The sequence below is a fragment of the Georgenia phoenicis genome (genome assembly GCF_047302425.1).
Taxonomy (GTDB): domain Bacteria; phylum Actinomycetota; class Actinomycetes; order Actinomycetales; family Actinomycetaceae; genus Oceanitalea.
The window spans coordinates 1,858,001-1,972,110 of record NZ_CP154855.1 but is presented as its reverse complement, the minus strand read 5'-3'; the positions used below and the strand labels follow the sequence as shown (position 1 = coordinate 1,972,110).

99 protein-coding genes and 1 tRNA gene (2 of these 100 running past the window's edge) are annotated in these 114,110 nt (G+C 73.1%); 44 read left to right on the top strand and 56 right to left on the bottom strand.

The features are described from left to right. The 6 genes from AA0005_RS09270 to AA0005_RS09245 form a co-directional block, all read left to right on the top strand. On the top strand, window positions 1-731 hold the 3' portion of the coding sequence (locus AA0005_RS09270; RefSeq protein WP_413449890.1) for an aminotransferase class IV. Its footprint begins 127 nt before the window's first position; only the last 731 of its 858 coding nucleotides appear in the window; its start codon lies beyond the left edge, outside the window; the stop codon is at window positions 729-731. A gap of 45 nt (window positions 732-776) precedes the next feature. Further along, window positions 777-851 (top strand) — tRNA-Val (locus AA0005_RS09265). A 114-nt stretch (window positions 852-965) separates the two neighbouring features. Beyond that, window positions 966-3,086, top strand: a complete 2,121-nt coding sequence (gene glgX / locus AA0005_RS09260; RefSeq protein WP_413449889.1) for a glycogen debranching protein GlgX — start codon at window positions 966-968, stop codon at window positions 3,084-3,086. Continuing rightward, window positions 3,083-5,602 (top strand): malto-oligosyltrehalose synthase, encoded by a 2,520-nt coding sequence (gene treY / locus AA0005_RS09255; RefSeq protein WP_413449888.1) that lies wholly within the window; start codon window positions 3,083-3,085, stop codon window positions 5,600-5,602. The genes glgX and treY overlap by 4 nt, the downstream gene beginning before the upstream one ends. Beyond that, complete coding sequence (treZ, locus tag AA0005_RS09250) at window positions 5,595-7,364, top strand: malto-oligosyltrehalose trehalohydrolase (protein WP_413449887.1); 1,770 nt, start codon at window positions 5,595-5,597, stop codon at window positions 7,362-7,364. Before treY ends, treZ begins: the two co-directional genes overlap by 8 nt. Before the next feature lie 35 nt (window positions 7,365-7,399). After that, the gene (locus AA0005_RS09245; protein ID WP_413449886.1) at window positions 7,400-7,885 is read left to right on the top strand and encodes a hypothetical protein; all 486 of its coding nucleotides are present in this window, start codon (window positions 7,400-7,402) and stop codon (window positions 7,883-7,885) included. 5 nt (window positions 7,886-7,890) lie between these two features. Here AA0005_RS09245 and AA0005_RS09240 read toward each other — a convergent pair whose 3' ends face one another. The 5 genes from AA0005_RS09240 to AA0005_RS09220 all read right to left on the bottom strand — a co-directional run bounded on the left by AA0005_RS09240 (window position 7,891) and on the right by AA0005_RS09220 (window position 12,532). After that, window positions 7,891-8,919 carry a lipid II:glycine glycyltransferase FemX gene (locus AA0005_RS09240; RefSeq protein ID WP_413449885.1) on the bottom strand — a complete coding sequence of 343 codons (1,029 nt, stop codon included), beginning with the start codon at window positions 8,917-8,919 and terminating at the stop codon, window positions 7,891-7,893. Next, window positions 8,916-9,977 carry a lipid II:glycine glycyltransferase FemX gene (locus tag AA0005_RS09235; protein WP_413449884.1) on the bottom strand — a complete coding sequence of 354 codons (1,062 nt, stop codon included), beginning with the start codon at window positions 9,975-9,977 and terminating at the stop codon, window positions 8,916-8,918. The genes AA0005_RS09240 and AA0005_RS09235 overlap by 4 nt, the downstream gene beginning before the upstream one ends. A 73-nt stretch (window positions 9,978-10,050) precedes the next feature. Continuing rightward, the gene (locus AA0005_RS09230; protein ID WP_413449883.1) at window positions 10,051-11,031 is read right to left on the bottom strand and encodes an LLM class flavin-dependent oxidoreductase; all 981 of its coding nucleotides are present in this window, start codon (window positions 11,029-11,031) and stop codon (window positions 10,051-10,053) included. Window positions 11,032-11,086: 55 nt separating this feature from the next. Next, a complete protein-coding gene (locus AA0005_RS09225; RefSeq protein ID WP_413449882.1) occupies window positions 11,087-11,836 on the bottom strand; it encodes a YaaA family protein in 750 nt (249 codons plus the stop codon). A gap of 93 nt (window positions 11,837-11,929) precedes the next feature. Further along, on the bottom strand, window positions 11,930-12,532 hold the full coding sequence (locus AA0005_RS09220; RefSeq protein ID WP_413449881.1) for a class I SAM-dependent methyltransferase: 603 nt from the start codon (window positions 12,530-12,532) through the stop codon (window positions 11,930-11,932). 101 nt (window positions 12,533-12,633) lie between these two features. Here AA0005_RS09220 and AA0005_RS09215 point away from each other — a divergent pair, with 101 nt between their 5' ends. Beyond that, window positions 12,634-13,488: a putative RNA methyltransferase gene (locus tag AA0005_RS09215; protein WP_413449880.1), complete on the top strand. Its 855-nt coding sequence runs from the start codon at window positions 12,634-12,636 to the stop codon at window positions 13,486-13,488. Window positions 13,489-13,624: 136 nt separating this feature from the next. Here the strand turns inward: AA0005_RS09215 and AA0005_RS09210 are convergent, their stop codons facing one another. Then, complete coding sequence (locus AA0005_RS09210; RefSeq protein WP_413449879.1) at window positions 13,625-14,878, bottom strand: hypothetical protein; 1,254 nt, start codon at window positions 14,876-14,878, stop codon at window positions 13,625-13,627. 90 nt (window positions 14,879-14,968) lie between these two features. On the opposite strand from AA0005_RS09210, the gene AA0005_RS09205 reads away from it, so the two are divergent. The 3 genes from AA0005_RS09205 to AA0005_RS09195 all read left to right on the top strand — a co-directional run bounded on the left by AA0005_RS09205 (window position 14,969) and on the right by AA0005_RS09195 (window position 18,996). After that, entirely contained in the window at window positions 14,969-15,544 is a 576-nt protein-coding gene (locus tag AA0005_RS09205) for a DUF3000 domain-containing protein (RefSeq protein WP_413449878.1), read from the top strand. An 81-nt stretch (window positions 15,545-15,625) separates the two neighbouring features. Further along, the gene (locus AA0005_RS09200; protein WP_413449877.1) at window positions 15,626-16,855 is read left to right on the top strand and encodes an HRDC domain-containing protein; all 1,230 of its coding nucleotides are present in this window, start codon (window positions 15,626-15,628) and stop codon (window positions 16,853-16,855) included. Window positions 16,856-16,926: 71 nt separating this feature from the next. After that, window positions 16,927-18,996 carry a 3-hydroxyacyl-CoA dehydrogenase NAD-binding domain-containing protein gene (locus AA0005_RS09195; protein ID WP_413449876.1) on the top strand — a complete coding sequence of 690 codons (2,070 nt, stop codon included), beginning with the start codon at window positions 16,927-16,929 and terminating at the stop codon, window positions 18,994-18,996. A gap of 13 nt (window positions 18,997-19,009) precedes the next feature. Here the strand turns inward: AA0005_RS09195 and pflA are convergent, their stop codons facing one another. The 3 genes from pflA to dxs all read right to left on the bottom strand — a co-directional run bounded on the left by pflA (window position 19,010) and on the right by dxs (window position 24,306). Next, window positions 19,010-19,774: a pyruvate formate-lyase-activating protein gene (gene pflA, locus AA0005_RS09190; protein WP_413453079.1), complete on the bottom strand. Its 765-nt coding sequence runs from the start codon at window positions 19,772-19,774 to the stop codon at window positions 19,010-19,012. Window positions 19,775-19,974: 200 nt separating this feature from the next. Beyond that, the gene (pflB, locus tag AA0005_RS09185) at window positions 19,975-22,236 is read right to left on the bottom strand and encodes a formate C-acetyltransferase (protein ID WP_413449875.1); all 2,262 of its coding nucleotides are present in this window, start codon (window positions 22,234-22,236) and stop codon (window positions 19,975-19,977) included. A gap of 138 nt (window positions 22,237-22,374) precedes the next feature. Next, window positions 22,375-24,306, bottom strand: a complete 1,932-nt coding sequence (gene dxs, locus AA0005_RS09180; protein ID WP_413449874.1) for a 1-deoxy-D-xylulose-5-phosphate synthase — start codon at window positions 24,304-24,306, stop codon at window positions 22,375-22,377. A 287-nt stretch (window positions 24,307-24,593) separates the two neighbouring features. On the opposite strand from dxs, the gene AA0005_RS09175 reads away from it, so the two are divergent. Continuing rightward, the gene (locus AA0005_RS09175; RefSeq protein WP_413449873.1) at window positions 24,594-25,184 is read left to right on the top strand and encodes a DinB family protein; all 591 of its coding nucleotides are present in this window, start codon (window positions 24,594-24,596) and stop codon (window positions 25,182-25,184) included. A gap of 166 nt (window positions 25,185-25,350) precedes the next feature. On the opposite strand, the gene AA0005_RS09170 is transcribed toward AA0005_RS09175, so the two are convergent. The 3 genes from AA0005_RS09170 to AA0005_RS09160 all read right to left on the bottom strand — a co-directional run bounded on the left by AA0005_RS09170 (window position 25,351) and on the right by AA0005_RS09160 (window position 31,264). After that, window positions 25,351-28,173, bottom strand: a complete 2,823-nt coding sequence (locus tag AA0005_RS09170; protein WP_413449872.1) for an aconitate hydratase — start codon at window positions 28,171-28,173, stop codon at window positions 25,351-25,353. 156 nt (window positions 28,174-28,329) lie between these two features. After that, window positions 28,330-29,625, bottom strand: a complete 1,296-nt coding sequence (locus AA0005_RS09165) for a class I SAM-dependent RNA methyltransferase (protein WP_413449871.1) — start codon at window positions 29,623-29,625, stop codon at window positions 28,330-28,332. A 4-nt stretch (window positions 29,626-29,629) separates the two neighbouring features. Beyond that, window positions 29,630-31,264, bottom strand: a complete 1,635-nt coding sequence (locus AA0005_RS09160) for a hypothetical protein (protein WP_413449870.1) — start codon at window positions 31,262-31,264, stop codon at window positions 29,630-29,632. Window positions 31,265-31,318: 54 nt separating this feature from the next. Between AA0005_RS09160 and AA0005_RS09155 the strand changes: the two genes are divergently transcribed. Both AA0005_RS09155 and AA0005_RS09150 read left to right on the top strand, forming a co-directional pair. Further along, on the top strand, window positions 31,319-31,972 hold the full coding sequence (locus AA0005_RS09155; RefSeq protein ID WP_413453078.1) for a potassium channel family protein: 654 nt from the start codon (window positions 31,319-31,321) through the stop codon (window positions 31,970-31,972). Further along, complete coding sequence (locus AA0005_RS09150; protein WP_413449869.1) at window positions 31,972-32,646, top strand: potassium channel family protein; 675 nt, start codon at window positions 31,972-31,974, stop codon at window positions 32,644-32,646. Before AA0005_RS09155 ends, AA0005_RS09150 begins: the two co-directional genes overlap by 1 nt. Here the strand turns inward: AA0005_RS09150 and AA0005_RS09145 are convergent. From AA0005_RS09145 to dut, 4 genes are read right to left on the bottom strand one after another with little or no spacing between them, the layout of a single operon-like run. Next, window positions 32,582-33,301, bottom strand: a complete 720-nt coding sequence (locus AA0005_RS09145) for a DUF3159 domain-containing protein (protein WP_413449868.1) — start codon at window positions 33,299-33,301, stop codon at window positions 32,582-32,584. The genes AA0005_RS09150 and AA0005_RS09145 overlap by 65 nt on opposite strands. Next, window positions 33,298-33,573: a DNA-binding protein gene (locus tag AA0005_RS09140; protein ID WP_413449867.1), complete on the bottom strand. Its 276-nt coding sequence runs from the start codon at window positions 33,571-33,573 to the stop codon at window positions 33,298-33,300. Before AA0005_RS09140 ends, AA0005_RS09145 begins: the two co-directional genes overlap by 4 nt. Before the next feature lie 4 nt (window positions 33,574-33,577). Next, window positions 33,578-34,285: a DUF3710 domain-containing protein gene (locus tag AA0005_RS09135; RefSeq protein ID WP_413449866.1), complete on the bottom strand. Its 708-nt coding sequence runs from the start codon at window positions 34,283-34,285 to the stop codon at window positions 33,578-33,580. Next, window positions 34,285-34,758, bottom strand: a complete 474-nt coding sequence (gene dut, locus AA0005_RS09130) for a dUTP diphosphatase (protein WP_413449865.1) — start codon at window positions 34,756-34,758, stop codon at window positions 34,285-34,287. Before dut ends, AA0005_RS09135 begins: the two co-directional genes overlap by 1 nt. Window positions 34,759-34,836: 78 nt before the next feature. On the opposite strand from dut, the gene AA0005_RS09125 reads away from it, so the two are divergent. Next, window positions 34,837-35,346, top strand: coding sequence for a DUF3093 domain-containing protein (locus AA0005_RS09125; protein WP_413449864.1), 510 nt, complete (start codon window positions 34,837-34,839; stop codon window positions 35,344-35,346). Here the strand turns inward: AA0005_RS09125 and AA0005_RS09120 are convergent. Further along, window positions 35,301-35,600, bottom strand: a complete 300-nt coding sequence (locus tag AA0005_RS09120) for a DUF4193 domain-containing protein (RefSeq protein ID WP_110850981.1) — start codon at window positions 35,598-35,600, stop codon at window positions 35,301-35,303. The genes AA0005_RS09125 and AA0005_RS09120 overlap by 46 nt on opposite strands. 232 nt (window positions 35,601-35,832) lie before the next feature. After that, window positions 35,833-36,633, bottom strand: coding sequence for an inositol monophosphatase family protein (locus AA0005_RS09115; RefSeq protein WP_413449863.1), 801 nt, complete (start codon window positions 36,631-36,633; stop codon window positions 35,833-35,835). Window positions 36,634-36,790: 157 nt separating this feature from the next. On the opposite strand from AA0005_RS09115, the gene sepH reads away from it, so the two are divergent. After that, window positions 36,791-37,876, top strand: a complete 1,086-nt coding sequence (gene sepH / locus AA0005_RS09110; protein WP_413449862.1) for a septation protein SepH — start codon at window positions 36,791-36,793, stop codon at window positions 37,874-37,876. Between the two features lie 106 nt (window positions 37,877-37,982). On the opposite strand, the gene AA0005_RS09105 is transcribed toward sepH, so the two are convergent. The 5 genes from AA0005_RS09105 to AA0005_RS09085 form a co-directional block, all read right to left on the bottom strand. Beyond that, entirely contained in the window at window positions 37,983-38,636 is a 654-nt protein-coding gene (locus tag AA0005_RS09105; RefSeq protein ID WP_413449861.1) for a thymidine kinase, read from the bottom strand. A gap of 1 nt (window position 38,637) precedes the next feature. After that, window positions 38,638-39,810 carry an alkaline phosphatase family protein gene (locus tag AA0005_RS09100; RefSeq protein WP_413449860.1) on the bottom strand — a complete coding sequence of 391 codons (1,173 nt, stop codon included), beginning with the start codon at window positions 39,808-39,810 and terminating at the stop codon, window positions 38,638-38,640. Next, entirely contained in the window at window positions 39,807-40,391 is a 585-nt protein-coding gene (locus tag AA0005_RS09095) for a DUF5998 family protein (protein ID WP_413449859.1), read from the bottom strand. Before AA0005_RS09095 ends, AA0005_RS09100 begins: the two co-directional genes overlap by 4 nt. Then, complete coding sequence (locus AA0005_RS09090) at window positions 40,373-43,093, bottom strand: GNAT family N-acetyltransferase (RefSeq protein WP_413449858.1); 2,721 nt, start codon at window positions 43,091-43,093, stop codon at window positions 40,373-40,375. The genes AA0005_RS09095 and AA0005_RS09090 overlap by 19 nt, the downstream gene beginning before the upstream one ends. 78 nt (window positions 43,094-43,171) lie before the next feature. Beyond that, the gene (locus AA0005_RS09085) at window positions 43,172-46,783 is read right to left on the bottom strand and encodes a hypothetical protein (protein ID WP_413449857.1); all 3,612 of its coding nucleotides are present in this window, start codon (window positions 46,781-46,783) and stop codon (window positions 43,172-43,174) included. Window positions 46,784-46,974: 191 nt separating this feature from the next. Between AA0005_RS09085 and AA0005_RS09080 the strand changes: the two genes are divergently transcribed. Then, window positions 46,975-49,434 (top strand): DNA gyrase/topoisomerase IV subunit A, encoded by a 2,460-nt coding sequence (locus AA0005_RS09080; RefSeq protein WP_413449856.1) that lies wholly within the window; start codon window positions 46,975-46,977, stop codon window positions 49,432-49,434. 5 nt (window positions 49,435-49,439) lie between these two features. Here AA0005_RS09080 and AA0005_RS09075 read toward each other — a convergent pair whose 3' ends face one another. The 4 genes from AA0005_RS09075 to AA0005_RS09060 all read right to left on the bottom strand — a co-directional run bounded on the left by AA0005_RS09075 (window position 49,440) and on the right by AA0005_RS09060 (window position 54,133). Continuing rightward, the gene (locus AA0005_RS09075) at window positions 49,440-49,814 is read right to left on the bottom strand and encodes a VOC family protein (protein WP_413449855.1); all 375 of its coding nucleotides are present in this window, start codon (window positions 49,812-49,814) and stop codon (window positions 49,440-49,442) included. A gap of 21 nt (window positions 49,815-49,835) precedes the next feature. Continuing rightward, complete coding sequence (locus tag AA0005_RS09070) at window positions 49,836-50,876, bottom strand: GNAT family N-acetyltransferase (protein ID WP_413449854.1); 1,041 nt, start codon at window positions 50,874-50,876, stop codon at window positions 49,836-49,838. Between the two features lie 61 nt (window positions 50,877-50,937). Next, window positions 50,938-51,957, bottom strand: a complete 1,020-nt coding sequence (locus tag AA0005_RS09065; RefSeq protein WP_413449853.1) for a GNAT family N-acetyltransferase — start codon at window positions 51,955-51,957, stop codon at window positions 50,938-50,940. Between the two features lie 40 nt (window positions 51,958-51,997). Beyond that, window positions 51,998-54,133, bottom strand: coding sequence for a DNA gyrase/topoisomerase IV subunit B (locus AA0005_RS09060; protein ID WP_413449852.1), 2,136 nt, complete (start codon window positions 54,131-54,133; stop codon window positions 51,998-52,000). 196 nt (window positions 54,134-54,329) lie between these two features. Between AA0005_RS09060 and AA0005_RS09055 the strand changes: the two genes are divergently transcribed. Together AA0005_RS09055 and AA0005_RS09050 are read left to right on the top strand one after the other, a co-directional pair. After that, window positions 54,330-54,521: a hypothetical protein gene (locus AA0005_RS09055; RefSeq protein WP_413449851.1), complete on the top strand. Its 192-nt coding sequence runs from the start codon at window positions 54,330-54,332 to the stop codon at window positions 54,519-54,521. Between the two features lie 102 nt (window positions 54,522-54,623). Then, window positions 54,624-55,610 (top strand): GNAT family N-acetyltransferase, encoded by a 987-nt coding sequence (locus AA0005_RS09050; protein WP_413449850.1) that lies wholly within the window; start codon window positions 54,624-54,626, stop codon window positions 55,608-55,610. Window positions 55,611-55,613: 3 nt separating this feature from the next. On the opposite strand, the gene AA0005_RS09045 is transcribed toward AA0005_RS09050, so the two are convergent. From AA0005_RS09045 to AA0005_RS09035, 3 genes are all read right to left on the bottom strand, one after another. Next, the gene (locus AA0005_RS09045) at window positions 55,614-56,456 is read right to left on the bottom strand and encodes a hypothetical protein (protein ID WP_413449849.1); all 843 of its coding nucleotides are present in this window, start codon (window positions 56,454-56,456) and stop codon (window positions 55,614-55,616) included. Then, window positions 56,453-56,968 (bottom strand): SRPBCC family protein, encoded by a 516-nt coding sequence (locus AA0005_RS09040; protein WP_413449848.1) that lies wholly within the window; start codon window positions 56,966-56,968, stop codon window positions 56,453-56,455. The genes AA0005_RS09045 and AA0005_RS09040 overlap by 4 nt, the downstream gene beginning before the upstream one ends. A 95-nt stretch (window positions 56,969-57,063) precedes the next feature. After that, window positions 57,064-58,242: an epoxide hydrolase family protein gene (locus tag AA0005_RS09035; RefSeq protein ID WP_413449847.1), complete on the bottom strand. Its 1,179-nt coding sequence runs from the start codon at window positions 58,240-58,242 to the stop codon at window positions 57,064-57,066. 113 nt (window positions 58,243-58,355) lie between these two features. Between AA0005_RS09035 and AA0005_RS09030 the strand changes: the two genes are divergently transcribed. Beyond that, window positions 58,356-59,150 (top strand): MerR family transcriptional regulator, encoded by a 795-nt coding sequence (locus tag AA0005_RS09030; protein ID WP_413449846.1) that lies wholly within the window; start codon window positions 58,356-58,358, stop codon window positions 59,148-59,150. Between the two features lie 49 nt (window positions 59,151-59,199). Here the strand turns inward: AA0005_RS09030 and AA0005_RS09025 are convergent, their stop codons facing one another. From AA0005_RS09025 to AA0005_RS09015, 3 genes are all read right to left on the bottom strand, one after another. Then, window positions 59,200-60,549, bottom strand: a complete 1,350-nt coding sequence (locus AA0005_RS09025) for an RNA polymerase sigma factor (RefSeq protein WP_413453077.1) — start codon at window positions 60,547-60,549, stop codon at window positions 59,200-59,202. Window positions 60,550-60,645: 96 nt separating this feature from the next. Then, on the bottom strand, window positions 60,646-61,053 hold the full coding sequence (locus tag AA0005_RS09020; protein ID WP_413449845.1) for a universal stress protein: 408 nt from the start codon (window positions 61,051-61,053) through the stop codon (window positions 60,646-60,648). A gap of 61 nt (window positions 61,054-61,114) precedes the next feature. Beyond that, window positions 61,115-62,299 (bottom strand): DUF4192 domain-containing protein, encoded by a 1,185-nt coding sequence (locus AA0005_RS09015; protein ID WP_413449844.1) that lies wholly within the window; start codon window positions 62,297-62,299, stop codon window positions 61,115-61,117. A 115-nt stretch (window positions 62,300-62,414) separates the two neighbouring features. On the opposite strand from AA0005_RS09015, the gene AA0005_RS09010 reads away from it, so the two are divergent. Further along, window positions 62,415-63,494 (top strand): polyprenyl synthetase family protein, encoded by a 1,080-nt coding sequence (locus tag AA0005_RS09010; RefSeq protein WP_413449843.1) that lies wholly within the window; start codon window positions 62,415-62,417, stop codon window positions 63,492-63,494. A gap of 33 nt (window positions 63,495-63,527) precedes the next feature. Here AA0005_RS09010 and AA0005_RS09005 read toward each other — a convergent pair whose 3' ends face one another. Then, complete coding sequence (locus AA0005_RS09005) at window positions 63,528-63,902, bottom strand: Rv2175c family DNA-binding protein (RefSeq protein ID WP_413449842.1); 375 nt, start codon at window positions 63,900-63,902, stop codon at window positions 63,528-63,530. Between the two features lie 157 nt (window positions 63,903-64,059). Between AA0005_RS09005 and AA0005_RS09000 the strand changes: the two genes are divergently transcribed. The 8 genes from AA0005_RS09000 (at window position 64,060) to AA0005_RS08965 (ending at window position 75,846) form a co-directional block, all read left to right on the top strand. Beyond that, on the top strand, window positions 64,060-65,508 hold the full coding sequence (locus AA0005_RS09000; RefSeq protein ID WP_413449841.1) for a LysM peptidoglycan-binding domain-containing protein: 1,449 nt from the start codon (window positions 64,060-64,062) through the stop codon (window positions 65,506-65,508). 76 nt (window positions 65,509-65,584) lie between these two features. Beyond that, window positions 65,585-67,501, top strand: a complete 1,917-nt coding sequence (gene pknB / locus AA0005_RS08995; RefSeq protein ID WP_413449840.1) for a Stk1 family PASTA domain-containing Ser/Thr kinase — start codon at window positions 65,585-65,587, stop codon at window positions 67,499-67,501. Window positions 67,502-67,655: 154 nt separating this feature from the next. Next, window positions 67,656-69,491, top strand: coding sequence for a ribonucleoside triphosphate reductase (locus AA0005_RS08990; protein WP_413449839.1), 1,836 nt, complete (start codon window positions 67,656-67,658; stop codon window positions 69,489-69,491). After that, window positions 69,488-70,240, top strand: a complete 753-nt coding sequence (locus tag AA0005_RS08985; protein WP_413449838.1) for an anaerobic ribonucleoside-triphosphate reductase activating protein — start codon at window positions 69,488-69,490, stop codon at window positions 70,238-70,240. The genes AA0005_RS08990 and AA0005_RS08985 overlap by 4 nt, the downstream gene beginning before the upstream one ends. 74 nt (window positions 70,241-70,314) lie before the next feature. Further along, window positions 70,315-72,582: an HAD-IB family hydrolase gene (locus AA0005_RS08980; RefSeq protein ID WP_413449837.1), complete on the top strand. Its 2,268-nt coding sequence runs from the start codon at window positions 70,315-70,317 to the stop codon at window positions 72,580-72,582. Then, a complete protein-coding gene (locus AA0005_RS08975) occupies window positions 72,579-73,400 on the top strand; it encodes an SDR family NAD(P)-dependent oxidoreductase (RefSeq protein WP_413449836.1) in 822 nt (273 codons plus the stop codon). The genes AA0005_RS08980 and AA0005_RS08975 overlap by 4 nt, the downstream gene beginning before the upstream one ends. Then, a complete protein-coding gene (locus AA0005_RS08970) occupies window positions 73,397-74,161 on the top strand; it encodes a lysophospholipid acyltransferase family protein (RefSeq protein ID WP_413449835.1) in 765 nt (254 codons plus the stop codon). Before AA0005_RS08975 ends, AA0005_RS08970 begins: the two co-directional genes overlap by 4 nt. After that, complete coding sequence (locus tag AA0005_RS08965; RefSeq protein WP_413449834.1) at window positions 74,158-75,846, top strand: FAD-binding oxidoreductase; 1,689 nt, start codon at window positions 74,158-74,160, stop codon at window positions 75,844-75,846. Before AA0005_RS08970 ends, AA0005_RS08965 begins: the two co-directional genes overlap by 4 nt. Window positions 75,847-76,434: 588 nt before the next feature. Here the strand turns inward: AA0005_RS08965 and AA0005_RS08960 are convergent. The 4 genes from AA0005_RS08960 to AA0005_RS08945 all read right to left on the bottom strand — a co-directional run bounded on the left by AA0005_RS08960 (window position 76,435) and on the right by AA0005_RS08945 (window position 80,722). Further along, entirely contained in the window at window positions 76,435-77,037 is a 603-nt protein-coding gene (locus tag AA0005_RS08960) for a molybdopterin-dependent oxidoreductase (RefSeq protein ID WP_413449833.1), read from the bottom strand. 23 nt (window positions 77,038-77,060) lie between these two features. Continuing rightward, window positions 77,061-78,413 (bottom strand): class II 3-deoxy-7-phosphoheptulonate synthase, encoded by a 1,353-nt coding sequence (locus AA0005_RS08955; protein ID WP_413449832.1) that lies wholly within the window; start codon window positions 78,411-78,413, stop codon window positions 77,061-77,063. 85 nt (window positions 78,414-78,498) lie between these two features. Beyond that, a complete protein-coding gene (locus AA0005_RS08950) occupies window positions 78,499-79,728 on the bottom strand; it encodes a pyrophosphate--fructose-6-phosphate 1-phosphotransferase (RefSeq protein WP_413449831.1) in 1,230 nt (409 codons plus the stop codon). A 106-nt stretch (window positions 79,729-79,834) separates the two neighbouring features. Beyond that, window positions 79,835-80,722, bottom strand: a complete 888-nt coding sequence (locus AA0005_RS08945; RefSeq protein ID WP_413449830.1) for a lysophospholipid acyltransferase family protein — start codon at window positions 80,720-80,722, stop codon at window positions 79,835-79,837. Window positions 80,723-80,791: 69 nt separating this feature from the next. On the opposite strand from AA0005_RS08945, the gene AA0005_RS08940 reads away from it, so the two are divergent. Then, complete coding sequence (locus AA0005_RS08940) at window positions 80,792-81,262, top strand: hypothetical protein (protein ID WP_413449829.1); 471 nt, start codon at window positions 80,792-80,794, stop codon at window positions 81,260-81,262. 56 nt (window positions 81,263-81,318) lie between these two features. Here the strand turns inward: AA0005_RS08940 and AA0005_RS08935 are convergent, their stop codons facing one another. Further along, window positions 81,319-82,257, bottom strand: a complete 939-nt coding sequence (locus AA0005_RS08935) for an ROK family glucokinase (RefSeq protein ID WP_413449828.1) — start codon at window positions 82,255-82,257, stop codon at window positions 81,319-81,321. A 124-nt stretch (window positions 82,258-82,381) separates the two neighbouring features. On the opposite strand from AA0005_RS08935, the gene AA0005_RS08930 reads away from it, so the two are divergent. After that, window positions 82,382-84,205 carry an AMP-dependent synthetase/ligase gene (locus AA0005_RS08930; protein ID WP_413449827.1) on the top strand — a complete coding sequence of 608 codons (1,824 nt, stop codon included), beginning with the start codon at window positions 82,382-82,384 and terminating at the stop codon, window positions 84,203-84,205. Between the two features lie 102 nt (window positions 84,206-84,307). Here AA0005_RS08930 and AA0005_RS08925 read toward each other — a convergent pair whose 3' ends face one another. Beyond that, window positions 84,308-84,505 carry a hypothetical protein gene (locus tag AA0005_RS08925; RefSeq protein ID WP_413449826.1) on the bottom strand — a complete coding sequence of 66 codons (198 nt, stop codon included), beginning with the start codon at window positions 84,503-84,505 and terminating at the stop codon, window positions 84,308-84,310. An 86-nt stretch (window positions 84,506-84,591) separates the two neighbouring features. Between AA0005_RS08925 and AA0005_RS08920 the strand changes: the two genes are divergently transcribed. Next, window positions 84,592-86,364, top strand: coding sequence for a DEDD exonuclease domain-containing protein (locus AA0005_RS08920; protein ID WP_413449825.1), 1,773 nt, complete (start codon window positions 84,592-84,594; stop codon window positions 86,362-86,364). 15 nt (window positions 86,365-86,379) lie between these two features. On the opposite strand, the gene AA0005_RS08915 is transcribed toward AA0005_RS08920, so the two are convergent. The 3 genes from AA0005_RS08915 to AA0005_RS08905 form a co-directional block, all read right to left on the bottom strand. Further along, window positions 86,380-86,661, bottom strand: coding sequence for an Lrp/AsnC family transcriptional regulator (locus tag AA0005_RS08915; protein WP_413449824.1), 282 nt, complete (start codon window positions 86,659-86,661; stop codon window positions 86,380-86,382). A 71-nt stretch (window positions 86,662-86,732) separates the two neighbouring features. After that, the gene (gene trpD / locus AA0005_RS08910) at window positions 86,733-87,806 is read right to left on the bottom strand and encodes an anthranilate phosphoribosyltransferase (RefSeq protein WP_413449823.1); all 1,074 of its coding nucleotides are present in this window, start codon (window positions 87,804-87,806) and stop codon (window positions 86,733-86,735) included. After that, entirely contained in the window at window positions 87,803-88,234 is a 432-nt protein-coding gene (locus tag AA0005_RS08905) for a hypothetical protein (protein WP_413449822.1), read from the bottom strand. The genes trpD and AA0005_RS08905 overlap by 4 nt, the downstream gene beginning before the upstream one ends. A gap of 292 nt (window positions 88,235-88,526) precedes the next feature. Here AA0005_RS08905 and AA0005_RS08900 point away from each other — a divergent pair, with 292 nt between their 5' ends. The 5 genes from AA0005_RS08900 (at window position 88,527) to AA0005_RS08880 (ending at window position 93,564) form a co-directional block, all read left to right on the top strand. Beyond that, window positions 88,527-89,177 (top strand): heme-copper oxidase subunit III, encoded by a 651-nt coding sequence (locus AA0005_RS08900; RefSeq protein ID WP_413449821.1) that lies wholly within the window; start codon window positions 88,527-88,529, stop codon window positions 89,175-89,177. A gap of 56 nt (window positions 89,178-89,233) precedes the next feature. Then, window positions 89,234-90,013, top strand: coding sequence for a c-type cytochrome (locus tag AA0005_RS08895; RefSeq protein WP_413449820.1), 780 nt, complete (start codon window positions 89,234-89,236; stop codon window positions 90,011-90,013). Further along, window positions 90,010-91,104, top strand: coding sequence for a Rieske 2Fe-2S domain-containing protein (locus AA0005_RS08890; protein ID WP_413449819.1), 1,095 nt, complete (start codon window positions 90,010-90,012; stop codon window positions 91,102-91,104). Before AA0005_RS08895 ends, AA0005_RS08890 begins: the two co-directional genes overlap by 4 nt. After that, window positions 91,101-92,828, top strand: a complete 1,728-nt coding sequence (locus AA0005_RS08885; protein WP_413449818.1) for a cytochrome b — start codon at window positions 91,101-91,103, stop codon at window positions 92,826-92,828. The genes AA0005_RS08890 and AA0005_RS08885 overlap by 4 nt, the downstream gene beginning before the upstream one ends. A gap of 100 nt (window positions 92,829-92,928) precedes the next feature. Beyond that, a complete protein-coding gene (locus AA0005_RS08880; RefSeq protein ID WP_413449817.1) occupies window positions 92,929-93,564 on the top strand; it encodes a superoxide dismutase in 636 nt (211 codons plus the stop codon). A 398-nt stretch (window positions 93,565-93,962) separates the two neighbouring features. Here AA0005_RS08880 and AA0005_RS08875 read toward each other — a convergent pair whose 3' ends face one another. From AA0005_RS08875 to AA0005_RS08845, 7 genes are all read right to left on the bottom strand, one after another. Further along, window positions 93,963-94,418 carry a cytochrome c oxidase subunit 4 gene (locus AA0005_RS08875; RefSeq protein WP_413449816.1) on the bottom strand — a complete coding sequence of 152 codons (456 nt, stop codon included), beginning with the start codon at window positions 94,416-94,418 and terminating at the stop codon, window positions 93,963-93,965. Further along, entirely contained in the window at window positions 94,418-96,232 is a 1,815-nt protein-coding gene (ctaD, locus tag AA0005_RS08870; protein WP_413449815.1) for a cytochrome c oxidase subunit I, read from the bottom strand. The genes AA0005_RS08875 and ctaD overlap by 1 nt, the downstream gene beginning before the upstream one ends. Next, the gene (gene coxB, locus AA0005_RS08865) at window positions 96,232-97,113 is read right to left on the bottom strand and encodes a cytochrome c oxidase subunit II (RefSeq protein ID WP_413449814.1); all 882 of its coding nucleotides are present in this window, start codon (window positions 97,111-97,113) and stop codon (window positions 96,232-96,234) included. Before coxB ends, ctaD begins: the two co-directional genes overlap by 1 nt. A gap of 176 nt (window positions 97,114-97,289) precedes the next feature. Then, window positions 97,290-97,655 carry a HesB/IscA family protein gene (locus tag AA0005_RS08860; protein WP_413449813.1) on the bottom strand — a complete coding sequence of 122 codons (366 nt, stop codon included), beginning with the start codon at window positions 97,653-97,655 and terminating at the stop codon, window positions 97,290-97,292. 73 nt (window positions 97,656-97,728) lie between these two features. Then, window positions 97,729-98,850, bottom strand: coding sequence for a glycerate kinase (locus AA0005_RS08855; protein ID WP_413449812.1), 1,122 nt, complete (start codon window positions 98,848-98,850; stop codon window positions 97,729-97,731). A gap of 28 nt (window positions 98,851-98,878) precedes the next feature. Continuing rightward, window positions 98,879-100,237, bottom strand: a complete 1,359-nt coding sequence (locus AA0005_RS08850) for a dipeptidase (RefSeq protein WP_413449811.1) — start codon at window positions 100,235-100,237, stop codon at window positions 98,879-98,881. A gap of 33 nt (window positions 100,238-100,270) precedes the next feature. Continuing rightward, on the bottom strand, window positions 100,271-101,017 hold the full coding sequence (locus AA0005_RS08845) for an MBL fold metallo-hydrolase (RefSeq protein WP_413449810.1): 747 nt from the start codon (window positions 101,015-101,017) through the stop codon (window positions 100,271-100,273). A 113-nt stretch (window positions 101,018-101,130) separates the two neighbouring features. Here AA0005_RS08845 and AA0005_RS08840 point away from each other — a divergent pair, with 113 nt between their 5' ends. After that, complete coding sequence (locus AA0005_RS08840; RefSeq protein ID WP_413449809.1) at window positions 101,131-101,712, top strand: DUF3043 domain-containing protein; 582 nt, start codon at window positions 101,131-101,133, stop codon at window positions 101,710-101,712. A 32-nt stretch (window positions 101,713-101,744) separates the two neighbouring features. Continuing rightward, entirely contained in the window at window positions 101,745-102,761 is a 1,017-nt protein-coding gene (locus AA0005_RS08835) for a quinone-dependent dihydroorotate dehydrogenase (RefSeq protein ID WP_413453076.1), read from the top strand. Between the two features lies 1 nt (window position 102,762). Here the strand turns inward: AA0005_RS08835 and AA0005_RS08830 are convergent, their stop codons facing one another. Together AA0005_RS08830 and AA0005_RS08825 are read right to left on the bottom strand one after the other, a co-directional pair. Then, window positions 102,763-103,218: a hypothetical protein gene (locus AA0005_RS08830; protein ID WP_413449808.1), complete on the bottom strand. Its 456-nt coding sequence runs from the start codon at window positions 103,216-103,218 to the stop codon at window positions 102,763-102,765. Further along, window positions 103,215-103,568, bottom strand: coding sequence for a hypothetical protein (locus tag AA0005_RS08825; protein WP_413449807.1), 354 nt, complete (start codon window positions 103,566-103,568; stop codon window positions 103,215-103,217). Before AA0005_RS08825 ends, AA0005_RS08830 begins: the two co-directional genes overlap by 4 nt. Before the next feature lie 70 nt (window positions 103,569-103,638). Here AA0005_RS08825 and AA0005_RS08820 point away from each other — a divergent pair, with 70 nt between their 5' ends. After that, a complete protein-coding gene (locus AA0005_RS08820; RefSeq protein ID WP_413449806.1) occupies window positions 103,639-105,117 on the top strand; it encodes a leucyl aminopeptidase in 1,479 nt (492 codons plus the stop codon). Between the two features lie 76 nt (window positions 105,118-105,193). On the opposite strand, the gene AA0005_RS08815 is transcribed toward AA0005_RS08820, so the two are convergent. Continuing rightward, window positions 105,194-105,520, bottom strand: a complete 327-nt coding sequence (locus AA0005_RS08815; protein ID WP_413453041.1) for an oxidoreductase — start codon at window positions 105,518-105,520, stop codon at window positions 105,194-105,196. A gap of 132 nt (window positions 105,521-105,652) precedes the next feature. On the opposite strand from AA0005_RS08815, the gene lpdA reads away from it, so the two are divergent. Together lpdA and sucB are read left to right on the top strand one after the other, a co-directional pair. Continuing rightward, a complete protein-coding gene (gene lpdA, locus AA0005_RS08810; RefSeq protein WP_413453040.1) occupies window positions 105,653-107,035 on the top strand; it encodes a dihydrolipoyl dehydrogenase in 1,383 nt (460 codons plus the stop codon). 26 nt (window positions 107,036-107,061) lie between these two features. Then, window positions 107,062-108,885, top strand: coding sequence for a 2-oxoglutarate dehydrogenase, E2 component, dihydrolipoamide succinyltransferase (sucB, locus tag AA0005_RS08805; protein WP_413453039.1), 1,824 nt, complete (start codon window positions 107,062-107,064; stop codon window positions 108,883-108,885). Between the two features lie 57 nt (window positions 108,886-108,942). Here the strand turns inward: sucB and AA0005_RS08800 are convergent, their stop codons facing one another. Further along, window positions 108,943-110,367, bottom strand: a complete 1,425-nt coding sequence (locus AA0005_RS08800) for a protein kinase domain-containing protein (protein WP_413453038.1) — start codon at window positions 110,365-110,367, stop codon at window positions 108,943-108,945. A gap of 96 nt (window positions 110,368-110,463) precedes the next feature. Between AA0005_RS08800 and AA0005_RS08795 the strand changes: the two genes are divergently transcribed. From AA0005_RS08795 to glnA, 3 genes are all read left to right on the top strand, one after another. After that, a complete protein-coding gene (locus AA0005_RS08795) occupies window positions 110,464-111,186 on the top strand; it encodes a DUF4191 domain-containing protein (RefSeq protein ID WP_413453037.1) in 723 nt (240 codons plus the stop codon). 20 nt (window positions 111,187-111,206) lie between these two features. Then, on the top strand, window positions 111,207-111,560 hold the full coding sequence (locus AA0005_RS08790) for an RDD family protein (protein WP_413453036.1): 354 nt from the start codon (window positions 111,207-111,209) through the stop codon (window positions 111,558-111,560). A gap of 156 nt (window positions 111,561-111,716) precedes the next feature. Further along, window positions 111,717-113,141, top strand: coding sequence for a type I glutamate--ammonia ligase (glnA, locus tag AA0005_RS08785; RefSeq protein ID WP_413453035.1), 1,425 nt, complete (start codon window positions 111,717-111,719; stop codon window positions 113,139-113,141). A gap of 54 nt (window positions 113,142-113,195) precedes the next feature. Here glnA and AA0005_RS08780 read toward each other — a convergent pair whose 3' ends face one another. Together AA0005_RS08780 and AA0005_RS08775 are read right to left on the bottom strand one after the other, a co-directional pair. Beyond that, window positions 113,196-113,771, bottom strand: a complete 576-nt coding sequence (locus tag AA0005_RS08780; protein WP_413453034.1) for a GNAT family N-acetyltransferase — start codon at window positions 113,769-113,771, stop codon at window positions 113,196-113,198. Window positions 113,772-113,835: 64 nt separating this feature from the next. After that, window positions 113,836-114,110, bottom strand: the 3' portion of a protein-coding gene (locus AA0005_RS08775) for a metallophosphoesterase family protein (RefSeq protein ID WP_413453075.1). It continues 223 nt past the right edge of the window; only the last 275 of its 498 coding nucleotides appear in the window; the start codon falls outside the window, past its right edge — the gene reads right to left on this strand; the stop codon is at window positions 113,836-113,838.

The following is a 114,110-nucleotide window of genomic DNA, read 5'->3' as shown; positions in this document are numbered from 1 at the left end:
CCTTCGCACTGCGTCGGCACGTCGCCCGGCTGGTGCGCTCCGCCACCGCCGCCGGACTTCCCGCGCCGTCCGCCGACGTCGTCACGAACGCGGCCCTCGACCTCGCCTCCCGGCTCGACGGCGGGAGCGGGCGGCTGCGGATGACGTTGACCGCCGGTGCCTTGCCCGCCGGGACGGCGCGCTCCGAGGCGCGGCCCACACTCCTCCTCACCGCCTCCGCCGAACCCGTGCCCCACCCGGGGGCGGACGGTCCGACCCCGCGTACCGCCGTCGTCGTCGTGCCGTGGGTGCGCAACGAGCGCTCCCCGCTCGTCGGGGTCAAGTCGACCTCCTACGGGGAGAACGTCCTCGCCCTCGAGCACGCCCGCCGCCAGGGCGGGACGGAGGCGGTCCTCGCGAACACCCGCGGGGAGCTGTGCGAGGGCTCGGCGTCCAACGTCTTCGTCGAGCGCGACGGCGAGCTGCTCACCCCTCCACTGACGTCCGGCTGCCTTGCGGGCGTCACCCGCGAGCTCGTCCTCGAGTGGTCACGGGCGGCCGGGCTGCCCGTGCGTGAGGAGGTCCTGCCGATGAGCGCGTTCCTCGAGGCGCAGCACGCCGCCGTGACCTCCGCCACCCGCGGGATCGTCCCGGTCGACAGCATCGACGGCCGCCCGCTCACGCCCGGCCCCGTGACGACGCGGGTCCAGGAGGTCTACGCCGCCCGGGCTGCCGAGGACCTCGACCCGTGACCGGTTTGGGGCCGCGCCCACCGGTGGGCTAACATCGTCCAGCGCGGGCGATTGGCTCAGTGGTAGAGCGCCTCGTTCACACCGAGGAGGTCACTGGTTCGAACCCAGTATCGCCCACCAGCACAGTAGGGCCCCCGACCACCGGTCGGGGGCCCTACTCGTTCCCTGGGCCGGTCGGAGAATTCGTCGTCTCTTCGCAGGCCGAATCGGCGAAGCGATGAGAACCTAGCGCTCATGCAGCCTTGGCCTGGACGTCCTTACCCCCTGGGTGCCACCTTCGACGGCACCGGCACCAACTTCGCCCTCTACTCCTCCGTCGCCGAGCGGGTCGAGCTCTGCCTCCTCGACGACGACGGCACCGAGGAGCGCATCGAGCTCACCGAGGTCGACGGTCACGTCTGGCACGGGTACCTGCGCTCCGCCCAGCCCGGGCAGCGCTACGGGTACCGGGTGCACGGCCCCTACGACCCGGAGAACGGTCACCGCTGCGACCCCTCCAAGCTCCTCCTCGACCCGTACGCCAAGGCGATCGACGGCAACATCAGCTCCGACCCGTCGCTGTACTCCTACCAGTTCGACGACCCGGAGGAGCGGAACACCGATGACTCCGCGCCGCACACGATGCACTCGGTCGTCATCAACCCCTTCTTCGACTGGGAGTTCGACCGCCCGCCGGCCCACGAGTACCACGACTCGGTCATCTACGAGGCGCACGTCAAGGGGCTGACGGCGCTGCACCCCGAGGTGCCCGAAGAGCTCCGCGGCACCTACGCGGGACTGGCCCACCCCGCGGTCATCGACCACCTCACTGCCCTCGGCGTCACGGCGATCGAGCTCATGCCCGTCCACCAGTTCGTCAACGACCCCCACCTGCAGGAGAAGGGGCTGAGCAACTACTGGGGCTACAACACCATCGGCTTCTTCGCGCCCCACAACGCCTACAGCTCGCTGGGCGGGGCCGGGCAGCAGGTGCAGGACTTCAAGACGATGGTCAAGGCCCTGCACGCCGCCAACATCGAGGTCATCCTCGACGTCGTCTACAACCACACCGCCGAGGGCAACCACCTGGGCCCGACGCTGTCCTTCCGCGGCATCGACAACGCCTCCTACTACCGGCTGGTCGAGGACGACAAGGCGCACTACTTCGACACGACCGGCACGGGCAACTCCCTGCTCATGCGCTCGCCGCACACGCTGCAGATGATCATGGACTCGCTGCGGTACTGGATCACCGAGATGCACGTCGACGGCTTCCGCTTCGACCTCGCCTCGACGCTCGCCCGTGAGCTGCACGCGGTCGACCGGCTGTCGTCCTTCTTCGACATCATCCAGCAGGACCCGGTGATCTCCCAGGCCAAGCTCATCGCCGAGCCGTGGGACCTCGGCGAGGGCGGCTACCAGGTCGGCGGCTTCCCCCCGCTGTGGACCGAGTGGAACGGGCGCTACCGGGACACGGTGCGCGACTTCTGGCGCAGCGAGCCCTCGACGCTCGCCGAGTTCGCCACCCGCATCACCGGCTCCGCGGACCTGTACGCCCACAGTGGGCGCCACCCGGTCGCCTCGATCAACTTCGTCACCGCGCACGACGGCTTCACGATGCGTGACCTCGTCTCCTACAACGAGAAGCACAACGAGGCCAACGGCGAGGACAACAACGACGGCGAGACCCACAACCGCTCGTGGAACAGCGGCGTGGAGGGCGAGACGGACGACCCGGAGATCCGGGCGCTGCGACTGCGCCGCCACCGCAACCTGCTCGCCACGCTGCTGTTCTCCCAGGGCGTGCCGATGATCGCGCACGGTGACGAGCTCGGCCGCACCCAGCAGGGCAACAACAACGTCTACTGCCAGGACAACGAGCTGTCGTGGGTGGACTGGGACCTCACCGACGAGCAGGAGCACCTGCTCGACTTCGCCCAGCGCATGGTCCACTTCCGCATGGCCCACCCGGTGCTGCGCCGTCGTCGCTTCTTCGCCGGCGATCCGGGCCACGGCGGGCAGTCCGACGTCGGCGAGATCGCCTGGCTCCGCCCCACGGCCGAGCCGATGGAGGACGAGGACTGGGACCTGTCGCACGCGCGCTCGATCATGATCTTCTACAACGGCGACGCGATCCCAGAGCCCGACGCCCGCGGCGAGCGGGTGACCGACGACAACCTCCTCGTCCTCCTGAACGCCGCCGCGGAGCCGGTGACGTTCACCATCCCCGACGGGGAGTTCGGTTCGGTGTGGCGCACGGCGATCAACACCGATCCGACCGCCGTCGAGAACGGGGACTACCACCCCGGGGACACCCTCGAGGTCATCGCCCACAACACGGTCATCCTCGTCTGCCCCCGGGAGGAGGAGGCGTGAGCACAGAGCACACCGCCGCCTCCGGGCACCTGCCCTCCCCCGGGCGCCGCCTGCCGGTGAGCACCTACCGGCTGCAGCTCGGGCCGGACCTCTCCTTCGCCGACGCGGAGGCGCTGGTCCCCTACCTGGCCGACCTCGGGGTGACGGACCTGTACCTGTCCCCCGTCCTCGAGGCCGCCCCCGGGTCCACGCACGGCTACGACGTCGTCGACCACACCCGCATCTCCTCCGTCATGGGCGGCCGGGAGGGCCTGGAGAGGCTGTGCACGACGGCGCACGCCGCCGGCCTGGGGGTCGTCGTCGACGTCGTGCCCAACCACATGGCCGTCCCGACGCCGGCCTGGCACAACCGCGCCCTGTGGTCGGTGCTCAAGGAGGGGCCCGACTCCCCCTACGCCGCGTGGTTCGACGTCGACCTCGACTCCGAGCGTCCCGGGATCCTCATGCCGGTCCTCGGGGAGCGCGTGGGCGTGGCTCTCGCGGGCGGGGAGCTGCGGGTCGAGCAGATCGTCGTCCCTAGCGAGCCCGAGCTCGGTGAGCAGCCGGTCCTGCGCTACTACGAGCACACCTTCCCGGTACGCCCCTCCACCGAGCACCTGCCCCTCGCCGACCTGCTCGAGCGGCAGTTCTACCGGCTGTCCTACTGGCGGGTGGCCGACGAGGAGCTGAACTACCGGCGCTTCTTCGACGTCGACACGCTCGCCGCGCTGCGGGTCGAGGACCCCGAGGTCTTCGACGCCAGCCACGCACTGCTCCTCGAGCTCATGGACTCCGGGCACATCGACGCCCTGCGCATCGACCACCCAGACGGGCTGGCGGACCCGCGCGGCTACTTCCAGCGCCTGCACGAGGCCACCGGCGGGGCGTGGGTCGTCGCGGAGAAGATCCTCGAGGGCGAGGAGACCCTTGCCCCGGACTGGCCCGCGGCCGGCACCACCGGCTACGACGCCGCCTGGCGGATCAACTCCGTCCTCACCGACCCGGCGGGCTCGGGGGCCCTGGGCACCGCGATGACCGAGGTCGCCGGCGACTCCCGAGGCGAGCTGAGCGAGATGATCTGTGAGGCCAAGCGGCAGATCATCGGCACCTCGCTCTACGCCGAGGTCCACCGCCTGGCCACCATCCTGCGCGAGCTGTGTGACGACGACGTGCGCCTGCGCGACCACACCTACCGGTCCCTGGAGGACTGCGTCGTCGAGCTCCTCGTCGCCTTCGACCGCTACCGCGCCTACGTCGTGCCCGGCGAGCCCGCGCCGCCGCTGAGCGAGCACGTCGTGCGGGAGGCCGCCGAGGAGGCCCGCACCCGCCTGGACGAGGACCGCCACGAGACCCTCGACGTCGTCGTCGACCTCGTCCTGGGCCGCGAGGTCGGCAGCGCCGGACGCGTCCACGACGCCCGCCGCGCCGAGCTCATCGTGCGCTTCCAGCAGACCTGCGGCGCCGTCATGGCCAAGGGCGTGGAGGACACCGCCTACTACCGGTGGACCCACCTCGTGAGCCTGTGCGAGGTCGGCGGGGCGCCGCGGCGCTTCGGGATCAGCGTCGACGAGCTGCACGCCTGGGTGGCCCAGACGCTGAGCACCCACCCGGCGACGATGACGGCGGTCAGCACCCACGACACCAAGCGCGGGGAGGACGTGCGCGCCCGGATCGGAGTGCTCTCGGAGTACGCCGAGGAGTGGCTCACGATGCTGCGCCGCCTGCGGGAGGCGACGGCGGACATCCGCCCCGCCGACCTCGACGGCCGCGCGGAGAACCTCCTGTGGCAGGTCCTCGTCGGCACGTGGACCGAGTCGGACCCGATGACGGCGGAGCGGCTGCGCGGTTACCTCGTCAAGGCCGTGCGCGAGCAGAAGTCGTGGACGACGTGGACCGACCCCGACACCGAGCGGGAGGAGGCGCTGCTCGACTACGCCAGCGCGCTGCTCGAGCACCCGGCCGTCGTCGAGGAGCTCACCGACTGGACGCGCCTGACCGCGGACGCCGTCCGTGCCGCCGTGCTCGGCGCCAAGCTGCTCCAGCTCACGGTGCTCGGGGTCGCGGACGTCTACCAGGGCACCGAGGTCACCCGCACCTCCCTCGTCGACCCCGACAACCGGCGGCCCGTCGACTTCACCGCCCTCGCCGAGCAGCTCGAGCGCCTCGACGGCGGTGCGACGCCCGGCACCCTGGACGAGGTCAAGCTCGCCCTCACGGCCCGCGCCCTGCGGCTGCGGCGCCGGGAGGCCGCCGCCTTCGTCGGCGCCACCGCGCAGTACCTGCCGCTGCCGAGCTCGACCGGCCACGCGATCGCCTTCGCCCGCGGCGACGACTCCGGCCCCCGCGCCGTCACGGTCGTCACGCGACTCGCGCGCGGCCTCGACGCCCTCGGCGGCTTCGGCGAGCACACCGTCGTCCTGCCCGAGGGTCACTGGCGCGACGTCCTCACCGGGCGCGAGGTGTCCGGCGGCTCGTGCCGGCTGGCCGAGCTCCTCGACCACCACCCCGTCGCACTGCTGGAGAGAGCCGATGCCTGAGCCGCTGACCGTCTGGGCGCCGCACGCGGGCGCCGTCGAGATCAGCCTGCCGTCCGGTCCCGACGACGACACCGCCGAGCGCCTCCCGCTCGAGGCGCGCGAGGACGGCTGGTGGGCGACGGCGGAGCCGCTGGCCCCGGGCACCGACTACCTCGTCCATCTCGACGGCGGTCCGGGCCTGCCCGACCCTCGCAGCCCCTGGCAGCCGCAGGGGGTCCACGGCCCCTCGCGCGTCTTCGACGCCGGCGCCTACGCGTGGGGCGACACCGACTGGCGCGGCCGCTCCAGCCTCGGCGCGGTCATCTACGAGCTCCACGTCGGCACCTTCACCTCCGAGGGCACTCTGGACGCCGCCGTCGAGCGCCTGGACCACCTCGTGGAGCTCGGCGTCGACATGGTCGAGCTCATGCCGGTCGCGGCCTTCCCGGGCGTTCACGGCTGGGGCTACGACGGCGTCGCGCTCTACGCCGTCCACCACCCCTACGGCGGCCCGGAGGCCTTGCAGCGCTTCGTCGACGCAGCCCACGCGCGCGGGCTGGCCGTGTGCCTCGACGTCGTCTACAACCACCTCGGCCCCTCGGGGAACTACCTCGGCCAGTTTGGGCCCTACTTCACCGAGCGCCACGAGACCCCGTGGGGCGCGGCGGTCAACCTCGACGGGCCGGACGCCGGACCGGTGCGGCAGTTCGTCGTCGAGAACGCACTCCGCTGGCTGCGGGACTTCCACGTCGACGCGCTGCGCCTGGACGCCGTCCACGCCCTCATCGACGACTCCGAGCGGCACGTGCTCGCCGAGCTCTCCGACGCCGTCGCCGAGCTCGAGCGGGAGGTGGGCCGACCGCTGTCGCTCATCGCCGAGTCCGACCTCAACGACGCGCGCATGGTCACCCCGACCAGCGAGGGCGGCATGGGCATGACCGCGCAGTGGGACGACGACGTCCACCACGCCCTGCACGCCCGCCTCACCGGGGAGCGGCACGGCTACTACGTGAGCTTCGGGGACACCGAGACCCTGCGGACCGCCCTGGCCGAGACCTTCGTCCACGCGGGCACGTACTCCGAGTTCCGCGGCAAGGTGTGGGGCGCGCCCGTCCCGGCGGAGGTCGACACCCGGCGCTTCGTCGTCTTCACCCAGAACCACGACCAGGTCGGCAACCGCGCGGTCGGCGACCGCCCCAGCCGGGTGCTCAGCGACGGCCAGCTCGCCGTCTCGGCGGCGATCGCGATCCTCGGCCCCTACACCCCGATGCTCTTCATGGGCGAGGAGTGGGGCGCGACCACCCCCTTCCAGTACTTCACCGACCACGCCGAGCCCGAGCTCGCCGAGGCGATCCGCCAGGGCCGCCGCGAGGAGTTCGGCTCCCACGGCTGGGAGGAGGTGTACGGAGGCGACGTCGAGGTGCCCGACCCGCAGGCGGAGTCGACCGTGGAGGCGAGCCGCCTGGACTGGTCCGAGCCGGAGCAGGAGCGTCACGCTCGCCTCCTCGCGTTCTACCGCCAGCTCATCGCCCTGCGCCACACCGAGACGGACATCGCCGGCGGCGTGCGCGTCGACACCGGCGTGACGACCTGCGACGACGGCGGCTGGATCGCCATGTACCGCGGCGCGCTCGCGGTCGTCGCCAACCTCGAGGAGGAGCCGCGCGAGGTGCACGTGCGCGGCCAGGTCCGCGAGATCGTCCTGTCGTGGACGGGCGAGGCCACCGCCGACGGCGACACGCTCACCCTGCCGGGCCACGACGTCGTCGTCCTGCGCGTCTGAGACCGCCCCGAGATCCCGAGACCCTGGAGGAAGCGTTGACGCAGACCGTCGTCGTCCTCACCGAGGACACCCTGCTCGACACCGACGTGGCCCAGATCGTCGAGACCTACGCCGGGCGGGCGGTCCGCTTCGAGGTGCTCGTCCCGGCGGACACCGACCACCACGTGCTCCAGGAGGTCGTCAACGACCTCGGCCTGCTCGACCTGCGCCGGCTGTGGCACGACATCACCAACCCCGACCCGGACGACCGGAAGGCGCGCACGGAAGCGGCCGAGGCGCTGCGGCTCTCGCTCGCGCTGCTCACGGCGGCCGGTGCGACGGCCGAGGGCGTCGTCGTCCAGGACGACCCGCTGCCAGCGCTCACCCAGGCGGTGGCCAACCACCGGGCGGCCGAGGTCGTCGTCGTGACGACGCCGAAGCTGCTCGACGACACCCTGCGCCGCGACTGGGCCTCCCGCGCCCGCGAAGCGCTGGGCGTGCCCGTGCTGCACCTCTACACGGGTTCGAGCATCGTCGGCTGAGGGGCTCAGCCGCGCAGGCGGCTCTTGAGAGCCCCCACCAGCCCGCTCGCGCGGCGCTTGGCGGCGAGGGCGGCGACGAGCGCGTCGTAGGCGCGCGGGTGGAGCGGCAGGTCCCAGGCCGGGGCGACCTCGGTGATCTCCTTCTCGAACTTCGTCTTGAACTGCGTGAGGCCGGACAGGCCCGGGAAGCGCTCGGAGCCGGCGCCGGCAAGGTCGTAGGAGCGCACGCCCTCGCCGAGCAGGGTGCGGATGACCTCCCAGTGGAGGAGGTCGGCGGCGTAGGCGCTGCGGGCCTCGGCATTGGAGGCGCCCACGGAGTACAGCGCCGCGCCGTCGTTGACGAGGACGAGCGCCCAGGCGAGCACGCGCCCGTCGCGGCGGGTGACGAAGACCCGGGCGTGCTCGGGGCCGAGGGTGGCGAGCATGTCGAGGTAGCGGCGGGCGGGGTGCGGGCCGAAGCCCTCCCGCTCCCCCGTCTCGACGAAGACCTCGTAGAGCTCGGCGAAGGCGGCCTCGTCCAGCCCGGTCTCCTCGCCCACGGTGAGCGACTCGTCCTTGAGCGCCTTGCGGATCGCGCGGCGGCCCTGCTGCTTCATCGCGGCGAAGACCTCATCCTCGCTGCGGTCGAGGTCGACGACGACCGTGCGGTCGTAGGTGATGCCCTGCATGACCGGGCGCAGGTCCGGCGCCTCGTGCATCGCGTGGAGCCGGACGAAGACGAGCCGCGGGTCGACGCGGCGCAGCCGCTCGCCAAGCTGGCGGCGCAGCGCGGCCTCCCGCTCGGGCGTAGGCTCGACGAACCACACGGGGCCGTTCTTCGCCCACAGGTAGCGGAACCCGCCCGGGCCACGGACCTCGGCGAGGGAGACGACGGCGGTCGTGGCGCCGTCGTCGTCCTCGAACGCGAGGCGACCCCAGTGGGAGCGGCCGGGGACGACGGCGTCGAAGGCCGCCCACACGGGCGCCTGCTCGATGGGCAGCGGGGTACCGGCCAGGGCGGTGTAGGTGGTGTCGTCGACGGGGCGCAGGGTCACGCGGTCTCCTCCTCGCGGCTGATCGCGCGGCGCGCCGCGGGCACGGCCCGGCGCGCCGTCGCGACGGCGCTGCGCTTGGCGGCCAGCGCCTTGGTCAGCGCGGTGTAGGTCCAGGGGCGCACGGGCACGTCCCACGCGGGGGCGACGACCGTGGGCTCGGGGTTGAACTTCGTCTTCATCGTCGTCAGCGCCTCGAGCGACGGGGCGAGCTCGGAGCCGATGCCCATGAAGTCGAAGCTGCGGGCACCCTCGTCGCGCAGGGTGCGGATGATGTGCCAGTAGAGCTGGGTGGGGGCGTCGTGCACGCGGCCCGCGGCGGTGCTCGCCGCGTAGTAGGCGGTGGCCAGGCCGTCGTGGACGGTGACGATGACCCAGGCCTGGACCTCGCCACCGTGCCGCCCGACGAACAGGCGCGCGTGCTGCGGGCCGAGGGCGTCGAGCATCGTCGTGTAGACGCTCATCGGGTGGACGCCGAAGCCGTCGCGCTCGGCGGTCTCGCGCAGCACCTCGTAGAAGGGTGCGAAGTCCGGGATGCCGGTCTCCTCGGTGCACTCGACGGGCTGCTCGCGCAGGCCCTTGCGCAGGTCGCGGCGGCCGCGCTTCTTCATGCCGGCGAGCAGCTCGTCGTCGCTGCGACCGTCGAGCTCGACGACGACGGTGCGGTCGTAGGTGACCGACTGGAGCAGCGGGTGAAGGTCCTCGCCGGGGTGCGCGGCGTGGAGGCGGACGAAGACGAGCCGCGGGTCGACGGCGCGCACACCGGTGACGAGCCGCTCGCGCAGGGCCTGCTCGAGCTCCGGCGTCGGCTCGGTGAACCAGACCGGCCCGTGCTTGGCCCACAGGTAGTGGAAGCCGCGCCCGAGGTACTCCGAGAGGGCGACGACGGCGGCGGGCTCCTCGTCGACGAGGAAGGCGAAGCGCTTCCACGGCCGCCGTCCGGGGACGGCGCGGTCGTAGGCGTCCCAGGCGAGGGACTGCTCCACCGGGAGGTCGACGTCCGCCGTCATCGCGGCGAACTCGTCGTCGTCCAACGGCACGAGCCTGATGCTGTGCTCCACCTCATCCCCTTTCACGTCGCCCCCCACCCTAGGTGCGGCAGGGGGCGACGTGCGCGAGGCGGGCCGGTCCCGGTCAGGTGAGGTAGGCCTCGGCGAGCAGCTCGGCCGAGCGCAGCCGGTCCTCCACGGTGGGGCCCTGGTGGGCGACGATGATCTCGTCGGCGCCGGTCTGCTCGCCGAACTCGGTCACCTTGTCCCGCACGACGTCGGGGGTGCCGACGGCGCTGTAGGTCATCATCTGCTGGAGGTGGCGGCCCTGGGGCGAGGCGAGCAGGGCGTCGGCCTGCTCGTCGGTGTACTGGGTGCCCGGGCGCAGGAGGAGGGCGACGCGGCCGCGCATGACCTCCTGCTGCTGGCGCTCGGCGTCGGCCTGCTGGTCCGCGGCGACGACGTTGTACGCGGCGATGACGTACGGCTTGTCGAGCTGGGCGGAGGGCTCGAACTCGCGCCGGTACAGCGCGATCGCCTCGTGCAGCGCCGCCGGCGCGAAGTGGGAGGCGAAGGCGTAGGGCAGGCCGAGGGTGGCCGCGAGGCCGGCGCCGAAGAGCGAGGAGCCCAGGATGTAGAGCGGGACGTCGGTGCCCTTGCCGGGGTAGGCGTCCACGCCGGGGATGCGGGACTGGCCGCGCAGGTAGCCCTGGAGCTCGAGGACGTCCTCGGGGAAGGTGTCGGCCGAGCTGTTGTCCCTGCGCAGGGCGCGCATCGTGTTCTGGTCGGTGCCCGGCGCGCGGCCCAGGCCGAGGTCGATGCGGCCCGGGTGGAGGGTCTCGAGGGTGCCGTACTGCTCGGCGATGGTGAGCGGGGAGTGGTTGGGCAGCATGACGCCGCCCGAGCCGAGCCGGATGCTCCCCGTGTGCGCGGCGACGTGCGCGATGAGCACGGAGGTCGCCGACGACGCGATGGCGGCCATGTTGTGGTGCTCGGCGTACCAGACCCGCGAGTAGCCCGTCTCCTCGGCCTTCTGCGCCAGGGCGACGGTCCCGTCGAGGGACTCGGCGACGGTCTGGCTGCGGCCCACGGTGGCGAGGTCGAGGATGGAGAGCGGGAGTGGCATCGGGCGCCTTTCGTCGGTGGTGGTACTACCGGGGTCCAACCGGGAGGGCGCGGGTCTATTCCGCGGTGACGTCGAGCACCCACGGCTTGCCGTCGCGGGCGGGGGCGTTGAGGCCGACGACGGTGAAGGCGCCCTCCAGCTCCTCGGCCAGCTGCTCCGGGGTGCGCGGCGTGGCCCCCGTGCGGCACAGGTGGCCGGCGACGAGCCCGCGGGTGTGCTTGGCCATGTGGCTCGCGCCGGGCACGCGGACCTGGACCCAGCCCTCGGCGGCCCTGCCTCGCGGGGAGCCGGCGGCGGCGTAGGTGGAGGAGCGGCAGTCGACGACGACGCCGTCCCCGGCCGCCGTCGTCAGCGCGGCGTCGAGGTGCTCGCGCCAGAACCGGGCAAGGGGGCCGGTGCCGGGCAGGGTGACGTTCATCGCGAGCCGGTAGGGGGCGACACGGTCACTCATCCGCAGCGCGCCGTGGAGCGCGGAGACCACCACGAGCCACCGGGTGGCGCGGCGGCCGGCGGCGGCCTCCATGCCGGGCAGGTCGAGGGCGTCGTAGAGGACGCCGGTGTAGAGCTCGCGGACGGGCACCGCGGGGGCGGTGTCGAGGCGGAGGTTGCCGGCGACCTCCTCGGCGAGGCTGGCGCCGACGCCGAGGACCTCGAGCGCGTCCGGCCGGGCGCTGACGGCGGCGAGCTCGGCCGCGACGGTACGCCGCGGCGCGACGAGCTCACGAAAGCTCAGTGCCGCCGGGTCGGCCGGCTTGCCCCTGCTGCGGGTGGACTTGGACTCCGAGGGCGGCAGGAGGATGAGCACCGGACAACTCTAGGCGACCCGCCTCCCTGTCCCCCCGCCCCCATCGCCGACAGCCGGATTTTCCGGCGTCCCCGGCTCCCCTGTGGCCTCTCACTACTCCTCCCGCGGCCGGGTCCACAGGAGCGAGTAGCGCCACATCGCCAGCCGCCGCCACCTCATTCCCGGGAGGAGCGCTGCGGCAGTCCGCCGCACCTCGGCGTAGCTGTGCGGTGGTGGCCAGACGGTCGGGGCGCTGTGCTCCCAGACCACCCGGCGTCGGGTGAGGACTCGGTGCTGCACCGCGCCGGCGATCTCGTAGGGCACGTCCCCCAGGCCCGTGCTCCGCGCCACGCCGACGACGGCCAGCACGCCGCCGGGCGCGGTGAGCTCCGCCAGCCGGCGCAGGCCACCGGCGAGGTCGGGCAGGTGGTGCAGCGCCGCGACCGACGCGACGACGTCGAACGCCCCCGGCTCGAGCGGGTGGCCGAGGACATCCCCGACGATCCACGTGATCCCGGAGTCTTGCGTCCGGGCACGGGCGACGACGTCCGGGTCGACGTCGATGGCCGTCACGTGCGGCACCCTCGTCCGCAGCTCCCGGGCGAGGAGCCCGTCACCCGCCCCGACGTCCAGCGCGGTCCGGGCCCCGTCAGGCACCGCGTCGAGTACGACCCGGTGGTAGTGGATGTTGTGGTTCCAGCGTCCGTCGGCGGCCACGGCGGCAGCGTACCCAGGGGGCGCCGGAGAATCCGGCTGTCGGCGAAGGGGGTGGTGGTTGGGCGGTCGGGGCTGGAGTCGCGCGTAGGGTGGCGGGCGACATGGAGACCCCGCGCATCGACCTCGTCCTGCCGCAGCTGCGCTGCCCGGTCTGCGCGGCCGCGCTCGAGCGGGCCGGCCGTACGGTGCGCTGCGCCGCGGGCCACGGCTTCGACCTCGCCCGGCAGGGCTACCTCACGCTGCTGGGCGGCGGCAGCCGGGCCGGCCAGGGCGACACCGCGGACATGGTCGCCGCCCGCAACGCCTTCCTCGGGCGGGGCCACTACGCGCCGATCGCCGCCGCCCTCGCCGAGGCGGTCGCCCTGACGATCGACGACGACGGCGGGACACCCCTCGTCCTCGACCTCGCCGGCGGCACCGGCTACTACCTCGCCACGGTGCTGGACGCCGTGCCGGCCGCCGTCGGGCTCGACGTCGAGCTCTCCCCCTACGCCGCCCGCCGCGCCGCGCGCGCCCACGAGCGGCTCGCCGCCGTCCGCGCCGACGTGTGGCAGCGCCTCCCCCTGGCCACCGGCTCGGCCGCCGCCGTCCTCAGCGTCTTCGGACCGCGCAACGCCCCCGAGATCGCGCGGGTCCTCGCGCCGGAGGGGCGGCTCGTCGTCGTCGCTCCCGCCCAGGACCACCTGGCCGAGATCATCGGCCCGCTGGGGATGATCGGCGTCGCGCCGGACAAGGCGGAACGCCTCGCCCGCCAGCTGAGCGACTTCGCCGTCGTCGACGAGCGGGCCGTGCGCTACCGCGCCGCGATGACCCGCGAGGACGTGAGGCTCGAGGCCCTCATGGGTCCGAGCGCCCACCACGTCGAGCGGCAGGCGCTGGAGGACGCCGTCGCCGCCCTCCCCGAGCCCGTCGACGTCACCGTATCGGTCACCGTGACCTCCTACCGCGCTGCCTGAACCCGCCCGAGCGCTTAGGTGTGGAGCTGCGCACCGCTGAGGTCCACAAGTCCACACCTAAGCCTGCGCACTCATCGGGGCCCGGAGGAATCCAGCTCTCAGCGGAAGGGGGCGGGCCGGTGAGGAGGGGACGTGGTCAGAGGCCGGTGGGTGTGGGCTCCGGGTAGTGCGCCTTGAAGTCGCGGACAAGGTTGACCGTGGACGCGGCGCGGTAGAAGCCGCGGCGCGGGTCGCGGTCGAGCGGGTAGGCCAGCGGGTGCGTGAAGCGGCGCGTCCGGCTGATCCGGCCCACCCGGCGGCGCAGCTCCGGGTCGGTGAGGTAGCGGCGCACGAGCCGCCACGGCAGGTAGGAGTAGACCCCCACCTCCTGCTCGGGCCGGTACAGCGGCCCGGTGGGCGGGGCGACACCGAGCTCGGCCGCGTGGTCGGCGACGACGGCGCGGGCCGGGTTCCGGCCGGCGACGTTGAGGTAGTAGTTCGGCCGCCCGATGCGCGGGTTGAGGTCGAGGAAGTGGGCGCGTCCGTCGCGCGGGTCGACCTTGACGTCGAAGTTCGCGAAGCCGGTGAAGCCGAGCTCGCCGAGGATGGCCGCGGCCTGCGCCTCGATCTCCGGCTGCGCCTCGGTGAGGATCGTCGCGGAGTTGCCGATCATCGTCGGGGCGTGCAGCTGGAGCAGCAGCTGACCGGAGGCCATGAGCGTGACCTCCCCGGAGCGGTCGACGTAGCAGGTGACGGTGCGGCCCTGGGTGTCGTCACCGGGGATGAGCTCCTGGACGAGCACGACGTCACGCAGCCCCGCCGCAGCGAGGCGGCGCAGGACGGCGTCGGCCTCCTCCTGCGTGGCAGCGCTGTACACCTTGCGTTTGCCCTCGTAGGACAGCAGGAGGTGCTCGGCGCTGACCGCGGGCTTGAGCACGACGGGGAAGGTGAGGTCGAGGCGCGGCGGCGCCCACCCGCCGTCGTCGGCTGCCGAGAGGTCGACGGCGCGGGTCGCGGGCGTCGCGATCCCGAGCCTCTCGCAGGCGGCGGCGAGCACCTCCTTGTCCCCCGCGGCGGTGAGCACCTCGTTGGCGGCGTAGGGGACGACGAAGTGCTCCTCAAGGACGGCGCGGTGGCGCACGAGCATCTCGACCTCGTGCTCGGCGTTGACGACGAGCAGCAGCGGGGTGCCGGCGTTCCGGCCCGCGAGGTCGACGAGGGCCGCGACCGTCTGCTCCTCGCTCGCCCCCGCCCCGACGAGGACGTTGTCGATGATGCGCGAGTGGTCGACCGGCCCGCGCAGCTGGTTGGACACGACGAACGAGCGGACGCCGTAGGCCTCGTGGAAGGAGCGGGCGATCGAGTAGACACCGAGGTCGGTGCCGAGCAGGACCGGGCGGAAGTCGGCCACGTGCGCTCCTCCTGGGTGGGCGTCGGGGGCGCGGCGAGTCTACCGGCGCGCCACGGCCCCGTTCGGGGCGCGCCGCCCTAGCCTGGGGGCGTGAACAGCGACGGTGCGCAGGTTCCGCCCGCATTCGAGGAGGCGCTCCTCAGTCTGCGCGGACACCGCCAGCGGCCCGAGGTCCGCCTGGAGGAGGTGCCCGCGCCCACACGCATCGCCCCGTACGCGCTCGCGCTCACCGCCGAGGTCAACCCCACGGCGGAGCCCGAGACCCTCCTGGGCAGCGGCCGCTTCGTCGTCCTCCACGACCCCGAGGGCCAGAGCGCGTGGAACGGCACCTTCCGGGTCATCGTCATGGCCCGGGCCCGCCTGGAGCCCGAGCTGGGCGCCGACCCGATGCTCGGGGAGGTCGGCTGGGCCTGGCTCACCGACGCCCTCGGCTCCGCCGGGGCGGGCTACCACTCCCTGTCCGGGACGGTCACCCGCGTGCTCTCGGAGAGCTTCGGCGGGCTCGTCCTGCGCGACCAGGACGTCGAGATCGAGGTCCGCGCCTCCTGGTCGCCCAACACCACCGACCTCGGCCCCCACCTCATGGCCTGGACCCAGCTGACCTCCTCCGCCGCCGGCCTCGAGCCGCTGCCCGACGGCGTCACGGCCCTCACCCCGCGCCGCTGAGCCGAGCGGCGTTCGTCACGCTCGGCCGCCCAGCAGCGCGCCTGCGGGGCCGAGCGGCCGCGCCGGGCTTACCGTGACCCCATGACCGAGCCCGTCGACACCGAGATGCCTCCGCTCGTGCCCGTGACCGAGCCGCGCGAGGGCACCCCGCCCGTCGTCACGACGCGCGACGGGCTGGAGCGCGCCGCCCGGGCGCTGGCGGCGGGCAGCGGCCCGGTGGCCGCCGACGCCGAGCGGGCCTCCGGCTACCGCTACGGCCAGCGCACCTACCTCGTCCAGCTGCGCCGCGAGGGCGCCGGGACGATCCTCATCGACCCCATCGCCGTCGGCGAGCTGAGCGTCATCGACGCCGCGCTGGAGGGCACCGAGTGGGTCCTCCACGCCGCCAACCAGGACCTGCCCGGCTTCCACGACCTCCAGATGTACCCCGCCCGACTCTTCGACACCGAGCTCGCGGCCCGCCTGCTCGGCCGCGCCAAGGTCGGGCTCGGCGCGATCATCGCCGAGGAGCTCGGCTACGCCCTGGCCAAGGAGCACTCCGCCGCCGACTGGTCCACCCGTCCGCTGCCCGAGGACTGGCTGCGCTACGCGGCGCTGGACGTCGAGTTCCTCGTCGAGCTGCGCGAGCGGCTGGGCGCCGCCCTCGAGGAGGCCGGCAAGCTCGAGTGGGCCATGCAGGAGTTCGAGGCCGTGCGCGTGGCACCGGACCCGGCCCCGCGTGTCGACCCGTGGCGGCGCACCTCCGGCATGCACGCCGTGCGCGGCGGCCAGGGGATCGCCGTCGTCCGCGAGCTGTGGCAGGCGCGTGACGAGCTCGCCCGCAAGCGCGACCGCTCCCCCGGCCGGGTGCTGCCCGACCGCGCGATCGTCGCCGCCGCGCTCGCCCTGCCGCGCAGCGAGCAGGCGCTCGTCGCGCTGCCCGAGTTCGCCGGCAAGGGCACCCGCCGATCGAGCGGCTACTGGTGGGCCGCCGTCGAGCGTGCGCTCGCGCTGCCCGCCTCCGAGCACCCGCCGCGCCGCCTCGCCGGCACGACCGGCACGCCCCCGCCCCCGCGCTCGTGGCCCGACAAGGACCCCGCGGCCGCCACCCGGCTCGACGCCGTGCGCACCGCCGTGCGGGCGCTCGCCGAGGAGCACGACGTGCCGCAGGAGAACCTCCTGTCCCCCGCCGTCCAGCGCCAGCTCGCGTGGACCCCGCCCAGCGTCGTCGACGCGACGTCGGTGCGCGAGGCGCTCGAGGAGCAGGGCGCCCGCCCGTGGCAGGTCGAGCTCACCCTCGACGCGCTGACCGCGGCGCTGCGCACCGCCTGAGCCCGGGAGGGAGACGCCGGGGAAGGTACCCGGTACTGTCGGTCGTCGGTACCCATCACGAGGGAGTGACGATGACACCCACCACGACGATCAGCGTCGAGAACGTCTCGCTGGCCACCGGCACGCTCGCCCTGGTCACCATGGCCGGCGCGGACGGCCGCCCCGCCACGCTGGGGCCGGAGAGCATTGCGGCCCTGGAGGAGGCGCTCGCCGCCTGCGCCAGGCGCGTGGACGACGGCGAGATCACCGCCGTCGCGCTCACCGGGACCGCGGGCTACTTCGCGGCGGGGGCCGACCTCCGCGCCGTCGGCTCGATGCAGCGGGTGGAGGACGCGCGCGCGGTGGCCGAGGCCGGCCACCGGATCGTCGCCACCCTGCGTGACCTGCCCTCGGTCGCGCTCGTCAACGGCCTCGCGCTCGGCGGCGGGCTCGAGCTCGCCCTCGCCTGCCGCTACCGCGTGGCGGCCGCCGACGCCGCACCGCTCGGCCTGCCCGAGACCTCCCTCGGCCTCGTGCCCGGGTGGGGCGGGTGCTACCTCCTGCCCCGGCTCGTCGGGCCCGAGGAGGCGCTGCGCGTCATCGTCGACAACCCCGCCCGGCAGCGCACGCTCACCGCCCAGCAGGCCCTCGACCTCGGCCTCGTCGACAGCGTCCAGCGCGGCGGCGACGACTTCCGCGACGGCGCGCTCGCCTGGGCCACCGAGGTGCTCTCCGGCGCGATCGAGCCGGTCCGCACCGACCACGCCGTCGACGCCGCCGCCTGGGAGCAGGCCGTCGAGGCCCGCCGCGAGCTCGCCGCCCGGCGCGCCGAGGGCGGTGCGCCCGCGCCGCAGCGCGCCCTCGAGCTCGTCGCCGCCGCCCGCACCGCCTCCCGCGAGGAGGGCTTCGCGGCCGAGGACCTCGCCCTCACCGAGCTCATCATGTCCGACCAGCTGCGCGCCGGTCTCTACGCCTTCGAGCTCACCCGCAGCCGGGCCCGCCGGCCCGTCGGCGCCCCCGCCGAGGACCTCGCCCGGCCGGTGCGGCGGGTCGGCCTGCTCGGCGCAGGGCTCATGGCCAGCCAGCTCGCGGCCCTCCTCGCCCGCACGCTGCGGGTGCCGGTCGTCATGCGCGACCTCGACGAGGACCGCGCCGCCGCCGGCCTGCGGCACGTCCACGAGCAGGTCGCCCGCCTCGAGCGCTCCGGCCGGCTCGACGAGACCCGCGCGGAGGAGCTGCGCGCGCGGGTCACCGCCACGGCCGACCTGTCCGAGCTCGCCGGCTGCGACCTCGTCGTCGAGGCCGTCTTCGAGGAGCTCGCCGTCAAGCAGCGGGTCTTCGCCGAGGTCGAGCCGGTCGTCGGCCCGGACTGCGTGCTCGCGACGAACACCTCCGCGCTCTCGGTCACCGAGATGGCCGCCGGGCTCGCCCACCCCGAGCGCGTCGTCGGGCTGCACTTCTTCAACCCGGTCGCCCAGATGCCGCTCGTCGAGGTCGTGCGCACCCCGCACACGTCCGACGCCGCCTACGCGACGGCCTTCGCCGTCGCCGCCGGGGCGCGCAAGACGGCGATCGCGTGCCAGGACGCGCCGGGCTTCGTCGTCAACCGGGTCCTCGTGCGGCTGCTCGGCGAGGTGCTCGGGGCGCTGGAGGAGGGCACGCCGGTGGCCGTCGCCGACCGTGCGCTGCGGCCCATGGGCCTGCCGATGGGGCCGTTCCAGCTCCTCCAGCTCGTCGGTCCGGCCGTCGCGATGCACGTCCTGGACGAGCTGCGCCGCACCCTCGGGGACCGCTACCCCCTATCCCCGGGGCTCGAGCGGATGGTGGCCGAGGGCGAGCGCTTCACCGTGGACGAGCGGCCCAGCGCCGCCTCGGCGGTCCGCGAGGACCTCGACCGGTTCTTCGGCTCCCGCCCACTCGACACGCCGCTCGACGCCGCCGGCGTGCTCGAGCGGGTCCGCCGTGCCCTCGCCCAGGAGGTCCGCCTCCTCCTCGACGACGGCGTCGTCGCCGACGTCCGCGACGTCGATCTCGCCATGGTCCTCGGCGCCGGCTGGCCCCTCCACAACGGCGGCATCACCCCCTACCTCGACCGCACGGGCACGGCGGAGGCGGTGACGGGAGCCCGGTTCCTCGAGCCGGGGGTGGCGAGCCTGCCGTGACCCGCCGTCGTCGTCAGTAGGTGGTGAGCCCGCGGGAGCGGAACTGCTCGCGCACCCGGTCGACGAGCTCGGCGGAGGGCGGCTCGGTGTCCTCGAGCTGGTAGGTCGCGCCCAGGCGCTCCCACTTGTCGCGGCCCATCTGGTGGAAGGGCAGCACCTCGACCCGGGCCACGGTGGCGAGGCTCGCGACGTAGTCGGCGGCGGCCTCGACGTTGTCGTACCCGTCGGTGAGCCCGGGGACGAGGACGAAGCGCACCCAGATCTCCTTGCCGTGCGCGACGAGCCTGCGCCCGAAGTCGAGCGTCGGCTGCAGCTCGCGTCCCGTCGTCGCCCGGTAGACGTCGGGCAGGCCGGACTTGACGTCGAGGAGGACGAGGTCGAGGGCGTCCAGCAGCCGGGTGCTCGCGTAGGAGCCGAGGAAGCCGGAGCTGTCGATGGTCGTGTGGACGCCCATCTCCTTGGCGCCCTCGAGGAGCCGGGTGAGGAAGGCGGGCTGCATGAGCGGCTCGCCGCCGGAGACGGTGAGGCCGCCGCCGGTGGCCTTGAAGACCGGGACGTAGCGCCTGACCCGGCGGAGCAGCTCCTCGACGCGCACGGCCTCGCCGTCGCGCATCCGCAGGGTGTCGGGGTTGTGGCAGTACAGGCAGCGCAGGGGGCAGCCGGCGAGGAAGACGGTGAGGCGCGTGCCGGGACCGTCGACAGCGGTGACGAGCTCCCACGAGTGCACCGAGCCGATGTCCCCGGCCCGGACGGCGGCGAGGTGCTCGCTGCGGCCCATCTCCTCGACGGAGGCGAGCCCGGCGGTGCCGGCCGAGCGCCGTAGCCGGGGCACGGCGTCCTCCGGGATCGCCACGTACTCGCCGTTGATGCCGTCGGGGGCGACGACGCCGCTGACGAGCGTCTGTTCCTGGCTCACGGGTCCCCTCCCCTGGCTCGGCGTGGTGGGCTCCCGGCCCCGTGGGGCCGGGAGCGGGACGGTCAGACCTGACCGTGGAAGGTACGCGAGATGACGTCGAGCTGCTGCTCGCGGGTCAGGCGGACGAAGTTCACCGCGTACCCGGAGACCCGGATGGTGAGCTGCGGGTACTTCTCCGGGTGCTCCATCGCGTCGTAGAGCGTGTCGCGGTTGAGGACGTTGACGTTCATGTGGAAGCCCTGGGAGCCCATGTAGGCGTCGAGGAGGCCGACGAGGTTGCCCACCTGCTCGTCCTTGGTGCGGCCCAGGCCCGAGGGGACCACCGTGTTCGTCAGCGAGATGCCGTCCTGCGCCTCGGAGTAGGGCAGCTTGGCCACCGACAGCGCCGAGGCGAGCATCCCGTGGGTGTCGCGCCCGTTCATCGGGTTGGCGCCCGGGGCGAAGGACTCGCCCGCCCGGCGGCCGTCGGGGGTGTTGCCCGTGTGCTTGCCGTAGACGACGTTCGAGGTGATGGTGAGCACCGACTGGGTGTGGACGGCGTTCCGGTAGGTCGGCTGGCGGCGGACCTTCTCCATGAAGCGCTCGACGAGCATGACGGCGATGTCGTCGACGCGGTCGTCGTCGTTGCCGAAGGTCGGGAAGTCGCCCTCGGTCTCGTAGTCGACGACGAGGCCGTCCTCGTTGCGCACCGGTCGCACCGTGGCGTACTTGATGGCCGACAGCGAGTCCGCCGCGACCGACAGGCCGGCGATGCCGCAGGCCATCGTCCGCAGGACGTCGCGGTCGTGGAGGGCCATCTCGAGGCGCTCGTAGGCGTACTTGTCGTGCATGTAGTGGATGCAGTTGAGCGCGTCGACGTAGGTGGCGGCCAGCCAGTCGAGCAGGGCGTCGTAGCGGCCCAGGACGTCGTCGTAGTCGAGGACGTCGCCGGTCACCGGCTCGGTGGCGGGGGCGACCTGCTTGCCGCTGATCTCGTCGCGGCCGCCGTTGATCGCGTAGAGCAGCGCCTTGGCGATGTTGACCCGCGCACCGAAGAACTGCATCTGCTTGCCGATGCCCATCGCGGAGACGCAGCACGCGATGCCGGCGTCGTCACCGCACTGGGAGCGGATGAGCGAGTCGGACTCGTACTGGATCGCCGAGGTGTCGATCGAGACCTGCGCGCAGAAGCGCTTGAAGCCCTCGGGCAGGTCCTCGCTCCACAGCACGGTGAGGTTCGGCTCCGGCGCCGGGCCGAGGTTGTACAGCGTCTGGAGCATCCGGAAGGAGTTCTTCGTCACGAGGTGGCGGCCGTCGTCGCCGATCCCGCCGATCGACTCGGTGACCCACGTCGGGTCGCCGGAGAAGAGCTCGTCGTACTCCGGGGTGCGCAGGAAGCGCACGATCCGCAGCTTGATGACGAAGTCGTCGATGATCTCCTGGGCCTCGGACTCGGTGAGGACGCCGGCGGCGATGTCCCGCTCGAGGAAGATGTCGAGGAAGGTCGAGGTGCGCCCCAGCGACATGGCCGCGCCGTTCTGCTCCTTGACCGCGCCGAGGTAGGCGAAGTACAGCCACTGGACGGCCTCGCGGCCGGTGCGCGCCGGGCCGGAGATGTCGTAGCCGTAGGAGGCGGCCATCTCCTTGAGCTCCTGCAGCGCGCGGATCTGCTCGCTGTTCTCCTCGCGGTCGCGGATGACGTCCTCGACGGACCGCTGCGCGTCGAGGAGTGCGCGGTCGGCCTTCTTCGCGGCGATGAGCGCGTCGACGCCGTAGAGCGCGACGCGGCGGTAGTCGCCGATGATGCGGCCGCGGCCGTAGGCGTCGGGCAGGCCGGTGACGATGTGGGCGCTGCGGGCCTTGCGCACGTCGGGCGGGTAGGCGTCGAAGACACCCTGGTTGTGGGTCTTGCGGTAGGTCGTGAAGATCGTCTCGAGCGTCGGGTCGACCTCGTAGCCGTAGGTCTCCAGCGAGGTGGCGACCATGCGCCAGCCGCCGTAAGGCATGATCGCGCGCTTGAGCGGGGCGTCGGTCTGCAGGCCGACGATGACCTCGCGGTCCTCGTCGATGTACCCGGGCGCGTGGGCGGTGATGGTCGACGGCGTCGTCGCGTCGACGTCGTACACGCCCTTCTCGCGCTCCTCGGGGAACATCGCCGTCAGGGTCTGCCACACGTGCGTCGTGCGCTCGGTGGGCCCGGCGAGGAACGAGCTGTCGCCGTCGTAGGCGGTGTAGTTGCGCTGGATGAAGTCGCGGACGTCGACGCTCTCCTGCCACGGGCCGGGGGCGAAGCCCTGCCAGGCCTCCGCGGTCTGCTGCTCCGTGTGGATGGTGGTCGTAGCCATTGCTGTCTCCCTCTCCTCCCCGGCGGTTGCCGGTAGGAACACCGTATGAAACGGGCGCGCCGCGGTCGTGGGACCTAGGCCCGAGTACCCACGTAAGCCCCCTCACACCACGTTAGCCAGGTGTGGCGGGGCACACCCTCAGGGCCGGGTCCCGGGCTCCACCGGGCGGCCGGCCGGCCGCTCCGCCGCGGCGGTGAGGGCAGCCACCGCTCCCGCCGCCTGGCGGGCGACGTCCTGCGCCTGCAGGTGGTAGGTCTCGACGATCTGCGGCCGGGTGGCGTGGTCGAGGAACTCGTGGGGCAGCCCGTGCGTCTGCACGGGCACGGCGTGGCCGGCCTGCGCGAGCGCGTCGCGCACGGCGCTGCCGACGCCGCCGGTGCCCAGCCCGTCCTCGACGACGACGACGAGGTCGTGCTTGGCGGCCAGGTCGAGGAGGTCCTCGCTCACCGGGAGCACCCAGCGGGGGTCGACGACGGTCGACCCGATCCCCTGCGCACCGAGCGCCTCCGCGGCGACGACGGCGGTGTGCGCCATGATCCCGACGCCGACGACGAGCACCCGCGGTCCGCCGTCGCCGGCGGTGCGGGCGAGGACGTCGACGTCGCCCTCGCGGCCGATCGCCGGCAGCGCCTCGGGCAGGGCGCCCTTGGGGTAGCGGACGACGGTGGGGGCGTCGTCGACCTCGACGGCCTCGCGCAGCTCGGCGCGCATCGTCTCCTCGTCGCGGGGCGCGGCGAGCCGCAGGCGCGGGACGGTGCGCAGGAGCGCGAGGTCCCACATGCCGTTGTGGCTCGCGCCGTCGTCGCCGGTGATGCCGGCGCGGTCGAGGACGATGGTGACGCCGGCCCGGTGGAGGGCGACGTCCATGAGGAGCTGGTCGTAGGCGCGGTTGAGGAACGTCGCGTAGAGCGCGACGACGGGGTGCAGCCCGGCGAAGGCCATGCCGGCCGCGGAGGTGAGGGCGTGCTGCTCGGCGATGCCGACGTCGATGACGCGCTCGGGGAACTCCTCGGCGAGCGGGGCGAGGCCCACGGGGGCGAGCATCGCGGCGGTGACGGCGACGACGTCGCTGCGCTTGCGGGCGATCTCGACGATCTCCTCGGCGAAGACCGACGTCCAGCCGAAGCGCGAGGGCGCGACGGGCAGGCCGGTCTCGGGGTGGATGACGCCGACGGCGTGGAAGCGGTCGGCGATGTCCTCCTCCGCGGGGGTGTACCCGCGGCCCTTCTCGGTGATCGCGTGGACGATGACGGGGCTGCCGAAGGCCTTGGCGCGGCGCAGCGCGAACTCCATCGCGGCGAGGTCGTGGCCGTCGACCGGGCCGATGTACTTCATGCCCAGGTCCTCGAACATGCCCTGGGGGGCGATGACGTCCTTGACGCCCTTCTTGAGGCCGTGGAGGGCGTCGTAGGTCATCCGCCCGGGCGGGCCGCTGCGCTGCAGGGCGCGCTTGCCCCAGCCGAGCACCTTCTCGTAGCCGCGCGCGGTGCGCAGCGCGTCGAGGTGGTGGGCGAAGCCGCCGATCGTCGGGGCGTAGGAACGGCCGTTGTCGTTGACGATGATGACGAGGCGGCGGTCCTGCGCCTCGGTGATGTTGTTGAGCGCCTCCCAGGCCATGCCGCCGGTGAGGGCGCCGTCACCGATGACGGCGACGACGTGGCGGTCGCGCTGGCCGGTGAGCTCGTGGGCGCGGGCGATGCCGTCGGCCCAGGACAGCGCGGTGGAGGCGTGGGAGTTCTCGACGATGTCGTGCTCGGACTCCGTGCGGCTGGGGTAGCCGGAGATCCCGCCGCGCTTGCGCAGGTCGCTGAAGTCCTGGCGCCCGGTGAGGAGCTTGTGGACGTAGGCCTGGTGGCCGGTGTCGAAGACGACGCGGTCGCGCGGGGACTCGAAGACTCGGTGGATGGCCAGGGTGAGCTCGACGACCCCGAGGTTGGGCCCGAGGTGCCCGCCGGTCCTGGAGACAGAGTCGACGAGGTAGTCCCGCAGCTCCTTGGCCAGGACCTCCAGCTCGGGGCTGGTCAGGGAGTGCAGGTCCGCGGGCCTGCGGATGCGTCCGAGCAGACTCATCGCTCCACTTCCAGATCGGTGACAGGACGTCGGTTCACCCTACGTCCCCGCGCCCGACTGCGCCCACTTCACCCCTTTCCCCGAGCGCGTTGTCGCCGACAGCACACTTACCGCCGACAGCACAGTTACCGCCGACAGCACAGTTACCGCCGGCAGCACACTTATCGCCGACAGCACAGTTACCGCCGGCAGCACAGTTACCGCCGGCCGACGACGGCACGCACACCCTTCCGACCTCCCGCCGTCGGGGTCTACGGTGTGCGCACCCCACACGAGGAGGCGCACCGATGCGAGCCGACTACGGCGCACCCGAGTTCGACTGGTCGATTCTCGAGGTGCCGACACCGAAGGCGATGGCGCTGGGACAGCTCGGCTTCTCCTGGCTTGAGCTCGCCGGCCGGCTCGCGACCGTCACCCAGGAGGAGTTCCTCCGGGAGCCGCGGCCCGGGGCGCTCAACGTCGTGCGCCGCGGTCAGGAGCGGACACCGCGCACGCTCGGCACCGGCGAGTGGGTGGCCGAGTGGCCCGAGGGGGCGGACGAACCGGGCCCGCGGACGATTGCCTGGCTCGTCGCCCACCTCACCGAGACCTACCTCGAGCGGTGGGAGTGGACCTTCGGTGAGCGGCAGCGGCGGCGGCAGGACGCCGTGGTCCACGGGGACGTCGACGACGCGCGCGAGGAGCTCGCCCGCTGGGTGGGCGCGTGGCGAGAGGGTGTCGAGTCTGTGCCCGACGACGAGATCATGACCGTAGGCCTGAGCCAGGCGACGGAGATCGACGCCGCGGCGCCGTTCGGGCACCTCGTGCTCCACCTCAACCGCGAGCTCATCCACCACGGTTCGGAGATCTTCGTCCTCACGGACCTCTACCGCACGTAATCCGTCTAGCTCGCGGCGGTAACTGCACTCTCGGCGGTAAGTGAGCTGTCGGCGGTAAGTGAGCTGTCGGCGGTGAGTGAGCTGTCGGCGGTAAGTGAGCTGTCGGCCGGGGGAAAGGGGACGGGCCCCGGTCCTCGACCGGGGCCCGTCACTCACCTGCAGCGGGTCAGGCAGCCTGCTTCGCGAGGCTGCGCAGCACGTACTGGAGGATGCCGCCGTTGCGGAAGTAGTCCGCCTCGCCGGGGGTGTCGATGCGCAGGACGGCGTCGAACTCGACCGTCTCGCCACCCTCCTTCTCGGCGGTCACCTTGACCGTGCGGGGCGTGCGGCCCTCGTTGAGCTCGGTGACGCCGGAGATCGAGAAGGTCTCGGTGCCGTCCAGGCCCAGGGAGTCCGCGTTCTCGCCCTGCGGGAACTGCAGCGGCAGGACGCCCATGCCGATGAGGTTGGAGCGGTGGATGCGCTCGAAGCTCTCGGCGATGACGGCCTTGATGCCGAGGAGCGTCGTGCCCTTGGCGGCCCAGTCGCGCGAGGACCCGGAACCGTACTCCTTGCCACCGAGGACGACGAGCGGGACGCCGGCCTCCTGGTAGGCCATCGACGCGTCGAAGATCGACTCCTGCTCCCCCGTGAGGAAGTTCTTCGTGAAGCCGCCCTCGACGCCGTCGAGCAGCTGGTTGCGCAGCCGGATGTTGGCGAAGGTGCCGCGGATCATGACCTCGTGGTTGCCGCGGCGCGAGCCGTAGGAGTTGAAGTCCTTGCGGGCCACCCCGTGCTCGGCGAGGTACTTGCCGGCGGGGCTGTCGGGCTTGATCGCGCCGGCCGGAGAGATGTGGTCGGTGGTGACCGAGTCGCCCAGCTTGGCCAGCACCCGCGCGCCGGAGATGTCGGTGACGGGCTCCGGCTCGGCGGTCATGCCCTCGAAGTACGGGGGCTTCTGGACGTAGGTCGAGTCCGGGTCCCAGGCGAAGGTGTCACCCTCCGGCGTGGGGATCTCGCGCCAGCGCTCGTCGCCGGCGAAGACGTCGGCGTAGTCCTCCTCGAACATCTCCTGGCTCACCGAGCTGGCGATGACGGCGTCGATCTCGGCCGGGCTGGGCCAGATGTCGCGCAGGTAGACGGCGTTGCCGTCCTTGTCCTGCCCGAGCGGCTCGGTCTCGAAGTCGAAGTCCATCGTCCCGGCCAGGCCGTAGGCGACGACGAGCGGCGGGGAGGCGAGGTAGTTCATCTTCGCGTCCGGGTTGATCCGGCCCTCGAAGTTGCGGTTGCCCGACAGCACCGAGGCGACGGCGAGGTCGTTGTCGTTGACCGCCGCGGAGATCTCCTCCGGCAGCGGGCCGGAGTTGCCGATACACGTCGTGCAGCCGTAGCCGACGAGGTGGTAGCCCAGCTGCTCGAGGTAGGGCCAGAGGCCCGCCTTGTCGTAGTAGTTCGTCACGACCTGCGATCCGGGGGCCATCGAGGTCTTGACCCAGGGCTTGGTCTCCAGGCCCTTCTCCACCGCCTTCTTGGCCAGCAGGGCGGCGCCCAGCATGACGGAGGGGTTGGAGGTGTTCGTGCACGAGGTGATCGCCGCGATGACGACGGCGCCGTGGTCGAGCTCGACCTCGGTGCCGCTCTCGAGAGTCACCCGCACCGGGTTGCTCGGGCGCTCGTAGCCGGCGGGCGGGGCGGCGGAGTGGACCGGGCGGCCCTGGTCGGAGGAGGTGTCGGTGGCGTCGAGGGTCGTCGGGTCGGACGCCGGGAAGGTGTCCATGAGCTCCTTGTCGAGCTCGCTCTTGTCGATCGAGTTGCCGTTGACGACGTAGTTCTTGATGTCGGCGCGCCACTGCTCCTTGGCACTGCTCAGCGCGATACGGTCCTGCGGACGCTTCGGGCCGGCGATCGAGGGCACGACCGTGGACAGGTCGAGCTCGACGTACTCGGAGTACTCGACCTCGCGCGAGGCGTCGTGCCACAGGCCCTGGGCCTTGGCGTAGGCCTCGACGAGCTGGACCTGCGCCTCGTCCCGGCCGGTGAGGCGCAGGTAGTCGAGGGTGACGTCGTCGACCGGGAAGATCGAGACGGTGGAGCCGAACTCGGGGCTCATGTTGCCGATGGTGGCGCGGTTGGCGAGCGGCACCGCGGCGACGCCCTCGCCGTAGAACTCGACGAACTTGCCGACGACGCCGTGGTCGCGCAGCTTCTCGGTGATCGTCAGGACGACGTCGGTGGCGGTCGCGCCGTCGGGGATCTCGCCGGTGAGCTTGAAGCCCACGACCCGCGGGATGAGCATGCTGATCGGCTGGCCGAGCATCGCGGCCTCGGCCTCGATGCCGCCGACGCCCCAGCCGAGCACGCCCAGGCCGTTGACCATCGGGGTGTGGGAGTCGGTGCCCACGCAGCTGTCGGGGTAGGCGACGGTGCGCCCGTCGACCTCGCGCGTCATCACGGTGCGCGCCAGGTACTCGACGTTGACCTGGTGGACGATGCCGGTGCCCGGGGGCACGACCTTGAAGTCGTCGAAGGCGGTCTGGCCCCAGCGCAGGAACTGGTAGCGCTCACCGTTGCGCTCGTACTCGAGCTCGACGTTGCGGGCGAAGGCCTGCGCGTTGCCGAAGACGTCGACGACGACGGAGTGGTCGATGACGAGCTCGGCGGGCGCGAGCGGGTTGATCTTGGTCGGGTCGCCGCCGAGGTCGGCCATCGCCTCACGCATGGTGGCGAGGTCGACGATGCAGGGCACGCCGGTGAAGTCCTGCATGACCACGCGGGCGGGGGTGAACTGGATCTCGGTGTCGGGGTCCGCCTTGGGGTCCCACGACGCGAGGGCGCGCACGTGGTCGGCGGTGACGTTGGCGCCGTCCTCGGTGCGCAGGAGGTTCTCGGCGAGGATCTTGAGGCTGTAGGGCAGCCGCTCGAGCCCCTCGACCGCGTCCAGGCGGTAGATCTCGTAGTCCTGCTCGCCCACCGTGAGGGTGGAGCGGGCTCCAAAGCTGTCGACGCTCACATCTGCTCCTTGCCGCTTCGCTGCTGCGTTCGTTTGGCTGTCGGTCATCGTCCCACGCGGGCGGCGGACGTCGCAGCGGCAGCCACCCACAAGTTATCTCGACATCAAGATACTTTGTCGGCCGGGTGAAGTCACGCCGAACGGGCGGCGCGTCGCTCAGCCCGCGCGCGGCTCGAGCACCGCCACGCACTCGACGTGGTGGGTGTGCGGGAACAGGTCGTAACCGGTGAGGGCGGTGACGTCGTAGCCGTGGTCGACGGCGGTGCGCAGGTCGCGCGCCAGCGCCGCCGGGTCGCAGGCGACGTAGACGATGCGGCGGGGCGCCAGCTCCGTCAGCGCTGTCATCACCGCGGTCCCCGCGCCCGAGCGGGGCGGGTCGAGGACGACGGCGTCGACGCCGCTGCCCAGCGCCTCCACCACCTCGGCGGAGACCCCGGCCGCGTGGAGCGTGGCCTGCGGCGTGTCGTGCAGGTTGCGGCGCGCGTCCTTGACGGCGCGGTCGTTGACCTCGACGGCGTCCACGCGGCCCGTCTCCCCCACGGCCCGCGCGAGCGGGACGGTGAACAGGCCGGCGCCGGAGTACAGGTCGGCGACGCGCTGCCCCGGCTCGGGGCGGACGGCGGCGAGGACCGCGTCCACGAGCGCGGCCGGCGCGTCGCGGTGCACCTGCCAGAACCCGGTCGCGTCCACCCGGTAGGCGAGCTCGCCGACGGCGGTGCTCACCCGCTCCCGGACGGCCACGCGAGCGGGCGCGGCGCTCCCCCGACGCCCGCGGCGGGGTGCGCGGCGGGGCGCCAGCGAGCCGGCAGGGTCGGCGAGGTCGACGGGGCGGCCGCCGGCGAGGACGACGACGGGCCCGTCGCTCGGGGCGACGACGTCGAGCCGGGTGCCGGGCGGCACGCCGTCCCAGCGCCCGGGTGCGAAGAGCCCGGCCTCGGCGATCGCGGGCACGGCGAGCGGCATCTGCTCGAGCGGCACGACGTCGTGGGTCCGGTGGCGGTACATACCCGGCCGGGAGGCGGCGTCGAGGACGAGGTCGATGCGGGTGCGGGTGCCCAGCCCCTCGCGGGCGTCGTCGTCGCCGAGCGGCTCGACGACGATCGGGCCGAGGTGCTCGAGCTCGAGGTGGCCGATGCGGCGCAGCGTGTCCCGCACGACCTCCGCCTTCCAGCGGCGCTGGGCCGCGAGCGCCAGGTGGGCGAGCTCTCCCCCGCCGACCCCGCCGGGCCCGGCCTCGGGCCATCGGCTGGGGACGCGGTCCGGGGAGGCCTCGTGGACGGCGACGGCGTCCCCGCGCCAGAACTTCCGGCCCTCGCCGGCCTCGGTGAGCCGCACGTCGACGACCTCGCCGGGTGCGGTGTGGCGCACGAAGACGACGCGGCCCTCGACGCGGGCCACGCAGTGGCCGCCGTGGGCGGGCGGGCCGACGGTGACCCCGGTCAGGACGTCCATGTGCTCAGCTCTCCTCGGTGGGCCAGGGGACGGTGCTGACGACGGTGCCGGGCAGGGCGAGCAGCCGCGTGCGCAGCCGCTGCGGCCCGCTGCCGAGCAGCAGCCGGCGCCACCAGCGCCTGGCGGTGGTCTCGGGCAGGTAGACGACGGCGAGCCCGTCGGGCTCGGCGCGCCGGGCCGCGGCGACGTGCGCGACGACCCCGGCGCCGGCGTCCCCGGGCGGGGCGGCGAGCTCGACGAGCGGGACCGGCAGGTCGAGCGCGGCCCACTGGCGGCGCAGCGCCACGGCGGCGTCCTCGTCACGCGGCACCGTCAGCGCCTCGACCGAGGTGGCCCGCATCGCCCGGGCGTAGCCGACGGCCCGCACGGCGGGCCGGTCGAGCTCGGGGACGACGACGAAGGCGCGCACGGTGGTGGGCAGCGGCCGGTCCTGGGCCACATGCTCCAGGGCCAGGCGCGCGCGCAGCTCGCGGTCGTGTCGGCTCACACCCCACATCATCGCCGACGCCGCCGCGACGGCGACGAGCGCGGGCCAGCCCCGGGGCACGGCGAGGAGCAGCAGGACGGCGGCGAGGACCGCGCCGACCCCGGTGAGCGCCCGGGCGCGGCGGGCGGCGCGGCGGGGCGAGGGCCGGTAGAGGATCTCGAGGCGGCGGCGCCACTCCCGCCGCCCCGCGTGCAGGGCGAGCGCGGTGAGCAGCAGGACGGCGACGGCGTAGCACGCGACGAGCCGCCCGGGCTGACCGCCCGCGAGGAGCACGACGACGAGCGCCGCGACCGCCACGGCGGTGCTGAGCCGGCGGCCCGCCGCGCCGGCGGGCCAGCTCCGGCTCGCGAGCCAGCTCCCGGGCGGCCGCGGCAGCCCGGACAGCGCGCTCGCGCCGGCGGCGAGCAGCCCGCCCGCGAGGAGCACCGCGACCACGGCGGCCGCACCGTCACCAAGGCCCCCGCTCACCGCGGCCAGCGGGTCGAGGGCCGCGCCGGACAGGACGAGGAGCGCCGCGACGCCCAGCGCGGCCACGCCGGTGCGCGGCACGCCGCGCCGCCGCGAGACGAGCAGCGCCGGCTGGAGCACCACGCCGGTGAGGGCCAGCGCCCCGCCCACGGCGAGCACCTGCGCGGCCAGCGAATGGTCCGCGCCGGCGGGCCGGCCGGGCACCGCACCACCGACCACCGCCGCGGCGACGACGGCGGCGAGGACGACGGCCGCGAGCACGCCGAGCGCGGCCGTCACCCGCCGTCGGGCACCGTGCACGACCGTGAGGCGCAGGACGAGGGCCAGGGCGACGAGGACGGCGGCGAGGACGGGAGCGGGAAGGGCGAGACCGGCGGCGGTGAGCAGCTGGGCGGAGGTGGCCGCCGCAGCGGCGAGGAGCAGGACGCGCTCGACGAGCAGCGCGGGGGCGCGCACCCCGTCCGCTCCCCGCGGGGCGTCCTCGGGCAGTTGCGAGAGGGCGAGGACGAGCACGCCGAGGCAGCCGAGCGCACCGAGCGCGGCCCACCGCCCGCCGTCGCCGACGACGCCGGCGGCCGCGGGCGCGGCGAGCAGGACGAGCGCCGCGGACGGCGCGGGATGACGGGACCGGCCGCGGGGCCGGGCGAGCAGTGCCCGGTGGAAGGCCGCGGGGTCGGGGGTCACGGGGACTCATGCTAGGCCTGCGCGCGGTAGCGTGCCGACGTGCACTTCGTCATCATGGGCTGCGGCCGGGTGGGCTCGACCCTCGCCGTCCAGCTCGAGGAGCAGGGCCACTCGGTGGCCGTCCTCGACCAGAACCCCGACGCCTTCCGGCGCCTGCCGGACGAGTTCTCCGGCCAGCGCGTCACCGGACTCGGCTTCGACCGCGACGCCCTCTCGCAGACCGGGATCGAGGACGCCTTCGGCTTCGCGGCCGTCTCGAGCGGCGACAACTCCAACGTGCTGGCCGCCCGGGTGGCGCGCGAGACCTTCGGGGTGGCCAACGTCGTCGCCCGGATCTACGACCCTCGGCGCGCGGAGGTCTACGAGCGCCTGGGCATCCCGACGGTCGCGACCGTGCGGTGGACCGCGAACCAGGTGCTGCGGCGGCTGCTGCCGACCGGCGGCACGGCCGACTACCGCGACGCGTCGGGCCGGGTGTCCCTCGTCCAGCTCGACGTCCACAGCAGCTGGGTGGGCCGTCCGCTCACCGAGCTCGAGCTGGCCTCGGGGGCGCGGGCGGCGTTCCTCACCCGCCGGGGCTCGGGTGTGCTGCCCGACGCCGGGACCGTCCTGCAGGACGGGGACCTGCTCCACGTCCTCGCCCTCACCGACGCCGTCGAGCAGGTCCAGCGGGTCCTGTCCGCTCCCCCGCGCGAGGAGGAGGTCTGATGCGCGTCGTCATCGCCGGGGCCGGCAGCGTGGGCCGGTCCATCGCCCGGGAGCTGCTCTCGCACGGGCACTCGGTCACGCTGGTCGACCGTCAGCCGGCCGCCATGCGCATCGCCTCGGTGGCCGACGCCGAGTGGCAGCTCGCCGACGCCTGCGAGATCTCCAGCCTCGCCGAGGCCGGTGTCGCCTCCTGCGACGTCGTCGTCGCCGCGACGGGTGACGACAAGGCCAACCTCGTCGTCTCGCTCCTGTCGAAGACGGAGTTCGGGGTGCCGCGCGTCGTCGCGCGGGTCAACAACCCGAAGAACGAGTGGATGTTCGACGCCGCGTGGGGCGTGGACGTCCAGGTCTCCACGCCGCGGATCATGACGGCGCTCGTCGAGGAGGCCGTGTCCGTCGGCGACCTCGTGCGGATCTTCTCCTTCCACGGCTCGGGCACGAGCATGCACGAGGTGACGCTCGCGCCGGGCTCCGCCGTCGCCGGCCGCACGGTGCGCGACGTCGACTGGGGGCCGGGCTGCATCCTCTCGGTGATCATCCGCTCCGGGGAGCCCGTGCCGCCGGACCCGGACGAGCGCATCGTCGCCGGGGACCGGCTCGTCCTCGTGCTCAGTGAGCGGGCTGACCCGGCCGCGCTGCAGCGTCTGGTCGCTCCCGCACCAGCAGCCACGTGAACCACAGCGACAGCGCCCACAGCGGCACGCCCATGACGAGCCGGGCGGTGCCGAGCCACGCCGTCGACGCGTCGAGGTAGAGCGGGAGCTGGACGGCGAGGCGGGCGACGAAGAGCCCGATCCACAGCCAGGTGACGGCCGTGTAGCGGCGCAGCCGCGCGCGCTGCGCCGGGTCGGTGCGCCAGGCGAAGCCCTCCTGGCGCAGCAGGGCGACGACGACACCGACGAGCGGCCAGCGCACGAGCACGCTGACGAGCAGGGCGACGGCGTAGGCGGCGTTGGTCCACAGGCCGAAGGCGAAGTAGTCCTGCGCCTCACCCGAGCGCCACGCCCACACGACACCGATGACGACGCCGAGGACGCCGCCGAGGGCCTGGGTCACCGGCGTGCCGCCCACGAGCCGCGCGACGACGAGGACGACGGCGACGGCGAGGGAGGCGACGAGCGGCGGGAGCAGCTCCTGGCCCGCGACGAGGTAGACGACGACGAAGACGAGCCCGGGGGCGACCGACTCGACGAGGCCGCGCACCCCGCCGATCGCGTCGGCGAAGGAGAAGTCCTCCCCCGCGAGTTGGCTCATCCGCGAGCGGGTGACCGCCTCGGCGACGGCGTCGGGCGCGGTCTCCGCGCCCGGGTCGGTGGGGCCGGTGGTCATGAGTCCTCCCGGAGCAGCCGGTAGGCCGGGTTGAAGATGATCGGGCGCACCCCGCCGCGGTGGACGACGCCCTCCGCGACGAGACGCCGGCCGGGTGCGATGCCGGGGATCTCACGGCGGCCGAGCCACACGAGGTCGACCTCGGTGCTGCCGTCGCTGAGCCGCCCCACGAGCCCGACCGGCGTGCCGGAGGGGCGGTAGGTGACGGCGACGAGCACGCCGTCGACGCGGGTACGCCGGCGGGCGGGGGCCTCGGCGAGGGACTGGCTCACGGCCTCAGCGGATCTCGGTGATCTCCGGCCCGCGCTCGAGCGGGTCGAAGGACGTCGTCGGGGTCTCCTCCGCCGTCGTGGCGGCGGCGGCCTTGCCGGGCATGCGCAGGACGAGGACGTCGCGGGGCGGGCGGGCCTCCTGACCGCGGACGACGACGGTGTCGGCGAAGAGCTCCTCGAGCTCGGCGGCGGCGTCGGGGTCGACGGCGGCCCGGCCGCTGAGGACGCCGCGGAGGAACCAGCGCGGCCCGTCGACGCCGATGAAGCGCGCGGGACGGTGGCCCATGCGCCCGTCCTGGGTGGTGACGGGGAGGCGGGCGAGGATCTCGCGGCCGAAGGGGCCGTCGACCTCGTCGGCCGTGCCGCCCTGCTTCTCGACCGACGTGACGATCTCCGGGCGCAGCTCGTCCCACAGGCCACCCGAGCGCGGCGCGGCGAAGGCCTGCACCTGGAGCGAGGAGCCGGAGACGGTGAGCCCGGCGGCGACCACCTGGCGCGTGCGCTTGTCCATCTCCATCCGGACCTTGAGGCCGGGGCGGGCCGGCACCCGCAGCGCACCGAGGTCGAGCCGCTGGCCGAGCTCGGGGACGTCACCGACGTCCCAGGGGCCGCGACCCTCGGGCGCTGCAGGGGTCGGCTCGTCCTGCGTGTCCTCCGCGGCGGCCTCGACCGCCGGGTCCTGCTCCTTGCGACGTCGTGAGAAGAGCCCCATCAGTTCCTGCCTCCCGCTCCGGCGCTGCTCCAGCCGCCCGTTGACCCCAGTCCCCCGGCGCCGCGTGCCGACCCGGGCAGGTCCTCGACCTCGGTGAAGCGGGCCTGCGCGACGCGCTGCACGACGAGCTGCGCCACGCGGTCGCCGCGCGCGATCCGCACCGTCTCCCGGAGGTCGGTGTTGAGGAGGATCACCTTGATCTCACCGCGGAACCCAGCGTCCACGGTACCCGGAGCGTTGACCACCGTGACACCGTGGCGGGCGGCCAGCCCCGAGCGCGGGTGGACGAAGGCCGCCCACCCCTCGGGCAGCGCGATGGCGACCCCGGTCGCGACGACGGCGCGCTCACCGGGCCCGAGCTCGACGTCGTGCCGGGCGTGGAGGTCGGCCCCGGCGTCACCGGGGTGGGCGTAAGACGGGCTGGGCAGGTCCGGGTCCAGCCGCTGCAGCGGGACGTCGACGTAGTCACTCACGCCCGCGACTGTACTGACCCCTCCCCCGTCCCCAAACTCCTGTCCGCCTCCCCGGCGGCCGAGTGGGAGAGTTGTCCCGTGGACACCGTCATCTTCTCCGAGCGGCTGCGCCCGCGCGCCGTCAACCTCCTGCTCGGCGCCCTGGCCGGCGCCGCCGTCGGGGCCCTCGTGTGGCCCTTCAGCGCGACTGCCGGCTACGTCGTCGGGGCGGTGGCGGCCCTCGCCGTCGTCGTCGGCCTGATCCTCACGTCGCCACGCGTCGTCGTCGAGCTCGGCGACGAGGAGCTGGGCACGGGACCGGTGCTCCACGCCGCGAACGCACGAATCGGCGTCGTGCACCTCGGGGAGACCGAGGTGCTCGACGCCGATGCGATGGTTGCGGCCATGGGTCCGGGGGCCGACGCCCGCGCCTTCCTCTGCCACCGCCCGTGGGTCCGGCAGGGGGTGCGCGTGGCCGTCGTCGACCCGCGGGACCCGACGCCCTACTGGCTCGTGGCCAGCCGGCGTCCTACCGAGCTGGCCGCGGCCCTGGGACGGGCTGGTCAGGCAGCGCACTCCGAGCAGACGAGCTGGCCGCCGTCCTCGTAGGCGAGCTGGCTGCGGTGGTGGACGAGGAAGCACCGCGAGCAGGTGAACTCGTCGGCCTGGCGCGGGAGCACCCGCACCGACAGCTCCTCGTTACTGAGGTCGGCTCCGGGCAGCTCGAAGCCCTCGGCGGCCTCCGCCTCGTCCTCGTCGACCGAGGGCGAGCTCTTCTCGGCCCGGCGGGCCTTGAGCTCCTCGATCGAGTCCTCGGAGAGGTCCTCCTCGTTCTTGCGAGGCGCGTCGTAGTCGGTCGCCATGTAGACGTCACGCTCCGGTTCGTCTTAGTCGTGTCAGGGGCACGGCACGCGTGCCGTACCTCAGGAACGTCGAGGCTCCCTCGTTGTTCCCGCGGCACCCGGATTGTGCACCATCGGGTGCCCCGGCGTCGCGGTCGCAGGCGCGCGAAGGGCTTAGTTTCCGCAGTGTTCCGGGCTTTGTCGAGTGGAAACGTCCCGGCGGTGTGACAGGAATCTCCCGGGCCGCCCGCCCTCAGCCGAGCGCGGGCCGCACGACGGCGAGCAGCTCCTCCACGAGCGGGGCCGGTCCGCCGACGGTCACGCCCTCGACGCCGTCGCCCACGCGCTCGACGACGCCGCCCGCCTCGGTGACGACGAGGGCGCCGGCCGCCATGTCCCACGGGTTGAGGTAGCGCTCGTAGAAGACGTCGAGGGCGCCGGAGGCGACGAGGCACAGGTCCATGGCCGCCGACCCGAGCCGGCGGATGTCGCGCACCCGGGGAAGCACGGCCGTGAGCACCTGCGCCTGGCCGGCGCGGCGCTCGGCGGTGTAGGCGAAGCCGGTGCCCACGAGCGAGGTGGCCAGCTCCGGCGGGGTGCCGATGGTGATCCGCTCGCCCTCGGCGTAGGCGCCCGCACCACGGGCGGCGCTCCACGTCTGCCCAGTGGCGGGGGCGTGCACGGCGCCGGCGAGCAGCTCCCAGGAAAAGGGGTCCTCCCCCTCGGCGCGGGCCACAGCGATGCTCACCGAGTAGCCCGGCAGGCCGTAGACGAAGTTCGTCGTACCGTCGATGGGGTCGACGATCCACACGAGCCCGGACGAGCCGGCCTGCCAGCCCTCCTCCTCGCCCAGGACGCCGTCGTCGGGGCGCAGCTCGGCGAGGCGGCGGCGGATGAGCGACTCGGCGGCCTGGTCCACCTCGGTGACGAGGTCGACGCCGCTGCTCTTGGTGGCCGCGACCGTGACCGAGCCGCCCAGGGCGGCACGGACGAGGTCACCCGCCTCCCGGGCGATGCTCTCGGCGGTGCGCATGAGCTCGGTGGTCTCCGTCATGGCGTCCTTCCTCCGGCCGTGCCACGCCGGGGGAGGTCCCCGGCCGAGCGGCCGCACGGGTCCATGCTGGCAGGGCCCTGGCGAACACACCGGCCGGAATCCGGCATCCGGGCCGGGAGCGGTGGCACCCTCGACTCATACCTCGAAGGGGGACGACATGCTAGAGCTCGAACTCGTCGGGCTGCACAGCGACGGCGAGCACCTCACGCTCGCCGGACCGGACGGCCAGCGCTACCGCCTGCTGGTCGACGACGCGCTGCGTGCCGCCGTCCGGCGCGACCGGCCCCAGCTCGAGCAGATCCGTGCCGGCGCGGGACTGCGGCCCAAGGAGATCCAGGCGCGCATCCGCGCCGGGGCCACGGCCGTGGAGGTCGCCGAGGCGGCCGGGCTGCCCGTCGAGCACGTGCAGCGCTACGAGGGCCCGGTCCTGGCCGAGCGCAGCTGGGTCGTCGAGCAGGCGCGGCGCTTCACCGTCGGCCGGGCCGAGGACTCCCCGCCGCTCGGTGACCTCGTCCTCGACCGCCTGGCCACGCGCGGCGTGCGCGCCCCGGAGATCGAGTGGGACGCGGTGCGCGCACCGGACCGCTCCTGGGAGCTCATCGCGCGGTTCACCGCCGGGGACAAGCACCGCGAGGCGCGCTGGGAGGTCGACATGACCGCCCGCACCACCCACGCCCTGGACGACGAGGGCCGCTGGCTCTCGGAGACCGAAGTCGCCCCCGCCACCCCCTCCCGCCGGCACCTCGCGCCCGTGCGGCTCTACGACGTCGAGGCCGACGGCGACCTCGGCCCGGCCCTCGCGGCCGTCGACGCCGACCTCACCGACGCCGAACCCGAGGAGGACCTCGGCTTCGGGGACCTGCCGGCCGCGAGCACCGACGACCTCCTCGCCGAGCTGCGCGCCACGCGCGGTACCCGCCCCGAGCTCGAGCCGGTCGAGGAGGACGAGGACTGGGGTCTGCCTCCCGCCGCGCACCCGCCGGCCTCGCGCCTGCACGAGGCGGTCGACGCCGAGGTGCTGCCGATGCCGCGCGACGCCCGCCCGGCCGAGCCGGCGCCCGAGGCGCCCACCGCCGAGCCCGAGCCCGAGCCCGCCCAGCCGCAGGGTGCCGGGGCGCGCCGCGCCTCCCAGGGCGCCGGCCGGGAGGCCGAGCCGAAGGAGCCCAAGCGCCGCTCCAGCCGCGGCCGCCGCGCGAGCGTGCCGAGCTGGGACGAGATCGTCTTCGGCGCCAAGCCCGAGTAGCCCAGCCGCGCACCCCTCGCCGCCGTTCGCCGAGAGCCGAATGCTGCCTGGCGAAATCCGGCTGTCAGCGCCGGAAGGGGATGGGTGCCGGCGCTGGGCCGGCTCGTTAGCCCAGGGGCAGGGTCTCGGGGCTGAGCTCGGCGGCGCCGGCGACGGCGGCGGTCTGCCGGCGCAGGTGGTGGCGCCGGCACAGGACCTCGTAGCCCACGCCGTCGGCGGGCGGCTCCTGGCCCTCGGTGTCCCCGACGACGACCTGCTCCCCCTCGGTCACCATCCGCCCGCCGACCGTGCGCGCGTTGTGCGTGGCGCGTCGCCCGCACCAGCACAGCGACTGGACCTGCAGCTGCTCCACCCGGTCGGCGAGCTCGAGGAGCCGCGCCGAGCCCGGGAAGAGGCGGGTGCGGAAGTCGGTGGTGATGCCGAAGGCGAAGACGTCGAGGTCCATGTCGTCGACGAGCCGCGCGAGCTGCTCGACCTGCTCGACGCTGTAGAACTGCGCCTCGTCGCACACGAGGTAGTCCACCCGCCCGCCGTGGGTGCGGCGGGTGACGACCTCCTCCCAGAAGTCCGTCGCGTCGTCGGCCTCGACGGCGTCGACCGACAGACCGAGCCGTGAGGAGAGCACGCCTGTCCCGGCGCGGTCGTTGCGGCTGAAGATCAGCCCGTCCAGCCCGCGGCGGCGGTAGTTGTGGTCGATCTGCAGGGCGAGGGTGGACTTGCCGGAGTCCATCGTCCCGGCGAAGAAGACGAGCTCGGCCACCTCAGACCACCACGCGCACGAGGGGGATCTCGAGCTCGGCCGGGGTGAGCGAGCCGTGGACCCCGACGAGCGCGATCGACGACGGCGTCTGCGTGCGCGAGTCGACGACGGCGCGTGTGCCCCGAGTCGCCACGACGACGTCGCCCACCGTGGTGCGGTGCCGCTCGCTCAGCGGGCCGAACAGCCCGATCTCCTCGGCCTGCTCGCGCAGCAGCACCCAGGCGGTCTCGCCGAGGACATCGCGCCAGCGAGCGGCGACCTCGGGGGCGCGGCCGGGCTCGGTGTGGACGTGGACGGCGCGCGGCTCGCCCGCGATGAGCGTGACGTCCCGGTCCAGCTCGGGCGTGGTCGCGACGTCGATCCGGGAGTCGGGCCCGAGGTCGACCATGCCGTGGTCGGCGGTGACGAGCAGGAGCGTGCCCTTGGGCAGCTGGCGGGCGAGCCGGGAGATCTCGGCGTCGACGAGCTCGACCGCCTCCCCCCACTGCCACGAGCCCCAGCCGTGGTGGTGGCCCATCTTGTCGACGTCGCCCCAGTAGAGGTAGACGAGGTCGGTGTCGCGGGCGCGCAGCAGGGAGCAGGTCGCGTCCACGCGGTCGGCCATGGAGTCCGCCGCGACGAAGCGCGGACCGCGCAGGGCGGCCTCGGTGAGCCCGGAGCCGACGAAGCGCGCCGGGCCCACGCTGGCCACCCGCCTGCCCCAGGCCTCGGTGCCGAGCTGCTCGACGAGCGTGGGCTGGGGCTGCCACTGCCGCGGCGTGACGGTGGCGTCCTCCCAGCTGATGAGGTTGAGCAGCGAGCCGTCGGCGTCGTTGCGCACCGTGTAGCCGAGCATTCCGGTCTGACCGGGTGTGCAGCCGGTGCCGAACATCGTCAGGCTCGCGGCCGTCGTCGAGGGGTACCCGCTCGTGAGGGTGAGCCCGTCGGCGAGCTGGCGGCGCAGGAAGGGCGCGTGCCCGCCGCGCTCGGCGAGCATGTGCGCGCCGAGCCCGTCGACGAGGACGACGCAGACCTTGCGCGCCCGCGGCAGGCCGAGGGCCTCGCGGTCCTCGGCCGAGGTCCGGCCGCCGCTCGTCGTCGGCGCCCCGACGGCGTCGAGGGCGGCGGGCAGGACGGCACGCAGCCCGGCGCCGTCGTAGTCGGGCAGGCGAAGGTCCGGGGGTAGCTCGGTCACGTCGGCGACACCGTCGCGGCGGACAGTGCCCGGGCGAAGTCGAGGGCCTGCTCGAGGGCCTGGGCGCCCTCCGCCTGCGCGCTCACCCGCACGACGACGTCCTCGGGCGTGAGCAGGCCGGTGTAGCCGTGGTCGGCCTCGCAGTCCGGGTCGCTGCAGCCGGCGGGCGCGAGGTCGACCTGCTGGGCCCCGCCCCAGGTGACCGCGATCGTCAGGTCGTCCGAGCGCAGGCCGCCGTGGGTGCCGGCGGGGTCGCTGACGCCGTGGGTGAGGGCGACGGAGGAGATCCGGTCGATGGGCACGGCCTCGGTGGTCGCGGCGGCGGAGGGCAGGGCGTCGCCGGGGACGTCGTCCACGTGCGCCATGACGAGCCGCGTGGGCGTCAGGGCGAGGGCGGTGAGGTGGCGGCGCACCTCCCGGGAGTCGAAGGTCGTCTCCGGGTGGACGAGGTAGGCGCGCACCTCCTCGCCGGCGAGGGCGATGTCGAGCACACCCTGGACGAGCCGCGGGTAGTAGCCGGCACGGTCCAGGTCTGCGCGGAGGCGGGACTGCAGGTCGTTCGTCACGTTGCGGCGATCCACGGCTCCATCTTGGCATCACTTGCGCCGACCCCGGGCAGGACGCGTCGGCCGCTGTCGGCGCGCCCCGGCGGGGACACCTCGACGACGGCGCTGAGCAGGGCCGCCCCGCGGCGTCCGACGAGCACCGGGTTGAGGAGGATCTGGCGCACCTCGGGGAGGTCGTCGACGAGCACGGAGACGCGGGCGACGACGTTCTCCAGCGCCTTGACGTCCATGACCGGCAGGCCCCGGTGCCCGAAGAGCCGGGGCGAGGCCTTGACCGCGCGGACCATCTGGGCGACGTCGACGTCGGTGAGCGGCGGGATGCGGTAGGACACGTCGTCGAGGAGCTCGACGGCGTCACCACCGAGGCCGAAGGAGACGACCGGCCCGTAGAGCTCGTCCTCCGTCCCCCGCACGACGCACGCGACGCCGGGCGGGGCCATGGCCTGCACCTCGAAGCCGAGGCCGGGCCGCCCGACGGCCTCGAGGTCGCGGGTCATCGCGGCGACGGCGGTGGTGAGCTCGTCGGCGGTGCGCAGGTCCAGCCGCACGCCGCCGAGGTCGGCGCGGTGGCGCAGCACCTCGTCGCGGGTCTTGAGGGCGACCGGCCAGCCGAGCTCCTGGGCGGCGGTCACCGCCTCCTCCGCGGTGCGGGCCGTGCGGGAGGGCACGAGGCGCAGCCCGTAGCAGTCGAGGAGCTCGGCGACGGCCTCGGCGCCGAGCCGGGCCACCTCCCCCGGCGCCAGCCCGCGCAGCGCGGGGGCGAGCAGCTCCCGGGCGCGGGCGGGGGCGATGCCGCTCGGGTCGACGAGCTCGCCGCGGTCGGCCTGGCGCCACCGCGCGTGGGCGACGGCGCCGGCGAGGGCGGCGACGGCGTCGGAGGGCGTGGCGTAGGCCGGCACGGTGCGGCCGTCGCTGCGCAGCTCCTCCCGCAGGCCGAGCAGCCCCTCGACGGCGGCCAGCACGGGCCGCTCCTCCCCCGCCGCGGCCGACGCGACGGCACGCCACACGCCGTCGTCCCCGCCGCCGAAGGGCGGCACGTGGGCGACGACGAGCGCGTCCCACGAGTCGTCCGCACGCAGCCGCGCGAGCTCGCGGGCGTAGTCCTCCCCGGTGGCCAGGGCGGGCAGGCCGCCGCCGGCCGGCACCGGCTGCAGGCCGTGGGTGCGGGCGGCGCCGGCGATCGCGGTGGTGAGCGCGCCGGAGTTGCTCAGCACCGCGGTGCGCGGGCCGCGCGGGAGCGGCTGGGAGACGAGGAGCTGGGCGAGGTCGAGCATCTCCTGGGTGGTGCGGCTGCGGATGACACCGGCCTGGTCGAGCATCTGCGCGAGCACCCGCTGCGGCTCACGGGTGGTGCGCACGGCGTGGCCGGGCGGCACCTGCTGCCCGGTCTGCCCGCTGAGCACGGTGATGAGCGGGACGGTGGCGCCCAGCCGGCGAGCGATGCGGGAGAACTTGCGCGGGTTGCCGATCGACTCGAGGTTGACGACGGCGGCCTCGATGCCGGGGTCGTCCTGCCAGGCCTGCATGGTGTCGTTGCCCGAGACGTCGGCCCGGTTCCCGGCGGAGACGAAGCTGCGCAGCCCGATGCCCCGCTGCTGGACGCCGGCGAGGAGCGCGCTGCCCGCGGCACCGGACTGGGAGAACAGCGCGAGGCCGCCCTGACCGATCCCCTGGCGGAGGGTGGCGTCGAGCCGGCCCGCCGGGCCGGCGGCGACGACGCCGTAGGAGGCCGGGCCGAGCAGCCGCATCCCGGCCGCGCGGGTGCGGCGGACCAGCTCCTCCTGCCGCTGCCGGCCCGCGGCGTCCCGCTCGGCGAAGCCCCCGGAGAGGACGACGACGGCGTGCACCCCCAGCGCCGCGAGGTCCGGTACCGCCGCGACAACGACGTCGGGCTCCCCCGCGACGACGGCGAGGTCCGGGGCCGCCGCCCCGGTGTCGCGCAGGTGGTCGGCGAGCGCCGCGAGGGAGACGTGCCCCTCGCCGCCGGGCAGGCCGACGAGGTGGACCGGGCCGGTGAAGTCCCCGGCGCGGACGGTGGCGGCGGCACGCTCGGCGAAGACCTGCTCGGGCCCGCCCAGGCCGGCGACGACGACGGACCCGGCGGCGAGCAGGGTGCGCATGCTCAGCGACTCCGCGTGCTGCTCCCGCTCGGCCATGACGGTCCAGGACCGGCCCGTCTCCTCGATGTGGAAGTCGACGTGGAGCACGCCGTCGTCCAGCTCCTGGCGGACGTCGTAGCCGGCGTCGCGGAAGACCCGCACCATGCGGGCGTTGGCGGGCAGCACCTCCGCGGTGAAGCGGGCGACGCCGCGCTCCCGGCCGGCGGCGGCGAGGTGCTCGAGGAGCACCGAGCCCAGCCCCCGGCCGTGCTCGGAGTCGGCGACGTAGAAGGCGACCTCGGCGAGGTCGCGGTCGATGCGGTCGTAGCGGCCGACGGCGACGATGTCCTCGCCGCTCGTGAGGACGAGGGCCACGCGGTCGTCGTGGTCGACGTGCGTGAAGCGGTGCAGGTCCCGGTCGCTGAGCCGCTCCATGGGCGCGAAGAAGCGGTAGTACTGCGAGAGCGGCGACTGGCGCTGGTGCATGGCCTGCAGTGCGGGCGCGTCCTCCGGCCGGATGGGCCGGATGTGCATGGGGATGCCGTCGCGCAGGACGACGTCGGCCTCCCAGTGCGCCGGGTACGCGGGGCTCGCGGGGTCGGTGGCCTCCTCGCTCATGGGCACCACCCTAGTTCGGCGTCCGGCGCCCGCGCCCGGGTGGGTGCCGGACGGGCCGCGGCCCGCCCGGCACCGTCGCTAGCCTCGCCGGGCGCGGCGGACGCCGAGGCCGCCGAGCGTGAGGAGCCCGGCCAGCGCGGCGAGCAGCACGACCGCCCCGGCGCCGGTCACCGGCAGGGCCCCGCGCCCGTCGGCCGTGGGTTCCCCGTCGCGCGTGCTGTCCGGGCCGCCGTCGCCGCCCGGTCCGCCGTCGTCACCGCCGTCGTCGCCCTGGTCGGCGTCGCTCGTCACCGGCGGGTAGAGCTCGAGGCGGGTGGGGTCGGGGTTCGGGCCGAGCCGGGCGCCGGTGTCGGCGGGGGCGGCGGCGGTGAGCTCGAGCAGGCCGCCCATGTCGATGCTCCCGTCGGGGGCGATCCGCGGGGTGATCGACAGGTCGAGGCTGACGAACCAGTCGTCGCTGACCCCGCGCCCGTCGAGGTGGTTGCTCGGGTCGGTCGTGATGGTGTCCTCCTGCTCGCGCAGCACGATGTCGTCCGCCTGGCTGCCCCGGTAGGACAGCACGCCGGTGGCCTCGTAGCCGGTGACCGGGGCGCCGGTCGTCAGCTGGAGGTTCATCCGGCCGCCCGACTGCCCGGCCTGGCCGTTGTGGTAGGCGGTGACGTCGTGGACGCGCACGTCGGGGCCCGAGTTGCTCGTCACGCCCTTGGCGTAGTTGTCGTAGGAGACGGAGTTGCGCAGCAGGTGCCGCCCGGGCATCGACTCCCCGCCGAGCTTGAAGCCGTTGCCCTCGCCCACCGCGGCGAGCTCCTCGTCCGCCTCGAGCCAGCCGTTCTGGTACGCGACGGAGTCCTCGACGACGACGGCGCCGATCGGTCCCTCGGTCGACTTCGCGTAGAGGTCCCAGCCGTCGTCGATGTTGTGGTGGGCGATGGAGTAGCGGAAGACGTTGCCCTCTCCGACGGTGAGCTTGGCGGCGAAGCCGTCCGCGTCGTTGCCGAGCGGGTCGGCGTTGTTGTGCGCGACGCTGGAGAGCACGAGGTTGTGCGAGGGCCACATGCTCGGCGGCTCGTCCGAGCTGCCGGAGATCTGCACGCCCGTGTCGCCGTTGTGGTGGGACTCGATGCGCTCGACGACGTTGTGGTGGCCCTGGACGAGCAGCGGCTTGCGGTAGCCCTGCGAGCCGGTGAGCTCGAGGTCGTGCAGGTGCCAGTGGTCGCCGCGCAGCACGATGCCGCCGCTCTCGGACCCCGCGAGGTCGAGCACCGCCCGCGTGCCGGGCTCCGACATGAGGGTGATCGGCGCGTCCGCGGTACCGCTGTTGCCGCGGTCGACGACGACGGCGCGCTCGGGCCGGTAGGTCCCCTCCCGCAGGACGATCTGCTGCCCCGGCTGGGCGAAGGCCACCGCCGTGTGCAGGTCGAGCGGGGCACCGGGCGTGCCCTCGCCCTCCGGCGTGCCGTCCGGGGCGACCCACACCGACTGCCCCGGCTCACCGAAGCCGTCCACCGTGAAGCTCAGCGGCACCGCCAGGGGTGCGTAGGACGCGAGGTCCTCGTACTCGCCCAGCTGGGGCTGTTCCTCCCGCGGAGCGGGCGTGAGCGTCGCGGTGAAGTCGTTGGTCCCCGCGCGCAGCGGCAGCCGGACCGACTCCCGCTCCCCCGGCGTGAGGGTGAGGGGGCCGGTGACCGGGGTGCCGCCGTCGTCGGCGATGACGACCTCGCCGTGGACGTTGGCCACGAGCGGCACGTCGATGCTGCGGTGCGGGGTGGTGCGGGTGACGTCGGCGGTCAGCCGAGGGGTGACGAAGGTCGTCGGCGGCTCCAGGGCCTCGTCGTCGTCCTCGGGGCGGACGGTGGTGAAGGTGATGTCGCTGACGGTCACGTCGATCTTTCGGGTGACGAAGACACCGGCGTAGAAGGAGTCCTGCGTCTGCTGAAGGAGCAGGTCGGGGTCGTAGTGGATGATCTCCTCGACCTCGCCGTCGCGCTCCCAGATCGCGTGGAAGCCGGTGTTCGAGCGGCGCAGCGTGAGCTCGTAGACGTCCCCGGCGCGGAAGCGCGGCGGGTTGGCGTTGGAGCCCTCGGTGTAGCCCTCGCGGTAGCCCCAGTCGAAGGGCGCGGAGGCGGACATGTCGCGCGTGGGCGACGCGACGGTGGGCGCGTCGGTGTACCCGGTGACGAACTTGCCGCCGGGGGTGCCGTAGCGGGTCTCGGTGGTGCCGTCGACGTCGCGCACGTACTTCGCTGCCATCGCGCCGGCCGAGTTGAAGTACCGCGCCGAGGCGTCCCCGGGGACGAAGGTGTCGACGGCGACGATCCCGAAGCCGGACTGGTTGTCCTTGGCGGCGGCGTCGTTGACGGTGAAGGTCGCCGAGAGGGTGAAGTTCTCCGTCTCCGGGTCGATCTCGGTGTAGTAGTAGTGGAAGCCGTCCTCGGAGTCGGCGATCTTGCCGTTGTGCTCCCGGGTGTCGAAGCGCAGCGCACCGTCCGCGAGCTCGGTGACCGAGCCGCCGGAGCCGACGCCGGCGTGTCCGAGCAGCCAGCGCTCGGCCTCGGCGGCGACGGTCACGGGGTACGCCGCGGAGACCGTCTCCTCCCCGCCGCGGTGGGCGACGACGACGAGCTCGTAGTGGGCACCGGGCACGAGGCCGGCGACCTCCGCCTCGAGCGCGGTGACGTCCGCGGCGGCGGTCTCGTAGTCGGCCGCGCCGGTCTCCCGGTAGCGCACGGAGTAGCTCTCGGCCTCGGGCACCTCGCCCCACGCGACGGTGACCACGGCGGCGCCGTCGGCGACGGCGGTGGTGAGCGCCGAGGAGATGCGAGGCGTCGCGAGCGGCAGGGTGAAGGCGGGGGCGTCGACCGCGGTGGAGACGAGCGGCTCCTCCCCCTGCCGGTGCAGGGCCGCGCGGACCCGGTAGCTGCCCGACGCCGCCGGGGCCAGGGTGAGGCTGCCGCCGCCGCCGGCCGCCGCGCTCATCGCGGAGTCGAGCTCGTTCCCCGCGCTGTCGAGGAGCGTGACGCTCGCGTAGTCCGCGCCGTCCCTGCCGACGACGCCGGTGAAGTCGACCCGCAGGAGCCCCGGGTCGGTGTCGTCGACCGCGACGCCGGTGACGGCGGGTGGCGCGACGTCGGTCCAGGGCAGGCGGTCCGGCGCGGCACCGGCCCGCAGCTCCAGGCCGTAGACGTTGACGCCGGAGGCGGGCGAGGCGAGGAAGTAGTCCCCGGCCGCGGGGATCTCGATGGTCTGCGTGGGGATGACCGCCCCTGGGTCGCCGAAGGCCGGCACCTGGGCGACGACGGCGCCGGTGGCGACCTCGCGCAGGGCGAGGGCGCGGTCCGCCCCGGAGCTGGAGCTGAGCGCGTGGACGTCGAGGGTCGCCGCCCCGGCCGTGCTCAGCCGCACCGAGCGGTAGTCGGCCTCGCCCGCGCCGCCGAGCTTGAGGCGCTGGGTGAAGGCGGTCCCGTCGGCGCCGGTCTTCGCGCTGGCGTCGACCTCGACGGTGCGCTCGGGCGTGGCGGTGACCGTGAAGGGGCCGACGGTGAGGTCGGCGTCGTGGACACCCGGCGGCAGGGCCGAGGCGTCGAGCACGTCGGGCTCGTCAGCGGCGGCGAGCGGCGCAAGGCCCGCCAGGGACAGGGTGGCCGCGGCCAGCGCGGCCAGAATCCGGCGTCGGGCTGATGACAGTCGCATGAGACTCCTCGTCGTGTCCTGTGCTGTCCGCCCCGGTGCCGCGACGATGCGGAAACGTTTTCAGGGGCGTGTCACCGACGCTACCAGAGGCGGGCGGCGCCCGACCAGGCTTCGGCGCCCGGGTCAGGCGGCGGGGACACGGCGCCGCCCGCTGCACCGACGAGCCGCCCGGCCGGGGGACAATGGACCACATGCCACGCCGCAGCACCCCTCCGCCGCCCGTGCCGGAGCAGATCGTCGACATCGACGTCTCCAGCGAGATGCAGGGCTCCTTCCTCGAGTACGCGTACTCGGTGATCTACTCGCGCGCGCTGCCCGACGCGCGCGACGGCCTCAAGCCCGTGCAGCGGCGGATCCTCTTCCAGATGGACGAGATGGGCCTGCGGCCCGAGCGCGGCCACGTCAAGTGCGCCCGCGTCGTCGGCGAGGTCATGGGCAAGCTCCACCCGCACGGTGACACCGCGATCTACGACGCCATGGTGCGTCTGGCCCAGGACTTCTCGCTGCGGGTGCCGCTCGTCGACGGCCACGGGAACTTCGGCTCCCTCGACGACGGTCCCGCCGCGCCGCGCTACACCGAGGCCCGGCTGGCACCCGCCGCCCTCCTCATGACCGCGGGCCTGGACGAGGACGTCGTCGACTTCGTCCCCAACTACGACAACCAGCTGACCCAGCCCTCGGTGCTGCCCGCGGCGATGCCCAACCTGCTCGTCAACGGCGCCTCGGGGATCGCCGTCGGCATGGCGACGAACATGCCGCCGCACAACCTCGTCGAGGTCGTCGCCGCCGCCCGTCACCTCATCGCCCAGCCGGACGCGACGCTCGAGGAGCTCATGCGCTTCGTGCCGGGACCGGACCTGCCCTCCGGCGGCAAGATCGTCGGCCTCGACGGCATCCGCGACGCCTACGCCACCGGCCGCGGCTCCTTCCGCACGCGCGCGACCACCCACCTGGAGAACGTCACGGCGCGGCGCAAGGCCATCGTCGTCACCGAGCTGCCCTACCAGGTGGGCCCGGAGCGGGTCATCGAGAAGATCAAGGAGGCGGTGGACGCCAAGAAGCTCCAGGGCATCGCGGACGTCGCCGACTACACCGACCGCGAGCACGGCCTGCGGCTGGTCATCGAGATCAAGAACGCCTTCAACCCCGAGGCCGTCCTCGAGCAGCTCTACCGCTTCACGCCGATGGAGGACTCCTTCGGCATCAACAACGTCGCGCTCGTCGACGGGCAGCCGCAGACCCTGGGCCTGCGCGAGCTCCTGTCGGTCTACGTCCAGCACCGCCTCCAGGTGGTGCGCCGCCGGACCGAGCACCGGCTGGCCAAGCGCACCGAGCGGGCCCACCTCGTGGCCGGCCTGCTCGTCGCGATCGCGGACATCGACGAGGTCATCGCCGTCATCCGCTCCTCCGACGACGCCGAGGCCGCCCGCGAGCGGCTCATGATGGTCTTCGACCTGTCCGAGCCGCAGGCCGACTACATCCTCGCGCTGCGGCTGCGCCGGCTGACGAAGTTCTCCCGCCTCGAGCTCGAGGCCGAGCGCGACGCCCTGGCCCGCGAGATCGAGGAGCTCAAGGCGATCCTCGCCGACGACGCGCTCCTGCGGCAGGTGGTGAGCGACGAGCTCGCCGAGGTCGCCGCCACCCACGGCACCCCGCGCCGCACCGTGCTCCTCGAGCACGCCGGCGGGCCGGCCACCGGCTCGGCCGCCTCGGCCCGCCGCGGCGGTGGCACGAGCGTGCCGCTGGAGATCCCCGACGAGCCGTGCTGGGTCGCCCTCTCCGGCACCGGGCTGCTGGCCCGCAGCGCGCAGGAGCCACCGCGCCTGGGGGCGCGGGTGGCCCACGACGCCATCTCCGCCGTCGTCCCCGCCCGCACCCGCGGCGACGTCGGTGTCGTGCTGAGCAGCGGCCGCTGCGTGCGCCTGTCGGTGCTCGACGCCCCGGCCCTGCCGCCCACGGACTCCGCGCCCGGCCTCTCGGGCGGTGCGCCGATAGCCGAGCTCGTCCTGCCCGAGCCGGGTGAGCGGGTTGTCGGCCTCGTGCGCCTGGACGAGGACGCCCCGCCGCTCGCCCTCGTCACCACGGGCGGCACGGTCAAGCGGGTCAACCCTGCCGACCGCCCGGGCAAGGGCGACGCGTGGGAGCTCATCTCCCTCAAGCCGGGCGACGCCGTCGTCGGGGCGGCGCACGCTCCGGACGAGCACCGCCTCGTCCTCGTCACCAGCGAGGCGCACCTGCTCCACTTCCCCGCCTCCGCGGTCCGCCCGCAGGGGCGCGGCGCCGGCGGCATGGCCGGGGTGAAGATGCCGGAGGACGCGCGCGTCGTCGGCTTCGGCGTCGTCCACCCCGACGACGTCTCCCGCAGCCTCGTCGTCACGGTCGCCGGCTCCTCGACCTCCCTGCCGGGCACCGTGCCGGGCAGCGCGAAGGTCACCCCCTTCGACCGCTTCCCCGGCAAGGGACGCGCGACCGGTGGCGTCCGCGCCCACCGCTTCCTGCGCGGCGAGGACGTGCTGACGACGGCGTGGGTCGGCCTGGAGCCGATCCGTGCGGTCGGCGCCGGTGGCCAGCCCGTCGACCTCCCCGAGGTCGACGAGCGCCGCGACGGCTCTGGCCGGCCCCTCGCCACCCCCGTCGCCGCCATCGGCTAGCCGGCTCAGCCGGTGCGCTGGCAGACCATGAGCGGGTTGCCGTCGGGGTCGCGGAACTGGACGAACACCACGCTGCCGATGTCCTCGACCGCCGAGTCCAGTGCCACTCCCCGCTCGCGGAGGAAGGCGACCGTCGCCGCCATGTCCGCCGTCCAGAAGAAGAACCGCGGCGGCCCCGACGTGTCGATGTCAGGCTTGTTGGCATCGAGGGCGAGGCGCGTATCGCCCGCCGTGGGGAGGTCGTAGATCGTCGCGCCGTGCGACGGCTCGCCCAGCGGGAGGCCGAGGAGCTCCGAGTACCACCTCGCAGAGCGGGCGATGTCCCGGACCGGCACGAACACCTGACCGATACGGTTCTCGATGGGACTCTGCTCCCGCACGGCCACCACCGTACCGGGACGTCAGATGGTGCGGGTGAACATGAGCGAGTGGCGGGTCGGCTCGTAGCCGAGCTGGCCGAAGAGCCCGAAGTCCCCGCCCGGGACGGGCGAGTCGACCCCGAGGCCGGCGTAATCCATGCCGTCGGCGGCGTAGGCACGCATGGCGGTGACGAGCAGCGCCGTCGCCACCCGCATGCCGCGCCACTCCTCGCGCACGCCGAGGATCTCGGTGTAGCCCTCGGTCCAGCCCTGCGCCTCCCAGTCGCCCTCGTAGCGGCCGGACATGAGGTAGCCCGCCACGCGGGCGCGGTCGCTCGTGCGGTCCAGGGCGATGAAGCTCCACTGGGGCGCGAAGTACGTCCGGCCCTGCAGCCAGGTCTCGGCGGTGTGCTGCTCCCCGCCCCACTGGTCCTTGAAGGCGTCGTTGTGGGCGCGGCGCACGGCGTCGTCGAGCGCCGGGTCCCACGGCTCGATGGTGACCTTGCCCTTGGGCTGGACGTCCGGCAGCGGCAGCGACAGGTCGCGGCGCATCTCGGTGTACCAGCGGGTGGGGACGAAGCCCGCCAGGCGCAGCATGGCCTCGGCGTCGGTCATGTTGTCCTCGACGTGGACGACCGCGAGGGCGCTGTCCTGCCCAGCGGCGTCGAGAATCGCGCGGGCCGAGCGCAGCTGCCAGTCCAGCACCGTGGCGCCGATGCCACGACGCCGCCACGCGGGGTCGACGCCGCCGTCGCACAACGCCCGGTAGGTGCCGGCCGTGGGCCGCACCCGCACGATCCCGTAGGCGCGCGGCACGCCGTCGGCGTCGAGGCCGATGACCTTGGCGTTGCCGGCGTCGGCGCCGACCGCGACGAAGGTCTCCGCGGACTCCTCGGCGGTCGTGCGGTAGGGCGGGTCGTCGTGCTCCTCGATGCGAGCGAGCAGCTCGACGAGGGCGGCGTTGGACTCCAGGGTCAGCCACTGCCAGTGCAGGCCGTGACCCTCGGGCAGCCCGACGCCCCGGCCGTCTGCACCGGCGCGCAGCGCCTGGGCGCCGGCTGCGCCGTCCTTGTCCTCGAGCATGGTCCGACGATACGTGGTGACCGCCGCCGGGCCTACCGGCGGGGCCGTCGCGCGGGAAGCGTCACACTTCGATGGTGTAGAGGATCCGGGCGCCGTGGGGCTCGTAGCCCATGCGCTCGTAGAAGCGGTGCGCCCCGGAGGGGTTCTCCATGTCGACGTCGAGCGCGGCGACCTCGATGCCGTCCCGGTACAGCGCGGTGAGGACCGAGCCGAGCAGCGCCCGTGCCACGCCGGAGCCGCGGTGCGGGCGGAGCACGCCGAGGAGCTCGGTGAAGCCCTCGGTGTGGCCCAGCGCCTCCCACTGGTGCTCGTGACGGGCGGTGAGCGCGTAGCCCGCCACGGTGCCCGTCTCGAGGTGGACGGCGACAACGCTCCACGAGGGCTCGAGCGCCCGGTGCGAGGCCGCCCAGGTGGACTCCGCCACCGGCTGGGAGCCCCAGTGGTCACGGAAGGCCTCGTTGTGGGCCTCGCGGACGGCGGGGTCGATCTCGGGGGTCCACTGGCGGATCTCGTAGCCCTCGGGCACCTGGACGGCGGCGGGCTGCTCCGTCAGCCGCAGCCGCATCTCCCGGAAGGTGCGCTTGGGGCTGAAGCCGGCGGCGGCGTACAGGCGCCGACGGTCCTCGAGGTCCTCGTCGACGTAGGCGGCGATACGTCCGGGCAGGCTCGGGTCGAGGGTCGCGAGGATCTGGCGGGCGCGGTCGTCCTGCCAGGTCAGCAGGGCGCGGCCGATGCCCCGCCCGCGCCACGACGGGTCGATGGAGGCGGCGATGAACACGCGGGCGTGGGTCTCGTCGCCGAGCGGTGCGTGGACGAAGGCGGCGGCCCGCAGCTCCCCGGCGCTGTCCAGCCCGCCGAGGCTGTCCGCCTTCATCCCGGTCGCGGGCCGTCCGAGGATCTCCTCGACCTGGGCTCGCGAGGTGCGCAGCACGGGCTCGTCGACGGCCTCGCAGCGCGCGATGAGCGCGTGGACGAGGTCGACGTCCTCGGTGGTGAGGGGCCGCCAGGTCAGGCCCAGGTGTGGGCCGGGCACGGTGGCGTGGGCGGGGGCTGCGGCGCGGTCGGGGAGGAGGTCGGGCATAGCGGAATCCTAAGTGCGCTGGTGAGGTGCGGCGGACGCGTCAGGCGTCGATGCGCTCCCGGTCGATCTGGGCGGCGCCGGCGACGATGAAGTCCTTGCGCGGCGCGACGTCGTTGCCCATGAGCAGCTCGAAGACGCGCTCCGCCTCCGCCAACGCGTCGGCGTCGGCCATGCTCACCCGGCGCAGGGTGCGGTGGGCCGGGTCCATGGTCGTCTCGGCGAGCTGGTCGGCGTCCATCTCCCCGAGGCCCTTGTACCGCTGGATGGGCTCCTTGTAGCGCTTGCCCTGGCGTTCCAGCTTGCGGAGCAGCTGGTGGAGCTCGGCCTCGGAGTAGGTGTAGATCTTCTCCCCCTTCTTCCCGCCGGACCCGGCGATCTCCACCCGGTGCAGCGGCGGCACCGCCGCGAACACCCGGCCGGCCTCGACGAGCGGGCGCATGTACCGGAAGAACAGGGTGAGCAGGAGGGTGCGGATGTGGGCGCCGTCGACGTCGGCGTCGGTCATGAGGATGACCTTGCCGTAGCGGGCGGCGTCGAGGTCGAAGGTGCGCCCGGACCCGGCACCGATGACCTGGATGATCGAGGCGACCTCCGCGTTGCGCAGGATGTCGGCCGGGGAGGCCTTCTGGACGTTGAGGATCTTGCCGCGAATCGGCAGCAGCGCCTGGAAGTCGCTCGAGCGGGCGAGCTTGGCGGTGCCGAGGGCGCTGTCGCCCTCGACGATGAACAGCTCGGAGCGCTCGACGTCGTCGGTGCGGCAGTCGGCGAGCTTGGCGGGCAGCCGCGAGCTCTCCAGCGCGTTCTTCCGGCGGGAGATCTCCTTGGTGAGGCGGGCCTGGACGCGCGCCCGCATCTCCCCGACGACCTTCTCGAGCACCGCGGCGGCCTGGGCCTTCTCGTGCCGCTTGGAGGAGGTGAGGATCTCGGTGAGCTGCTTGTCGACGACGCTCGCGACGATCCCGCGGACCGGTGCGGTGCCGAGGATCTCCTTGGTCTGCCCCTCGAACTGCGGCTCGGGCAGGCGCACCGTGACGACGGCGGTGAGCCCGGCGAGGACGTCGTCCTTCTCGATCTTCGGGTCCTTGGCCGTGACCTTGAGCCGGCGGGCGTTGGCCTCGATCTGCTTGCGGACCGTGCGTACGAGCCCCTGCTCGAAGCCGGTGAGGTGGCTGCCGCCCTTGGGGGTGGCGATGATGTTGACGAAGGAGCGCGCGGTCGTCTCGTAGCCCTGCCCCCAGCGCAGCGCGACGTCGACCTCGCAGGTGCGCTCGACCTCCTGCGGGCGCAGGTGGCCGGAGGCGTCGAGCTGCTGGACCGTCTCGGTGAAGGTCCCGCTGCCGGTGAGGTGCCAGATGTCGGACACAGCCGGGTCGGTGGCGAGGAACTCGGCGAAGTCGACCACTCCGCCGTCGTGCCGGAAGACCTCCTCGACCGGGCCGTCCTCCCCGGGCGTGCCGGGCAGGCGGCGCTCGTCACGGACGGTGATGGTCAGCCCCGGGACGAGGAAGGTCGTCTGCCGGGCGCGGGTGACGAGCTCGTCGTAGGAGAACTGGGAGGTCGAGGGGAAGATCTGCGGGTCGGCCCAGTAGCGCACGCGGGTGCCGGTGCGCGTACGGGGCGTCTTGCCGACGACGGCGAGCTCGCTGGACTCGACGAAGGGCGTGAAGGGCGCGTCGGGGCCGGCGCCCTGACGGTCGTCGTAGATGCCCGGCTCGCCCCGGTGGAAGGTCATCCGGTAGGTCTTGCCGCCGCGGTCCACCTCGACGTCCAGCCGCGCGGACAGCGCGTTGACGACGGAGGCGCCCACACCGTGGAGACCACCGGAGGCCGCGTAGGAGCTGCCGCCGAATTTGCCGCCGGCGTGGAGCTTGGTGAAGACGACCTCGACGCCGCTCAGTCCCACCGAGTCCACGGTGTCGACCGGGATGCCACGCCCGTTGTCCCGGACCTCGACCGAGCCGTCGGGGTGGAGGACGACGGCGATCGCGTCACCGTGGCCCTCGAGCGCCTCGTCGACCGCATTGTCGATGACCTCCCACAGGCAGTGCATGAGCCCGCGGGAGTCGGTCGACCCGATGTACATACCGGGCCGCTTGCGGACCGCCTCGAGCCCCTCGAGCACCGAGAGGTGACGGGCGGTGTACTGCGCGGCGGAGGCGGTCGACTTGGGAGGCACCCGGCGATCATACGAACGACCGGGCCCGCATCCGCGGACTGACCCGCGGACATCGGGAAGATCACCCCGCCGGCGCGTGCCGTGGAGCACACACCGGGGCGCCGTCGGCGCCGCCCGGTCCGCTGCCAGCGAACGGCGCCCGTCGCGGGGGATGGTTTCGCCGTCGTCGTGGTTGTATGCAGATGTGAACGCAACGATGACCGCCCCACTGACTGCACAGGACCGCTGCGACCGCTGCGGCGCCCAGGCGTACGTGCGTGTGGGACTGCCCGTGGGGGAGCTGCTCTTCTGCGCGCACCACGCACGCAAGCACGCCGAGGCGCTCGAGGGGGTCGCGACGACCATCCAGGACGAGACGCACCGACTGACCGAGGACGACGCCCGCTGACGCGTCCGCACGCAAGCCCCGGCGGCGCCGGCACCCCCGAGGTGCCGGCGCCGCCGCTTTTTCCCGTGACGGGCGGGCGGGGCTGGTCCTACGCTCCGCCCCATGACGACACCCCCCTCCCCCGTCGCCGGCCTGCGCTGGCGGCCCATCACCGCCGACGACGTGCCCGCGTGGCACGGCCTCGTCCAGGCGATCGAGGCCGCCGACGACCCCGCCGAGCGCCACACCCCGGAGGACCTCCACGAGGAGCTGCGCGACGGCTCGTGGAAGGACCCCGCCCGCGACAGCACCCTCGGGATCGACGACGACGGCGTCCCCCGCGCCTTCGGGCACGTCCAGGTGCTCCCGGGTGACGTCCGCACGGTCCGGGCCTTCTGCTGGGGCGGCGTCCACCCGCAGTGGCGAGGCCGCGGGATCGGCCGCGAGCTGCTGGCGTGGCAGGAGCGGCTCGGGAGGGAGCGGATCGCCGGCGCCCGCCCGGACGGCCCCGGGCGGGTTCTCGTCCACGTCGACGACGGGCTGACGGCCACCGAGCGCCTCCTCGACCGGGCCGGGTTCCGGCGACTGCGGGTGTATCTCGACCTCACCCGCCCGCTCGACGACGACCTCCCGGCCGTCGCCCTCCCCGAGGGGCTGCGGCTCGTGCCCTACGAGCCCGCCCTCAGCGAGCGCGTGCGCCTGGCGCACAACGAGGCCTTCGCCGACCACTGGGGCAGCGAGCCGCGGGACCGGGAGAACTGGGAGCGCCAGAGCGTCGGCGGGCGCTACTTCCGGCCCGGCTGGAGCTTCGTCGTGCTCGACGGCGAGGAGGTTGCCGGGTACAGCCTCACCTCGGCCTACGAGCAGGACTGGGCCGCGCAGGGCTACTCGGCGGGGTGGACCGACCTCCTCGGGGTCCGCCGGCCGTGGCGACGCGCGGGCGTGGCGAGGGCTCTCCTCGCGGCGACCATGGCCGCCCTGCGGTCCGACGGCATCGACCGCGCCGACCTCGGCGTGGACGTCGAGAACCCGAACCGGGCGCTGGACCTCTACACCGGCCTCGGCTACCGGGAGTCGCGCCGCACCCTCGCCTACGGCAAGGACGTGTGAGACTCAGCCGCGTGACTCCGCGACGAGGGTCACCTCCTCGAGCCGCGGGACCGTGACGTCGGCGAGGGGGTCGGGGTCGCCGTCGGCCGGGTCCCACTCCGCGACCCGCCCCCACGCCTCGACGTCGACGACGACGGCGGCGAGCCGGCCCCCGCTCACGAGCACCTCGACGGTGCACGGGACGCCCCGGGCGGAGGTGAAGCGGGCGCTGACCGGGAAGGTGAAGGAGTGCGGCACGGCGAGCGGGGCGTCGTCGGGCACGGAGAGCTCCACGACGCGCGGGGCGTCCTCGGGCTCTCCCCACACCTCCTCACGTGCGCCGGCGAGCTGGGCGCGCAGGCGCAGGGCGTCGTGGTCCTCGGTCTGGGAGAGGATCGCGTCGACGAGCTCGCGCACGTGCTCGGGCAGCGGGCGCAGCGAGGGGCCCTCGGGGGCCGTCGCGGTCTCCTCCCGGTCGCCCTTCCGGTCGGCGACGGACATGAGCAGCGCGGCGGCCGCCCCGGCCACGGCCATGACGAGCCGCGGGCGGCGCACCCCGGCACGCACGAGCCCGCGCTGGAGCCCGCTGTCCATGGCCTCGCCGAGCTCGGCGGCGCCGTACACGATGCCGACGGCGCCGGTGGCGAGCGCGACCCGGGTCGTGGGGTCCACCTCGGTGCCCTCGCCGGTGCTCAGCAGCACGCCGAGGCCCGTCGTGCCGGCGATGGCCGAGCGCAGGAGGAAGCGCGTCAGCGGGGTGCGGCGGGCGGGGTCCGGCAGCGTGAGAATGCCGGTGGCGGCGGCGGTGACGAGATCGGAGGTGCGCAGGCCGAGAGGCAGCGTCGTGGACGGTGTCTGGTGACTCACTCCTCGATCGTAGAGGGACGCTCCGACAGGCCCCGGTAGTACTCCGCCGTCCCGGGGTAGTAGTCGGTGAAGTCCGGCGGTGCGCTGCCCTCGCGCGAGGCGACGAGGTGGTCGAGGTAGTACTCCCACCCGGGCCCCGTGGTGGTGAGGTCCTCCCCCGGTTCGACGTGGTGGACGAGGGTGAGGGTGGTCGAGTCGGCCTGCTCCGTCAGGCGCAGCTCCAGGTGCCACCGCCCGGCCTCGTCCTCGGCGACCGCCTCGAGCCGGTGCGGGGGCTCGCAGGCGAGGATCCGGACGTCGCTCTCCGGCTGGCCCTCCTCGTGGACCAGGCGCATCCGCACGGTCGCCCCCGGCGCGGCGTCGCCGGACCAGTCGGCGAACCACAGCGCCGTCCGCTCCGGCTCGGTGACGCTGGCCCAGACGTCCGCGACGGGTGCCTGGAACACCCGCTGCAGGTGGAGCTCTGGGTGGTCGGCGCTGCCGCCCAGCCGCCCGTTCGGTGTCGGTGTCATCGGGTCTCCTCCTCGGTGGTCGGGTGTCCCACATGGTGATCCCGGCCGGGGTCGAACGACAGCCCACCCGCGGTGGATCAGCGGGTGACTCACCGTCACGGGACGGGCGCCGTACTCCCTGCTGACGCGGCGCGCAGCACCTGGACCGCAGCACGCAGGTCGCCTGCCACGAGCTCGGGCTGCTCCCAGCCGGCGAAGTGGCCGCCGTCGCTCAGCTGCTCCCAGCGGACGAGGTTGTTGGCACGGCGGACGAGCCGCGGGACCGGCACACCGATGTCCTTCGGCATCGCCGCGATCGCCAACGGGGTGGTCGAGACCTCCGGCTCAGCGCCCCAGGCGTCGGCCTCCTCCTTGTAGTAGCGCATGGAGGACCACATGGTCGCGAAGTGCCAGTAGATGCTCGCAGTGGTGAGCATCTGGTCCTTGGTGAACACCTCCTCCGGGTGCGCCGTGGCGGCCGACCAGTCCATGAAGCGCTCGACCATCCACACGAGCATCCCGACCGGTGAGTCCGTCAGGGCCAGGCCGAGGGACTGCGGGCGGCTCGACTGCACCATCGCGTACCCGCCGAGCTCGTACTGGTAGCGCAGGGCGTTCTCGACGGCACGCGCCTCCAGCGGGTCAGACAGGTCCGCCGTCTCGTGGGCCAGCTCCTCGCCGCCGAGGACGTCGGTGAGGTGCAGACCGAGGACGTGCTCGGTGTCGAGCAGGCCCATGGCACGCCCGACGAGTGCGCCGGTGTCGTAGCCGTGGACGACGTAGCGCTCATAGCCCAGACGCGCCATGAGGGTGGCCATGGCCGCGGCCGCGCGTCCGGTGTTCCAACCGACGGCCGGGCCCGAGATCCCGAAACCGGGAATGGTCGCGACGACGACGTGGCACGCCTCGTCCGGCTCGCCGCCGTGCGCGCCTGGATCGACGAGCGGGTCCACCATCGGCAGGAGCTCGGTCGGCGCGCCGGGCCAGCCGTGCAGGAGCAGCACCGGGGTGGCGCCCTCGTGCTCCGACCGGACATGGAAGAAGTGGAGGCCATGGCCGTCGACCGGCGTCGTGAACTGCGGCGTGGCGTTGATCGCACGCTCCTGCGCCCGCCAGTCGAAGTCCTCCGCCCAGTACGCGGCCAGCTCCTTGGCATAGTCGACGGGCACGCCGTGGTCCCACCCGGTGCCGGCGTCCTCGACCGGCCAGCGCGTGTCGCGGAGCCTGCCGCGCAGCGCGGTGAGCGAGGCCTCGGGCACGTGCAGGGTGAACGGGGTGACTGCTGCTGAGGTCATGGACGCGACGCTAGGGGAACTTGCGGTCAGTCCACGGCCGCAAGTCCGTATCGTCCTCCGACCGACACAATGGGCTTGACCCTCACGCGGCGTCAGGCGGCACGGTGGAGGGCATGACCGACGGAACAGGAGTCCTCACGGTGCTGACGGTGGGCCAGGTGGCCGAGCGCTTCGGCGTCACGGTGCGCACGCTGCACCACTACGACGCGGTCGGGCTGCTCAGCCCGAGCGCGCGCAGCAACTCGGGCTACCGCCTCTACACCGAGGAGGACCTCACCCGGCTGCAGCACGTCGTCGTCTACCGGCGGCTGGACTTCTCCCTCGAGGAGATCGCCCAGCTGCTGGACGACGGGACGCAGCCGGCCCGTCTCGAGCACCTGCGGCGACAGCGGTCCGCGGTCATGTCCCGGCTGGAGGAGCTGTCCGAGCTCGTCACGGCCATCGACCGAGCACTGGAGAGAGAGATGACAGGAGTGAACCTCACCCGGGAGGAGCAGCGCGAGCTGTTCGGGGACGGCTTCAGCGACGAGTACGCGGCCGAGGCCGAGGAACGCTGGGGCGACACCGAGGCGTGGCACCAGTCCCAGGCACGCACGTCCCGGTACACGAAGGCGGACTGGGAGGAGATCAAGGCGGAGGCCGAGGAGGTCAACGCCGCGTTCGTCGCCGCACTGGACGCGGGTGAGCCGCCGACGAGCGAGGCCGCCATGGACGCCGCCGAGCGCGCCCGGCTGCACATCCACGAGCGCTTCTACTCCCTCACGGCGGACTTCCACCGCAACCTCGGTGACCTGTACGTGAGCGACCCGCGCTTCACGAAGACCTACGAGGACATCCGTCCGGGCCTGGCGCAGTACGTGCGCGACGCCATCCACGCCAACGCCGACCGTCAGGCCGCCCGCGGCTAGGAGGGACGACGAAGGCCCGCACCGTGCTGGTGCGGGCCTTCGTGGTGTCTCAGTCGAGGTAGTCGCGCAGGACCTGCGAGCGGCTCGGGTGACGGAGCTTGGACATCGTCTTGCTCTCGATCTGGCGGATGCGCTCACGCGTGACGCCGTAGACCTTGCCGATCTCGTCGAGGGTCTTCGGCTGGCCGTCGGTGAGGCCGAAGCGCATGGACACGACGCCGGCCTCTCGCTCGGAGAGCGTGTCGAGGACCTGGTGCAGCTGCTCCTGCAGGAGCGTGAAGCTCACGGCGTCGGCTGGGACGACGGCCTCGGAGTCCTCGATGAGGTCACCGAACTCGCTGTCGCCGTCCTCGCCGAGCGGGGTGTGCAGGGAGATGGGCTCGCGGCCGTACTTCTGGACCTCGACGACCTTCTCGGGCGTCATGTCCAGCTCCTTGGCCAACTCCTCCGGGGTGGGCTCGCGGCCCAGGTCCTGGAGCATCTGACGCTGGACGCGGGCCAGCTTGTTGATGACCTCAACCATGTGCACCGGGATGCGGATGGTGCGGGCCTGGTCGGCCATGGCGCGGGTGATCGCCTGACGGATCCACCACGTGGCGTACGTGGAGAACTTGTAGCCCTTGGTGTAGTCGAACTTCTCGACGGCGCGGATGAGACCGAGGTTGCCCTCCTGGATGAGGTCCAGGAAGAGCATGCCGCGGCCGGTGTAGCGCTTGGCGAGGGAGACGACGAGGCGCAGGTTGGCCTCGAGGAGGTGGTTCTTGGCCAGGCGGCCGTCGTTGGCGATCCACTCGAGCTCGCGCTTCAGCTTGCCGGTGACCTCCTCGGTGGCGAGCTTCTCCTCGGCGAAGAGGCCGGCCTCGATGCGCTTGGCGAGCTCGACCTCCTGCTCGGCGTTGAGGAGGGCGACCTTACCGATCTGCTTGAGATAGTCCTTGACCGGGTCCGCGGTGGCGCCGGCGGTGACGACCTGCTGGACGGGGGCGTCGTCGTCGTCGTTGTCGGAGACGACGAAGCCGGTCTCCTTGCCCGTGGCGGCGTCGACGGCGGGCTCGGCCTCGACGGCCTCCTCGCCGGCGGCGGGGGTCTCCTCGACGTCAGGAACAGCCTTGAGGGCGGTCTTCTTGGCGGCCGTGGTCTTCGTGGCGGTGCGCTTGGTAGCCGTGCTTGTCTCCTTCTTCGCCGCGGGCTTCTTGGCCGGTGCCGACTTCGCCGGCGCCTTGGCCCGGGTCTTCGTCGACGTCTCCTCGACCGACGCGGTGGTGCTGCCGGCGGAGGTGCGCGCGGCGTGCGTGCGGCTGGAGGTGCTCTGGGCGTGCGACGACACAGAAAGCCTTTCGGAGGGGAATGGGGGTTCCGGCTGCTGACCGGTGCGCTGCCTACAATTATAACTCGCCAGACCCGATCACGGGATGTCGCAGCGCGAGATCGCGGGTGTCGGTCAGCACCCGACAGTCACCCGGCACAACGCCCCGGGAGCGGCGGACATTCCCGCTCAGTAGGAGCGACGCTCCGCCGCGGCCGGCTTGACCGCGAGCACCGGGCATGGCGCGTCGAGGAGGATGCGCTGGGCGTTGGAGCCGAGGATGAGCTTGCCGACGGGCGAGCGACGGCGCAGCCCGATGACGATGAGCTCGGCGCGGGTCTCCTCGGCCGTCTCGACGAGGTCGGTGGCGACGTCGTTGCCGCGGCCGAGCTGGCGCACGTCGTAGGCGACCTCGGCGTCGTCGAGGCGGTCGCGCAGGGCGTCGAGCTCGGCGTCGACATCGGCGTGCTGCTCCTGCCGGGCGCGGCGGGAGATGACGACGACGACGCGTGCGTCCCGGCGGCGGGCCTCCGCGACGCCGGTCTCCAGTGCCGCCTCGCCCTCCGGTGTGGCGAGGTAGCCCACGACGACTGTCATTCAGCACTCCATCCTCCGGCTCCCGCCGGGACGTCCTGGGCCTGCTTCGTGTGCGCTGACGCTACCGGATCGTCGGGCCGGTGGCCGCCGGTCCGCCGTCGAGCGTGCGGACCCACCCGGGAGGGAGCCGCGCGGCGAGGGCCTGGTCGACGAGCTCGGCGAGGCGGGCGCCGGGCCGGGCACGCAGTGCCTGCTGGGCCAGGACGTCGGCGCGGGCACCGTCGGCGCACCACCACGCGATCCAGGCGAGCAGGCCCAGCGCGAGTGCTCCCGAGCGACGGGGCGCGCACGCGGCGAGCGCCCGCAGGACGAGGGCGGCGGGCTCGACCCGGTCGGGGTCCGGCGGCGGCCCGCCGGGGAGCATGGCGAGGTCGAGGATCTGCTCGGTGCGCTCCCGGTCCGGCAGGCGGCCGGACAGGGGTTGGACGACCGAGCAGAGGACGCCGTCGCGCACGGTGTTGTCCTCGAGCGCGGCGGCGAGCAGGCCGAGCTCGCCCGCGGGCAGCGCCGCGCCGCGCACGGCGAGGGCGACGAGGCGCTCCCAGCGGCGCCGCTCCTCCTCGCGCCACTCGACGATCTCGCGCTGGTCGACGGCGGGCACGCTGCCGGGGACCCCGAAGGCCGCGCCGGGTGACGCCGCTCCCCCGCCGCAGCGGGCCCGCACGTCGGAGAGCCGCCGCCGGCCCTCCCGCGCCGCGCGCGTGGCGGCGCGGCGCCGGCCAGCGTCGCTCGTGCGCGTGACACCGAGGTCCTCGCGGCCGTCCGCCAGGGCGTGCCCGTGGAGGACCATGGTTGCGACGATCGGCCGCTCCTCGAGCTCGGCGACGTCCCGGGTGGCGGGTGCGCAGCCCTCCCCCTCGCCCCAGCACCCGTATGTGCCGGCGCCGACGACCCACGGGCCGGGAGCCTCCGCCCAGGTCGTCAGCGTGCGCAGATGCTCGAGCGCGCCGCGCACGAGCGGGTCGGCGCCGAGCCGGGCGCGCGGCAGGTCGCTGTAGAGGACGACGAAGACGTCGTGCGCCCCCTCCTCCTCCATGAGGCGCGCGACGTCCCGCACGAGCGCCGGGCCGACGCGCGGGTGGCCGATGTCGGCGAGGTCGGCGCGCGTGACGAGCCCCAGGCGGTTGCGCGGGCCGCACATGGCGAGCAGGACGACCGAGTCGCGGGGCCGGAAGCCGAGCCGGTACGGGAGGTAGGCGACGATGTCCTCCGGCTGGGAGATCTTGATGGTCGTCTGCGTGTCCATGGGCCCATCGCACACCCGGGCGCGACGGTGCCGCCGGGCCGGTCGGCGCCGCTGTGGAGCCCCCGCCGGCGCCCCGACCTGGGGAGCACTCACGACCGGCCGTAGGCTGGCCCGCATGGCAGCACCTATCGCCGGCCTGGCCACTCTCGTGTCCGACCGCCTGGCCATCGCCCTGGACGAGCACACCCGCCCCTTCGCCTCCCTCGAGGGGCTGGACGAGCTGCTGGGCGCCGGCCGCGCGCTGCTGGGTGGTGGCAAGCGCCTGCGGGCGGCGTTCTGCACCGCGGGGTGGACGGCCTTCTCCGCGGAGCCGGTCGCCGCCGGCTCCGCGCCGGTCCTCGCGGGCAGTGCCCTCGAGCTCTTCCAGGGGGCGGCGCTCGCGCACGACGACCTCATGGACGGCTCCCTCACCCGCCGGGGGCTGCCCGCCGTGCACCGGCGGATGGCGGCCGAGCACACCGAGCGGGGCTGGCTCGGCGACGCCGACCGTCACGGGGCGGCCGGCGCGATCCTCCTCGGCGACCTCCTCCTGTCGGTCTCGTCCGTCGAGCTGGACCTCGCCCGGCAGCTGGTGGACGAAGCGGCCTCGACCCACGCCCGGGCCACGTGGGACCTCATGACGACGGAGGTGGCCGTCGGCCAGTACCTCGACGTCCGCTCCCAGGTGCTGCCGTGGAGCGAGCAGGACGACGTCGCCCGCGCCCTCACGGTCGTCAAGCACAAGTCGGCCCGCTACAGCGTCGAGCACCCGCTCGTCCTCGGCGCCGCGCTGGCCGGGGCGCCGGAGGACGCACTGGCGGACCTGCGGCGCGTCGGGCTCCCGCTCGGGGTGGCCTTCCAGCTGTGGGACGACGTCCTCGGCGTCTTCGGCGAGCCAGAGGTCACCGGCAAGCCCGCGGGGGACGACCTGCGGGAGGGCAAGCGCACCGTGCTGCTCGCGCTGGCGCTGCGGACCGCGGACGCCGCGCAGCGCGAGGCCCTCCAGCGGGACGTCGGCCGCCCCGACCTCTCCGAGGCGGACGTCGCCGGGCTGCGCTCGATCCTCGAGAGCACGGGCGCGGTCGAGGAGCACCAGCGGCTCATCGACAGCCACCTCGACGAGGGGCTGGCGGCGCTCGACACCCTCGGCCTGCCGGCCGAGAGCCACCGGCTCCTCAGCGAGCTGGCGCGCATGCTCACCGCCCGCGCCGCCTGAGGCTCACCACCCTCCGGCGAGGGCGGCCACGGCTCAGACCGCGAAGGTCTGCGCGACCCGCCGCACCTCGTGGATCCGGCGCGCCCGCAGCGCGGCGATGGGGGTGGTCCCGAGGGCGTCCTGCTCGGTGAGCAGCCACTGGACGGCCTCGTCGGTGGAGAAGCCGGTGTCGGTCAGCTGGACGAGAGTGCCCCGCAGCGAGGGCACCGGACCGGGCTGCGCGGCGCCGTCGTCAGCCGTGAGGATGAACTCGCGCGGGACGAGGAAGGGGCCGCCCTCCTCCGGGCGCGTGCCGGCCAGCGCCTGGTCGCGCAGCAGGTCGCGCACGTCGCGGAGGCGGATGTCGAGCAGCTCGGCCACCTCGGGCAGCGAGCACCAGCGAGGACCAGAGTCGTCGTTCACGGTCATCCCCGCAGCGTACTGACGTCTCCGAGCGCCGTCGTCGCCCGCCTTTACGTGCAGGCTCGATAACGCTAGTGTCACAGCGTTCACACCCGTCACACCAATAACACCAGCCACTGTGGTACCGGCGGAGACACGCCGAGACCCATCGCGGAGGACATCGATGAAGGCTCGCACCCGCACCCGGGCACCCCGCCCCGCCGGCCGCACCGGCGTGGGCCTCGTGCTCGCAGCCACCACCGTCGCGGCGATGACCGTGCCGGCCGGCGCCGCGACCGTGGCCACCGCGGCCCCGACGCAGGGCGCCAACGCGCTCTCGCTGGCCGCCCCGCTCCCGCAGCGCCCCCTGCCGACCGGCAGCTACCAGGTCCGGGCCGGTGACACGGTGAGCGCCATCGCCGCCCGGGCAGGGACCACCGTCTCCGCGATCGTCTCGGCCAACAACCTCGGACCGCGCGCCCTCATCCGGGAGGGCCAGGTGCTCAGCGTGCCCGCCGCGAGCAGCGCCCCCACCGCCGCGCCGGCCGCCCGCGCAGCGGCGACCCACACGGTCGCCGCCGGCGACACCGTCTCGGCGCTGGCCAAGCGTTACGGCACGACCGTCGAGCAGATCGTCTCGGCCAACCGGCTCGACTCGCGCGCCCTCATCATCATCGGCCAGCGACTCACCATCCCGGGCGGCTCCGCCGCAGCGGCGCCGAGCGCGGACGCGCCCTCGCCCACCTCGGGCGCCCGCACCCACGTCGTCCAGGCCGGCGAGACCGTCTCGGGCATCGCCACCCGCTACGGCACCACGGTCGCGCAGATCGCCTCGGCCAACGGCCTGAGCGACCCGGGCCTCATCCGCATCGGCCAGCGCCTCACCATCGGCGGCGGCGCCCGCGCGGCGGCGGCCCCGACGTCGGCGCCGGCCACCACCGTCCCGGTGAGCAACGCCTCGCGCACCCACGTCGTCGCGTCCGGGGAGACCGTCTCGGGCCTCGCCTCGCGCTACGGCACGAGCACCTCGGCCATCGTCTCGGCCAACAACCTCTCCCGCTCGGCCCTCATCTACGTGGGCCAGCGGCTGACGATCCCGGGTGGCGGCTCGAGCGCGGCGCCCAGCGCGGCACCCAGCACCGGCGGCCAGCTCGTCGGGGACACCTTCCTCGGGCGGACCTACGCGAGCGACGTCGTCGGCGCGGCCAACACGAACAAGGCCACCCTGCTGTCGATGAGCGTCCCCTCCCGTGACCAGATGCGTGGCATCGTCCGGGACACCGCGGTGCGCATGGGCGTGGACCCGGCCCTCGCGCTGGCCGTGGCCCAGCAGGAGTCGGGCTTCGACGCCCGCGCCGTCTCCCCCGCCAACGCCGTCGGCGTCATGCAGGTCATCCCGAGCTCGGGCCGGTGGGCCTCCGAGCTCGTGGGCCGCGACCTCAACCTGCTCGACCCCCAGGACAACGTCGTCGCGGGCGTGGCCATCCTGCGCCAGCTCGTCCAGACGGCCGACAGCTTCGACCAGGCGGTCGCCGGGTACTACCAGGGCCTGGCCGGGGTCCGGCGCAACGGCATGTACCCCGATACCCGCAACTACGTCGCGGGCATCAAGAACCTCATGCGCCAGTTCTGAGGAACCGGCACGCCGCGGCCCGCCTCACCGGCCCCCTTACCGGTCGGGGCGGGCCCGCGGCTCTAGACTCGGGCCCGTGCAGCGCACCGTGAGCGACCCCATGCTCGGCCGTCTCGTCGACGGCCGCTACGAGGTGCGCGCCCGCATCGCCCGCGGCGGCATGGCCACCGTCTACCGGGCCCTGGACCGGCGGCTGGACCGCACGGTCGCGCTCAAGGCGATGCACCCGCACCTGGCGGAAAGCGCGGACTTCGTCGCCCGCTTCCGCCGCGAGGCGCGCTCCGCCGCCCGGCTCAACCACCCGGGCATCGTCGCGATCTACGACCAGGGCCTCGCCGACGACACGAGCTACCTCACGATGGAGCTCGTCGAGGGCCACAACCTGCGTACCGAGCTGCGCCGCCAGGGCGCCCTGCCGCTGGGCCGCGCGCTCGAGATCCTCGACGGCGTCCTCGACGCCCTCGCCTGCGCGCACCGCGCCGGGGTCGTGCACCGGGACGTCAAGCCGGAGAACGTCCTGCTCGAGCCGGACGGCCAGCCGAAGGTCACCGACTTCGGCCTGGCGCGCGCCGTCACCGAGGCGACCGCCGCGTCGACCGGCACGGTGCTCGGCACCGTCGCCTACCTCGCCCCCGAGATCGTCACCTCCGGCTTCGCCGACGCCCGCGCGGACGTCTACGCCGCCGGCATCGTGCTCTACGAGCTGCTCACGGGCGCCCAGCCCTTCGTCGCCGACCAGCCCATCCGCGTGGCCTTCCAACACGTGAACGACGGCGTCCCCCTCCCCTCCACGCGTGTCGAGTGGCTGCCCGCCGAGGTCGACGAGCTCGTCGCCGCCCTCACCGCCCGCGACGCCGAGGACCGCCCGGGCGACGCCGACGCCGCCCTCGCGCTGCTCCGCCGCACCCGCGCCACCCTCGACGACGCCACGCTCGCCCGCCGCGCGGACGTCGCCCCCGCCGTCGAGGAGGAGGACGCGGAGGCGGCCACCGGTGCCACCGACGTCACCCCGCTGCCCGCGGGCACGGTCGCGCTGCCCATCGGCGCGATCCCCGCCGGCGCCGTGGACCCGGACCCCGAGGCGCCCACGCGCCGCCGCCGTCGCCGCCGCACCTTCGCGCTGACGATGGTGCTCCTCCTGCTCGCCCTCGCCGGCGGTGGCTCGTGGTGGTGGTTCACGCACGGCCCGGGCGCCTACGTCACGGTGCCCGAGGTCGTCGGGCTCACCGAGGACGAGGCCGTCTCCGTGCTCAGCGACGCCGGCATCGACCTCACCGTCGAACGCGCGCACCACGACACCGTGCCCGAGCACGAGGTCGTCTCGGCCGAGCCCGCCCCGGGCGACCGGGTGCGCACCGACGGCACCGTGGTCCTCAACGTCTCCCTCGGCATCCTCATGGTCGAGGTGCCGCCGCTCGCGGGACTCACCCAGGAGGAGGCCGTCGCGGCGCTCGAGGCCGCCCAGCTGACCGTCGGCCAGGTCGAGACTCCCTGGGACGACTCCGTCCCCGCGGGCCAGGTCATCTCGGCCGGCGTCGAGGCCGGGCAGGTCATCCCCTACGACCAGCCGGTCGACCTCGTCGTCTCGGCCGGCCGGGAGCCGGTCGACCTCGTGTCCGTCGTCGGCGCCGACTCCGACACCGCCGTGTCCGACCTCGAGCGCGCCGGCCTCGTGGCGGTCCTCGAGGAGGCCCACGACCCCGAGGTGCCAGCCGGGCGGGTCGTCAGCCAGAGTCCGGCACCCGGTGAGGACGTCCAGCTCTACCGCGGTGACGAGGTCACCGTCACCGTGTCCCTCGGCCCGCAGCCCGTCGCGCTGCCCGACCTCATCGGCCGGCAGGTCGGCCCCGCCACCGAGGAGCTCGAGGCCGCCGGCTTCGTCGTCGAGGTCCAGCGCGTGCTCGGCGGCATCTTCGGCACCGTGCGGAGCATGTCGCCCGAGGCGGGCGAGCTCGCGGTGCCGGGCACGACCGTCACCCTCACCGTCGTCTAGGCGGGACCAAGGTCCCCCACCCGCCGCCTTCGTCCGTTTTGACCACCACATGTAGTGGTCGACGGCGCGACACACCACCACACCTTGTGTTTCCGCCCTTAGCCGGGCCCCTAGCGTCGAGCGTGCCGCAGACCGCACGACCAGGGAGCAACCCGTGTCACAGGACCGTCCGACCCACGTCGACCCCGTCACCACCGTCGAGGAGTACCTCGACCGCAGCGACTGGCGGGTCAACGCCAACGCCAACCAGGGCTACTCGCTCGGCGGGCTCATGCTCAACACCTCGGGGAAGGTCGTGGCCAACTACTGGCTCGACCGCGTCTACGCCCCCGAGGCGGGCCGCGCCCACCGCGAGGGCGACCTCCACATCCACGACCTCGACATGCTCGCCGGCTACTGCGCCGGCTGGTCCCTGCGGCGGCTGCTCGAGGAGGGCTTCAACGGCGTCCCGGGCGCGATCTCCGCCGCGCCGGCCCGCCACTTCTCCTCCGCCGTCGGGCAGATCGTCAACTTCCTCGGCACCCTGCAGAACGAGTGGGCCGGCGCCCAGGCCTTCAGCTCCTTCGACACCTACATGGCCCCCTTCGTGCGCCTCGACGCGATGACCTACGACCAGGTCAAGCAGTGCATGCAGGAGCTCGTCTACAACCTCAACGTCCCCTCCCGCTGGGGCACCCAGACCCCGTTCACCAACCTCACCTTCGACTGGACCTGCCCGGCGGACCTGCGCGAGCAGGTGCCGCTCATCGGCGGGGAGCCCTGCGACTTCACCTACGGCGACCTCCAGCACGAGATGGACCTCGTCAACCGCGCGTACATGGAGGTGATGACCGAGGGCGACGCGAACGGGCAGGTCTTCACCTTCCCGATCCCCACCTACAACATCACCAAGGACTTCGACTGGGACGCGGAGAACACCGAGCGGCTCTTCGCGATGACCGCGAAGTACGGCCTGCCCTACTTCCAGAACTTCATCAGCTCCGACCTCGACCCGGGCATGATCCGCTCGATGTGCTGCCGCCTGCAGCTCGACCTGCGTGAGCTCCTCAAGCGCGGCAACGGCCTGTTCGGCTCCGCGGAGCAGACCGGCTCGCTCGGCGTCGTCACCGTCAACATGGCCCGCCTCGGCTACCTGTACGCCCACGACGAGGAGGGCCTGGTGGCCCGGCTCGACGAGCTCATGGACATCGCCCGCGACACCCTCGAGCTCAAGCGCGTCGTCATCCAGGAGCACATCGACGGCGGCCTGTTCCCCTGGACCCGGCGCTACCTCGGGACCCTGGACAACCACTTCTCCACCATCGGTGTCAACGGCATGAACGAGATGGTCCGCAACTTCACCCTCGGCGAGTACGACCTCACCGACCCGCGCGGCCACGCGATGTGCGCCCGGGTCCTCGACCACGTCCGCGACCGGATGGTCGAGTACCAGGAGGCCACCGGGCACCTGTACAACCTCGAGGCCACCCCGGCGGAGGGCACGACCTACCGCTTCGCCAAGGAGGACCGCCGGCGCTTCCCCGGCATCCTCCAGGCCGGCACCGACACCAACCCGTACTACACGAACTCCTCCCAGCTGCCGGTCGGCTTCACCGACGACCCCTTCGAGGCCCTCGAGCGGCAGGAGGAGCTCCAGTCCAAGTACACCGGCGGCACCGTGCTCCACCTGTACATGAGCGAGCGGATCTCCTCCGCGCAGGTCTGCAAGCAGCTCGTGCGGCGGGCGCTGGAGAACTTCCGCCTGCCCTACATCACCATCACCCCCACCTTCTCGGTGTGCCCGAACCACGGCTACCTCTCCGGTGAGCACCACACCTGCCCGCGCTGCGCCGTCGAGCGCGAGGAGCCGGTCGCCTGCGAGGTGTGGACGCGGGTCATGGGCTACTTCCGCCCGGTGAGCTCCTTCAACATCGGCAAGAAGGGCGAGTACGCCGAGCGGGAGATGTTCACCGAGCAGGTCGCGGTCTCCTCCCCCGTCGCCGCGCCGTGAGCACCGTCGCGGCGAGCCGGCCGGCCGTGCGGGCCGACGACCTCCAGGTCGCCGGGATGACGCCGCTGTCGACCGTCGACTGGCCCGGGCGGCTCGCCGCGACCGTGTTCTGCCAGGGCTGCCCCTGGGACTGCTCCTACTGCCACAACCCCGCGCTCATTCCCCCGCGCACCCCCGGGGCGCTGCCCTGGCGGGACGTGCTCGCCTTCCTCCGCCGACGACGGCGCCTCCTCGACGCCGTCGTCCTCTCCGGTGGGGAGGCCACCCGGCAGGCGGCCCTCCTGCCCGCCGTGCGGGAGGTGCGGGCGCTGGGCCTGGCCGTGGGGCTGCACACCGCCGGGCCCTACCCCCGCCGTCTCGCGGCGGTGCTCGACGACGTCGACTGGGTCGGCCTGGACGTCAAAGCGCTCCCCGAGGACTACGACGACGTCGTGCGGCGCCCGCGGGCGGGCCACCTCGCGTGGGAGTGCCTCGAGCTGCTCGTCGCCTCCGGCGTCGACCACGAGGTGCGGACGACGGTGGCGCCCGGCTCGCCGGCCGCGCGGGACGCCGTCGAGATCGCGCGGCGGGTGCGTGACGCGGGTGCGCGGTCCTTCGCCCTGCAGGTCGTACGCACCGAGGGGACCCGCGAGGAGTTCGCGGCCGCGCACGCCGCCGCGGACCTGCGCGCCTGGCAGGAGGAGGTCGCGCGGCTCGACGCGCGGATCAGGGCGCTGGGCCTGCCGCGGTACGAGCTGCGGGACGCCTGACGGGGGTGGCGCTCGTGCGGCGCGCGGCCGGACGTAGTTCTGGAGACGGGCCTCCCGGCTATAGAGTTCGGCAAATGCACTCACCGTTGGAGCACGCGCACGTCCTCGTCACGGGCGCCACCGGCTTCGTCGGCCAGGCCGTCGTCGAGAAGCTGCTCTCCGCCTACCCGACGACGCGCATCAGCATCCTCGTCCGTCCCCGCGGGGACCTGTCCGCCCAGCGGCGGGCCGAGAAGCTGCTGCGCAAGCCGGTCTTCCGCAGCTGGCGCGACTCGGTCGGGGAGGAGAACGCCCTCGCCGCCTTCACCGAGCGGGTCACCGTCATCCCGGGTGACCTCGAGGACGTCCCCGAGCTGCCGGGCGACCTCGACGTCGTCGTCCACTCCGCCTCGAGCGTCTCCTTCGACCTGCCGGTCGACGAGGCCTTCGCCGCCAACGTCGCCGGGCCGGTCAACCTCTACGAGCAGCTCCTCGCCACGGGCACCGACCCGCACGTCGTCCACGTCTCGACGAGCTACGTCGCCGGGCTGCGCAAGGGTGTGGCCGAGGAGCGCAGCCTCGACCACGAGGTCGACTACCGCACCGAGCTGCGCTCCGCCCTCGCCGCCCGCGAGGCGGCCGAGGAGGCCTCGCGCCGTCCCGAGGTCCTCGACCCCCTGCTCCGGCAGGCCGAGGTCGACCACCGCCGCGCCGGGCCGCGCGCCGTCTCCCAGGCCGCCGAGGCCGCCCGCGCCGCCTGGGTGCGCGCCGAGCTCGTCACCCACGCCCGCACCCGCGCTGAGTCCCTGGGCTGGCCGGACGTCTACACCTTCACCAAGGCGATGGGCGAGCGCGTCGCCGAGGACCTGTGGCAGGGCGGGGGCCACCGCCTGTCGGTCGTGCGTCCCACGATCATCGAGTCCTCCTTCCGCCACCCCTACCCCGGCTGGATCGACGGCTTCAAGGTCGCCGACCCGCTCATCGCCGCCTACGGCCGCGGCATGCTCCCCGAGTTCCCGGCCCTCGCCGACACCGTCCTCGACGTCATCCCCGTCGACTTCGTCGTCAACGCGATCCTCGCCGCGGCCGCCGCGCCGCCGGAGCCGGGCGAGGGGAGCTACTACCAGGTCTCCTCGGGGATCACGAACCCGCTGCGCTTCGGCAAGCTCTACGAGTACGTGCGCGAGTACTTCTCCGCGAACCCGCTCAAGGACTCCAGCGGCTCCCACGTCTCGGTGCCCTCGTGGTCCTTCCCCCACCGCGGCGCCGTCGAGCGCGCGGTGCGCCGCCGGGAGAGGGCGGTGGAGATCGCGGACCGCGCCGTCGGGCGCCTGCCCGCCCGGGACCTGACCCGCGGGTGGATGTCGACGCTCTACAAGGCGCGCCGCGACATCAACACGCTGCGCAAGTTCACCGCGCTGTACCAGCCGTACACGCAGATCGAGGTCATCTTCGACGACGCCCGCACCCGGGCGCTGCACGCCTCCCTCCCGCCCGAGCGGCAGGAGGAGCACGGCTTCGACGTCACCGAGATCGACTGGCGCCACTACCTCCAGGACGTCCACATCCCCGGCGTCCCGGGCCTCATGCGCGGGGACCGCCCCAAGGCCGGCACCCCTCGCGAGAGCGAGCTGCCCCAGCGCAGCGACGTCGTCGCCGTCTTCGACCTCCAGCGCACCGTCATCGCCGCGACCCTCGTCGAGCAGTACCTGTGGGTCGAGCTCGCCACCCGTCCCCCGGCCGGCTGGCCCAAGGCCCTGGCCAACCTCGTGGCCCTCGGGCCGCGCTACCTCCAGGCGGAGATGCGCGACCGCGGCGACTTCATCCGCACGTTCATGCGCCGCTACGCCGGCACCCACGAGGCCGAGCTGCGCGCCGCGATCGCCGAGCGGGTCCAGGACTCCCTGCGCCGCGACGTCCTCACCGAGGCCGTCGCGCAGATCCGCGCGCACCGCGCCGCCGGCCACCGCACCGTCCTCGTCACCGGGGAGATCGACGTCTTCGTCGAGCCGCTCGCCCCGCTCTTCGACGTCGTCGTCGCCGGCCAGATGGAGAAGGACGACGACGGCCGCTGGACCGGCCACCTCCTCACCTCCCCGCTCGTCGGTGAGTCGCGGGCGACCTGGCTCACCCGCTACGCCCGCGAGGAGGGCCTGGACCTGTCCGCGTCCTACGCCTACGGCGACAGCTACGCCGACCGGCCGTGGCTCGAGGTCGTCGGCAACCCCCGTGTGGTCAACCCCGACGCGCAGCTCTACCGTTACGCACGGGCCCAGCGCTGGCCCGTCCTCTCGTGGACGACGACGGTCGAGGGCCGGGTCGCCCCCGTCCTGCGCAGCCTCAAGGAGGGCGTCCAGCGATGACGACCAGTTCCCGGCGCCCCCTGTCGGCGCCCGCGGAGTCCTCCGTCCTGCGGGGGCGCGCCCTCGTCACCGGCGGCACGTCCGGGCTGGGCCTCGAGTTCGCCCGGGCCCTCGCGGCCCGCGGCCTGGCGCTCGTCCTCGTCGCCCGCAACCGGGAGCGGCTGGACAAGACCGCCGACCAGCTGCGCTGGCGCTACGGTGTCGAGGTGGAGACGCTCGTGGCCGACCTCGCGTCCCGCGACGACGTCGACGCCGTCGCGGCCCGGCTCCTCGACGCCGACTCGCCCGTCGACGTCCTCGTCAACAACGCCGGGCACGGGGTCCACGTGCCGCTCCTGGCCGAGGACCTCGGCGAGGTCGACCGGTCGCTGGACGTCATGGTTCGCGCCGTCCTCGTCCTGGGCAACGCCGCGGGGCGGGCCATGGTCGGCCGCGGGCACGGCGTCATCGTCAACGTCGCCTCGGTGGCCGGGCTCGTGCCCATGGGCGCCTACTCGGCGATCAAGTCGTGGGTCGCGACGTACTCCGAGTCGCTGTCCCTCGAGCTCGCCGGCACCGGGGTCCAGGCCACCGCGCTGGTGCCCGGCTGGGTGCGCACCGAGTTCCACGAGCGGGCGAAGATCCGCACGAGCGCGATCCCCTCCTTCCTGTGGCTGGAGGCCGACCGCGTCGTGGCCGACGCGCTGGCGGACGTCGAGCGCGGGCGGGTGCGCTCGGTGCCCTCGCGGCGCTTCCGGGTCATCGCCTTCCTCGCCGCCCACGCACCGCGGCCGCTCGTGCGGCGCGCCACCGCACTGATCCAGGGGGGACGGTCGTGACCAAGGAGCCGGCGGACAGCCGCAGCGACGAGAAGGCCCCCAGCCTGGGCAGGTACCACTCCCGCTGGCACCGGGCCATGCGCTTCGTCGCGCAGCGCCTCGTCCTGCGGCCCGTCGTCTCCGCCGTCACGACGACGACGGTCGAGGGCACCGACAACGTCGACTCGCTCCGCGGCCCCTTCGTCCTCGTCGCCAACCACTGCAGCCACCTGGACACCGGCGTCCTCGTCTCGCAGCTGCCCTACCGACTCACCAAGCGGCTGACCGTCGGCGCCGCCGCCGACTACTTCTACTCCCGCTGGTGGGTCAAGGCGCTCACCTCGCTCTTCTTCAACACCTACCCGATCGAGCGCACCGGGGGGCGCGGGAAGAGCAAGGGCATGTCGCAGCGGCTCATCACGAGCGGCCTGCCGATCCTGCTCTTCCCCGAGGGCACCCGCTCCCGCGACGGCGTCATGCGCCCCTTCAAGCCGGGCGCGGCGGTGCTCTGCGCGACCTCGGGCGTCCCGTGCGTCCCAGTCGCGCTCCTCGGCACCCACGAGGCGATGCCGGTGGGCCGCTTCTGGCCCGTCCCCGGCCGCCCGCGCGTGCGGGTGCTCGTCGGCCGACCGATGCGGCCCCGTCCCGGGGAGCCGGCGCGCGAGTTCAGCGACCGCATCGCCCAGCACATCAGCACCATGATGACCATGCAGACGCCGTACGTCGTCGGCGACTCGAGGAGGGGCGGGCCGGAGGGCCGGTCCCAGGAGGAGGCTTCGTGACGGGAGTGACGCACCAGAAGTGGTGGGGCTGGGGAGTGGAGGGCATCGCCTTCAACTACCGGGACAAGCCCAAGATGGCGGCCTTCGTCATGGACAGGATCGGGATCGACCTGTCGGCGCCGGGAACACCACCGCCGAGCTTCGAGGACATCGACGTCCCCGCGAGCCGGCTGCCCGAGGACCTCGCCGGCGAGCTGCGCTCCGCGCTCGGTGAGGAGCACGTCGTCACCGCCGACCTCGACCGCGTCGTCCACACCTACGGCAAGGGCCTGGTCGACCTCGTCCGGATCCGCGCCGGCCACCTGCCGCGCGTTCCCGACGTCGTCGTCTACCCGGGCACGGAGGAGGAGGTGCGCGCCGTCGTCGACGCCGTCGTCGAGGCTGACGCCGTCCTCATCCCCTTCGGCGGTGGCTCGAACATCTCCGGCTCGCTCACCCCGCCCGCCGAGGAGACGCGCCCCGTCGTGTCCCTCGACCTCGGACGGCTCAACCGCGTCCTCGACATCGACGAGGACGCCGGACTTGCCCGCGTCCAGGCCGGTGTGCTCGGCCCGGACCTCGAGGAGCAGCTGACCGCCCGCGGGTGGACCATGGGCCACCAGCCCGACAGCTTCAAGCACTCGACGCTCGGCGGGTGGATCGCCACCCGCTCCTCGGGCATGCAGTCCGACAAGTACGGCGACATCGCCGACATCACGCGCGGCATGCGCGTCGTGCTGCCGGGCAAGGTCGTCGCGCTGCGCCCGCTGCCCAGCACCTCCTCCGGGCCCAGCGTCCGGGAGATGATCCTCGGCTCCGAGGGGCGTCTCGGCGTCATCACCGAGGCCTGGGTCCACGTCCACCGCCTGCCCGAGAACCGCGAGATCATCGCCTACCTCTTCCCCAACTGGGGCAGCGCCGTCCAGGCGATGCACGCGATCTCCGTGTCCGACGCCCACCCCTCGGTCACCCGCGTGTCCGACGGCAACGAGACGGCCTTCTCGCTGTCGACGCAGAAGGCGTCGAAGGGCGCGAAGAAGGCCGTCCAGGACGGGCTCTTCGGCTTCCTCGAGAAGCGCGGCTGGGACCTCGACAAGGCCTGCCTCAGCTACGTCGGCTACGAGGGCGGCAGCGCCCGCGTCAAGGCCGACAAGGCGACGGTCGGCAAGATCGTGCGTGAGCACGGCGGCGTCAAGCTCGGCAAGGGCCCGGGCGCGCTGTACGACCAGAAGAAGTTCGACACCCCCTACATCCGTGACTTCCTCCTCGACATCGGCGCCCTCGCCGACGTCTCGGAGACGGCCATGCCGTGGTCGCGGCTCATGGAGGTCTACCACCTGACGATGCGCGCCGCGCGGGACGCCTTCGACTCCCTGGGCGTGCGCGGCTACATCATGTGCCACCTGTCGCACAGCTACCACTCCGGCGCCTGCCTGTACTTCACCTTCGCCTTCGTGCCGACCTCCTCGGACATGGAGGAGCAGCTGCGCCAGTACTGGGTGGTCAAGAAGGCGATCCAGCAGTCCTTCGTCGACCACGGCGGCACGATCTCCCACCACCACGGCGTGGGCACCGACCACGCGCACTGGCTGGAGCAGGACATCTCCCCCGCCGGCGTCGACGTCCAGGTCGCGCTCCTCGAGGGCATCGACCCGGGCCGCAACCTCAACCCCGGCACCCTCATCCCCGCCACCCGCGAGTGGTGACCGACTGACCCCAGCTTTTCCCTCGCCGAGAGCACACTTAGCGCCGGCAGCACACTTACCGCCGACAGTGCACTTGCCGCCGAGAGCCGGATTCCTCCGTGGAGGAGTCCGGCTCTCGGCGTGTGGGGGCGGGGGCTGGTCGACGCTCCCGGTCATGCTGACGGGGGGCGGGGGTGGTCGACAGCTGGTTCTTCGTTCTTCTTCGGCGTTGTCCTGGCTCTCGCGGCGCTCCTCCCGGCCATCGGCAGGGTGCGGAGGAACTTCCTCGTGTTCGCCTGGAGCCACTCATGCGCAGCGAGCGTGCATGGCGTGAGGGCCATGCGCCTCGGCCAGGTCTTCGTGCCCGCCGCCTCCGTCCTGCTCGCCTCCGGCACATGCATGATCAACAGCTGGCCCAGCTGGCTCAGCCACATCGGTCTGGACCTCCTCCGCGAGTGGCATTCGGCGACACCGAGCCGCGAGCGAGCGACTCGGTGTCGCGTTCGGTGAGTGCGCTCCAGGCGGTAAGTGCACTCTCGGCGATAAGTGCGCTGTCGGCGGTAACTGCACTGTCGGCGGTAAGTGCACTCTCGGCGCGAGGGGTGGGGGTCACTCCTGGTAGGAGTAGCGCTCCTCGCGCCAGGCGTCGCCGCGCAGGTGGTAGCCGCGCTGCTCCCAGAAGCCGCGCTCGGGAGCCGCGGTGTAGTGCCACCCGCGCACCCACTTGGGGCCCTTCCACGAGTACAGGTGCGGGATGACCAGCCGCAGCGGGGCGCCGCGCTCCTGGGTGAGGGGCTCGCCGTCGTGGTGGGTGGCCAGCACCGCCCGCGCAGACATGAGGTCGTCGACGCGGATCGTCGCGCTGTAGCCGAACTCGGCGAAGACGAGGACGTCCTCGACCCCGTCGGCCGGCGGCACCGCCTCGACGACGGCGCGCGCGGCCACCCCCGACCACCGCTCGTCCAGGGTGCTCCACCGCGAGGAGCAGTGGAGGTCACCGAGCACGTCGACGGCGGGCAGCGCGAGGATCTCCTCGAGGGAGAAGCGCCGCTCCTCGTTGTCGCGGGTGAGCCCGCCCACCGCGAAGTCCCAGCGCTCGGGGCGGGGCCTGGGCACCGGCCCGTAGTGCATGACCGGTGCCTCGGCCACGAGGTGCTGGCCCGGTGGGAGGCTCCGCTCGGGCGGCACCTCGATCGCCCCTGCCGTGCTCATGCGCTCCCCCCGGTCCCGTCCGCTCAGCTCCCGCGGAGCATCTCCGCGACGGCGAAGGCCATCTCCAGGGACTGCTGGTGGTTGAGGCGCGGGTCGACGAGGGTCTCGTAGCGGCGGCTGAGCGCCCCCTCGTCGATCTCCTCGCCGCCACCGAGCACCTCGGTGACGTCGTCGCCGGTGAGCTCCACGTGCAGGCCGCCGGGGACGGTGCCCGCCGCCTGGTGCGCCTCGAAGAAGCCGCGCACCTCGTCGAGGACCGTGTCGAAGCGGCGCGTCTTGTACCCGCTGGGCGAGGCGAAGGTGTTGCCGTGCATGGGGTCGCACACCCAGGTGACGGGGCTGCCCTCGGCCGACACCGCGGACAGCAGGCCGGGCAGCACGTCGCGGATGCGCTCGGCGCCCATGCGGGTGATGAAGGTGAGGCGCCCGGGCGTGCCCTCGGGGTTGAGCTTCTCCTGCAGCGCGAGGGCCGTCTCGGGAGTGGTCGTCGGACCGAGCTTGACGCCGATCGGGTTGTGCACCCGGGAGAGCAGGTCGACGTGCGCGCCGTCGAGCTCGCGGGTGCGCTCCCCGATCCACAGGAAGTGCGCGGACGTGTTGTACGGCTGCCCGGTGCGCGAGTCGATGCGGGTCATCGCCCGCTCGTAGTCGAGGAGCAGCGCCTCGTGGCTGGAGTAGAAGTCCACGGTGCGCAGGGCATCGAAGTCGGCGCCCGCGGCGGCCATGAAGCGCACCGCGCGGTCGATCTCGGCGGCCAGCTGCTCGTAGCGCTTGTAGGCCGGGTTGGAGGTGAAGCCGCGGTTCCACTCGTGGACGCGCCGCAGGTCGGCGAAGCCGCCGCCGGTGAAGGCGCGGATGAGGTTGAGGGTCGTCGCGGAGCGGTGGTACGCGGACAGCAGGCGGTTCGGGTCGGGTACCCGGGACTCCGCCGTGAAGGCGTGCCCGTTGACGGCGTCGCCCCGGTAGGCGGGCAGCTCGACGCCGTCGCGCGTCTCCATCGTGTTGCTGCGCGGCTTGGCGTACTGGCCGGCCATCCGCCCCATCTTGATGATGGGCAGGCTCGCGCCGTAGGTGAGGACGACGGCCATCTGGAGGATGGTGCGGATCTTGTTGCGGATGTTGTCCGCCGTCGACTCCGCGAAGGTCTCGGCGCAGTCCCCGCCCTGCAGCAGGAAGGCCTCGCCGCGGGAGGCCTTGGCCAGCTGCTCACGCAGCTGGTCCGCCTCGCCGGCGAAGACGAGCGGCGGGGAGGCGGCGAGCTCGTCGGTGACGGCCCGCAGCTCCTCGGTGCTGCGCCACTGGGGCTGCTGGGATGCCGGAAGGTCGCGCCAGGTGTCCAGCCCGCGGAGGACCGCGGGATCTGCCTCGATACTCACGTGCGCCAGGATACGGGAGGTCCGGAACGTGGAACGCCGCCGGTCCGCACCGTGGGAAACGGTGGGACCGGCGGCGTCCGCCACGTCAGTGGGAGGCGTTCTCCGCCGGGGAGACGTCCTGCCCGATGCTCGCCATGAGCTCGGTGAACCACGGCTGGGTGATGTCGAAGGCCTTGCCGCCGGCGATGCGCGGGAAGGCGATCGTCGTCAGCTCGTCACCGTTCTCCTCGTCGTGGCCGACGACGCCGGAGACGTCCTTGAAGGCGCTGTCGACGGCGAGGTCGACCATCTCCTTGATGAGCGCGATGTCCGTCGCGTTGGCGGCGGCGGAGCGGGAGAAGTAGCCCGACTTCTGGACCATGACCTTCTCGGCGCCGATGAGCTCGGCGAACTGCTTGGCGAACCACTGGCCCGGGTTGATGGTGTCGAGCTTGACGTGGCCGAAGGGGTCGCGCTGGACCTCCTCGCCCTTGGCCTCGAGCTCGGCGATGATCTCCGGCACGCCGGCACCCTCGGAGAGGAAGATGTTGACGTTGCCGAGCTCGTCCATGACGCCGCGCAGGCGCTGCGCCTCGCCCTCGAGGTCGAGCTTCATCTCGGGCAGGAAGACGGCGTGGACGTCCCAGCGCTCCTTGCTCAGCCCGGCGCTCGGGTTCCACTCGGGACGCTCGGCGACCCACTGGTGGTAGTCGCGGGCGGCGGCGGCGGTGAGCCAGCCGCAGTGGCGGCCCATGACCTCGTGGACGATGAGCATCCGCGGGTTGGAGCGGTGCTCGCCGATGATGTTCTGCGCGAAGCGGCTGGCCTGCTCGGCGGCGGTGTGGGCGCCGAGGGACTGGCGGATCGGGATGATGTCGTTGTCGATCGTCTTCGGCAGGCCGACGACGGCCATGTGGTAGCCGTTGTCCTCGAGGTAGGCGGCGAGGTCGGCGGCGGTCGTGTTCGTGTCGTCGCCACCGATGGTGTGGAGGACGTCGACGCCGTCGGCGCGCAGCTGCTCGGCCGCGACCTTGAGCGGGTCGTCGCCCTCCTTGACGAGACCGCGCTCGACGAGGTTCTTCGCGTTGGTCAGCTTGACGCGACTGTTGCCGATCGGGCTGCCGCCGAAGTCGTGCAGCACGCTGGCCTTGGCGCGGGCCTCGTCGTCGATGACGACCTTGTTGCCCGTCAGCAGGCCGTGGTAGCCGTACTGGTAGGCGATGATCTCCACGTCCGGCGCCACCTCGGTGTAGCGCTCGATCAGACCTCCGACCGCGGAGGACAGGCAGGGGGCGAAGCCACCTGCGGTGAGCAGGGCGACACGGCGGACGGACATCGGCAACCTTTCGTCGAACGGCGGCCGCCGGGCAGCGGCCGGCGAGCAGGGAGTGCTCGCGCGCGAACCCAGTGTAGGTCCGTCGGCCGCCCGCGCCTGGGTCCTCCTACCTGATGGACGAGGACGACGACGGCGGCTCGCCCGTCCCGTCCGTGCCGTCCCCGGCCGCGTGCTCCTCCTCCTGGGCGGCGGCCTCGAGGAGCTCCTTGCCCTCGGCGAGCTCCTGCTCGGTGGGCTCGGGGACCCCGGTGCCGGGGAGGCGGCGCCCGCCGGGGGCGACGGGCCCGGCCGGCTGCGGGGTGGCGGCGGGTGTCTTGCCGGACGCGGCCCGTGCCTTGACGGAGGCGGCGTAGGCGTCGACGTACTCCTGGCCGGACAGCCGCATGATCTCGTACATGATCTCGTCGGTCACCGAGCGCAGGACGAAGCGGTCCTCCTCCAGGCCGGCGTAGCGGCTGAAGTCGAGCGGCTTGCCGATGACGATGCCGATCGGCCGCAGCCGCGGGATGCGGGTGCCGATGGGCTGGGCGATGTTCGTGCCGATCATCGCGACGGGGATGACGGGCGCGCCGGACTGGAGCGCGAGGCGCGCCACACCGGTCTTGCCGCGGTAGAGCCGGCCGTCGGGGCTGCGGGTGCCCTCGGGGTAGATCCCGAACAGCTCGCCCGCCTCGAGACGGCGCAGGCCGGTGCGCAGCGCGGCCTCGCTGGCGCGCCCGCCGCTGCGGTCGACCGGGATGGTCCCGACGCCGCGCATGAAGCCGGCGACGAGCTTGCCCTTGACCCCGCGCCCGGTGAAGTAGTCCTGCTTGCCGAGGAAGACCACCGAGCGGCGCAGCATGAGCGGCAGGAAGAAGGAGTCGATGACGGCGAGGTGGTTGCTCGCGAGGATCGCCGCACCGTCCTCGGGCACGTTCTCCGCCCCGCGGATCCACGGCTGGTAGAAGACGCGCAGCGTCGTGCCGAGCGTCGCCTTCATCAAGCCGTAGAACACTCACTACCCCTTTGCTGCCGGCGGCGCCGGATCGGGCCGCGCGTTCCTGAGCACTCTAGAGTGCTCACCATGGCTGGTCCTACCCGGGGTGCCGCTGACGGCGACCACGTGCCCGACGACGACCTCGACGCCCAGTGGGCCGAGCTCACCGCGCGCCTGGGCGAGCTGCGGCTGCCGCCCGAGCAGCCCGACCCCGAGCCGGAGCCGCCGTCGCCGGCCGCGGCACCCGCGCCGGGACCACGCGACTACTCCCCCGCCGCGGAGACCGACAACGACGACCGCGAGCGGGACGTCGTCGACGGTTTCGTCGAGCCCGACCCGGACCCGCTGGCGCACTCGGAGCCGGTGCTCGTCCTCGCGTGGGCGGGGGTGCTCGGCGGGCTCGCGGCGATGCTCCTGTGCGTGCTGCTGTGGCGCTCGGCGCCCGGGATCGTCTGGCTCGCCGCCGTCGCGGCCCTGGCCGTGGGCGTGGGCCTGCTGCTGTGGCGCATGCCGGCCCGCCGGGACGCCGACGACTACGACGACGGCGCCGTCGTCTGAGCCGTCGGCTCCCCTGACGGGGGCGAGGTCGCCCGGCCGGAGCGGCCGGGCGCCCCTCAGTGCCGGACGAGGTCAGCGGCGCCGACGATGCCCGCCTCGCTGCCCATCTGCGCGAGGACGATCTCCGCCTCCGGGCGGTAGCCGCGGGCGGAGAGCTGCTCCCGGAAGGACGCGCGCGCGGCCTCGAGGACGAGGTCCCCGGTGTCGGCGACCCCGCCGCCGATGACGAAGAGCTCGGGGTCGAGGACGGCGACGAGGTCGGCGATCCCCGCGCCGACCCAGCGGCCCAGCTCGGTGACGAGCTCGCGGGAGAGGGGGTCACCCTCGGCGGCGGCCTGGGTGACGTGCTGACCGCGCGTCTTCCCGCCGTCGGCGGCGGCGAGCTCACGCAGGCGTCCGGCGCGGTCCTCGTCGGTGATGAGGGCGTTGCGCGCGGCGCGGGTGAGCGCGCGGCCCGAGGCGTACATCTCCCAGCAGCCCTCGTGCCCGCAGCCGCAGTAGTGGCCGTGCGGGACGACGCGCATGTGGCCGAGCTCCGCCGCCGCGCCGTAGGCACCGCGGAGGAGGCGGTCGTCGAGGATGATCGCGCCGCCGAGGCCGGTGCCGAGGGTGAGCATGACCATGGAGCGCACCGCGCGGCCGGCGCCGAAGCGGAACTCCGCCCAGCCGGCGGCGTTGGCGTCGTTCTCGACGACGATCGGCACCTCGATCCCCCGCGCCAGGCGCTCCCGCAGCGGGTAGTCGCGCCAGGCGATGTTCGGGGCGAAGAGCATGCCGTCCCGGTTCGGGCTGACGAACCCCGCGGCGGCCACGCCGACCCCGGTGATCTCGTAGCCGGACCGCAGCTCGGCGACGGCCGCGATGACCGCGCTCTCGATCGCCTCGGGGTCGTGGGCGTCCGTCGCGCGGCGGGTCTGCGCGAGCACGCGGCCGTTCTCGTCGACGACACCCGCGGCGATCTTCGTGCCGCCGATGTCGATACCGATGGTCGTCATCGATGATTCCTGTCGTCGTCGTGGACACGGCGCCGCATCCCTGTGGAGGTGCACCGAAACGCCCAGTTCTGCCATATCGTGGAGCCGGTAGTCATTCCCTCCCACCGCTGCCACTGGAGTCAGTATGGACGAGTTCCATGTCCCCATTGCCGTGACGTCCGAATCGTCGACCAGCGTGAGCGACCTCCTCATCACGCAGGCCACCTCCTCCCCGACCAAGGTCCTGATCGAGCGCCAGGAGAACGGCGTCTGGCGCGAGTACACGGCCGCCGCCGTCCTCGAGCTCGTCGAGAACGTGGCGAAGGGGCTCATGGCCGCCGGTGTCGCCCCCGGCGACCACGTCGCGATCATGTCCCGCACCCGTTTCGAGTGGACGATCCTCGACTTCGCGATCTGGCACGCCGGTGCCGTCCCCGTCCCCGTCTACGAGACGTCCTCCCCCGACCAGTGCGCCTGGATCCTCGGTGACTCCGACTGCGTCGCCGCCGTCGTGGAGAGCCCCGCCCACGCCGCGACGGTCGCGCAGGCCCGCGAGGAGAACGGCGGCCTGCCGCACCTGGGTGAGGTGTGGACGATCGACGACGGCGCCATCGACACGCTCGTGGCGCTGGGCCGCGACGTCAGCGACGCCGACCTCGCCGCCCGGCACTCCGCCGTCGGCCTCGACGACGTCGCGACGATCATCTACACCTCCGGCACCACCGGCCGGCCCAAGGGCGCCGAGCTCACCCACGGGAACTTTGTCGAGCTGTGCCGCAACGCCATCGAGGACCTCCACGAGGTCTTCGCCTACCCGGGCGCGCGCACGCTGCTCTTCATGCCGCTGGCCCACGTGTTCGCGCGTTTCGTCGAGGTGCTCGTCATCGCCGCCGGTGTCCCCCTCGGCCACACGCCCGACACCAAGGACCTCGTCGCCGACATGGGCACCTACCGCCCGACGTTCATCCTCTCGGTCCCCCGCGTCTTCGAGAAGGTGTACAACGCCGCCGAGCAGAAGGCCGCGGCCGGCGGGAAGGTGAAGATCTTCCGGTGGGCCGCGAAGGTCAACATCGCCTACTCCCGGGCGCTGGACCGGCCGGGCGGCCCCGGCGTGCGGCTCAAGGCGCTCCACAAGGTCGCCGACGCGCTCGTGCTCAAGAAGATCCGCGCCGTGCTCGGCGGGCAGGCCGTCTACGCGGTCTCGGGCGGCGCCCCGCTCGGTGAGCGTCTCGGGCACTTCTTCCGCGGCCTGGGGCTCGTGGTGCTCGAGGGCTACGGCCTGACCGAGACCACCGCTCCCGTCGCCGTCGCGCGCCCCGGGCGCGTGAAGATCGGCACCGTGGGCACCCCGCTGCCCGGATGCGGCATCAAGATCGCCGACGACGGCGAGATCCTCGCCAAGGGGATCGCCGTGTTCCGCGGCTACCACAACAACCCCGAGGCGACCGCCGAGGCCTTCTCGGACGGCTGGTTCCACACCGGCGACGTCGGCCACCTCGACGAGGACGGCTGCCTGACGATCACCGGGCGCAAGAAGGAGATCATCGTGACGGCCGGGGGCAAGAACGTGGCGCCCAGCCAGCTCGAGGACCCCACCCGCGCCCACCCGCTGATCTCCCAGTGCCTGGCGATCGGCGACCGCCGCCACTTCATCAGCATGCTCGTCACGCTCGACGCCGAGATGCTCCCGAGCTGGCTGAAGAACCACGGCAAGGAGCCGATGAGCGTCAAGGAGGCGACGCAGGACCCGGTCGTCCGCGAGCACATCCAGATGGAGATCGACCGGACGAACAAGAAGGTCTCCCGCGCCGAGTCCATCCGCAAGTTCGTCATCCTCGACGAGGACTTCACGGTCGACAACGGCTACCTCACGCCGTCGATGAAGGTGCGGCGCAACGCGGTGCTCCGCGACTACGCGCAGGTCATCGACGACATCTACGCCGAGGCACCCGCGGGCGCGCGCAGCTAGCGGCCGCGTTCCGACCACCGGGGCCGGTGCCCGCGACCGCGCGGGCACCGGCCCTCGTGCGTGGGCGGGCCGCGGCGGACCTGCTCCCGGGGGAGGCACGGCTCAGCCCGTCCCGGCCCGGCGCAGGCGCAGCGGCGGCACAAGGCCGTTGTCGGCGAGGACCGCCAGCGCGGTGCGCTCGTCCTCGCCGAGGTCCCGTGGTGCGGGCACCGGGCCGCGCCCGGGGCCGAGGAGGAAGCTGACCACGCAGTCGTCGCAGGCGATGGTCCGCACGGTGCAGGAGTCGCAGTCGATGATCATGGCGCGACCGTATGAGGGACCTCTGACATCGGCGGCTCCGGCACGGCAGCCCGGGCTTGTCGGTGGCCGCACGTACGGTCGGACGCGTGACCACGAACCTGCTCGCTCCCGCCCCCGGTGGTCGGCTGGACCTCGAGGGTGCCACCCGTGCCGGCACCGGCACGCCGCTCCAGATCGGCTTCGACGAGATCGGCGTGCCGCTCTCCGAGGTGAGCTTCGTCGTCGTCGACCTCGAGACCACCGGCGGCTCCCCCACCCAGTGCGAGATCACCGAGATCGGCGCGGTCAAGGTCCGCGGCGGGGAGGTCCTCGGGGAGTTCCAGACCCTCGTGGACCCCGGCTCGCCGGTGCCGCCGATGATCACCGTCCTCACCGGCATCACCGACGCGATGCTCGTCGGAGCCCCGCGGATCGGTGAGGTCCTGCCGGCCTTCCTCGAGTTCGCGGGCTTCGGCCCCACCACCGTCCTCGTGGCCCACAACGCCCGCTTCGACGTCGGCTTCCTGCGCGCTGCCGCCTCCCGCCACGACATGACCTGGCCGAGCCCGGCCGTCGTCGACACCGTCGCCCTGGCGCGGCGCGTCGTCACCCGCGACGAGGCACCCAACAACAAGCTCGGCACGCTCGCCGCGCTCTTCGGCGCCACCACGAGTCCCGACCACCGCGCCCTGCACGACGCCCGTGCCACCGTCGACGTCCTCCACGGGCTCCTCGGGCGCCTCGCCCCGCTGGGCGCCACCCACCTGGAGGACCTCGCCACCCTCGGGGACCCTGTCCCTCACAAGCGGCGGCGCAAGGCCACCCTCGCCGACTCCCTGCCCACCGGCCCCGGCGTCTACCAGTTCCTCGGCCCCGCCGGCGAGGTGCTCTACGTCGGCAAGGCGGTCAACCTGCGCCGCCGGGTGCGCTCGTACTTCACCGCCGCGGAGAAGCGCAAGCGCATCGGGGAGATGGTCGACCTCACCCAGGAGGTCCGGCACATCCCGTGCGCCACCGAGCTCGAGGCGGCGGTCCGCGAGCTGCGGCTCATCGCCGAGCTCGACCCGCCCTACAACCGGCGCTCGCGCAAGCCGCACCGCCGACCGTGGATCCGGCTGACCGACGAGCCCTTCCCCCGTCTGTCGATCGTCCGCAGCGTCCCCGCCGGGCGCAGCGACGAGGCCATCGGCCCCTTCCCCTCGCGCGCGGCGGCGCAGTCGGCACTCGAGGCCCTCGAGGAGGCCTTCACCGTGCGGCGGTGCAGCCAGCGCCTGCCCGTCGTGCCCTCACCCGACGCCCGCGCCTGCGCGCTGGCGGAGATGGGTCGCTGCGGCGCACCCTGCATCGGTCGGCAGAGCCCGGAGGAGTACACCGAGGTCACCGCCTCGGTACGGGCAGGGCTCAGCGCGGGCGCCGGTCCCGTCGTCGCGGCGCTTCGCGCCCGGATCGCGGCCCTCGCCGAGCAGCAGCGCTACGAGGAGGCCGCCACCGAGCGGGACCGGCTGCGAGCCTACCTCGTCGCGGCGCGGCGCAGCCAGCGTCTGCGCCCGCTGTGGCGCAGCCCGCAGCTGGTGGCCGCCCGCCGCACGGAGGGCGGCGGCTGGGAGGTCGTCCTCGTGCGCCACGGCCGGCTCGCCGGGACGTGCGCGGTCCCGCGCGGGGTCGACCCGATGCCCGCGATCGACGCCCTCGTCGCCACGGGCGAGGAGGTTCCTGCGCCGTCGACCGTTCTCGGGGCCACCGGCTCGGAGGAGACCGAGCTCATCGCCGAGTGGATCGAGCACCCGGCCACGCGGCTCGTCCAGCACGACGAGGGCGACGAGCCGCTCGCGTGGCCGGTCGACGGCGCGGCGAAGTACCCGCTGCCACCGACGGCCTAGCCGCGGCGAAGGGCGTCAGTCGCCGAGGCCGATGGCGAAGGCGGACTCGAGGTCGTGCTTCGAGTATGCCTGGAAGGCGATGTAGGTGCGGGTGTTCGTCACGCCCTTGACCTTGCCCACGCGGTCGGCGACGACGTCGGCCAGGTCCTCGTGGCGGCGCACCCGCGCCAGCGCGATGAGGTCGACGTCGCCGGTGACCGAGTAGACCTCGCTGATGCCCTCGAGCTCGGCGACCTCCTTGGCGACCTCGGGGACGCGGGAGGCGTCGGTGTCGATGAGGACGATGGCGGTGAGCATGGGGTCTCCTTCGTCTCGGTTACCGGCGGTACCCGCCGATGGTCTCGCGGACGGCCGCTGCCGTCGCTGCGTCAGAGGGCGGCGCTGGCCGCCGCCCACCGGTCGAGCACGCCGCGCGCCCGGCCGTCGTCGATCGCCGCGGCCGCGAGGTCCATCGCACCGCGCAGCCGCGTGAGGAGGTCGCCGGCGTCCGGGCCGGTGCCCGGCAGGCTCCCGTGGGCGACGAGCGCGGCCGCGGAGTTGAGCAGCACGGCGTCCCGGACGGGGCCGGTGGCGCCGTCGAGCAGCTCGCGGGCGACCCCGGCGTTGAAGGCGGCGTCCGCGCCGCGCAGGTCGGCGAGGGTCGCCGGAGCGAGCCCGAAGGCCTCCCGGGTGTCGATGACCTGCTCGGTCACCTCGCCGTCGGCGACGTGCCACACCCGGCTGGGCGCCGTCGTCGTCAGCTCGTCCAGGCCGTCCTCGCCGCGGAAGACGAGCCCGCGCGTCCCCCGACGGGCGAGCACGCCCGCGACGAGCGGGGCGATGCGCCGGTCGGCGACGCCGATGGCCGCGGCCCGCGGCCGGGCCGGGTTGGTGAGCGGGCCGAGCACGTTGAAGGCCGTCGCGACGGCGAGCTCACGGCGGGCGACGGCGGTGTGCCGGAACGAGGGGTGGAAGGTCTGGGCGAAGCAGAAGGTGATCCCGACCTCACGGAAGACTGCCTCGACCTGGTGGACGGACATGTCCAGGCGGACGCCGAGCGCCTCGAGGACGTCGGCGGAGCCGCTCGCCGAGCTCGAGGCCCGGTTGCCGTGCTTGACGACGGGCACCCCCGCGCCGGCGATGACGAGGGACGACATGGTCGAGATGTTGACCGTGCGAGCACGGTCACCTCCCGTACCGACGATGTCGACGACGTCGTCGGGCACGTCGATCGGCACCGAGTGCTCGAGCATGACGTCGGCCAGGCCGGTGAGCTCGGCGACCGTCTCCCCCTTGGCGCGCAGGGCGACGAGGAAGCCGGCGAGCTGCACGGGGCTCGCCAGGCCGGACATGACCTGGTCCATCGCCCAGCCGGTCTGCGTCGCGCTGAGGTGCTCCCCGGCAACCAGCGAGGTGATGAGGTCGGCCCAGGTGGGCTCGACAGGCTCGACGCCCACCGTCACCGACGACCGCCCGAGCGCAGCAGTCCGGCCACGGCCTCCTGGATCTCGATCGGGTCGACGGGCGCCTGGACGATCGCGTCGGCCTGCGCCCACGAGGCCAGCCACGCGTCCTGCGGGCGCGCGGTGAGGATGACGACGGGCGGGCACTTGTACATCTCGTTCTTCAGCTCGCGGCTCACGGCCATCCCGCCGGCCTTGGCCGCCTCGCCGTCGAGCACGAGAAGGGCGAAGTCACCCTCCTTGGCCTTCATGACGACACCCTCGTGCGTGGCGGCCTCCGTCCAGCGGATGCGGGGGACGTCGACGGCGGCGCGGCGGCCGACGGCGCGCCGCACCTGCTCCCTGGTCGTGACGTCGTCGCTGTAGAGCAGCACGTCCACGACGTCGGTGTCGGTCGTCACGGCTGCGTCGGGCTGCGCGGGCGTCATCGTCGTCCTCCAGGTTTCACTCTCGGTGCGCACCGCGAGTGACGCGGTGACCTCCTCGCATGCTAGTCGCGCCGCGCACCGGCCGCGGACACCGGCGCGGCGGCGCCACGCCCGGGTGCGGTGGAGACGAAAGGCACGAAGCGGACAGGCGCCCGCCCGGCGTGTCTCACCGTGACCGGATCAGGACCAAGGGCTCAGGCGCGAGATGGCGCGGAACTCCTAGCCTTGTCCTGGGTCGCCCGGTGAATCGCACGGCCGCGGAGTGGTCACCCACGCCTACTTTCGGGCCATAATGGCAAGCGTGTCGTCTACTACGGCTGCTCCCAGCGCCCCCCACGTGAACGTCAACCGGCCGAACGCAGTGTCGGTCGGCACCATCGTGTGGCTCTCCAGCGAGCTCATGTTCTTCGCTGGTCTCTTCGCCATGTACTTCACCCACCGGTCGGTGTCGGCGGAGATCTGGCCAGAGAACTACTCGATGCTCAACATCCCCTGGGCCCTGACGATCACCCTGGTCCTCGTGGCCAGCTCGGTGACCGCGCAGATGGGTGTGTTCGCCGCCGAACGCTTCCAGCCGCGCCGCACCGGCAAGCTCCTCGACGTCCGCCGCTGGGGCATGGAGGAGTGGTTCGTCCTCACCTTCATCATGGGCGCGTTCTTCGTCGCCGGGCAGACCTTCGAGTACGCCGAGCTCGTCTCGCACGGCATCACCGTGTCCTCCAGCCCGTACGGCTCGGTCTTCTACATCATGACCGGCTTCCACGCGCTGCACGTGCTCGGCGGCCTCATCGCCTTCCTCTTCATCCTCGGCCGCTCCTTCGCCGCCAACCGCTTCGGCCACTACGAGGCCACGGGCGCTGTCGTCGTGTCCTACTACTGGCACTTCGTCGACGTCGTCTGGGTCGCGATGTTCTTCATCATCTACTTCCTCGAGATGTTCTAGAACCTCACCGCGACCGCCCCTGTTCCACCCGCAACGCCAGACAAGGACACATCACCGTGAAGGCACTCGCCGCCAGCAGAAGGCACCGGCTCGCGCCGGTCGTCCTGCTGCTCCTGGCCCTGATCCTCACGGGGGTGGCGTACTCCGCCGTCACCTCCGAGCCGGCCACTGCCCAGGCCGCCAGCCAGGACACCATCGAGGAAGGCGAGGCGCTGTTCCGCTCGAACTGCTCGACCTGCCACGGCCTGGACGCCCAGGGCACCGACCTCGCGCCGTCGCTGGTCGGCGTGGGCGCCGCGTCCGTGCACTTCCAGGTGTCCACGGGCCGCATGCCGATGGCGAACAACTCGCCGCAGGCGGAGCGCAAGGACCCGCAGATGAACGAGGAGCAGACCGCTGCCCTCGCCGCCTACGTCGCGAGCCTCGGCCCCGGCCCGGCCATCCCGTCCGACGAGCAGGTCGACCCCGAGCTGGGTGACGCCGCCAACGGCATGGAGCTGTTCCGCACGAACTGCTCGATGTGCCACAACGCCGTCGGCGCCGGTGGCGCGCTGACCGAGGGCAAGGTCGCCCCTCCGCTCGACGACGCGACGCCCACCCAGATCTGGGAGGCCATGCGCACCGGCCCCCAGTCCATGCCGGTCTTCAACGAGTCCTCGGTCACCGACGAGGGTGCCCGTGACGTCATCGCCTACGTGATGGAGCAGCGCGAGGTCTCCCCCGGCGGCATCACGCTGGGCAACCTCGGCCCGGTCTCCGAGGGCTTCTGGGTCTGGCTCGTCGGCATCGGCGGCATCATCGGTATTGCAGTGTGGATGGGAGCACGGTCCTCGTGAGCACGAATCGTCCCTCTGGTGACCTGACCCCCGCCACGGGCGGGGCACCGGTCGCCGACGTCCCCGAGCGCTTCGAGGACCCGGGCCTGCCGCACCACCCCCAGCGGATGGCCGACCTCGACGAGAAGGCCTCCAAGCGCGCCGAGCGCCAGGTCGTCGCCTTCCTGCTCGTCTCGGTCCTCGCGTCCGTCGCGGGCATCGTCGGGTTCTTCCTCATCCCGGTGGGGACCACGCTCCTCGACGTGCGGCTGTCCACGCTCGTGCTCGGCGTCGGCCTCGGCCTCGGCATGCTCGGCATCGGCCTCGGCGCGGTGCACTGGTCGAAGACCATCATGTCGAACAAGGAGTACACCGAGCAGCGCAAGCCCGCCGCCTCCTCGCCCGAGGTGCGCGAGACCGCCGTCGAGATGATCGAGACCGGCATCTCCGAGTCCGGCATCGCCCGCCGCCCGGTGCTCAAGGGCGCCCTCGTCGGTGCTGCAGCGCTCGCGCCGCTGCCCTTCGTCGTGCCGCTCGTCGGTGAGCTCAGCCCCAGCTGGGACACCCGCAAGTTCCGCCACACCGCCTGGGGCGACGTCCCCGAGGGCACCGGTGGCCGCCTCCCCGACGGCTCGATGGGCCGTCGCCTGGCGACCGACCCGGACAACCGGCTGATCCGGGCCGCCGACGTCACCAACGGCTCGGCCTTCCAGGTCATCCCCCACGGCATCAGCGACCAGGAGCACTACCTGGAGGAGAAGGCCAAGGCGGTCGTGTTCCTCACGCGCATCGACCCCAGCGAGCTCAACATCTCCCCCGAGCGCCGGGACTGGAGCTACGACGGCATCGTCGCCTACTCCAAGGTCTGCACCCACGTGGGCTGCCCCGTCGCCCTCTACGAGCAGCAGACGCACCACCTGCTGTGCCCCTGCCACCAGAGCACCTTCGACCTCGCGAACGAGGCCAAGGTCGTCTTCGGTCCGGCGAACCGCGCGCTGCCGCAGCTGCCCATCACGGTGGACACCGAGGGCTACCTCGTGGCCCGTTCGGACTTCCACGAGACCGTCGGCCCCAGCTTCTGGGAGCGCGAGCGAATGGATGAGAACCGATGAGCACCACCACGGCTCGCAAGCCCAACAAGGCTGCCCCCGCGGCTGACTACCTCGACCAGCGCACCGGCATCGGCAAGGCCGTCAAGGAGTTCGCGCGCAAGGTCTTCCCCGACCACTGGTCCTTCCTGCTGGGCGAGGTGGCGCTCTACAGCTTCATCGTCCTCGTCCTGTCGGGGTTCTTCCTCACGATGTTCTTCGTGCCGAGCATGGGGCACATCACCTACCCCGAGGACGCCCTCCCCGAGGCGATGCAGGGCGTGGCCATGTCCGAGGCCTTCGCCTCGACGCTGCGCCTGTCCTTCGAGGTCCGCGGCGGTCTGCTCATGCGGCAGATCCACCACTGGGCGGCTCTGCTGTTCGTGGCCTCGATCGTCGCGCACATGCTGCGCGTGTTCTTCACCGGTGCGTTCCGCAAGCCGCGTGAGCTCAACTGGCTCGTCGGCTTCACGCTGCTCATCCTCGCGCTGCTCGCCGGTTTCTCCGGCTACTCGCTGCCCGACGACGTGCTGTCCGGCAACGGCCTGCGCATCGCCGACGGCGTGGCCCGCGCGATCCCGATCATCGGGTCCTACGTCTCGCTCGCGCTCTTCGGCGGGGAGTTCCCGGGGACGGACATCATCCCGCGGCTCTTCACCATCCACATCCTCGTCGTGCCCGGGCTCATCATCGCGATGGTGACGGTCCACCTCATCCTGGTCGTCGTGCACAAGCACACCCAGTACCCCGGGCCCGGCAAGACGGAGAAGAACGTCGTCGGCTACCCGGTGCTGCCGGTGTACGCGGCCAAGGCAGGCGGCTTCTTCTTCATCGTCTTCGGCTTCCTCGCCCTGCTCGGCGCGCTCGTGTCGATCAACCCGGTGTGGATCCACGGACCCTACGACCCCTCCCCCGTGGGAGCCGGCGCCCAGCCCGACTGGTACATGCTCTTCCTCGAGGGCGCGCTGCGACTCATGCCGGGCTTCGCCGAGTTCACGATCTTCGGCTACGTCCTGTCGCTCAACGTGCTCATCCCGGGCGTCGTGGTGCCGGGCATCCTGTTCACGGCGCTAGCGGTGTGGCCCTTCCTCGAGGCCGCCGTCACCAAGGACCGCGGTGAGCACCACATCCTCGACCGCCCCCGCAACGCACCCACCCGCACCGCCGTCGGCGTCGCGATCATTACCGCCTTCATGGTGCTCAACGTCGCCGGTGCCAACGACCTCGTCGCCACGCACTTCGAGCTCTCGCTCAACGGCATCACGTGGTTCCTGCGGATCGCCTTCTTCGTCGCGCCGGTCCTCGCCTTCTGGCTGACGAAGCGCATCTGCCTGGCGCTGCAGCGCCGCGACCGTGAGCTCGCGCTCCACGGCCACGAGACGGGCCGCATCGTGCGCATGCCCACCGGCCAGTACATGGAGGTGCACCAGCCCCTCACGCAGGAGGAGCGCTGGCTGCTCGTCCACCACGAGGCCGACCGCATGCTCGAGATCGACCCGCCCGAGGACGAGAACGGCGTGCGTCGTCCGGGCTACGGCAAGGACAAGGGCCTCCAGCGCATCTCGCGCTTCTTCTACGAGGACCGCGTCGAGCCGGTGACCCCGGCCGAGCTGGCCGCCGCGAACGCCGAGCACGGCAACGGCCACGGTGAGGTCGAGGAGGGCGGACTGCACGCCACCTTCGACCGACCCGAGCAGCAGCACGCGGCCATCGGAACCGACGGGCGGAACAACCCGACGTCGTCGTAAGTTGGACCCTGTGTAGTGCATGTGCCCGGCATCACTGCCGGGCACATGCCATATGTACGCCGGTGCGGTCCCGCACCGGGACGAACTGAGGAGGAGACACATGACCGTGTACACCCTGCCGGAGCTCCCGTACGACTACAGCGCCCTCGAGCCGCACATCAGCGGCAAGATCATGGAGCTGCACCACGACCGTCACCACAAGACCTACGTCGACGGCGCGAACACCGCCCTCGAGAAGCTCGCCGAGGCCCGCGAGAGCGGCGACAACGCCGCCATCAACCTCTACGAGAAGAACCTCGCCTTCAACCTCGGCGGGCACGTCAACCACACGGTCTTCTGGAACAACCTCTCCCCCGAGGGCGGCGGTGAGCCGGAGGGCGAGCTCGCCGAGGCCATCAAGGACCAGCTCGGTTCCTTCGAGGGCTTCAAGGCGCAGTTCACCGCCAACGCGACGAGCATCCAGGGCTCCGGCTGGTCCGTCCTGGCCTGGGACTCCATCGGTCAGAAGCTGTCGATCTTCCAGCTCTTCGACCAGCAGGGCAACGTGCCCCTCGGCCTGACGCCGGTCCTCATGCTCGACATGTGGGAGCACGCCTTCTACCTCGACTACCTCAACGTCAAGGCGGACTACGTCAAGGCGTTCTGGAACATCGTCAACTGGCGCGACGTCGCCGCTCGCCTCGAGCGTGCGCGCACCCAGACGGCGGGCCTCATCACCCCCGTCACGGTCGTCTGACGCACCCGTAGCGCCCACGAAGGCCCGGCAGCCCCACCAGGGGGTGCCGGGCCTTCGTCGTGGCGCCGCCACCTGGGCCGCGGCACTCGGAGGTCGCCCTGTATGGGACTCGAGCTCCCAGGGGTCACAACGCCCACACGTTGTGATGACAGCGCCGGCGCCGACGCCGTCCACGTCCCTGTGGGCCTCTGGGGCACCGTACGCACTCGACGAGGCGCACCGGTGGCACTCACGAGGTCGGGCAGCTTAGGTGTGGGATTCGACCTCTCAGGGGTCGCAGGGTCCACACGGTGTGCAGGCGGTACCTTCCGCACGAGGCCCGCGCCACGACCCCCGGAAACGCCAGACGGGCGGCACCCCGCGAGGGAGTGCCGCCCGTCAGGACGTGTCAGGGCCGCTCAGTGGGCGTGCTGGCCCCGGGAGAACTCGTAGGTGTGGCCCACGAGGCCGATGACGCCGACAGCGATGCCGATGCCGAAGACCCACCAGCCGACCGCCACGCCGGCGAAGGCGAGGGCGGCGGCGACGCCGAGCACCAGCGGCCACCACGAGTGCGGCGAGTAGACGCCCATCTCACCGGCGTGCTCGTCGACGTCGCTGACCGGGTTGTCCTCCGGGCGCGGGTCCACGCGCCGGGCGACCAGCGCGAGGTAGAAGCCCGCGAGGCCGTAGAGCCCCACGAGGAGGAACAGGGCAACGGTCCCGACCGGCTCCCAGTCGGTCCAGAAGGCGTAGACCAGCGCAACCGGCAGGAAGAAGACGACTCCGGCGATGAAGAGCCACTTCTCCACCGACATGGGCTTGGGGTGCTCCGCGGACTGCTCGCCGGGAGCGCGGTCGTGCTCGCGTGCCATCAGGCCTTGCCCTTCTTCTCGTCGTCGTCCTCACGCTCGAGCGTGGCCGTGGACGTGCGTCCCGGCTGCGACTGGGCCGCGGCGTCGCCGCCACCGGTGCGCTGGGCGTCGCCCAGTGCCTGCTCGAGCACGCCCTGGTCCGGGACCGCCGCCTGGTCCATCGCCGCGACCTCGGGGTGGTGCAGGTCGAAGGCCGGACGCTCGGAGCGGATGCGGGGCAGGGAGGTGAAGTTGTGCCGCGGCGGCGGGCAGCTCGTGGCCCACTCCAGGGAGTTCGCGAAGCCCCACGGGTCGTCGACGAACACGGTGCGCGGCCCGCGGGAGGTCACGTAGACGTTCCACAGGAAGGGCAGCGTGGAGAGGGTGAGCAGCGCGGCACCCACGGTGGAGACCTGGTTCATCAGCGTGAAGCCGTCCTCGACCATGTAGTCGGGGTAGCGGCGGGGCATACCCTGCGCGCCGAGCCAGTGCTGGATGAGGAAGGTGCCGTGGAAACCGAGGAAGAGCATCCAGAAGTGCACCTTGCCCAGGCGCTCGTTGAGCATGCGCCCGGTCATCTTCGGCCACCAGAAGTAGAAGCCGGCGAACATCGCGAACACCACGGTGCCGAAGACGGTGTAGTGGAAGTGCGCGACGACGAAGTAGGAGTCGTGGACCTGGAAGTCCATCGCCGGGCTGGCGAGGATGATGCCGGTGACGCCACCGAAGAGGAAGGTGACGAGGAAGCCCAGCGACCACAGCATCGGCGTCTCGAAGGTGAGCTTGCCGCGCCACATCGTGCCGATCCAGTTGAAGAACTTCACACCGGTCGGAACCGCGATGAGCATCGTCATGAGCGCGAAGAAGTCCAGCAGCGCGCCACCGGTCGTGTACATGTGGTGGGCCCACACGGTCATCGACAGGGCGGCGATCGCGATGGTCGCGAAGACGATGCCCTTGTAGCCGAAGATCGGCTTGCGGGAGAAGACGGGCAGGACCTCGCTGATGATGCCGAAGAACGGCAGCGCGATGACGTACACCTCGGGGTGGCCGAAGAACCAGAACAGGTGCTGCCACAGCAGCGCCCCTCCGCTCTCCGGGTTGTAGATCTGCCCGCCGAGCACGCGGTCGAAGGCCAGGCCGAACAGCGCGGCGGCCAGGACCGGGAAGGCCATGAGGACGAGCAGCGAGGTGATGAGGATGTTCCAGGTGAAGATCGGCATCCGGAACATCGTCATGCCGGGCATGCGCATCGTGATGATCGTCGCGATGAAGTTGACCGAGCCGAAGATCGTGCCGAAACCGGTGAGCGCGATGCCCATGACCCACAGGTGGCCACCGAGGCCCGGTGAGAAGGGCTCGAGCGACAGCGGCGTGTAGGCCGTCCAGCCGAAGCTCGCCGCACCCTTCGGGGTGAGGAAGCCGGCCAGCGCGATGAGCCCACCGAAGAGGAACAGCCAGTAGCTGAACATGTTGAGCCGCGGGAAGGCGACGTCAGGGGCGCCGATCTGCAGCGGCACGAACACGTTCCCGAAGCCGGTGAACAGCGGCGTCGCGAAGAGGAACAGCATGATCGTGCCGTGCATGGTGAAGAACTGGTTGTACTGCTCCTTGGACTGGAACAGCGCCATGCCGGGGTCGAAGAGCTCCAGGCGCATCGCCATGGCGAGCACGCCGCCGATGAGGAAGAAGGCGAAGGCGGTGATGAGGTAGAGGTACCCGATGACCTTGTGGTCGGTCGAAGTGACCCAGCTGACGACCGTGCGCCCCAGGCTCTGCCGCTCGGGCCGCAGCCCGGGGACGAGCTCGGTGCGTGCCTGGTCTGTGGTGGCCATCAGTTGTTCCCCGTTCCGTCCTGCAGGTATCCGCGCTGGTCGTACACGCGGTTGTACTCCTCGCCACGCACGCCGACGTTGCCGGCCTCGCGCAGCGCGTCCATCTCGGCGTCGTAGGTCTCGCGGTCCACGACCTCCACGTTGAAGAGCATCTCCGAGTGGAACTCACCGCAGAGCTCGGCGCACTTGCCCTGGTAGCTGCCCTCCTCCTGCGGCGTCACCTGGAAGGAGTTCGTGTGCCCCGGGATCATGTCGATCTTGAAGAGGAAGGCGGGGATCCAGAACGAGTGCTGGACGTCGCGGGAGTCGACGATGAACTCCACGGTCTCCCCGACCGGCAGGTAGAGGGTCGGGAGAGTCTCCTCGACGCCCTCCTCACCGGTGAGCTCGACGCGGCCGCCCTCGAAGTAGACGCCGTCGTCGATGTAGTTGAAGTCCCAGCTCCACTGCTTGCCGTAGGCCTGGATGGTGAGGTCCGGCTCCTCGCTCACGTCGGTGAGCTCGTGGGTGACCTGGGTGGAGTAGAAGTACAGGACGCCGATCATGAGGATCGGGACGACGACGTACATGAGCTCCAGCGGCACGTGGTACCGCAGCTGGACCGGCAGCGCGTTGTCGTTCTTGCGCTTGCGGTAGGCGACGACGCACCAGATCGTCAGGCCCCACACGATGACGCCGACGGCGAGGGCGGCGACCCAGGCGCCGCTCCAGTGGTTGATGATCGACTCGGTCTTGTCGGTGAGGCCCGGCTCGGACGGCAGGAAGCCGTTCCGCGGGGCCCCGAGCTCGGCGCAACCAGCGAGGGTGAGGGCCGCAACGAGGCCCAGGACTACCAGTCGCCAACCGCGGGGCGAGCGGCTACCGGAGGACGGTGATCGCACTTCAAGACCTTCCGACACGACGCGTTTAGGGCATTTCAGACAGGACCTACGTCCCGTCAGCCACCTTACCGCTACAACCGCCCTGGTACGCGAAACGGCCCGCCGGGCCAGGGGTGTAACCCTGGTCCCACACGGGCCGTCCGGGAGGCGCTCCGCCGGCGGGCCGGCGGCGTGTCTCAGTGGAAGGAGTCGCCGCAGGCGCAGGAGCCGCCGGCGTTGGGGTTGTCGATCGTGAAGCCCTGCTTCTCGATGGTGTCGGCGAAGTCGATCGTCGCGCCGGCGAGGTAGGGCACGCTCATCTTGTCGACGACGACCTCGACGCCACCGAAGTCGCGCACGGCGTCGCCGTCGAGGAAGCGCTCGTCGAAGTAGAGCTGGTAGATGAGGCCGGAGCAGCCGCCGGGCTGCACGGCGATCCGCAGCCGCAGGTCGTCGCGACCCTCCTGTGCGAGGAGCGTCCTGACCTTCTGGGCGGCGACGTCGGTGAGTTCGATCTCGTGGGTCGGGACCTCGGTGGGCGTCGTGGCCGTCGTCTCGCTCATGCTCACATCTCCGCTGTGTTGGGGCTGTACAACCGGGCCAACCACGGCGCGGCCGCGGTTGTTCCCGTCCAGCCTACGCCTCGAGGGCCCAGGTGCGCGCAAGACGTTGGGCCCAGCGCTCCAGGCCCTCGACGCCGCCGTCGCCGGTCGCGTAGGTGGCACTGATACCCGCGCGGGCGACCTCCCGCCGGGAGGTGTGCACCTCCTCGGCCAGGACGACGACGGGCAGGCCGAGCTCCATCGCGGCACGCCCGACCGTCGCGACGACGGAGCTGTCGACCGCGGGGGCGTCGAGCACCGCCGTCGCGGTGAGGACGACGTCGGCCCCCGCCACCGCCTCCGGCACGCCGATCTCGGCGGCGACGACGTCGGGTCCGTGCAGCAGCCGCCCGCCGAGGACGGTGAGGGCATGGGCGGCGCCTCCCCCGGCGCCCGAGCCGTCGGCGCGTCCCGGGCGCGCCGCGCCGCCGTGCCCGCCGGGCGCGGGCAGGAGCGCCGTGCGGGCCGGCAGGGAGCGCCCGAGACGTTCGAGGTGGGCGGCGAGCTCACCGGCGCGGGTGTCGAGCCGCTGCGCCTCGGCGGGACCGAGGCGGTCGGACAGGAGGGCACCGGCGCCGTGCAGCCCGAGGAGGGGCACCTGCGTCGCGCCGGCGACGACGACGTCGGCCCCCGCGAGCACGCGGTGCGCCGCGGCGAGCAGCTCGTCGTCGATGTCGGCGGCGGGTTCCGCGCCGGCGAGGGCGCGGACCAGGCCGGCGCCGCCGTCGTGCGTGGCCGACTCCCCCAGGCCGACGACGACGCGACTCGCCCCGAGGTCGCGGGCGGCGAGGAGCAGCTCGCCGAGGCCGGCACTGGAGCCGTCCTCGGCGTGGCGCAGCTCCTGGCCGGCCGGGACGAGCTGGCGGCCGAGCACCTGCCCGGCCTCGACGTAGGCGGTGCCGCCGCCGGCGCCGGGGACGTGGAGGAGGGTCGCCGGCACCGGCTCGCCCAGCGGCCCGCGGGCGGTGACGGAGACGAGCTCCCCGCCGCGGGCGGTGTGGACGGCGTCGAGCAGGCCCGCCGCGCCGTCGGACATCGGCAGCGCCCGGACCTGCGTCCCCGGGGCGGTCTCCAGCCAGCCGCGGCGCACGGCCGCGGCGACCTGGGCCGCGCTGAGGGCACCGGACAGGCGTCCGGGGCTCAGGAGCAGCCGCACGTGGCCTCCGTTCCGCCGTGGGGCGCGGTCACAGGCGGTCGGCGAGGCGGGCGAGGAGGAGCGCCTCGGCGAGGACGACCTTCTCCAGCTCACCGAGGTGCACCGACTCGTTCTCCGAGTGGGCTCGCGAGTCGGGGTCCTCCACACCGGTGACGAGGATCGCGGCCTGCGGGTACACCTCGGCGAGGTCGGCGATGAAGGGGATCGACCCGCCCACGCCGAGGTCCACCGGCTCGGTGCCCCACGCGGTGGTGAAGGCCCAGCGGGCGGCCTGCATCGCCGGGGAGTCCTCGGGCGCCTGGAAGGCCTGCCCGGTCTCCCCCGGCGTCACGGTGACGCGGGCACCGAAGGGCGCGTTGGCGACGAGGTGGTCGTGCAGGGCGCGTTCGGCGGCGGCCGGGTCCTGCCCGGGCGCGATGCGCATGGAGAGTTTCGCGCGGGCGGAGGGGATGACGGTGTTGGAGGAGTGGTCCACGCTCGTCGCGTCGAGCCCGATGAGGGAGATCGCCGGCTTGGTCCACAGCCGGGAGGCGAGCGGCCCGGTCCCGGCCAGCCGCACGCCGTCGAGCACGCCGGCGTCGGCGCGGAAGTCCGCCTCGGGGTAGTCGACGGCGACGTCGTCGCTCGTGACGAGGCCGGGCACGGCGACGTTCCCGTCGGCGTCGTGGAGCGTGGCGACCAGGCGCGACATGAGCGTGAGCGCGTCGAGGACGGGGCCGCCGAACATGCCGGAGTGGACGGCGTGGTCGAGCACGGTCAGCTCGACCGTGCAGTCGACGAGACCGCGCAGGGACGTGGTGAGGCCGGGGACGCCGACCTTCCAGTTGGAGGAGTCGGCGACGACGATGACGTCGGCTGCCAGCCGGTCGCGGTAGGTCTCGAGGAAGGAGCGGAAGGTCGGGGAGCCGATCTCCTCCTCCCCCTCGCTGAAGACGGTGACGCCGACGCCCAGCTCCTCGCCGAGCACGCGCAGCGCCCCGACGTGGGCCATGATCCCGGCCTTGTCGTCGGCGGCGCCGCGGCCGTAGAGCCGCCCGCCGCGCTCGGTGGGCTCGAAGGGCGGGGAGTCCCACGCCGCGGGGTCGCCGGGCGGCTGGACGTCGTGGTGGGCGTAGAGCAGCACGGTGGGTGCGCCGGCGGGGGCGGGCCGGTGGCCGAGGACGGCGGGCGCGCCGGGGCGGCCGTCGGGGCCGGTCACCCGCACGACCTCGACCTCGGGCAGGCCCGCGTCGCGGAAGAGCTGCGCGACGGCGGCGGCGCTGTCCTCCAGGTGCTTCGGGTCGAAGGAGGGCGCCGAGACGCTGGGGATGCGCACGAGCGACTCGAGGTCGCTGCGGATGCGGGGGAACTCGGCGGCGGTCCGGGTGGTGAGGTCCTCGATGGTCACCCTGGCAGCCTAGTCGCGCGGCGCCGGGACCTGTCAGGCGGCCCCCGCGGCGCGGGCGTGCTCGACGGCGGCCTCCGCGCCCTGGGTCCACGGCTCGCCGTGGCCCGGGAGCACCGTGCCCGCGCCGGTCTCCGCGATCGCCTCGAGGGAGGCGAAGCTCATCGCGAAGTCGGCCGTGGCGGCGCCGGCGACGATCCGCGGGCCGGTCTGCGCCGTGTACGGGTCGAGGGTGACGAGCGCGTCACCGGAGATGACGACGTCGCGGTCGGGCAGGTGCAGCGCCACGTGCCCGTAGGTGTGGCCGGGGGTGGGCACGACGCGCGGGCGGCCGGGCACGTCGAGCACCCCCTCGGTGGCCAGCGTCCGCACGCCGGTGGTGCCGCGCACGAGGGGCAGGCCGGCGAGGAGCATCGACGTGAGGATCGGCACGGCGGCGGGGTGACGGATCGGGTAGAGCGCCCGCGGGTTCTCGTGGGCGTAGGAGAAGGGGTGGGCGACGAGGTGGTGCTCCTGCGCCGTCGCCCACACGGGGATCCCCAGGCCCTGGATCCTGCGCACGACGCCGACGTGGTCGAAGTGGGCGTGGGTGAGGACGAGGGCCCGCAGGTCGCGCGGGCGCCGGCCGATCGCGCGGATAGCCTCGCCCAGCGGGCGCCACACGGCCGGCAGGCCCGCGTCGACGAGCGTGACGCCGTCGTCGTCCTCGACGAGGTAGCAGTTGACGTGGGCGTGGGCGACGAGGTGCACCCCGGGGGCGACCTCGCGGACGGTGGCGCTCATGTTCTCCTCCAGCCGGTGACAGCGGCGTGGCGGGCCCCGCCGCGTCGTCCACTATCGCCCTGCCCGCCCGGGCCCGCACCCGGGCTGGCTCCGCCGTCGACTACTCTCGTGGGGTGATCGGACGGAGCAAGAAGGAGACCCCGGCGCCCGCCCCGGCGCCCGAGGTGACGCCCGCGGGCAAGGGCCGCCCCACCCCCAAGCGCAAGGAGGCCGAGGCGCGCAACCAGCGCCCCCTCGTGCCGACGGACCGCAAGCTGGCGAAGGCGGAGGCACGCAAGCGTCGCAACGAGCTGTACGCGCGGCAGCAGGAGGCCATGCGCACCGGCGACGAGCGCTACCTGCCGCTGCGGGACAAGGGCCCGGTGCGCCGCTTTGTGCGCAACTACGTCGACGCCCGCTTCAGCCCGAGCGAGTACTTCCTCCCGCTCGCGATGGCCTCGATCATCCTGCTCTTCTTCGCCACGATGATCCCCGAGATCGCGGTCATCGGCATGATCGTCATGTATGTCGCCTTCGCGATCTCCCTCGTCTTCGCGATCGCCATGTCGATCGTCATCAAGCGCAAGCTCCGGGCGCGCTTCGACGAGCAGGAGATCCCCCGCTTCACCGGGATCTACGCCTTCAGCCGGCTCTTCCAGCCCCGCTTCCTGCGCGCCCCCAAGCCACAGGTCAAGCGCGGCGAGCGCACGGACTGACCCGCCGCGCTGGCTAGGCTGGCGCCGTGCGCCTGTACCGCCTGGTCTTCCGGTCCCTGCTCGTCCGTACCGACCCCGAACGGGCCCACGAGCTCGCGCTGCGGCTCATCCGCGCCGTCGCGGCCACCCCGGTGGCGTCCCACGCCGTGCGCGCGACGCTCGGCCGCCGGCCCGCCCGGCACGTGACGACGGCGCTGGGCCGGCCCGTGCCGGGTGTGCTCGGCCTCGCCGCGGGCATGGACAAGGACGCCCGCACCGTGCTCGGCATGGACATGCTCGGCTTTGGGCACGTCGAGATCGGCACGGTCACCGCCCACGCCCAGCCGGGCAACGACCGCCCCCGCCTGTGGCGCCACCCCGAGGAGGGGGCGCTGCGCAACCGGATGGGCTTCAACAACGCCGGCGCGGAGGCGGCGGCCGAGCGGCTGCGGGCGCTGCGCGGCACGCGGCGGGGCCGCTCCGTCGTCGTCGGGGTGAACATCGGCAAGTCGCGGGTCACGCCGGTGGAGGACGCCGTCGGCGACTACGCGACGAGCGCGCGGCTCCTCGCGCGCTGGGCCGACTACCTCACGGTCAACGTCTCCTCCCCCAACACGCCCGGGCTGCGCGACCTGCAGTCCGTCGACGCGCTGCGTCCCATCCTCGCCGCCGTGCAGCGCGAGGCCGACGCCGCCGCCGGGCGCCGCGTGCCCGTCCTCGTCAAGGTCGCCCCCGACCTCTCCGACGACGACGTCACGGCCGTGGCCGACCTCGTCACCGAGCTGTCGCTCGCCGGGGTCGTCGCGACGAACACGACCATCGCCCACGACCACGGGCCCGGCGGGCTCTCGGGCCGGCCGCTGCAGGCGCGGGCGCTGGAGGTCGTGCGCCTCCTGCGCGGGCGGCTGGCACCCGACGCCCTCGTCATCGGCGTCGGCGGGATCGACGACGTCGCCTCCGCGCGGCGCATGCTCGACGCCGGGGCGGACCTGCTCCAGGCCTACACGGCCTTCGTCTACCAGGGCCCGAGCTGGCCCGGGGCGGTCAACCGGGCGCTGGCGCGCGGCTGAGTCAGCGGCTCTCGTTCGCGCGGGCCACCCGGCCCGGGCTCGAGCGCCACAGCCAGAACAGGCCGAGTACCGGAAGGACGAGCGGGACGTAGCCGTAGCCGCTGCCGAAGTGCGACCACACGGTGTCGCGCGGGAAGAGCTCGGGCTGGACGACGCTGAGCGTCCCCACGACGAGGACCCCGACGAGCTCGATGGTCACGGCGGTCCACGCCAGGCGCCGCATCCGGCGGCCGTTGTGGGCCAGGGCGACGGCGGCGAGGACGTAGACGACGGCGGCCAGCCCGGACAGCCCGTAGGCCAGCGGAGCCTCCGCGGCTTCCCGCACGAGCTGGACGCCCGCCCGCGCGGACGCGGCCAGCGCGAAGACGACGTAGACGGCGACGACGAGCAGCCCGGCGCCACGGGCGGGCGGGCGGTCGTCGGTGGCCGGTGCGGTGTGCACCGGCTGTTTGCTCATGCCTGCCACAGCTGCCACATCCGAAGCTCCATGACGATGATGGTGAGGGCCGCGACGGCCAGGACGATCGAGCTCCACCGGGTCCGCTCGACGAAGGCGGCGAGGGCCGCTCCCGGCAGGAGCATCATCGCGACGAGCAGGTAGCCCCACATGAGGATCGGGTCGCTCGTGAGCGAGCCCGTCACCTGCGTGACCGCGAGGACGAGGCCCTGGACGACGAGCGCCCCCTCGACCACACCCCCCGCGATGAGCTGGCGCAGCACGACCGCGCGGTCGGTCACCGCGAAGACGAGTGCCCACACGCCCAGCACGGCCGCAAGGACCGAGACGACGAGGACGACGGGGAGCACCGCGTCATCCTAACGGGGCAGGGCCTCCGCACCGTGCCGTGGCCGAGAGGGGCCGGATAGAGTCGGGTGCGTGACTGAACTGACGCTGACCACGAAGAACGTTGCTCGTATCCAGGCCGACGCCGTCGTCGTCGCCGTGGGCCGGCGCGGTGAGGAGGCGGTCCTCGTCCCGGGCGCCGACCTCCCCTCCGCGACCGTCAAGAGCCTCACGGCGCTGCTGCCGGCGCTGGGCGTGACCGGCAAGGCGGACGAGGTGCTGCGCGTGGCGGCGGGCAAGGAGCTCGCCGCGGACGTCGTCGTCCTCACGGGCCTGGGCACCGTGGGTGAGGGCGCGCCGGAGCTCGAGGCGCTGCGCCGCGCGGCCGGCGCCGCCGTGCGCTCGCTCGCCGGCACCGCCGACGTCGCGCTCGCGCTGCCCGCGGACACCGCCGAGCAGGTCGGCGCCGTCGCCGAGGGCGCCCTCCTCGGCGCCTACAGCTTCGACCGGTACCGCGCCACGCGGACCGCCCCGGTGGCCCGGCTCGAGCTCGTCACCGAGGTCGCCCGGTCCAAGGAGGCCAAGGCCGCCCACGCCCGCGCCGTCGTCGTCGCCGACGCGGTCGCCGGGGTGCGCGACCTCGTCAACGCCTCCCCCGCCGACCTCTACCCCGAGTCCTTCGCCGAGGAGGCGACGGCCGGCGCCAAGGGCACGAAGGTCAAGGTCACGGTGCTCGACGAGAAGGAGCTCGCCGCCGGCGGCTTCGGCGGCCTCATCGGCGTGGGCAAGGGCTCGGCCCGGCCCCCGCGCCTCGTCAAGGTCAGCTACTCCCCGGCCCGCGCGAAGACCCACGTCGGCCTCGTCGGCAAGGGCATCACCTTCGACTCCGGCGGCCTGTCCATCAAGCCCGCCAAGGGCATGGAGACGATGAAGATGGACATGGCCGGTGCCGCGACCGTGCTCCACACGGTCCTCGCCGCCGCCGCCCTCGAGCTGCCCGTCAAGGTGATCGGCTGGCTCGCCCTCGCGGAGAACATGCCCTCGGGCACCGCGCAGCGCCCCTCGGACGTCATCACGATCCGCGGCGGCAAGACCGTCGAGGTGCTCAACACCGACGCCGAGGGCCGCCTCGTCATGGCCGACGCCCTCGTCGCCGCCACCGAGGAGAAGCCCGACCTCGTCATCGACATCGCCACGCTGACCGGCGCGCAGATGGTCGCGCTCGGCTCGCAGGTGGGTGCGGTCATGGGCACCGACGGCGTGCGCGAGGACGTCGTGGCCGCCGCGGGCGCCGCCGGTGAGCAGTTCTGGCCGATGCCGCTGCCCGCCGAGCTCGCCGACTCGATGAAGTCGCAGGTCGCCGACATCGCCAACATGGGCGACCGCTTCGGCGGGATGCTCGTCGCCGGCCTGTTCCTCAAGGAGTTCGTCGGGGACACGCCGTGGGCGCACCTCGACATCGCCGGCCCCGCCTTCAACGAGGGCAGCCCCCGCGGCTACACCCCCGAGGGCGGCACCGGCATGGGCCTGCGCACCCTGCTCACCGTCCTCGAGAAGGCCGCCACCCGCTGACCCGACAACAACTCTGCTCTCGGCGTAGGACGGGGCGAACCCCCCGTCCCCCCTCCTCTCGCCGAGAGCAGAGTTGTTACTTCCGGCGCTGGGCGGCGCTCCAGCGGCGCATGCTGCTCGGGTAGCCGGTGAGGTTGACGTCGTACACCGGGATCTCCAGCTCGCGCGCCAGGGCGCGGGCCGCCTTCTGGTCGGGGACGCGGCGACGCGTCCACTCCCCCGTGCGGGCGACGAGCACCATCGTCGTCGGGTCGTTGGGAGTGGGAGGTTCGACGTAGGCCTCGACACCCTCGCGGGTGGAGACGAACTCGCGGAAGTATGCCGTGACCTCCGCGCGCCGCTGCGCGGTGGGGACCTCGGTGCTCGATGTCCCCTGCTTCTTGCGTCGGGTGAACAGCCGCATGGCCCCAAGCGTACGGCTGCGGTTGTGACCCGACGGACACTGTGTCAGGTGGTCCCCGCGGTACGGACGGTGACAAGATGGACGGGAAGCCCCGGCTCCGGCCGGGATCCACGCGTGCTCGAGGAGAGGTTTGTGACCGACAGCCCTGAAGGAAATGTCTACGACCTGGTCATCCTGGGAGCCGGGAGCGGAGGCTACGCAGCAGCCCTGCGCGGTGCCCAGCTCGGGCTGTCCATCGCCCTGATCGAAGCCGACAAGGTCGGCGGCACCTGCCTGCACCGCGGGTGCATCCCCACCAAGGCCCTCCTCCACAGCGCCGCCGTCGCTGACGAGATCCAGCACAGCCACGCCGTCGGCGTCAACAGCTCCTTCGAGGGCATCGACATGTCGGCCGTCAACACGTACAAGGACGGCGTCATCGGCCGCCTGTACAAGGGCCTGCAGGGTCTGATCAAGGCCGGCAAGATCGACTACATCACCGGCTGGGGCCGGCTCACCGGCAAGGACACCGTCGAGGTCGACGGCACCACCTACCGCGGCCGCAACATCATCCTCGCGACCGGCTCCTACGCCCGCTCCCTGCCCGGCCTTGAGATCGGTGGTCGCGTCATCACGAGCGAGCAGGCCCTCGAGCTCGACTTCGTGCCCAAGAGCGCGATCGTCCTCGGCGGCGGCGTCATCGGCGTCGAGTTCGCCTCCGTGTGGAAGTCCTTCGGGGTCGACGTCACGATCATCGAGGCGCTGCCCAACCTCGTGCCCAACGAGGACATCTCCCTGTCCAAGGCCCTCGAGCGCGCCTTCCGCAAGCGGAAGATCAACTTCGCGACCGGCACCCGCTTCTCCGGCGTCGAGCAGAACGACTCGGGCGTCGTCGTGTCCACCGAGGACGGCAAGACCTACGAGGCGGAGCTCCTGCTCGTCGCCGTCGGCCGCGGGCCGGCGACGGCGAACCTCGGCTACGAGGAGCAGGGCATCCCCATGGAGCGCGGCTTCGTCCTCACCAACGAGCGCCTCCACACCGGCGTCGCCAACATCTACGCCGTCGGCGACATCGTCCCGGGCCTCCAGCTCGCGCACCGCGGCTTCCAGCAGGGCGTGTTCGTCGCCGAGGAGATCGCCGGCCTCGAGCCCGCCGCGATCGTCGAGTCGGGCATCCCGCGCGTCACCTACTGCGAGCCCGAGGTCGCCTCGGTCGGCCTCACCGAGGCGCAGGCCAAGGAGCAGTACGGCGAGATCGAGACTGTCGACTTCAACCTCGCCGGCAACGGCAAGAGCCAGATCCTGCAGACCACGGGCTTCGTCAAGCTGGTCCGCGAGAAGGACGGCCCGATCGTCGGCGTGCACATGATCGGGTCCCGCGCCGGTGAGCTCATCGGCGAGGGTCAGCTCATCGTCAACTGGGAGGCGTACCCCGAGGACGTCGCCTCCCTCATCCACGCCCACCCCACGCAGAACGAGGCCCTTGGCGAGGCAGCCCTCGCCCTCGCGGGCAAGCCGCTGCACTCCCACAACTGACCCTCGATCGAAGGAGACACCAGGTCATGTCCGACTCCGTGCAGATGCCCGCCCTGGGCGAGTCCGTCACCGAGGGAACCGTCACCCGCTGGCTGAAGAACGAGGGGGACCGCGTCGAGGTCGACGAGCCCCTGCTCGAGGTCTCGACCGACAAGGTCGACACCGAGGTTCCCTCGCCCTTCGCCGGCGTGCTCGAGAAGATCCTCGTCCAGGAGGACGAGACCGTCGAGGTCGGCGCCGAGCTCGCCGTCATCGGCTCCGGCGAGGGTGGCGGCGACTCCGCCCCCGCGCAGGACGAGCAGCCCGCCGAGCAGGAGCAGGCCCCCGAGCCCGCCCAGCAGGAGCAGCCCGCCGAGCAGGAGCAGCCCTCCCAGCAGGAGGTCGCCCAGGAGGCGCAGCAGCAGTCCGCGTCCGGGTCCTCCGGCTCCGGCGAGGGCCAGAAGGTCCAGATGCCCGCGCTCGGTGAGTCCGTCACCGAGGGCACCGTCACCCGCTGGCTCAAGAGCGAGGGCGAGCAGGTCGAGGTCGACGAGCCGCTGCTCGAGGTCTCGACCGACAAGGTCGACACCGAGGTCCCCTCCCCCTACGCCGGTGTGCTGAGCAAGATCCTCGTCCAGGAGGACGAGACCGTGGAGGTCGGCACCGACCTCGCCGTCATCGGCGGCGAGAGCGGCGGCGGCTCCGCGTCCGCGACCGAGGAGGCCCCGCAGGGCGCCGAGGAGCAGGCCAAGGAGGCCGAGCAGCCCTCCGAGCAGCGCGCCGAGCAGCACCAGGGTGCGGCGACGAGCACGGTCCCCTCCGAGGAGGCCGCGCCCGCGCCCAGCGAGCCGAAGCAGGCCGAGCAGCCCAAGGCCGAGCAGCAGCAGACGCCGCCGCAGGAGGCCTCGACCACCCCGGCCCCCGAGCGCCCGAGCGCCGCAGAGACCGCCAAGACCTCCTACGTCACCCCGATCGTGCGCAAGCTCGCCAAGGACAAGGGCGTCGACCTCGACTCCCTCCAGGGCACCGGCGTCGGTGGGCGGATCCGCAAGGAGGACGTCCTCGCCGCCGCGGAGAAGGCCCAGCAGCAGGCGGCCCCGGCTCCGGCCGCGGCCCCGGCCGCGAAGGCGCCCTCGATCCCCGAGGTCTCCCCGCTGCGTGGCACCACCGAGAAGATGTCGCGCCTGCGCAAGGTCATCGCCAAGCGCATGATCGAGTCCCTCGACACCTCCGCCCAGCTGACCACGGTCATCGAGGTGGACGTCACCCGCATCGCCAAGCTGCGCGCCCAGGCGAAGAACAGCTTCCAGGAGCGGGAGGGCGTCAAGCTCACCTACCTGCCGTTCTTCATCAAGGCGGCGACCGAGGCGCTCAAGGCCCACCCGGCCCTCAACGCCTCGATCGACGGTGACCAGATCGTCTACCACGGCGAGGAGAACATCGGCATCGCGGTGGACACCCCCCGCGGGCTCCTCGTGCCGGTCATCAAGGAGGCCGGTGACCTCACGATCGCCGGGATCTCCAAGCGCGTCGCGGACCTCGCGGCCCGTACCCGCGACAACAAGGTCACCCCCGACGAGCTCGGTGGCTCGACCTTCACCATCACCAACCTCGGCTCGAACGGCGCGCTGTTCGACACCCCGATCATCAACCAGCCCGAGGTCGCGATCCTCGGCCTGGGTGCGATCGTCAAGCGCCCCGTCGTCGTCACCGACGCGGACGGCAACGAGACGATCGGCATCCGCTCGATGGTCTACCTGCCCCTCACCTACGACCACCGCCTGGTCGACGGTGCGGACGCCGGCCGCTTCATGCAGACGATCAAGAAGCGTCTCGAGGAGGGTGCCTTCGAGGCCGAGCTCGGCCTCTGAGCACTCCCCACGCCGCGGGGCTCGCACCATCTGGTGCGGGCCCCGTGGCCTTTCCGGTCAGGGACAGGGCTCGCTGCGCAGCAGCTGCCACGTCTCCCCCGGCACCGGGACGAGGACGAGCCGCGCGCAGGCCGGCTCCTGCGCGGGGACGGTGACCCGCTCCCCGGCCACGAGCCGCTCGTGGGCCCCCTGGACGAGCACGACGTCGACGGCAACACCCTCCTCGACCTGCGCCACCGCCTCCACGGCGCTCACCTCGGTGCGCAGCCGCTCGAGCTCCGTGCCGGTCGCAGTGAGCCGCTCGAGCAGGGCGACGTCCTCGCGGGCGGCAGGTCCCCCGGCCACGGTCGTCGCCGCCAGCGCCGCGGCGTCCCCCGCGACGAGCGCGCCGTCGCGCCGGGCGAGCAGCCCGCTCACGGCCTCGGCCACCGCCGCGGGCTCGTCCGCGGCTGCCGGGCGGTGCCCGTATCCGCCGGCCCGCTCGCCCGGTGCGGACCAGACGATGAGCCCGGTGAGCAGCGCGGCGACCCCGACGGTCAGCGCGCCACCGAGCCACGGTGCCGGCAGCGGCTGGCGGCTCACGTGCCGGGCGGCCGGTGCGGCGGCACGCGGTGGTGGTCGGCCGCCGGGTGCCGCGGCGGGCGTGAGCGCGGTCCGCTGGACCTGCCGGCGGGTGGCGGGACGCCGGCGGGTGGAGGCCAGGTCGTCGCGCATGCGGGCCTGCGCGAGTGCGGCCGCCGGCGGCACCGCGACCGGTGCGGCTGGTCCGATGCCCGGGGCGCGGCTGGCGAGGTCCCGAGCGGACGGCCGGTGCTCCGGGACGGCGTCGAGCGCGGGCCCGAGCAGGCCGAGCAGGTGCGCGCCCGGCGCCGGGCCCGCAGCCCACACGACGAGCCGCGCCAGCGCCCACACGTCCCCCGGTGCGCCGGCCGCGCTCCCCCGCTCCCGCTCCGGCGGGGCGAAGCCCGGCGTGCCGAGCTCGTGGGCGTCCTGGCCGACGAGGTCGACGAGCACGGGCACGCCGCCGCCCGTGACGACGACGTTGGCGGGTGAGACGTCGCCGTGCACGATGCCGCGCTCGTGGAGGTGGCCGAGGGCGCTGCCCACCGCGGCGAGCAGCCCCGCCAGCTCCGGCGGCTCGAGGCCGCCGCGGGCGGCGAGGACCGTGGCGAGGGTGGGCCCGGTGACCCGGTCGCTGACGACGGCGCAGCGGCCGCCGTCGAGGCCGAGCACCTGACGGACCCGCGCCAGGTGCGGGTGGGTGCCGTGACGGAGCCCGGCCAGCCGACGCAGCTGCGCCGCGCCCGCCTCCCCGCGAGGCAGCGCGAGGACGCTGACGACGACGTCGCGCCCGCCCCGGTCGCGCGCCGCCCACACCGCCCCGTGCGCGCCGAAGCCGACCGGCCCGACGATGTCGTGACCCGGCAGCTGCGGAGGGCGCGCGCCGCCCTCCACCCCCGGGCTGCGGCGTCGTCGTGCCATGGGTCAAGCCAAGCGCAGGACGCCTCCGCCCGCTGGCGTCATCCACAGGCAGCGCGCAGCCAGGGGCGCGTCCGCGGGCCGGTAGGATGGGCGATCATGGCCCTGAAGAAGAAGAAGGACGCCGTCGAGGGCGCCGCGCCGAAGCAGAAGAAGAAGCGCTGGTACCACCAGCTGTGGGAAGTCTTCCAGATGACCCGCGAGGCGCAGCCCTCGATCACCTGGTGGCTGCTCGGCTCCTTCGTCGGGATCCTCCTCGTGGGCCTGCTCATCGGCCTGGCGGTCGGCCACCCGGTGTACGTCACGCTGCTCAGCCTGCCGGTCGCGCTCATCGTCGTCATGCTGCTCCTGTCGCGGCGGGCGGAGCGGGCGGCCTACTCGCGCATCGAGGGCACCCCCGGCGCCTCGGGCTCGGCCCTCGGCACCATCCGTCGTGGCTGGAACATCGAGGAGCAGCCGGTCGCCGTCGACCCCCGCACCCAGGACGTGGTGTTCCGCGCCGTCGGGCGCCCGGGCGTCGTCCTCATCGGTGAGGGTCCCGCTCACCGCGTCAAGCGCCTCCTCGAGGGCGAGCGCAAGAAGGTCGCGCGGGTGGCGCCGAACGTCACCGTCCACCTCGTCGAGGTCGGCCGCGGTGAGGGCCAGACCCCGCTGCCCAAGCTCGTGCGCACGATCCAGAAGCTCCGCCCGACCCTCACCAAGGCGGAGGTCGCCGCGGTCTCCAAGCGCCTGCGGGCGCTGCAGTCCTCGCGCCCGCCGATCCCCAAGGGCGTCGACCCGATGCGTGCGCGGCCCGACCGCAAGGGCATGCGCGGGCGCTGAGCGTGAGACAGGAGCGGCCCGTGACCACCGAGGCGCCCAGCAGCCCCGCGCCGCTGGGCCGCCGGGTCGTCGCCCTCGCCGTCGACTGGGGCCTGGCGACGGCGATCTCCGCGGGCTTCCTCGACAACCACCCGCTCGCCACGCTCGGGGTGTTCGCGCTCATGACGTGGCTGCTGCTCGCCACCCGCGGGGCCACGATCGGCCACACCCTGCTCGGCCTGCGGGTGCGCGCCTACCAGGGCGGCGCCGCTACGCCCGTCCAGGTGCTCATCCGCACCGGCAGCCTGTGCCTCGTCATCCCCGCCGTCGTGTGGGGGCTGGACGGCCGCGGCCTGCACGACGTGTGGGCCGGCACGCAGATCGTCCGCCGCTGACGCACGGGGACGTCGAACGCACGGGGGCCCGCGCCGTCGTCGTCCACGTAACATGCCGGACACATTCGGGTGACGACGCCGAAACGCAGCCCGGATAGCGTCGTCGTCGTCGGGACCGTGTCGGTCCCCCGGATTCCCACGCCAGAGGAGCGGTACATGTTCAGCAATGCCGAGGAGGCCATCGCCTTCACCCGGGAGGAGGGCGTCAAGTTCGTCGACGTCCGCTTCTGCGACCTGCCGGGCGTGATGCAGCACTTCAACATCCCCGTCGAGTCCTTCGCCGCTGACGCCTTCACCGACGGCCTCATGTTCGACGGCTCCTCGATCCGCGGGTTCCAGGCGATCCACGAGTCGGACATGAAGCTCGTCCCCGACGTGACGAGCGCCTTCGTCGACCCGTTCCGCAAGGAGAAGACGCTCGTCGTCAACTTCTCGATCGTCGACCCCTTCACCGACGAGGCCTACTCCCGCGACCCGCGCAACATCGCCGCCAAGGCCGAGGCCTACCTGCGCAGCACCGGGATCGCCGACACCGTCTACTTCGGCGCCGAGGCCGAGTTCTACATCTTCGACGACGTCCGCTTCCAGACGAACCAGCACTCGAGCTTCTACTACCTCAACTCCGGCGAGGCCGCCTGGAACACCGGCCGCGAGGAGGAGGGGGGCAACCTCGGGTACAAGACCCGCTACAAGGGCGGCTACTTCCCCGTCTCCCCCAACGACCAGATGGCCGACCTGCGCGACGAGATGGTCACCACGCTCCAGCAGGTGGGGCTGCAGGTCGAGCGCGCCCACCACGAGGTCGGCACGGCCGGGCAGCAGGAGATCAACTACCGCTTCGACACGCTGCGCGCCGCCGCCGACGACGTCATGAAGTTCAAGTACGTCATCAAGAACACCGCGTGGGTCAACGGCAAGACCGCGACCTTCATGCCCAAGCCGATCTACGGCGACAACGGCTCGGGCATGCACTCCCACCAGAGCCTGTGGAAGGACGGCAAGCCGCTGTTCTTCGACGAGCGCGGCTACGGCGGCCTGTCCGACCTCGCCCGCTGGTACATCGGTGGCCTCCTCAAGCACGCCCCGGCGCTGCTGGCCTTCACCAACCCGACCGTCAACTCCTTCCACCGCCTGGTCCCCGGCTACGAGGCGCCGGTCAACCTCGTGTACTCGGCCCGCAACCGCTCCGCGTGCATCCGCATCCCGGTGACGGGCACCTCGCCCAAGGCCAAGCGCATCGAGTTCCGCGTGCCGGACCCGTCGTCCAACCCCTACCTCGCCTTCTCCGCGATGCTCATGGCGGGCCTGGACGGCATCAAGAACCGCATCGAGCCGCCGGAGCCGATCGACAAGGACCTCTACGAGCTGCCGCCGGAGGAGCACGCGCAGATCGAGCAGGTGCCGGACTCGCTGCAGGGCGCGCTCCTCGCACTGGAGGCCGACCACGACTTCCTCACCGAGGGCGACGTGTTCACCCCCGACCTCATCGCGACGTGGATCGACTACAAGCGCACGCAGGAGATCGACCCGCTGCGCCTGCGTCCCCACCCGCACGAGTTCGAGATGTACTTCGACATCTAGACCGCTCGTCCTCGCAGCCCCCGGCGCCGTCCACGGCTCCGGGGGCTTGGACGTTCACGGCCGGACCCACTCCTCGGCGAGGAGGGCGTAGACGAGCGAGTCGAGCCACTCCCCCGAGCGGTGGAGGGAGTCGCGCACTGCGTGCGCCTCGCGGCGCATCCCCACCCGCTCCATGAGCCGCCACGACGGCTCGTTCGCGGCGAAGCAGTTGGCGACGGCGCGGCGGACGCCGAGCTCGGTGAAGCTGTAGCGCAGCAGCTCGCGCACGGCCTCGGTCCCGTAGCCCCGCCCGCGGTGCGCCGGGTCGAGGACCCAGCCGAGCTCGACCTCGGTGCCGGCCGCGAGGTGCGCGACGTCGGTCTGCCCCCAGCCGTCCGTGCGGCGCAGCATGAGGTCGCCGACGACCTCACCACCGCCGTCGTGGCCGAGCTCGACGACGAGGGTGAGGCCGAGCCGCCCCGGCTCGGTGAAGTGCTCCCGGTGCTCGGCGAGGGTGGTCTGCCGGCTGGTGAGCCAGGCGCTCACCTCCTGGAGCCGGCGGTAGCGCCAGGTGCGGTCGGCGTCCTCGGGAACGGCCGCGCGCAGGGTGAGGCGCTCGGTGTGGAGCGGACGCTCCGGCAGTGCGGTCATGAGCCTCCCAGGTCCGGCGGTGGACGGTGCGACGGCAGCCTATGCGCAGCCACCGACATCGCGATCACCGTGGCGGGAGGCGGTGCAGCTCGACGCAAGAAATCTCGCCGTCTGAGAGCGTGAGCGTGAGGTACGTGCAGTGCGGCTGGCGGCGGCGGTCGGTGGGTGAGCCGGGGTTGAGCAGACGTAGCCCGTCCGCCTCCCCGTCCCACGGGATGTGGCTGTGGCCGAAGACGAGCAGGTCGGTGTCCGGGTAGGCGGCCCGCATCCGCTCGTCGCGGCCGCGGGACTGCCCCGTCTCGTGGACGACGGCGATGCGCACCCCCTCAACCTCGGCTC

Excerpts from the sequence above, each read along its gene's own strand:
- glgX (WP_413449889.1), top strand. The coding sequence starts at position 966 with ATGCAGCCTTGGCCTGGACGTCCTTACCCCCTGGGTGCCACCTTCGAC.
- treZ (WP_413449887.1), top strand. The coding sequence starts at position 5,595 with ATGCCTGAGCCGCTGACCGTCTGGGCGCCGCACGCGGGCGCCGTCGAG.
- AA0005_RS09230 (WP_413449883.1), bottom strand. The coding sequence starts at position 11,031 with ATGCCACTCCCGCTCTCCATCCTCGACCTCGCCACCGTGGGCCGCAGC.
- AA0005_RS09215 (WP_413449880.1), top strand. The coding sequence starts at position 12,634 with ATGGAGACCCCGCGCATCGACCTCGTCCTGCCGCAGCTGCGCTGCCCG.
- AA0005_RS09200 (WP_413449877.1), top strand. The coding sequence starts at position 15,626 with ATGACCGAGCCCGTCGACACCGAGATGCCTCCGCTCGTGCCCGTGACC.
- AA0005_RS09195 (WP_413449876.1), top strand. The coding sequence starts at position 16,927 with ATGACACCCACCACGACGATCAGCGTCGAGAACGTCTCGCTGGCCACC.
- pflA (WP_413453079.1), bottom strand. The coding sequence starts at position 19,774 with ATGGGCCGCAGCGAGCACCTCGCCGCCGTCCGGGCCGGGGACATCGGC.
- pflB (WP_413449875.1), bottom strand. The coding sequence starts at position 22,236 with ATGGCTACGACCACCATCCACACGGAGCAGCAGACCGCGGAGGCCTGG.
- dxs (WP_413449874.1), bottom strand. The coding sequence starts at position 24,306 with ATGAGTCTGCTCGGACGCATCCGCAGGCCCGCGGACCTGCACTCCCTG.
- AA0005_RS09175 (WP_413449873.1), top strand. The coding sequence starts at position 24,594 with ATGCGAGCCGACTACGGCGCACCCGAGTTCGACTGGTCGATTCTCGAG.
- AA0005_RS09165 (WP_413449871.1), bottom strand. The coding sequence starts at position 29,625 with ATGGACGTCCTGACCGGGGTCACCGTCGGCCCGCCCGCCCACGGCGGC.
- AA0005_RS09155 (WP_413453078.1), top strand. The coding sequence starts at position 31,319 with ATGGGCTGCGGCCGGGTGGGCTCGACCCTCGCCGTCCAGCTCGAGGAG.
- AA0005_RS09150 (WP_413449869.1), top strand. The coding sequence starts at position 31,972 with ATGCGCGTCGTCATCGCCGGGGCCGGCAGCGTGGGCCGGTCCATCGCC.
- AA0005_RS09145 (WP_413449868.1), bottom strand. The coding sequence starts at position 33,301 with ATGACCACCGGCCCCACCGACCCGGGCGCGGAGACCGCGCCCGACGCC.
- AA0005_RS09135 (WP_413449866.1), bottom strand. The coding sequence starts at position 34,285 with ATGGGGCTCTTCTCACGACGTCGCAAGGAGCAGGACCCGGCGGTCGAG.
- AA0005_RS09120 (WP_110850981.1), bottom strand. The coding sequence starts at position 35,600 with ATGGCGACCGACTACGACGCGCCTCGCAAGAACGAGGAGGACCTCTCC.
- AA0005_RS09115 (WP_413449863.1), bottom strand. The coding sequence starts at position 36,633 with ATGACGGAGACCACCGAGCTCATGCGCACCGCCGAGAGCATCGCCCGG.
- sepH (WP_413449862.1), top strand. The coding sequence starts at position 36,791 with ATGCTAGAGCTCGAACTCGTCGGGCTGCACAGCGACGGCGAGCACCTC.
- AA0005_RS09090 (WP_413449858.1), bottom strand. The coding sequence starts at position 43,093 with ATGAGCGAGGAGGCCACCGACCCCGCGAGCCCCGCGTACCCGGCGCAC.
- AA0005_RS09085 (WP_413449857.1), bottom strand. The coding sequence starts at position 46,783 with ATGCGACTGTCATCAGCCCGACGCCGGATTCTGGCCGCGCTGGCCGCG.
- AA0005_RS09080 (WP_413449856.1), top strand. The coding sequence starts at position 46,975 with ATGCCACGCCGCAGCACCCCTCCGCCGCCCGTGCCGGAGCAGATCGTC.
- AA0005_RS09070 (WP_413449854.1), bottom strand. The coding sequence starts at position 50,876 with ATGCTCGAGGACAAGGACGGCGCAGCCGGCGCCCAGGCGCTGCGCGCC.
- AA0005_RS09065 (WP_413449853.1), bottom strand. The coding sequence starts at position 51,957 with ATGCCCGACCTCCTCCCCGACCGCGCCGCAGCCCCCGCCCACGCCACC.
- AA0005_RS09055 (WP_413449851.1), top strand. The coding sequence starts at position 54,330 with ATGACCGCCCCACTGACTGCACAGGACCGCTGCGACCGCTGCGGCGCC.
- AA0005_RS09050 (WP_413449850.1), top strand. The coding sequence starts at position 54,624 with ATGACGACACCCCCCTCCCCCGTCGCCGGCCTGCGCTGGCGGCCCATC.
- AA0005_RS09040 (WP_413449848.1), bottom strand. The coding sequence starts at position 56,968 with ATGACACCGACACCGAACGGGCGGCTGGGCGGCAGCGCCGACCACCCA.
- AA0005_RS09035 (WP_413449847.1), bottom strand. The coding sequence starts at position 58,242 with ATGACCTCAGCAGCAGTCACCCCGTTCACCCTGCACGTGCCCGAGGCC.
- AA0005_RS09030 (WP_413449846.1), top strand. The coding sequence starts at position 58,356 with ATGACCGACGGAACAGGAGTCCTCACGGTGCTGACGGTGGGCCAGGTG.
- AA0005_RS09020 (WP_413449845.1), bottom strand. The coding sequence starts at position 61,053 with ATGACAGTCGTCGTGGGCTACCTCGCCACACCGGAGGGCGAGGCGGCA.
- AA0005_RS09015 (WP_413449844.1), bottom strand. The coding sequence starts at position 62,299 with ATGGACACGCAGACGACCATCAAGATCTCCCAGCCGGAGGACATCGTC.
- AA0005_RS09010 (WP_413449843.1), top strand. The coding sequence starts at position 62,415 with ATGGCAGCACCTATCGCCGGCCTGGCCACTCTCGTGTCCGACCGCCTG.
- AA0005_RS09005 (WP_413449842.1), bottom strand. The coding sequence starts at position 63,902 with ATGACCGTGAACGACGACTCTGGTCCTCGCTGGTGCTCGCTGCCCGAG.
- AA0005_RS09000 (WP_413449841.1), top strand. The coding sequence starts at position 64,060 with ATGAAGGCTCGCACCCGCACCCGGGCACCCCGCCCCGCCGGCCGCACC.
- AA0005_RS08980 (WP_413449837.1), top strand. The coding sequence starts at position 70,315 with ATGCACTCACCGTTGGAGCACGCGCACGTCCTCGTCACGGGCGCCACC.
- AA0005_RS08975 (WP_413449836.1), top strand. The coding sequence starts at position 72,579 with ATGACGACCAGTTCCCGGCGCCCCCTGTCGGCGCCCGCGGAGTCCTCC.
- AA0005_RS08960 (WP_413449833.1), bottom strand. The coding sequence starts at position 77,037 with ATGAGCACGGCAGGGGCGATCGAGGTGCCGCCCGAGCGGAGCCTCCCA.
- AA0005_RS08950 (WP_413449831.1), bottom strand. The coding sequence starts at position 79,728 with ATGTCCGTCCGCCGTGTCGCCCTGCTCACCGCAGGTGGCTTCGCCCCC.
- AA0005_RS08940 (WP_413449829.1), top strand. The coding sequence starts at position 80,792 with ATGGCTGGTCCTACCCGGGGTGCCGCTGACGGCGACCACGTGCCCGAC.
- AA0005_RS08935 (WP_413449828.1), bottom strand. The coding sequence starts at position 82,257 with ATGACGACCATCGGTATCGACATCGGCGGCACGAAGATCGCCGCGGGT.
- AA0005_RS08930 (WP_413449827.1), top strand. The coding sequence starts at position 82,382 with ATGGACGAGTTCCATGTCCCCATTGCCGTGACGTCCGAATCGTCGACC.
- AA0005_RS08925 (WP_413449826.1), bottom strand. The coding sequence starts at position 84,505 with ATGATCATCGACTGCGACTCCTGCACCGTGCGGACCATCGCCTGCGAC.
- AA0005_RS08915 (WP_413449824.1), bottom strand. The coding sequence starts at position 86,661 with ATGCTCACCGCCATCGTCCTCATCGACACCGACGCCTCCCGCGTCCCC.
- AA0005_RS08905 (WP_413449822.1), bottom strand. The coding sequence starts at position 88,234 with ATGACGCCCGCGCAGCCCGACGCAGCCGTGACGACCGACACCGACGTC.
- AA0005_RS08900 (WP_413449821.1), top strand. The coding sequence starts at position 88,527 with ATGGCAAGCGTGTCGTCTACTACGGCTGCTCCCAGCGCCCCCCACGTG.
- AA0005_RS08885 (WP_413449818.1), top strand. The coding sequence starts at position 91,101 with ATGAGCACCACCACGGCTCGCAAGCCCAACAAGGCTGCCCCCGCGGCT.
- AA0005_RS08880 (WP_413449817.1), top strand. The coding sequence starts at position 92,929 with ATGACCGTGTACACCCTGCCGGAGCTCCCGTACGACTACAGCGCCCTC.
- AA0005_RS08875 (WP_413449816.1), bottom strand. The coding sequence starts at position 94,418 with ATGGCACGCGAGCACGACCGCGCTCCCGGCGAGCAGTCCGCGGAGCAC.
- ctaD (WP_413449815.1), bottom strand. The coding sequence starts at position 96,232 with ATGGCCACCACAGACCAGGCACGCACCGAGCTCGTCCCCGGGCTGCGG.
- AA0005_RS08860 (WP_413449813.1), bottom strand. The coding sequence starts at position 97,655 with ATGAGCGAGACGACGGCCACGACGCCCACCGAGGTCCCGACCCACGAG.
- AA0005_RS08845 (WP_413449810.1), bottom strand. The coding sequence starts at position 101,017 with ATGAGCGCCACCGTCCGCGAGGTCGCCCCCGGGGTGCACCTCGTCGCC.
- AA0005_RS08830 (WP_413449808.1), bottom strand. The coding sequence starts at position 103,218 with ATGAGCAAACAGCCGGTGCACACCGCACCGGCCACCGACGACCGCCCG.
- AA0005_RS08815 (WP_413453041.1), bottom strand. The coding sequence starts at position 105,520 with ATGCGGCTGTTCACCCGACGCAAGAAGCAGGGGACATCGAGCACCGAG.
- sucB (WP_413453039.1), top strand. The coding sequence starts at position 107,062 with ATGTCCGACTCCGTGCAGATGCCCGCCCTGGGCGAGTCCGTCACCGAG.
- AA0005_RS08800 (WP_413453038.1), bottom strand. The coding sequence starts at position 110,367 with ATGGCACGACGACGCCGCAGCCCGGGGGTGGAGGGCGGCGCGCGCCCT.
- AA0005_RS08795 (WP_413453037.1), top strand. The coding sequence starts at position 110,464 with ATGGCCCTGAAGAAGAAGAAGGACGCCGTCGAGGGCGCCGCGCCGAAG.
- glnA (WP_413453035.1), top strand. The coding sequence starts at position 111,717 with ATGTTCAGCAATGCCGAGGAGGCCATCGCCTTCACCCGGGAGGAGGGC.
- AA0005_RS08780 (WP_413453034.1), bottom strand. The coding sequence starts at position 113,771 with ATGACCGCACTGCCGGAGCGTCCGCTCCACACCGAGCGCCTCACCCTG.